The 98976-nt window shown below is 49.7% G+C and carries 78 protein-coding genes, 1 tRNA gene and 1 rRNA gene; 31 read left to right on the top strand and 49 right to left on the bottom strand.

Annotated features, from left to right (window positions below; translation table 11 throughout):
* From CRO74_RS10850 to CRO74_RS10840, 3 genes are all read left to right on the top strand, one after another.
* A 23S ribosomal RNA gene (locus CRO74_RS10850) occupies positions 1-101 on the top strand; the annotation flags it as partial.
* Between the two features lie 124 nt (positions 102-225).
* Positions 226-1401 (top strand): MFS transporter, encoded by a 1176-nt coding sequence (locus CRO74_RS10845; protein ID WP_097125950.1) that lies wholly within the window; start codon positions 226-228, stop codon positions 1399-1401.
* Positions 1402-1496: 95 nt separating this feature from the next.
* Complete coding sequence (locus tag CRO74_RS10840; RefSeq protein WP_097125949.1) at positions 1497-1766, top strand: hypothetical protein; 270 nt, start codon at positions 1497-1499, stop codon at positions 1764-1766.
* Positions 1767-1798: 32 nt separating this feature from the next.
* Here the strand turns inward: CRO74_RS10840 and CRO74_RS10835 are convergent, their stop codons facing one another.
* On the bottom strand, positions 1799-2434 hold the full coding sequence (locus tag CRO74_RS10835) for an HAD hydrolase-like protein (RefSeq protein WP_097125948.1): 636 nt from the start codon (positions 2432-2434) through the stop codon (positions 1799-1801).
* A 173-nt stretch (positions 2435-2607) separates the two neighbouring features.
* On the opposite strand from CRO74_RS10835, the gene CRO74_RS10830 reads away from it, so the two are divergent.
* The 7 genes from CRO74_RS10830 (at position 2608) to CRO74_RS10805 (ending at position 7779) form a co-directional block, all read left to right on the top strand.
* Complete coding sequence (locus tag CRO74_RS10830; protein WP_097125947.1) at positions 2608-2949, top strand: HPF/RaiA family ribosome-associated protein; 342 nt, start codon at positions 2608-2610, stop codon at positions 2947-2949.
* Positions 2950-3119: 170 nt separating this feature from the next.
* Positions 3120-3938, top strand: coding sequence for a hypothetical protein (locus CRO74_RS31945; RefSeq protein WP_245877807.1), 819 nt, complete (start codon positions 3120-3122; stop codon positions 3936-3938).
* Positions 3932-4480 carry a hypothetical protein gene (locus CRO74_RS31940; RefSeq protein WP_245877806.1) on the top strand — a complete coding sequence of 183 codons (549 nt, stop codon included), beginning with the start codon at positions 3932-3934 and terminating at the stop codon, positions 4478-4480. Before CRO74_RS31945 ends, CRO74_RS31940 begins: the two co-directional genes overlap by 7 nt.
* A 1046-nt stretch (positions 4481-5526) precedes the next feature.
* Positions 5527-5976 (top strand): response regulator, encoded by a 450-nt coding sequence (locus CRO74_RS10820; RefSeq protein WP_097125946.1) that lies wholly within the window; start codon positions 5527-5529, stop codon positions 5974-5976.
* 374 nt (positions 5977-6350) lie between these two features.
* The gene (locus CRO74_RS10815) at positions 6351-6776 is read left to right on the top strand and encodes a LytTR family DNA-binding domain-containing protein (RefSeq protein WP_097125945.1); all 426 of its coding nucleotides are present in this window, start codon (positions 6351-6353) and stop codon (positions 6774-6776) included.
* A 307-nt stretch (positions 6777-7083) separates the two neighbouring features.
* Complete coding sequence (locus CRO74_RS10810; RefSeq protein WP_097125944.1) at positions 7084-7329, top strand: hypothetical protein; 246 nt, start codon at positions 7084-7086, stop codon at positions 7327-7329.
* 51 nt (positions 7330-7380) lie between these two features.
* Positions 7381-7779 carry a response regulator gene (locus tag CRO74_RS10805; protein ID WP_097125943.1) on the top strand — a complete coding sequence of 133 codons (399 nt, stop codon included), beginning with the start codon at positions 7381-7383 and terminating at the stop codon, positions 7777-7779.
* Positions 7780-7861: 82 nt separating this feature from the next.
* On the opposite strand, the gene CRO74_RS10800 is transcribed toward CRO74_RS10805, so the two are convergent.
* The 5 genes from CRO74_RS10800 to CRO74_RS10780 all read right to left on the bottom strand — a co-directional run bounded on the left by CRO74_RS10800 (position 7862) and on the right by CRO74_RS10780 (position 14280).
* Positions 7862-8284, bottom strand: a complete 423-nt coding sequence (locus tag CRO74_RS10800) for a response regulator (protein WP_097125942.1) — start codon at positions 8282-8284, stop codon at positions 7862-7864.
* A 250-nt stretch (positions 8285-8534) separates the two neighbouring features.
* Entirely contained in the window at positions 8535-8795 is a 261-nt protein-coding gene (locus tag CRO74_RS10795; protein ID WP_097125941.1) for a hypothetical protein, read from the bottom strand.
* Between the two features lie 255 nt (positions 8796-9050).
* Positions 9051-12410 carry a UTP--glucose-1-phosphate uridylyltransferase gene (locus CRO74_RS10790; protein WP_097125940.1) on the bottom strand — a complete coding sequence of 1120 codons (3360 nt, stop codon included), beginning with the start codon at positions 12408-12410 and terminating at the stop codon, positions 9051-9053.
* A 51-nt stretch (positions 12411-12461) separates the two neighbouring features.
* Positions 12462-13421, bottom strand: coding sequence for a UTP--glucose-1-phosphate uridylyltransferase (locus CRO74_RS10785; RefSeq protein ID WP_097125939.1), 960 nt, complete (start codon positions 13419-13421; stop codon positions 12462-12464).
* A 193-nt stretch (positions 13422-13614) separates the two neighbouring features.
* Positions 13615-14280 (bottom strand): arginine-tRNA-protein transferase, encoded by a 666-nt coding sequence (locus CRO74_RS10780; protein ID WP_097125938.1) that lies wholly within the window; start codon positions 14278-14280, stop codon positions 13615-13617.
* 435 nt (positions 14281-14715) lie between these two features.
* Between CRO74_RS10780 and tkt the strand changes: the two genes are divergently transcribed.
* Complete coding sequence (gene tkt / locus CRO74_RS10775) at positions 14716-16764, top strand: transketolase (protein WP_097125937.1); 2049 nt, start codon at positions 14716-14718, stop codon at positions 16762-16764.
* 64 nt (positions 16765-16828) lie between these two features.
* Here the strand turns inward: tkt and CRO74_RS10770 are convergent, their stop codons facing one another.
* The 4 genes from CRO74_RS10770 to CRO74_RS10755 all read right to left on the bottom strand — a co-directional run bounded on the left by CRO74_RS10770 (position 16829) and on the right by CRO74_RS10755 (position 20507).
* Entirely contained in the window at positions 16829-18046 is a 1218-nt protein-coding gene (locus CRO74_RS10770; RefSeq protein ID WP_097125936.1) for a glycosyltransferase family 4 protein, read from the bottom strand.
* Between the two features lie 172 nt (positions 18047-18218).
* Entirely contained in the window at positions 18219-18989 is a 771-nt protein-coding gene (locus CRO74_RS10765; protein ID WP_097125935.1) for a glycosyltransferase family 2 protein, read from the bottom strand.
* Positions 18986-19624 carry a WcaF family extracellular polysaccharide biosynthesis acetyltransferase gene (locus CRO74_RS10760; protein WP_097126100.1) on the bottom strand — a complete coding sequence of 213 codons (639 nt, stop codon included), beginning with the start codon at positions 19622-19624 and terminating at the stop codon, positions 18986-18988. Before CRO74_RS10760 ends, CRO74_RS10765 begins: the two co-directional genes overlap by 4 nt.
* A complete protein-coding gene (locus CRO74_RS10755) occupies positions 19590-20507 on the bottom strand; it encodes a glycosyltransferase family 2 protein (protein ID WP_097125934.1) in 918 nt (305 codons plus the stop codon). The genes CRO74_RS10760 and CRO74_RS10755 overlap by 35 nt, the downstream gene beginning before the upstream one ends.
* Positions 20508-20674: 167 nt before the next feature.
* On the opposite strand from CRO74_RS10755, the gene CRO74_RS10750 reads away from it, so the two are divergent.
* From CRO74_RS10750 to CRO74_RS10740, 3 genes are all read left to right on the top strand, one after another.
* Complete coding sequence (locus tag CRO74_RS10750) at positions 20675-22627, top strand: sialate O-acetylesterase (protein ID WP_245877805.1); 1953 nt, start codon at positions 20675-20677, stop codon at positions 22625-22627.
* Between the two features lie 65 nt (positions 22628-22692).
* Positions 22693-23457, top strand: coding sequence for a methionyl-tRNA formyltransferase (locus CRO74_RS10745; protein WP_097125932.1), 765 nt, complete (start codon positions 22693-22695; stop codon positions 23455-23457).
* Between the two features lie 97 nt (positions 23458-23554).
* Positions 23555-24409, top strand: coding sequence for a polysaccharide deacetylase family protein (locus CRO74_RS10740; protein WP_097126099.1), 855 nt, complete (start codon positions 23555-23557; stop codon positions 24407-24409).
* Positions 24410-24413: 4 nt separating this feature from the next.
* On the opposite strand, the gene CRO74_RS10735 is transcribed toward CRO74_RS10740, so the two are convergent.
* The 19 genes from CRO74_RS10735 to CRO74_RS10645 form a co-directional block, all read right to left on the bottom strand.
* The gene (locus CRO74_RS10735; RefSeq protein WP_097125931.1) at positions 24414-25565 is read right to left on the bottom strand and encodes a glycosyltransferase; all 1152 of its coding nucleotides are present in this window, start codon (positions 25563-25565) and stop codon (positions 24414-24416) included.
* Between the two features lie 19 nt (positions 25566-25584).
* Positions 25585-26751, bottom strand: coding sequence for a glycosyltransferase (locus tag CRO74_RS10730; RefSeq protein ID WP_097125930.1), 1167 nt, complete (start codon positions 26749-26751; stop codon positions 25585-25587).
* A complete protein-coding gene (locus tag CRO74_RS10725) occupies positions 26751-28130 on the bottom strand; it encodes an O-antigen ligase family protein (protein WP_097125929.1) in 1380 nt (459 codons plus the stop codon). Before CRO74_RS10725 ends, CRO74_RS10730 begins: the two co-directional genes overlap by 1 nt.
* Positions 28131-28212: 82 nt before the next feature.
* A complete protein-coding gene (locus tag CRO74_RS10720; protein WP_097125928.1) occupies positions 28213-29103 on the bottom strand; it encodes a glycosyltransferase family 2 protein in 891 nt (296 codons plus the stop codon).
* A gap of 3 nt (positions 29104-29106) precedes the next feature.
* Positions 29107-30216 carry a glycosyltransferase family 4 protein gene (locus CRO74_RS10715; RefSeq protein ID WP_097125927.1) on the bottom strand — a complete coding sequence of 370 codons (1110 nt, stop codon included), beginning with the start codon at positions 30214-30216 and terminating at the stop codon, positions 29107-29109.
* A 121-nt stretch (positions 30217-30337) separates the two neighbouring features.
* Entirely contained in the window at positions 30338-31345 is a 1008-nt protein-coding gene (locus tag CRO74_RS10710; RefSeq protein ID WP_097125926.1) for a hypothetical protein, read from the bottom strand.
* Between the two features lie 18 nt (positions 31346-31363).
* Positions 31364-32389, bottom strand: coding sequence for a glycosyltransferase (locus CRO74_RS10705; protein ID WP_097125925.1), 1026 nt, complete (start codon positions 32387-32389; stop codon positions 31364-31366).
* Between the two features lie 8 nt (positions 32390-32397).
* Positions 32398-33225 (bottom strand): DUF5672 family protein, encoded by an 828-nt coding sequence (locus CRO74_RS10700; RefSeq protein WP_097125924.1) that lies wholly within the window; start codon positions 33223-33225, stop codon positions 32398-32400.
* Positions 33222-34256, bottom strand: a complete 1035-nt coding sequence (locus CRO74_RS10695) for a glycosyltransferase family 9 protein (RefSeq protein WP_097125923.1) — start codon at positions 34254-34256, stop codon at positions 33222-33224. Before CRO74_RS10695 ends, CRO74_RS10700 begins: the two co-directional genes overlap by 4 nt.
* A gap of 2 nt (positions 34257-34258) precedes the next feature.
* On the bottom strand, positions 34259-35329 hold the full coding sequence (locus CRO74_RS10690; protein ID WP_097125922.1) for a glycosyltransferase family protein: 1071 nt from the start codon (positions 35327-35329) through the stop codon (positions 34259-34261).
* A gap of 39 nt (positions 35330-35368) precedes the next feature.
* The gene (locus tag CRO74_RS10685; RefSeq protein ID WP_097125921.1) at positions 35369-36589 is read right to left on the bottom strand and encodes a glycosyltransferase family 4 protein; all 1221 of its coding nucleotides are present in this window, start codon (positions 36587-36589) and stop codon (positions 35369-35371) included.
* Positions 36590-36615: 26 nt separating this feature from the next.
* Positions 36616-37269 carry an acetyltransferase gene (locus tag CRO74_RS10680; protein WP_097125920.1) on the bottom strand — a complete coding sequence of 218 codons (654 nt, stop codon included), beginning with the start codon at positions 37267-37269 and terminating at the stop codon, positions 36616-36618.
* 70 nt (positions 37270-37339) lie between these two features.
* Positions 37340-38038, bottom strand: a complete 699-nt coding sequence (locus CRO74_RS10675) for a WbqC family protein (RefSeq protein WP_097125919.1) — start codon at positions 38036-38038, stop codon at positions 37340-37342.
* A 125-nt stretch (positions 38039-38163) separates the two neighbouring features.
* The gene (locus tag CRO74_RS10670; RefSeq protein WP_097125918.1) at positions 38164-40236 is read right to left on the bottom strand and encodes an ArnT family glycosyltransferase; all 2073 of its coding nucleotides are present in this window, start codon (positions 40234-40236) and stop codon (positions 38164-38166) included.
* Between the two features lie 92 nt (positions 40237-40328).
* Positions 40329-41438: a DegT/DnrJ/EryC1/StrS family aminotransferase gene (locus CRO74_RS10665; protein ID WP_097125917.1), complete on the bottom strand. Its 1110-nt coding sequence runs from the start codon at positions 41436-41438 to the stop codon at positions 40329-40331.
* Positions 41439-41521: 83 nt separating this feature from the next.
* Entirely contained in the window at positions 41522-42781 is a 1260-nt protein-coding gene (locus tag CRO74_RS10660; RefSeq protein ID WP_097125916.1) for an ABC transporter ATP-binding protein, read from the bottom strand.
* Positions 42782-42858: 77 nt separating this feature from the next.
* Positions 42859-43698 carry an ABC transporter permease gene (locus CRO74_RS10655; RefSeq protein WP_097125915.1) on the bottom strand — a complete coding sequence of 280 codons (840 nt, stop codon included), beginning with the start codon at positions 43696-43698 and terminating at the stop codon, positions 42859-42861.
* Between the two features lie 27 nt (positions 43699-43725).
* Positions 43726-44847, bottom strand: coding sequence for a GumC domain-containing protein (locus CRO74_RS10650; protein WP_097125914.1), 1122 nt, complete (start codon positions 44845-44847; stop codon positions 43726-43728).
* A 17-nt stretch (positions 44848-44864) separates the two neighbouring features.
* Positions 44865-47288: a polysaccharide biosynthesis/export family protein gene (locus CRO74_RS10645; RefSeq protein ID WP_097125913.1), complete on the bottom strand. Its 2424-nt coding sequence runs from the start codon at positions 47286-47288 to the stop codon at positions 44865-44867.
* A gap of 413 nt (positions 47289-47701) precedes the next feature.
* Between CRO74_RS10645 and CRO74_RS10640 the strand changes: the two genes are divergently transcribed.
* The 3 genes from CRO74_RS10640 (at position 47702) to CRO74_RS10630 (ending at position 51581) form a co-directional block, all read left to right on the top strand.
* Positions 47702-49600, top strand: a complete 1899-nt coding sequence (locus tag CRO74_RS10640) for a DNA topoisomerase IV subunit B (RefSeq protein WP_179830160.1) — start codon at positions 47702-47704, stop codon at positions 49598-49600.
* 102 nt (positions 49601-49702) lie between these two features.
* A complete protein-coding gene (pheA, locus tag CRO74_RS10635) occupies positions 49703-50776 on the top strand; it encodes a prephenate dehydratase (RefSeq protein WP_097125912.1) in 1074 nt (357 codons plus the stop codon).
* A 112-nt stretch (positions 50777-50888) separates the two neighbouring features.
* The gene (locus CRO74_RS10630; RefSeq protein ID WP_097125911.1) at positions 50889-51581 is read left to right on the top strand and encodes a sulfite oxidase-like oxidoreductase; all 693 of its coding nucleotides are present in this window, start codon (positions 50889-50891) and stop codon (positions 51579-51581) included.
* 143 nt (positions 51582-51724) lie between these two features.
* Here the strand turns inward: CRO74_RS10630 and CRO74_RS10625 are convergent, their stop codons facing one another.
* From CRO74_RS10625 to CRO74_RS10595, 7 genes are all read right to left on the bottom strand, one after another.
* Positions 51725-52285: a D-sedoheptulose-7-phosphate isomerase gene (locus CRO74_RS10625; RefSeq protein ID WP_097125910.1), complete on the bottom strand. Its 561-nt coding sequence runs from the start codon at positions 52283-52285 to the stop codon at positions 51725-51727.
* A 65-nt stretch (positions 52286-52350) separates the two neighbouring features.
* Positions 52351-53292 carry an ROK family protein gene (locus tag CRO74_RS10620; protein WP_097125909.1) on the bottom strand — a complete coding sequence of 314 codons (942 nt, stop codon included), beginning with the start codon at positions 53290-53292 and terminating at the stop codon, positions 52351-52353.
* An 82-nt stretch (positions 53293-53374) separates the two neighbouring features.
* Entirely contained in the window at positions 53375-55006 is a 1632-nt protein-coding gene (locus tag CRO74_RS10615) for a hypothetical protein (protein ID WP_097125908.1), read from the bottom strand.
* Positions 55007-55062: 56 nt separating this feature from the next.
* Positions 55063-55938: a carbon-nitrogen hydrolase gene (locus CRO74_RS10610; protein WP_097125907.1), complete on the bottom strand. Its 876-nt coding sequence runs from the start codon at positions 55936-55938 to the stop codon at positions 55063-55065.
* 96 nt (positions 55939-56034) lie between these two features.
* Complete coding sequence (locus tag CRO74_RS10605) at positions 56035-57372, bottom strand: TolC family protein (RefSeq protein ID WP_097125906.1); 1338 nt, start codon at positions 57370-57372, stop codon at positions 56035-56037.
* Positions 57373-57374: 2 nt separating this feature from the next.
* On the bottom strand, positions 57375-60479 hold the full coding sequence (locus CRO74_RS10600) for an efflux RND transporter permease subunit (protein WP_097125905.1): 3105 nt from the start codon (positions 60477-60479) through the stop codon (positions 57375-57377).
* Positions 60476-61546: an efflux RND transporter periplasmic adaptor subunit gene (locus CRO74_RS10595; protein ID WP_097125904.1), complete on the bottom strand. Its 1071-nt coding sequence runs from the start codon at positions 61544-61546 to the stop codon at positions 60476-60478. The genes CRO74_RS10600 and CRO74_RS10595 overlap by 4 nt, the downstream gene beginning before the upstream one ends.
* Before the next feature lie 164 nt (positions 61547-61710).
* Here CRO74_RS10595 and CRO74_RS10590 point away from each other — a divergent pair, with 164 nt between their 5' ends.
* The 8 genes from CRO74_RS10590 (at position 61711) to CRO74_RS10555 (ending at position 71579) form a co-directional block, all read left to right on the top strand.
* Entirely contained in the window at positions 61711-62337 is a 627-nt protein-coding gene (locus CRO74_RS10590) for a TetR/AcrR family transcriptional regulator (RefSeq protein ID WP_097126097.1), read from the top strand.
* 148 nt (positions 62338-62485) lie between these two features.
* Positions 62486-63280, top strand: a complete 795-nt coding sequence (locus CRO74_RS10585; RefSeq protein ID WP_097125903.1) for a sialate O-acetylesterase — start codon at positions 62486-62488, stop codon at positions 63278-63280.
* Between the two features lie 83 nt (positions 63281-63363).
* Complete coding sequence (locus tag CRO74_RS10580; RefSeq protein ID WP_097125902.1) at positions 63364-64461, top strand: Gfo/Idh/MocA family protein; 1098 nt, start codon at positions 63364-63366, stop codon at positions 64459-64461.
* 179 nt (positions 64462-64640) lie between these two features.
* Positions 64641-64871 (top strand): hypothetical protein, encoded by a 231-nt coding sequence (locus CRO74_RS10575; RefSeq protein WP_097125901.1) that lies wholly within the window; start codon positions 64641-64643, stop codon positions 64869-64871.
* 231 nt (positions 64872-65102) lie between these two features.
* Positions 65103-65795, top strand: a complete 693-nt coding sequence (locus CRO74_RS10570; RefSeq protein ID WP_097125900.1) for a response regulator transcription factor — start codon at positions 65103-65105, stop codon at positions 65793-65795.
* Between the two features lie 128 nt (positions 65796-65923).
* Entirely contained in the window at positions 65924-67192 is a 1269-nt protein-coding gene (locus CRO74_RS10565; RefSeq protein WP_097125899.1) for a TolC family protein, read from the top strand.
* 28 nt (positions 67193-67220) lie between these two features.
* Positions 67221-68300: an efflux RND transporter periplasmic adaptor subunit gene (locus CRO74_RS10560; RefSeq protein ID WP_097125898.1), complete on the top strand. Its 1080-nt coding sequence runs from the start codon at positions 67221-67223 to the stop codon at positions 68298-68300.
* 138 nt (positions 68301-68438) lie between these two features.
* A complete protein-coding gene (locus CRO74_RS10555; RefSeq protein ID WP_097125897.1) occupies positions 68439-71579 on the top strand; it encodes an efflux RND transporter permease subunit in 3141 nt (1046 codons plus the stop codon).
* Positions 71580-71644: 65 nt separating this feature from the next.
* Here the strand turns inward: CRO74_RS10555 and CRO74_RS10550 are convergent, their stop codons facing one another.
* The 9 genes from CRO74_RS10550 to rpe all read right to left on the bottom strand — a co-directional run bounded on the left by CRO74_RS10550 (position 71645) and on the right by rpe (position 85720).
* A complete protein-coding gene (locus CRO74_RS10550; RefSeq protein WP_317042392.1) occupies positions 71645-72688 on the bottom strand; it encodes a hypothetical protein in 1044 nt (347 codons plus the stop codon).
* Positions 72689-72743: 55 nt separating this feature from the next.
* Positions 72744-75461, bottom strand: coding sequence for a hypothetical protein (locus CRO74_RS10545; RefSeq protein WP_097125896.1), 2718 nt, complete (start codon positions 75459-75461; stop codon positions 72744-72746).
* Between the two features lie 28 nt (positions 75462-75489).
* The gene (locus CRO74_RS10540) at positions 75490-76251 is read right to left on the bottom strand and encodes a glycosyltransferase family 2 protein (protein WP_097125895.1); all 762 of its coding nucleotides are present in this window, start codon (positions 76249-76251) and stop codon (positions 75490-75492) included.
* Between the two features lie 234 nt (positions 76252-76485).
* Positions 76486-77628: an acyltransferase family protein gene (locus CRO74_RS10535; RefSeq protein ID WP_097125894.1), complete on the bottom strand. Its 1143-nt coding sequence runs from the start codon at positions 77626-77628 to the stop codon at positions 76486-76488.
* A 96-nt stretch (positions 77629-77724) separates the two neighbouring features.
* A complete protein-coding gene (locus tag CRO74_RS10530; RefSeq protein WP_245877803.1) occupies positions 77725-79518 on the bottom strand; it encodes a hypothetical protein in 1794 nt (597 codons plus the stop codon).
* A 2-nt stretch (positions 79519-79520) separates the two neighbouring features.
* Entirely contained in the window at positions 79521-81317 is a 1797-nt protein-coding gene (locus CRO74_RS10525; RefSeq protein WP_245877802.1) for a glycosyltransferase family 39 protein, read from the bottom strand.
* Between the two features lie 60 nt (positions 81318-81377).
* Positions 81378-83492 (bottom strand): OmpA family protein, encoded by a 2115-nt coding sequence (locus CRO74_RS10520; protein WP_097125892.1) that lies wholly within the window; start codon positions 83490-83492, stop codon positions 81378-81380.
* Positions 83493-83602: 110 nt separating this feature from the next.
* Positions 83603-85006 (bottom strand): alpha-amylase family glycosyl hydrolase, encoded by a 1404-nt coding sequence (locus tag CRO74_RS10515; protein WP_097125891.1) that lies wholly within the window; start codon positions 85004-85006, stop codon positions 83603-83605.
* 42 nt (positions 85007-85048) lie between these two features.
* Complete coding sequence (gene rpe / locus CRO74_RS10510; RefSeq protein WP_097125890.1) at positions 85049-85720, bottom strand: ribulose-phosphate 3-epimerase; 672 nt, start codon at positions 85718-85720, stop codon at positions 85049-85051.
* A 251-nt stretch (positions 85721-85971) separates the two neighbouring features.
* Here rpe and ligA point away from each other — a divergent pair, with 251 nt between their 5' ends.
* The 3 genes from ligA (at position 85972) to dapA (ending at position 89590) form a co-directional block, all read left to right on the top strand.
* Positions 85972-88059: an NAD-dependent DNA ligase LigA gene (gene ligA / locus CRO74_RS10505; protein WP_097125889.1), complete on the top strand. Its 2088-nt coding sequence runs from the start codon at positions 85972-85974 to the stop codon at positions 88057-88059.
* A gap of 45 nt (positions 88060-88104) precedes the next feature.
* Positions 88105-88632, top strand: a complete 528-nt coding sequence (locus CRO74_RS10500; RefSeq protein ID WP_097125888.1) for a DUF8196 domain-containing protein — start codon at positions 88105-88107, stop codon at positions 88630-88632.
* 61 nt (positions 88633-88693) lie between these two features.
* Positions 88694-89590: a 4-hydroxy-tetrahydrodipicolinate synthase gene (gene dapA / locus CRO74_RS10495; RefSeq protein WP_097125887.1), complete on the top strand. Its 897-nt coding sequence runs from the start codon at positions 88694-88696 to the stop codon at positions 89588-89590.
* A gap of 77 nt (positions 89591-89667) precedes the next feature.
* Here the strand turns inward: dapA and CRO74_RS10490 are convergent, their stop codons facing one another.
* The 3 genes from CRO74_RS10490 to CRO74_RS10480 form a co-directional block, all read right to left on the bottom strand.
* Positions 89668-89868 (bottom strand): hypothetical protein, encoded by a 201-nt coding sequence (locus CRO74_RS10490; protein ID WP_097125886.1) that lies wholly within the window; start codon positions 89866-89868, stop codon positions 89668-89670.
* Positions 89869-89963: 95 nt separating this feature from the next.
* Positions 89964-92186 (bottom strand): carbohydrate binding family 9 domain-containing protein, encoded by a 2223-nt coding sequence (locus CRO74_RS10485; protein ID WP_097126094.1) that lies wholly within the window; start codon positions 92184-92186, stop codon positions 89964-89966.
* A 129-nt stretch (positions 92187-92315) separates the two neighbouring features.
* On the bottom strand, positions 92316-94898 hold the full coding sequence (locus tag CRO74_RS10480) for a M14 family metallopeptidase (RefSeq protein ID WP_097125885.1): 2583 nt from the start codon (positions 94896-94898) through the stop codon (positions 92316-92318).
* A gap of 181 nt (positions 94899-95079) precedes the next feature.
* Between CRO74_RS10480 and CRO74_RS10475 the strand changes: the two genes are divergently transcribed.
* The 3 genes from CRO74_RS10475 (at position 95080) to CRO74_RS10465 (ending at position 97536) form a co-directional block, all read left to right on the top strand.
* Positions 95080-95151, top strand: a tRNA-Glu gene (locus CRO74_RS10475).
* Between the two features lie 258 nt (positions 95152-95409).
* The gene (locus tag CRO74_RS10470; RefSeq protein ID WP_097125884.1) at positions 95410-96777 is read left to right on the top strand and encodes a sensor histidine kinase; all 1368 of its coding nucleotides are present in this window, start codon (positions 95410-95412) and stop codon (positions 96775-96777) included.
* A gap of 336 nt (positions 96778-97113) precedes the next feature.
* Positions 97114-97536, top strand: coding sequence for a response regulator (locus tag CRO74_RS10465; RefSeq protein WP_097125883.1), 423 nt, complete (start codon positions 97114-97116; stop codon positions 97534-97536).
* Positions 97537-97712: 176 nt separating this feature from the next.
* Here CRO74_RS10465 and CRO74_RS10460 read toward each other — a convergent pair whose 3' ends face one another.
* Positions 97713-98945, bottom strand: coding sequence for a PQQ-dependent sugar dehydrogenase (locus CRO74_RS10460; RefSeq protein WP_097125882.1), 1233 nt, complete (start codon positions 98943-98945; stop codon positions 97713-97715).
* Positions 98946-98976: the final 31 nt, after the last annotated feature.

The following is a 98976-nucleotide window of genomic DNA, read 5'->3' as shown; positions in this document are numbered from 1 at the left end:
GTATAAAGGGGTGTTGTAGACGACGACGTTGATAGGCGGCAGGTGGAGGTGGTGAGAGCCATAAAGCCGAGCCGTACTAATGGCCCCGGAAGCGTATACAGTAATTGATATCTACTTTCTTGCTCAATTGGGACAAGACATAACTAATATCCAAAAGCCATCCCTGTTGGGGTGGCTTTTATTGTTTTGTAGGGGCGAATAATCAACCTTCCCTATTTTTGCCTGATGAATAGTAAAACCTTAACACCCGCCCATATTGCCATTATGGCTGTATCGGCAGGTGTATGTGTCGCCAATATCTATTACAATCAACCCATTTTGCCCCATCTCGCCCGTACGTTTCAGGCTAGTGAAAACGAGGTTGGTCGGGTCGCCGTACTGGCTCAGGCCGGGTATGGTGTGGGACTCTTTTTCCTGACGCCCCTCGGCGATAAATTAAACCGGAAACGGCTGATGCTGTTTTTGCAGGTTCTGCTCGTCATTGCGCTGGGATGTATGGCGATGGCCACTAGTTTGTTGCTGGTGAACATCATGAGCTTTTTTATTGGCCTTTTCGCCGTTTCGGTTCAAATCATCGTGCCCATGGCGGCTAGTCTGGCGAAAGAAAACCGGGGGCGGGTTGTAGGTATTATCTTCACCGGGATTCTGGTTGGGGTATTGTTTGCCCGTGTTTTTAGCGGCTTTATCGCCGAGTGGTTCGGCTGGCGGTATGTGTATGGTATCTCGGCGGGGATGGTTGGCGTTGTAGCCCTTGCGCTTCAGCTTTCGTTACCCAATGTATCATCGGCATTTACGGGCACTTATGGACAGTTACTTTCGTCGACGCTGGCGCAGATTGGCCGCTTTCCACTTCTCCGTAACACGGCTTTACTGGGTGCGCTGGTGTTTGGTACATTCTGTTCTTTCTGGACAACCCTCACGTTTCACCTGAGCGGTCCACCTTTTCAGTACCAGACGGGAACCATTGGTTTATTTGGCCTACTAGCTATCGGAGCTGCCCTGTTAGCACCCGTGTTTGGTAAACAGGCCGACAAAGGGAATGCACTGAAAATACGCCTGTTTATGGCATCCCTTCTAATTTTAAGTGTTTTGATCGTTAAAGTTTTCCCTCTGTCCGCTAGCGCTTTTATTCTTACCGTTCTTTTACTGGATCTAGGCGCACAATCTATTCAGGTGACTAACACCGCGCTTATTTACACATTAGATAGCACCGCACATAGCCGCATCAACACGGTATATATGACGTCTTATTTTATAGGGGGAGCGATCGGAACTTTTGTGGGTATCCAAGCCTGGGCCTGGGGAGGTTGGAACATGGTGACCTGGCAATTGCTGCTCTGGAGCAGTTTGGCCATGTTTGTTCTACTAATCGGTTCCAGATTAAAAACGGCTACAGCTTAAGCTTCCGGGTCTAACTTTTCAGCTCAATTCGGGTTCTTTGTAGAAATAATGTCTCATTGAATCCGATGCTGTGACGGAATCCAGCCAATTTTCTCATGAATGATCAATACGCCTTATCCACCGTTGCCGGTAAACTCATCGAACGCTGGAAAACTGTAATGACCGAAGGCCAGAAAGCGAAGGATGCCCAGAATGAACTGGTTGTAAACATCTATCAGCAGGAAAGGCAATTTCTGGAAAAGCTCATCGATGAGGTCAATCAAACGTTACCAACGCCGTTGGCGGAATGGGAAGCCTACAAGGAAAGACCCGCCCCCGATATTCTCTTTAGCCCTGACTCTACCTTTGTGCAGCACCGGTTCTGAGAGCGGGTCGATGCCAGGTATAAGGTGTTTCGCTAATGGTTGCCAAGTACCGCTGCCAGAATGTCTTCAAGGGAGTCGAACAGGATAATATCCGGTTGAACTTTGAGCGCGTTAACGTGGGTGTACCCCCAGGATACTGCGCCAATGCCCGCGTTGACTTTTCTGGCTGCGTCAATGTCCCGGATTTCGTCGCCAATACAAAGGGTTTCGCTGGGGCTGACACCCTGTCTGGCCATTACTTTTCTGAATTTACGCTGCTTGCCAAACAGGGCCGTCCCACAAGCGTAGTGCTGGATGAGGGCTGCATTGTCGGGACCTAATACCTGACGGATGTTGGCTTCCGAGTTCGAACTAACGATGGCTAACTGAATACCCTGTACAGTCAATTGGTTTAATAAAGCAGGCACACCAGCAAACAGTTGTATCTGATCAATATCCCGAGCCATCAGTTGAATAAACGAACGGGCAATGAATGGGATTTTCCAGGCGGGTAGTTTGGCGAGTTTCATCATTTGCCGCGCGTCGAGTGCCCGCAATTGATCAACGTGGTCGGGTTCTACCTGCTTGAAATTATAACGTATCGCCAGCGTGTTGACCGTACGCAAAAAGTAAGGAAACGAGTCGGCGAGGGTACCGTCGAAGTCGAAGATGACCAATTTATAAGGCATTGTGGTCGATTGAGTCTTTACTGATCTAAGAAAAGCTTGAAAAAAGTGCATATCGCTTGGGTATTGCCTGACGATCGGACCGCATCCTCATTATCTGGTTTCAAGACCAATGACCACCTTGTTGGAACGTATTATTTTCAAGTTAATACGGTAACCAATTAATACCAACGTTTATGAGTGATCAAAAAGGATTGGACGATGTACGTCTGTCAATAAATGCGGTTAATATTACCGTCGATGATGCATTTCGGGATCGAATAGCCCAGGCACTGGTAAAACTTCGACGCTATTATAGTGGAGACCTGATTACGGCCGAAGTATTCCTGCGCATAGAAGCGCATGGTGGACCAAACGATAAATCGCTGCGCATCATCTACGGCGTACCGGGCACCGGAGCTTTTGCCGAAGAAGAGGGTGATAACTGGGATACGATGCTCCATACCGTAGTTGGTAAATTAAAACACCAGCTTGAGCGAAAGTTCACTAACTCGCAAAACAGCTATCGGCAACATTAGAAACAGCCCGAATCGTAAGACCAAGAGGGTTAGCACTGATGAGCCGTCAGTAAGGATGACGAGCCGAAATAACATGAGTCATCCCGAATTTTAGGGAGTTGACAAAAAGGAACCTCCTTTCTTAGCTTTGAGCATCACCACAACGCCAAAGCCAGAAAGGAGGTCTTTTTATGTCAACGACATGCTCACAAAAAAAAGATATTTCGACCCCAAAGTCAACAGCGACTACCTTTTTACGAACCAAAGCTCAGCATTATCTCCAGCCACTTGAAGCCAAGCTGCTGGCCCAGATTGACAAACGGCTGGTGGCGACCTTCGCCACCCTATTTACCAGCATCCTGCTGTTCCGAAATAGTAAGATGGGGCTCTTATTGAGCGAGTTAGGAACCTATATCGCGGGCTATGCCCATGCCCCGGCGGGAACCAAGCGACTCAGTAATCTGCTACGGTCGAAAAAATGGGATGCTTCGCTGATCGATGATTTCTTCTTCAAGCGCACTCTGGAGCGCATTACCCAATTGCAAGAAGCCCAAAAACGACCCTTACTGCTCTGGGATGATAGCCGGATCGAAAAGCCCGAAAGTTGGTTTGTCGAGGGGCTCTGTTCGGTGGAGAGTAGCAAAGGCAAACGCCTGACCAAGATCAAAAAGGGCTTTTTCAAGCCGCCCACGGCCCGCATCTGCGTACCCGGTTTTCACTGGACGGCTCTCCTGCTGAGTGCGCTGGGCGAAGTGCCCAGCGTGTGTCAGATGAGTTGGTGGACCACCCGGGGTAAGTACAAAGAGGTGGGGACCAACCTCATGTTCCGGATGCTGAAAAAGCTACAGGCCTGCCTGGATCAACCGCTCCTGCATGTATTGGATCGGGGGTATGCCAGTGCCTGGACGATAGAGTGGATGTTGCACTTTAAGCAGGACTTTCTGCTACATGGAAGAAAAACCACCTGCTGGTTCACGCCCAAAAAGGCACCAAACAAACCCACTTGTTAGCCCGCAGTTGCAAGGCCCAGAGTCACAAGCTTCTTCGGGATAACCAACGGAAGCTGACCAAACCCGTCAGCGTGGGTTGGCTGGCCGTGCATCATCCTGAGTTTGCTCATCAGGCGTTGTTTTTAGTAGTCGTTCGGGATAAGAGAGGTCTTCAGCCACCGATGTATCTACTAACCTCAGTAGCCATCAAAACGGTCAAGGATGCCTGGGCAATGGCCCATAGTTACATGCATCGCTGCGGTTCCCCGCCGGGACAAATCGAGCAGGCTTTCCGGGCGGGGAAAGCTGAACTGGGCATGGAGTCGCCCCGACTCTGGCTATGGGAAACTCGCCTAAAACTACTGGGGGTAGTCGCCTTAGTGTACGATTTTTTATTGACCTTACTGCGAAACTGGTCTGGTTGGATACCCTTTTTTCTCAAACGCTGGGTACCCAGAACCGGCAATCGGCACCGAACTGCTTCAGTGCCGATTTATCGGTTACGGGTAGCTATCTCGAATGCCTTGATGGTAGTCTTTGCCATCACTCAAAATTCGGGATGACTCATGGTTAAACATACTTAATGCAACCTCCAGTGTCAGTTATGCTGAACGGTGCCAACGGTTAACGTCCCGGTTCGAACTAAGCCCGTTGTGCAAATTGTGTAAATTTTTCCTTCCGTCATCGTACGTGTTGTAAGGGTGGCGGAGGGTACAGTCAGTTCGGACGGAACGTAAGGTTGCGTGTAAAACCTGAACCGTGTACACACACATCGGCGGGTACGCTACTGTACCGTAAGGCCATACCCGAAACAGAACGGTAATCCCGGCGCGGAAAAACGGCTGCTCCCTGATTGGTAGTACCCGATGCGGGGGGGTAACAATGTCATTTGCGCCCAGAACAGCCCTAATTGACCAGAAGCTACGGAGGCATCTTCGGTTGCTGATTTAGCATTGCAGTAGGGGCCTTTTATCAAATTTTCGGCCGCGTAACCGAAGACACTGAACCAAGCAACAGATTTTTTCCTTCGTTGCGGGCCACTATATCCGGCAGATAAAGCTTGGTCAGATGCACCAGCGACGCTGAATTGATCTGAATGAGGTCAAGTTTTTTCCCCGGATTGCTCTGATTCGCAACGCTATTAGCATTGCGCCCATATCGTTAAGCGTATAATTTTTAATTCCACGTTGCATTGGAGTGTTCGTTGGTTGATTGATCTGCTTTCTTCTTCGCTTGCTGGTTTAGAAATTCAGGAAGTTAGGGCATCAACACGGGGCAGTCTAGCGAGTCTTTATTGATATGAGCTAAATAAGGGTAAAGGGTCCATATTCTCATTTTTTGTTCTTTTACTTCACATAATGGAGTAGTTTGGAAGTAATTTCAATGTTTCGTCCAATATTCTCTAAACAATGCTATAAAGTACGTGTTCTTTATAGGGCCAGATCTATATGTGTACTAATGAGCCTAATCTAGCCTGATCGCTTGGGTAGTCTGTAAACGGATTTTCCTGAGCGTTTTTGGTACGTTAAGTGTCTGGTAAACACTTCATCTAAATCACACAGTAACCGGTGAGTCAGGCAGACTACTGGTTGCGTATTCATCTTAACCCATGCCCGATGAACAGCGACGAAATCAAAAGTCTTCCTTTCCACTTTTAGTGGCTGTAGCCAATAAAGACCACCAACTGCTCATTCAGTATAGTTTGTTGGCTAGCATGCCTCAGGCACAAGCTGCATTTGCGTCAACGGGCGATGATGCGGTGGCATACCTGGCGGAATCAATTGCAAAAGAGCCGTTTCCCCGATTGGTTCTTCTGGACGTCTACCTGCCCTCCTTACAGGCCGGGTATCAGTTGATAAAGCACGTTAAAAAAACGTATCCCTTTTTACCAATAGTTGCTATCAGCGGAGATTCCGATGCCGGAATCGTTAAACACGCCTACGAATTGGGTGTCCATTCATTTCTTATCAAACCCGTTTACTTAGAGGAGTGGGAACATTATTTTCGGGTATTTAACGCGTATTGGTCAGGGGTGGTAACTCTGCCGCCCAGTGTATGATCCTGGTGGCAGATACAGTTCAACGAAGCCCTTGTCTCATTCGTAATCAAGTAGTTGATATGTGGTCCGGATAGCACCAATAATGAATATATTTTAATGTCTATGGATTTTGTAGTCTAATTTATTCATTAGTAAGGCTTTAAACATAGGTCACTCGCTTTCTGTTAGTATGTACCGACATGCTTTTGGGTCATAAAATATGTCTGACAAACTATTCCCGTTATGAAAAATCTATTGATCATTGCTTTTGGGAGTTTGTTTGTAAGCGCCCTTCGATAGGGTGCTTGTGTATCCTACTTATGATCCGAAGCCGAATCGTGTAGGCTACTAGTTACAACTAGCTGTTTCGTGCAGATGAACTTAACTTTTTATCTATGAGGACTCAACCAAACTTAACCATAACCATTCAAATACCCGGTTACCGACATATCCAGGATGCGCAGCGTATCCGTAGATTACAGGGGAGCGGTAACTACACAATGATTTATTTAAGAGATACAGATAAACCTCTGCTGGTTAGTAAAACTCTGGTATACTTCGCCGATCAGTTACAGGATTTTATCCGGGTTAGTAAATCCAGCCTGATCAACCCCATGGATATTATCAAAGTGACCCGATGGGACGCCAGAAGAATGGAAATTGAATTAAGCGATGGTACGTTATTGCCGGTTGCCCGTCGTCGTAGTGCAGATTTACTGGAGGTGCTTCAGAAACAGGTAGATCGTCGGAAAATTGTGCAGAGAGGTCCATCCTGGAGCATCCAGCTAGTTGCTAACCAGCCTGTCAGACCTTACAAGTAAGCAGTCATTCGTGAAGTTTACCTGCAATAGGTGTTTAAACACTGCTTTGCCTGAACTGGAAGCCAAAACACATTTTTGTTTTTTTTTGAGACAATTTCATACGATCATATTTTATTAAAATAATCTAATGAAAATTGACTTATAATAATAATATAAGCCGTTTAGGCTTCATTTCATTGACTTATTCAGGGCTTTGATAAATGGGCGCAACGATGTTATTTCGATTTGGTATTGGCTCTGTAGATGGTATTATCAAACCACTGGGTCATCAATTCGTTAAATAGATACACCTTAAATCAACAGAGCCATGAAAATGAACACCCATCCCCTGGTAAATTTAGAAGTAAGTCTGGATGAGTTAATAGATGCTTTTAAACAACTCCCCCCAGCTAACGAAGGACAGCAACGTCATTTTTCTGTAAAATTTCCCGTTACCAACGATTATGGCAATGCGAGTGAGCGTCAACTACTTTTTAGCTGGAATGAAGAGTACAATGACTGGGAGTTAAACACAAAAGGTCACGATTTACTGATTACAGCATCTGCCCGATGAAGTTTAAGGGTTACAGCAGCTGGGGAAGTTGTCAATGAAACGGTATAAATTATGGAGAATGCCAAACAAGTGATCATTATTGATGATGACGATGATGACTGTTTATTTTTGGAACAGGGCCTGCAAAATAAAACGTCCAATGTGGTAATCTGTCGTTTTGTATCGGGCGATGAATTTATTAATTCCCGGTTATGGCAAAAAGAAGAACACAGCTATAAACTCATCCTGTTAGAGTTTATCTTGCCCGGAGAAGATGGGTTGGACTGGCTAAAGCTGTTTTTGAAGCATGAATGCTGCCAGAATATACCCGTAGTAATGTATTCTAGTTTAGCGATAGAGCCCCAAACCTGTAAGCAGGCAGGAGCTGCTGATTATATTACCAAACCCTGTGATTTAAACGAACTTGATCAGGTTTCTGAAAAAATATGCCTTAGCTGGTTACTCGATTAAATACCCGGCCATTGTTGCTGTAGGAAGCGGAATTCTGTTACCTAGGCTGCTTCAAGTTTGCGTCGCTGAGAGTCTACCAAGCTTATTTGATGGCTATGGATTTCCCCTCCAACCAGGTCCGCTTTAACTCGATCACAATCTGATTAAGCTGTTTTAACGTAGGGGGTTTGGTAATAAAACCATTTGCCTTTAACTCAGAAGCCATCTGTTGGTCTGCCATTTGATCAGACGTTGTTAAGATGATGACTGGAACGGAGTCGTATCTGGATTCCTGACGGATTGAGCGCAGTGTTTCAAAACCGCCCATAACCGGCATATTCATATCCAACAGAATTAGTGAGGGTAAGACCGATGCATCGGCCATAAACTCCAGTAGCTCTTCGCCACTGGACAGCGGTTTAATTTCACAAGTCGGACAATATTGTTGGAATACCTGTTGCAATAGAAAACGATCATCTTCATCGTCGTCGACATGAAAGATGCAATTACAGGAAATTTGATTCATGCTCAAGTTATGCGGTAGGTGATCGACGTTAAGATGGGTAACGTTGAAACAAGTTATACTGATATAATACAAACCATAGGAATTAATGAGCGATCTACAGAGTAGCCGGAATTACTGCAAGCCCTTCAATCACTCATTAATTCCTGTTAAGACATATTAAAGGATATAACTTTCTTCCATAATAACATTGAGGTAGTAGGATGTACGGGAGAACCGGTCGGCAACTGCACATCAGGATCGGGTTAAATCTTCAGGCAACCGGAAGTAAAATATCTTCCCACTCCTGCCGAAGTTTGTCTAAGGGGCCACTAAAGTAATTTCCATCAAAGGCATTTAATGGTAGACTGATCAGATTCTTGTTGGTGCCAATTATCCGAACATCAATCAATTTCCACCCATGATTCATCAACTCGGTTAACATATCCAAACCAGATTCTAGATTTGGGCCTCCATAGCTACATTCCTGTAGGTCGCCTAAAGAATCAAAATATTTAAAACAGATAATAATCATGTGAATTAAGTTACAGTGAAATAGTAGATGCAAATTCGTATTTCTCAGAGATTTAATTTTACCATCCAATAAATATTTATTACTAGTTTACTTAAAGGTAGTTAATGGTGAAATATGTAACTTTTATAAATCATTGGGAAGGGGCAGATTATCATATGCGCTGTTTTGGTTATTTATAAAGTCGCATAAAAAACATGGCCTAAAGAACAAACAGGTTGTTCTTTAGGCCACCAAACGACGATGGGACCAGTTTGTTTACAATTGCTTCGCAGATTGGCCGGTAGCAAATGTGCAGAGCGAAGCTACATAGTCTTTACTGCCGTCAGTAACCCATGAGTCTAGCTGAGCCGGGTCTTTCATCTGCTGCCCTCGGTATCTGGGAACCGCAATATAGCCGCATTTGACATCGGCTAGTGCCGACATATCGCTCCATAACTTTTCAATCTGTGCCACGGGGTAAATATCTTCCTGACCATGGCCCCAACGATATTTTACATCCTTGATGGTAACATAAGTAGGAATGCGGTGGCCAATACTCCGTACGGCTTTGGCCAGTTGCGCTTCGTCGCCGTTTTGCAGATCAGCACGACTCAAGCCGAATAGCTGAAGCAATGGATCAATCTGAATCCAGGTCGTCATGGTGTTGTAGTAGCTTAGATTCAGCTCGTCGTCTTCACGGGGCTGCGCTAAACCTTCCAGCAGGCGGACATGGCCATTTACCCGGGCAAGTCCACCCCCCCGATCCTCAATCCGACGGGGGACTACCTCGAATGTAAGCGCATTGTCCGATTCGAGGTGATAACCCAGAACGGCGGGGTCTATATTGGCACCGAGGGTATCAATGTTATGGAGCATGATGGTTTCTACCTGTGGATTGTCGGCGAGTAGCTTCGCCAAAGTACCATTCCGTAGCAGGTTCGATACTTCGTACCAGTGACCCAGCGGAGAAAACCGCTGTGCGGCAATGTTATCGACATAATCGGTGCCTTCACCTTTTGCCTTTGCCCAGGCAATCATCGACTGGCGCACGGCATCACGCACCTTCTGCTTGTTTTCATCCAGCGTTTCCTGCGGCATTTCTTCCCACATAAATCGCAAATCGCGTTCCATCGGCACAAAACGCTGCCCAATCGAACGACCCGGCGATAGGAAAGCGGGTCCGTGATAACCAAAGTTGCCCGTCTGCTCCAGCTTTTTTCGAATAGGCTCATGTGTCAGGTAGCTGGTTGCCACAAGGTGCGGAATAGTCGCGTTGTATCGCTCAGCTACTTTTCGGGTTTTGGCCATGTGGATTTCCAGAAAACTCCGGTGCTCCCCGTCCATGTCAACGAACGGATTAATGGCCTTGATCACACCGGCCCCTTTGGTCCAGCGGCTACCAACACCGGCAGCCAGACTCATGATCGCAACCTTACCTGACCTGATGGCCTGTTCACCCGCCTGGGTTGAAGCTGCCAGCGAATCGAACTGCACCAGATCTTCCGGAAGAACGTCCTCAATGGTTGTTTCAGCCGACAGTCGGTTGCGGGCCAGCCCGATGCGGCCTTTCTGAAGTTCTTCCCGAATTTCGCCGTGCTGTATGTAATCGAACCCGTTTTCTTTTTTTATGCGGTCGGCTTTGTCGTTTTCGGCGCTCCGGTTACCCTGTGAGGTGGGATCAGATACTTTAAAAAGATTGCTGACGATGGTGCGCAGTAACGGATAGGCCAGATTATTCTGGTCGCAATAGGTGGTAAAGTAATCTATTTCTGCCCGGCGAACATAGGGAATAGAACTGGGGTCTTTGCGCACCAGTTCCGACACCTGAATACCGTAATACTGTTCCGGCATCAGAGCCTGATTCCCCTCCTGCAGCGTTGCCCAGGTCCCTCTTGAGTTAATGCTCCAGTTGTAGACCACGGGCTCCATGGCAAAGGGGAGGGAGTCTGATAGCTCGTTTTTTGTTTTACGGAGCATCTCCAGCACCTGTAACTTGTACTCTTCATAGCGGTCCGGGTTAACGAACATCCCCATACCCCCGCCAGACATACCCCCCAGCATCAGGAAACCGTAGTAATCTTCACCAATCTGCTGTTTGGCTTTGGCAATGATCTGCTCGGTGAAATACGTAGACGCCCAGGGGATGATCGTTTTGATGGGGAATTCCCAGTTACGGGCGGTATTTTCGCCCAGTTTCCGGATGTCGCCTTCCTTGATGGCCCCCAGGATATTGTCGAAGATTTGGTTCGTTTGCTGACGGGCAGCCCATTCCTTGTCACCCCGGAGGAGATACTTTTCGGTAACCATCTCCAGAATCGGACCAACGTTGGAGGCCATGCCGCCGTGCATCAGCACCAGCGAGTTCATGATTTTCTCCTGAATTTCCGGATGTACTTCGTTGCCTTCCAGCACGCGGTGACGGGGGAGGAGTGTGCCCCGGCTGATACCTGACTCGGGGTCACCTTCCTGCGCAAACGTACCCTGAATGGCTTTGATACCCGGCCAAACGCCCCCGGAATCCTGCCAGCCACCACCAGAGCCACCAATCCATTCGCCCAGAATAGCCCTCGATGCTACCAGACGCCGTTCACTTTCCAGCAAGCCGCCTTCCAGATTTTGTGTTTGTCCGGTTGCGCGCATCAGCAAACTAATGATGGACCCCAATAGGTTTGTGGAAACCGCAAAACGGGAGCCCTTCGGAATGTCGTTTACTTTCGTAACCAGTTCAATGCCCATACCAGGGGCCACGATACGGGTCAGGATTTCGGCCAGCGACTGGTTGGTGCCTTCAAACGAAGGCGGAATCAGGCCAGAGGCAATAACCCCGGCCTTAACCAGACTCAGGTAATCATTGCCAAAATTGAACAGATCGGCAAGGTCGTGGATATCTTTGGTGGTGTTCAGATCAACACTGGTCAGACGCAGCACTGGCTCTGAGATAACCCGCACGTAACAGTGCAGCGGTGGCCGAATGTCTTTGTCGCGGCCAAAGACGCCCAGGTCAATCGAGATATTGATAACCCTGGCTCCTTCGGGGTAGTCCATTCCCAGAAAGAAAATATCGGACCAGCCACTGTGGGTTAAGTCCATCCGTACCGATGTTTGTTCGTGCAGGATTGGGTAGAAAAGCGAGTTTTCCGGCCGTTGCAACAGGTTTGGGTGAATACGGATTGGGTGCTCTGCCTGATGCCCAACCCGAAACATCCACTGATTGCCTTTGCTGGAGCGAACGCTCTTACGAACCTGATCGGCCAGAATCTGGAAAGATAACTGATGATAACTGTCGGCTAACGCACTGAACAACGTGGCATTAGGCCCATGACGGTCCAGATCCTGCAAAAAAGCAACGATGGCCTGTTCAAACCGGCGAGACAACAGATCTTCAAAACCGGCGTAAGGAATTTTGCCGATGGCCGGGGTTGCTTTGTCTTCCATCAGGAAAAAGCGAAAACCGGCATACAGGAAGAGAATTGCCCTGACTTTGTCGTACAGGTTCGGCGTCGATTTTCTGAACTCATCCAGTTCGCGGAGGGCTTTCAGTAAATCTTTGGCAGATAAATTTCGGCTTAACTCAAAAAAGGATCGATTACGGGCAGAGGAATCAGCAGAAGTAATTGTTTCTATAAAAACATTCATGTTGATTGATGCTAGGAAACTAATAGGAAGCTTCGAGATGACAAAAGTGCCTTATTGAACCTGTTGTGCCTTTCGGGTATTTGCTTCGGCCAGCAGTTCAACCATAGAGGTCAGGGTTTCGTCATGGGCTACACCCGCTAGTCCCAGCGCCATCTGCGCCCGCAGCAGGCCCTGACGTCCGCTTAAGTCGTACCGATTTCCTTTCACTTCCAGCGCCAGGTATTTTTCAGTATCGGCTAATGCCTGAAGGGCCGGGGTTAACAGCACGTTTTTGCTGCCCTCCGTTAATTGCTTCTCCAGCAGAGAGAAAACCGTAGGTGTCAACACGTGCATACCGAAGAAGCAGAGGTAGTAACCCACGCGCAAACCGGGTGTTTGTAATTCGAGTTCGGCAACGCTTAGCGACGGCTTCTCAATGAGTTTTTCGATCTGATATACACCTGTCATATTGGGCACATGTTTGCCGGTCAGGGTGCCGTAACGGCCTATCTGATGCTCGATGGTTGGGTTAACCGCCGAGACAGAGCAATTTTCCTGCATGGCCAGTTCAATCAACTGCGCAGCGCACCGTTTACGGGTGAGGTTAGAAACGTACAGATAGTCGCCTAACAGGAGCAAAAAGGGTTCATCATTGACAAACTCCTTCGCGCAATAAACGGCATGACCGTATCCAAGGGGTTCCTGTTGCTCCGTAAACTGGATTCGGCCGATGAGGTTGTCAATTTTTTCGGCCTCTTCCCGCGCCCAGTCGACACCCTTGTACGATTTTACCAGATTGTCTCGTAAAGATGTGAAGGCGTTGATGTATCGTTCTCCATCACCGGGGGCACAAACGACGCATATTTCGTCGATGCCGCTCAAAAAGGCTTCCTCGGCAATCGCCTGAATGACTGGTTTGTGTAATCCATCGGTATCAATAACCGGGAGCATGGCTTTTTGAATGGTATCGGCTACCGGATACAATCGTTCCCCACGAGCGGCTGCTGTGATAACTGCTTTTTTTATTTTCATTGGTTAGTGCGTATTCAACTGTCGAAGATAATAGGACAAAACTAATTTATCTATGCTTAACCGCCCGATCAACCGTACTTGTATTGACTTTTTAGCCTAGGTAGTGAAATAGTGAAAAGTAAGGGGTTGCCTTAGTGGTGGAACCACGCACAACCGGAGCCAGACAAAAGCCGTTGAAATTACGCAGGGGTCCTTATTGTTGCTCTAGTTTAAAGGTCGCCATCGCGTTCACCGTTTCCCACGAAAAGGGGAGCCATCGGCCGGTGTTCTCATCGAATACCTCGGTAGCTGCTTCGCAGGGGAATAGTTTGTAATCGAACTTTGGGTAATAGCTAACCAGATAGCCGGGATAATAATACTGTTTCTGTTGATTCCGGGCGTAGTTCACCTTGAGCAGCATAAGGTATTTACCCAGGCTTTGCTTTCGATAGTCCGGATGGTAAAAATTCATGATGCCCGCAATACTGGTTTCTCCGTTATCGAATATCCCTACAGCAATGAGCCTGTTGCCATCACGTACTTCAATGGCATAGGTATCGAATCCGGATTTCAGTGCTCCGTTCAGTAACCAGAATTCAACCGAAAGCGGGGCGTCAAAATCGACCGACTTTTTGTAGAGCGCATACAGTGATTCAATTTCTGGAGTTAACACAAATGGCTGGACAGTTACTGAAAACTTTTCGTTGATGCGAAGTAGTCGGGATTGCTTTGGACCGAATGTAATTCTGGCCAGTGACAGCCTTAGCCAGTGTACCGGGCAGAGGGTATCGTTAAAAACAATATACTGGCAGGTGAACACCTCCTGCTGCATCCGAAAATAGCCTATACTGAGGAATAAGTCTAATTCGCTTCCTTTCATTTAGGGTGGGACGTCAATAGAGAACGCCTTTTTACGGTTATCGATTGAAGGCAATTTAGCGCAAAATTCGGTACAGATTTGGCAAATCATACAGGAAGTCAGCTGTATTGATTCAAGAAAGGTAATCCATAAGATGTCTATAAAATGCATGACTGGTTTTAGTCTGTAACGAACCTGAACAGGCTACTGAAAAGGGTATATTGTTGAATCAGAGTAGTATAAGGTCCCGAAAGTTGCCGGTTCAGGGCTGGTCAACGCTACTATTGCTAACTAATTGGTTAGACTAACGGCTTGTAAATCAGCCTGTTTTTGTCGGGTCGCTAAGTTTTTTCAATCTTCTTTTGTGTTTGACAGTTTATTTATAAATGCTGTTAGTCGGCTGGATAGCTGCGGCAGTAACATCGGATCATTTTTCAACGTTTGCCTTTTTTCGTTATGACCACTCAATCGGTTGATCTCGACCAACTCAGTATCAATACCATCCGGCTTTTGTCGGTTGATGCGGTTCAGAAAGCTAATTCTGGACACCCCGGCCTGCCCCTTGGTGCGGCTCCCATGGCCTATGTTCTCTGGTCGCGCTTTTTGCGGTTCAATCCAAAAGACCCGCACTGGCCGGATCGGGATCGGTTTGTGCTGTCGGCCGGGCACGGTTCGGCCTTGTTATACAGCCTGTTACATCTGTACGGATATGACCTGTCGCTCGATGACGTAAAGGCTTTTCGGCAGACTCATTCCCGCACGCCAGGTCACCCCGAGTCGAACCTGACTCCAGGTATTGAGGTGACTACCGGCCCGCTTGGGCAGGGGTTTGCCAATGGGGTGGGTATGGCCATAGCCGAAGCATTTCTAGCCGCAACCTACAATCGGGATGGCCACACGGTCATGGATCACTACACTTATTCCATTGTCAGTGATGGCGATCTGATGGAAGGCATCGCGTCTGAAGCTGCCTCCCTGGCGGGGCACCTGAAGCTGGGAAAACTTATTTATTTGTACGACGACAACCTGATTTCGCTGGATGGTCCTACCAATCTGGCATTTACCGAAGACCGGATGGCGCGCTTCGATGCCTATGGCTGGCATACGCAACACGTGGCCGATGGGAACGATCTTGAGGCCATTGAGCAGGCTATACGCGCAGCCCAAGCCGAAACGAACCGGCCTTCTATCATTGCCGTGCGAACGGTTATCGGCTTTGGCAGCCCAATGGAAGGGACCAGCAAAGTACACGGCAGCCCATTGGGCGATGAAAATCTACGGAAAACCAAAGCGTTTTATGGGTTTGATCCTGATAAAACATTCTTCATTCCCGATGAAGTAAAGCCTCATTTACTGGAAGCCGGAAATCGGGGTGCCGACCTACAGGCCGATTGGCAAAAACGGTTTGATGCCTATAAAAGCCAGTTTGCCGATCAGGCTCAGCTATTTGACGTATCATTTACGGGGAAATTTCCGAGTGATTGGGAGGCCGATCTACCCAAATTTGCTCCGGCTGATGGGCCATTGGCTACCCGGCAGGCGTCTGGCAAAGCACTGGAAGCGCTGAAAAAACGAGTTCCTTATCTTTTTGGTGGCTCCGCCGATCTGGCTTCTTCCAATGAGATGCCAACGAAGGGTGACATCAGTTTTCAGCCCGGTCATTACGGTAATTCGAATATCTGGTTCGGGGTGCGCGAACATGCTATGGGCGCGGCCTTGAATGGCATGGCCCAGCACGGTGGCGTGCATCCCTACGGTGGTACCTTCCTGAATTTCTCCGATTACATGCGGGGAGCCATCCGGCTAACAGCTTTGGCAGAGTCTTCGGCAACGTTCGTGTTTACGCACGACAGCATCGGTTTAGGCGAAGACGGGCCTACTCACCAGCCCGTTGAACAAGTCGTTTCGCTGCGCACGATACCTAATATCATTGTATTGCGACCTGCCGACGCCAACGAAACCGTTGAAGCCTGGCGCGTGGCCCTGCAGCAGCCGAAGACTCCGGTAGTGCTGATACTCTCCCGCCAGAAGCTACCCGTACTGGATCAGGAAAAATACGGCTCGGCACGCGGTCTTGAGAAAGGAGCCTATATTTTGAGCGAAGCTGAAGGAGGAATACCCGATCTGATTCTAATTGCCACAGGTTCTGAAGTGTCTTTGGTGCTGGAAGCGCAGACCGAACTCAAGAAGCAGGGTATTCGGGCGCGGGTTGTGAGTATGCCCTCCTGGGAGTTGTTCGAGAAACAGGATCAGGCGTATCATCATGAAGTATTGCCGCCATCGGTTCGTAAGCGGCTGGCGGTTGAAATGGGCTCACCAATTGGCTGGCACAAATATGTAACGGACGAGGGCACGACCGTTAGTATGAACCGCTTTGGCTTATCTGGCCCCGCCGAAGAAGTGATGGCCTACTTTGGTTTCACGGTAGACAACGTGGTCAAGACCGCCAAAACTGTGCTGGAAGGAAATCCCGAAGGGATTGAGAAAAAAGAGCTATTATCCTGAGGCCGTTCATAGAAAAAAGCCCTTCGACTGCTAGAAGGGCTTTTTTCTATGAATTCAGGTTCGATTATAAGTAGTCTACGATACGTCGTCCAACAATTCCATTCTGCAACTCTCTCCGTAACACGGCCTTTCGTCGGCGCGGATGGGTTGAAACGTACATCACCCGCATTTTAAGCGTAAAGCTCACGATCATATACAAGCCGAACATACAGCCCAGTATTACCAGGGATAGTGTGTTGGAAATGTTGCGGTGCAGAAACAGAAATAAGATGGTGTTGAAAAGTGAAATACCACACAGAACGGCCGTTGCTCCGGCATGAGACAGCCCATTATCCAGCAGAATATGGTGCATGTGGTTCCGGTCGGCCGAAAAAGGTGACCGGCCAGCAAGGATTCTGACCAGAAAGACCCGCAAGGTATCAAAAATTGGTACGATCAAAATGACAATCGCAATAATCGGGGCGTTGAAGAAGGCGGTAGGTTCGTAGCGGTAAGCGGCATTTAAGTTAACGAACCGAACGGCGAAGAAAGCCAGCATAAAGCCGATTATCAGCGAGCCGGTATTACCCATGAAAATTTTGCTGGTTTTTGAGAAGTTAAACCGTAAAAAGCCCAGCAAAGCCCCAGCCATCGTAAAGGCCAGACACGCCATCGTAAAATGATTTGTCAGTAAAAACCAGCCGCCAAACGTGGCACTGGCAATGGTTGAAATGCCGCCCGCTAACCCATCAATGCCATCAATCAGATTGATGGCATTGGTCAAAGCGATAAAAATGAAGCAGGTTAACACCACGCCCACCACTGGCTGTATGTGGTGAAATCCCATAATGCCATACAGGTAGTCGACCCGTAAATCACCAAACAGGATTAAAATCATGGCAGCCAGCACCTGAAACATCAGTTTTTTTGCCGGATCGATGCCAACCAGATCATCCTTAATGCCAATAAAGAACAGGATGGTCATGCCAACAATGGATAGGTTGGTACTATAGGTGCTGTAAAGATCTGCCCTGTCAAGGCTGGGCCATAGAAAATAGCCGATCAGAATAGCGGCAAAGATGGCAATACCACCAAAGGTGGGCGTTGGTGTGGAGTGAGACCGGCGTTCGCCGGGTTTTTCCATCAGCGATTTCAGTTCAGAAATCTTAATTACAACAGGAATGGCGATTACAGCCACAAAACAGGCTACTAAAAATGACAGTACACACTGATAAAGGCCAATCGTAAATGCTTCATCATTGAATTTATTTTGCAGGTATGCAATTAATAAATCAACATTCATAAGGTGGGGCGTTTAATGACTATCAAGCTTATAGGCTCGATGAGTGTTAAAAACAACTCGAAAAATAACGCTACCTACGTAAACCGGTCATCTGGTTTGGGAGTCGAAGGAGCGTAAAAATTGTGGTTTTACCTATTCATACCTGCGAAATCTGATCTAACGGCATGTTTAGTTACTTAACATTTATTGCTGGCGGCTTGGTAATATATTGTTTCAATTTACGTAAAGGCTTAAGCCAAAATGTAAAAAAATAAGGTTTTAACCCATTCAATTGCCAGGCCAACTGGTCTTCCCGATTAGCGCGAAGGCGGTTTTGTAGGCTACTGTTGCTGATCCCACCAACCCGCATAACGATCGTCACCTCGTCCATGTAAGCTAGTTTAGCTTTATGCTTGTGAATGAATCGTAACATCAGTTCATAGTCGGCGGCACTCTTCATGTCTAACCGAAATAAGCCATGTTGCAAATACATCCACCGCTTGGCAAAGAACGAGAGGTGTCCGGGCATCCATCCCCAAAGGAATGCATTTTCACTGTACCAGCCCGAACGCCAGTAACGTCTGAGCTTTTTAATGTCTGTTCGGTCTACATAAAGCATATCGCCATATACTGCATCGCTGTCCGTACGCTCAAAGGTAGCAACCATGTTTTCTATGACACGGTCATGACGGTAAAAATCATCGGCATTCAACAAGCCAATTACGTCGCCGGTTGCCATCTGGATTCCCTTATTCATGGCATCGTACAGGCCTTTGTCTGGTTCAGATATGAATTTGACTATTTTACTACCGTACGACTCAATGATTGCTACCGTTCCATCGGTCGATTTACCATCAACAATAATATATTCGATGTTGGTGTACGTCTGGCTGAGCACGGATTCAATACAATCCCGGACAAATTCTGCACCATTGTAGACAACCGTTATAACTGATACTTTCACGCCTTAATGTTTCGTTGACGAACCCAGACAGCCGGGTTCCCCTGATAAATACCATACGCCTTGAGCACATGCGTCGCCACCGAATTAACGGCCAGTACAGCATGTGATTCGCAGCGAACACCCGCACAAACAATGGCTTTCGCCCCAATCCAGACCCCGTCTTCAAGGATAATCGGCCGAGTGGTCAGATCAAATGTGGACCGCGAGTAGTCATGATTACCAGTTAACAACATAGCACCTTGAGATAGACAAACGTTATTGCCAATGGTCACATTGCTAAGGTTATCAATCCAGACATTCTCGCCAATCCAGACTTGGTTTCCAACTGTAAGTAACCACGGATACTTGATATTCAGGGCTGGTTTTATGACGACACCCTCACCAATTTTTGCCCCGAAAAGCCTGAGCACAGCTACCTTAAGAGCAATAGGGATGGGGAGATACGTGTTCAGGAAAAAAGCATTGACCAGAAACCAAAGAATAACCTTCCAGCGTGGTCCTGGATTATACCAGCTGATGTTAAACTTCGTAAAATCCGTTTTCCCGTTCTGAACGTTAGAATCCGTTGCCCGGTCAGTATTTAATTCAGGACTGACCGACTTATTCGGGTCGGGCTGGTCTAAGGTCTTTTCCATATTCCGTTCGGAAATAGTTGATAATTGCTTCTTTGTCGGTGCCTACCCGAATGTTTACCTCCATGAGTTTGGCATCGACCAGAAAACGGTACCAGAGTGCCTGTAGGGAACACCAGACAAAGCCCGCCTTGCCATCCAGGAAACCTAACCGGATAAAATACCGATAGATAAAGTATAAAATAGGACGGGTAAAGAGGGGTAATGACGCGTACTTCTCTTTTAAAAACCGGATTCGCTGCTCTTGTGTTCCAAACAGCCTGGGTTGAACCGTCTCGGCTTTGTCGAACTGATAACGGTAATTGAGCAGATTAATCATTTCCAGAATGGTATAATGATTATGCTTTTGCGTCCACCAGGTCAGGTTATTGAGGTTATGGTCAACAATGTCATGATCAAACTGAATGGGCTCCCCTTTGGTCAGTTTAATGTGTTCGTCGTGCCAGACCTGCTCACAGAAGCCGTCCCCCCGTCGCCAAAGCCGCAGTAACCAGATCGGGTAAAAACCACCGTGGCGCATCCACCGATTCAGGAAGAACACCCGACGTTTTACATAAATACCCCCAACAGAAGCCGGGAGGCTATGAAGACGCCGATTTATTTCGTCGGCCAGCTCAGGCATCACATACTCATCGGCATCCATCCGCATAAGCCAGCCCGTTTGAAAAGGCGTATTAGTAATGCCAAAATTAAATTGAGTGGCGTAGTTTACCCAAACATTTTGAACCACCTGAGCACCCAGCGAACGGGCAATCTCAACGGTTCTGTCAGTCGAAAATGAGTCGACAATAAATATTTTATGCGTAAATGGCAGTAAGCTCTGAATACAGCGAGTAATGTGTTTTTCCTCGTTATGTGTCAGGATGATGACTGATACGTCGGTCATACTCAGATGAACTATAGACTGTCTATAAGCCTGTTTTCATTCTTTTATGCGAAAAAAGAATGTATTTTTACCCGCTTGTTTGCGTAACAAGAATGCGCACAATATTATAACTTTTTTTATAGTCAACAAAGCCAATGAAGAGACTTTACCTTGGAGTTATATTGTTTTTGTACTATTTCCAAGCTCAGGGGCAACTAATTTTTGATCAGCTACCCCGTGAGTTACAGTTATATCCGCGTGATGCCAGTGGTCAGGCCCAGGTTGTTGTAAGTGGCAAAATGGATACGCCCGGTTACACGAAAATAACGATGCGGATGGCTCGGGAGGGCGTATTGACAAACGTGGCTAGCCAGAGTTTAGAGCCAGCGAACAGCAATACCCCGTTCAGTTTATCGGCCACCATTAAAGCTGAACCGGCCGAGTATTCCTTTCAGGTATATATATTTAAAGGAACAGATTCACTTCTGGTTGCTAACCCTCAGCGTATTGTTTGCGGAGACGTATATATCATACATGGTCAATCCAATGCGCTGGCACTTAGTAACTTCGATGAGCTGTACTCGTTTAACTTCAATGACAGGTACATGCGCAATGTGGCTTATCCGTATCTTGGCTTACCCTCTCAAATGAGATGGTACCCAGCCAAACAACCCTTTGCCAGTATTGGCGGGTTAGGCTTGACCCTGCAACGGCTCATTCTGGAAAATTATGGTATTCCTACCTGTGTCATTAACGGCGCTATGGGAGGGACGCCTATCAGTGCCTTATCGATACGTGATTCGATTAACCATGCTAATCCGATTACGTTCTATGGCGATCTGCTAAATCGGGCCCAGTGGGCGGGCGTTGCCAAACAAACAAAAGCAATTATCTGGAAACAGGGGGAAGAGGATGCCGGAAGTGGCTTGCCTGGGTATCCGGCAAAATTTGCTACCCTCTATAAACAGTTCAGAGAAGATTACGGCAACGCCCGCATCTATGTAGGCCAGATTAACATTTTAAACAACCCACAGGATAGTGCTGCAGCCCTGCGCGATTTTCAACGGCGAACGAAATACCTGTTCAATAACGTAGAAACCATCGCTACCGTGGGGACGCCGGGATATGATGGCGTTCATTACAGTGGTCTGGCGCACCAACGAATGGCCTTCGAGCAGTTTCGGCTCATTGCCCGCGATATTTACGGATCGAAGGATACACTTCAGATTAACTCGCCGGATATAAAAAAGGTATTTTATAACAGCCGTAAAGATTCCATTACCCTGGTTTTTGACGATCAGATGCAAATGGTCTGGAAAAATGACACCACCTTTTACAATTTTGCAACAGGGGCGAAAATCGCTTATCGGGAGCAGAAAGATTTCTTTTATCTGGACCGGCAGTCGGGCCTGGTAACGGGTGGTTCGGCCAGTGGAAACCGGATTATACTAAGTCTGAAACAACCGACCTCAGCCAAAACGATCCGTTACCTGCCTGCTTATTTTTCGGATGCCGCTTCGCCATTTTACGACGGTCCTACGCTTCGGAATACCCGTGGCATGCGGGCCTTTTCCTTCGATAACGTGGCCATTGCCGATGTAATCCCCCCTGTAACTACGCTGGCTGCCAGACCAGTATCGGAGAAACAGATACAATTGAACTGGACCGCTTTACCAACGGCACAAACTCAGATTCTGGAACGGGCTACCGGCACACCCACAAATTTTACACAAATTGCCAGCTTCGCCGGAACCGTTGGTGCCTATACCGATACGAACGTGCCGGACATGTTTGGTACTTATTTTTACCGATTACGCGCCTTCAGTGCGGTTTCAGAGTCTACATACAGTAACGTTGTCAGTGCTCGCCCACTGGTGCTGGGTGCCGAGCCAACCGAACCTCTTGTTCAGATTTACCCAAATCCACTGGCATCGGACCGTACGCTATATGTAGAAGCAGACCAGGCCCTGTTTACTGAGTTAACGGTACGTGACTTATTTGGCAGAGCGGTAAAAACCTGGCGTGGTACGCCTAAAAAGGCTATTTCACTGGCACTCGATAATTTGGAAGCCGGTCTTTACATCACGGATGTACAAACCGTAAATGGACACTTAATTCGCCGAAAACTGATTATCCGTTGATAAGCGAATACTGGCTTTCGGGTCTGAATGTGTAGTTTTGTGGCATCAATGTTATATACTTGTTTATGCGCCTTGTGATTCTTACGCAGGATGACCCGTTCTATCTTGCTCGTAATATCGATTATTTACTCAAAAACTTACCTCCCTACGCTGAAGTTGTAGCAACAGTTGTGTTCGACGTATCGCCGTTTGGCAAGCGCGAAAGCTTTAGTGAGAAGATGAAGAAGACGTACGATATTTTTGGTCTGCCGTTTTTTGTACGGTATGGCTTCAAATTTGTAGCCTCAAAACTAGATAGCCGAAATAACGTGCGCAAGGTGCTGGCTGATCGGAACATTCCCCTCATTCATATTGATGGCACTATTAATAAAGACGAGAATCTGGAGAAACTAAAGGAGTACAAGCCAGACCTGTTTCTTTCCATTGCGGGGAATCAGATTTTCAAGCGTAAACTTCTGGATGTCGCTACCCACGGGTGTATAAACCTGCATACAGCCCTGTTACCCAAATACCGTGGATTGATGCCGTCGTTTTGGGTATTGAAAAACGGAGAAACACACACGGGGGTATCCGTGTTTTTTGTAGACGAAGGCATTGACAACGGCCCTATTCTGGTGCAGGAGAAACTTGCCATTGGCAACATGACCCAGGCCGAACTAATTGATGTGACCAAGAAAATGGGTATGGATGCCATGTTGGAGGCCATTGAAAAAATTCATTCGGGTAATTATGAGTTAATAGAGAATGATGCATCCCAGATGACTTACTTCACGTTCCCCACGCGTGATGATGTAAAAGCCTTTCTGGCGGCCGGTAAGCGGTTTTATTAAAAGGAAAAAGGAGAAGAAAGGGACTAATGAGGTAAAGGGGATGATGCTAGCACTCCTTCCTGTTCTTGTTCGCCCCTGCCTCCCTTTCAATTTCATTATGAATATTTTAACGTTTGATATTGAGGAGTGGTTTCATCTTCTGGATAATGACTCGACCCGGACAGAAACGGAATGGAGTCGATACGAAACCCGGATCTACCATAACATGGACCGGATCTTTCAGCTTTTAGAGGATACTAAAAGCCGGGCTACTTTTTTTTGTCTGGGTTGGGTTGCCGATAAACACCCGGATATAATCCGCCGAATTGACGCTGCCGGGTACGAGATTGCTACCCACTCCTATGCGCACCAGCTTGCTTACGAGCAAACACCCGCCGAATTCCAGGCAGACCTGGAACGGTCGATCAAGCACTTGCAGGATTTGACCGGTAAAAAAGTTCGTTCTTACCGAGCTCCCGGGTTTTCGATCAAGGAGTACAATCGCTGGGTATTTCCGGTTTTGCTGGAGCAGGGAATCGAAATTGACTGCTCGGTTTTCTCGGCTCGTCGCTCGCATGGGGGCGATACGTCACTGAACATGTTCGAACCAGGTTATCTGAATATTGACGGCACGTTGCTCAAAGAGTTTCCGATCAATACCGCACCTTTGTTTGGGCAGGACCTTATCTTCTCGGGTGGCGGTTATTTCAGACTCTTTCCCTATAAAGTTATCAAGGGGTTAGTGAACCGGTCAAAATACGTCATGACGTACTTTCACCCCCGCGACTTTGATCCGGGTCAACCCATGATTCCCGGCTTAAACCGCGCCCGGCAGTTTAAATCGTACTACGGCCTCGGAAATTGTCTGCCCAAATTGCAGCGATTACTCCTCGATTTCCCATTTGTCGACCTTGCCGAAGCCGACAGGCAGGTTGATTGGGCTAATGTCATTCGCCGGGATGTGCGGGTGTAGGTTACTATTTTTTGCAAACGTTCGTGTATTCGTCAAGGAGCTGTTTGGCGACTACATCGATGTCATATTGTTTCTTCAGTAAGGCCGTCGCATTCCGGGCCATTTCCTGGCGCAGTTGTTCGTTGCCAAGTAATTCTGCCAGCCCTTCCGTTACACTTTCCGCCGTTAAGCTGGCTAGTACACCAGCCGCTTTGTGTTCCCGAATTACGTCGCCAAAGCCAACCCGATCGGATACCAGGGTGGGTGTGCCCGCTGCCATAGCTTCTAGCACAGCCATTGAAAAGCCTTCCGAATAGGAGGGAAGGGTAAACAGATCGGCATCAGCGAGGGCCGCTTTCTTATCATCGCCGGTTAGCATACCCACCATTCGGATTGAATCGCTGAGGTTATTCTGTTCGATGAACTGCCGGGTGGTTGCTTCATAGCCGTCGTCAGGGCCAGCCAGCGCCAGCACGGTATCGGGGTGCTGACGAACATACTCCCGAAAACCAGGCAGCAGTAGATCGAGCCCTTTCTTTGCATTCAAACGACTCATGAATAACACCAGCTTTTTGTCCGTTGGCAGGCTAAACTTCCGGCGAAACGTACCCTTAGGCGGCAGCGTGACAAAATCGCTCATTTTAACCCCGTTGGGGATGATGACGATGTTTGGATGCGTATGACCCAGGTAACGCAACACATCCTGCTGTTCATCGGTATTGTTGATCTGCACCAGATCGGCCCGCTGGAGGTACGTTTTTTGGGCCAGTGAATCCATTAACTGCTTTTTCCAGTTGTTGTGCGCATACACCCACCGATCAAGCACCCCATGAATGGTAATCACTTTGGCCACTGTCCGGTCAATCATGAAAGGGGCCAGGGTGCCAAAATGCCAGAGACCGTGGCAATGAATAATATCGTACTCGTGCGCGTGCTTTCGTAGATACTGGTATAGCTCAATTGAAAATTCGCGAAAAAATTTACTGATAACGGGTGTTCGCTGGCAGAGAATAAGCCGCGCCCCGGTCGGAACAGGATAGGGTTTTTCGCCGGGCGAAACGGGGCTCAGAATGTCTACCTGATGACCATAGCGGAGAACTACCTCCGTATGATCGAAAATGATTTTGGGAGGACCACCCGACTGCCAGGTGTACGCACAGATATTTAAAATTCGCATGGATGCTGCGGAATATCGATTAATTCATGATTTTATGAAAGCCCTCAAGCATTTCCTGAGCCACTACTTCGGGGGCGTAGGGGGCGATGAACTCCTGGGCGAACCGTCCCATTTGCCTGACATCCACGTTTCCGTCCATGAACCGAAGAAGGTATTGCATGAGTTGTGCAGGCTGGTCCGGGTCGAAAATGAACCCGTTCTTTTCGTGATGTACGAGGTCTTTCACACAGCCACAACGGTCTGAGACAATAACGGGCAACCCACAGGCCATGGCTTCATTCACCACCAATCCCCACGGTTCCGAACGGCTTGGCAATACCAGAACGTCGCTCGCGGCCAATACCTCCGGCACGCGGAACCAGGGGCGACCGGGTAACATAGTTACCTGATCCGTCAGCACCAGCGCGTCGATCTGTTGAGTTAGAGAATTACGTTCAGTACCATCGCCCAGTATAACTAATCCCCATTCTGACGGATGTAGGGTGCGTTCGAGTGCCTGGTGAAACGCATCGATCAAAACAGGTAGATTCTTAGCCTCAATGAGCCGACCTACAAAAATGAAATTTTTGGCTCGTAAGTGCATGGTTTGTTGGAGGCTTGCCCGATTTGGGAGCGTCCTTTGGTAAACAGCCCGAAGGGCGTTATTGTCCACCGCACTTTTTCGGAGCAATATTTTAGCAGAGGGAACGCCTAACTGCAACAGGTAGTCGGCGGATTGGCTGCCAAAGCAAAAAAAGCCATCGCACTGACGAAAGACCCAGCGTTTAAACAGTTCTTTCCATTTCCCTCGCTGATGATCTGAGGCCGTACTTTCGTTTTGCATGACCACACGAACGCCATTTGCCCTGGCCCAGCCTAACAAGGCGAGTTGCGCCGGGTCATAATAGCCCGTCAGGTGAATGACGTCTGGTCGGTAAGCTCTCGTTCGCTGAAGTAAAGCCCGCACTCGTTCAACCAGGCCGATATCTTCTAAATACCGGTCGAACAACAATTCATGCTCGTATACATAAGTCGGTGTTGTTTCGTCAGTTAGTGCTTCCAGACTGGCACGAGAACGCTCATTACGGGCAATTTGCAGGACGCGCACCGAAGTATTTTCCTGCTGGTTAACCAGTTGTTGTAACGCCTGAAATACGGTTGATTTATAGTGAGCCCATAATAGATTATGAACGATAAGAATACGCATCAGACTGGTTCAGCGGAAGGCACAACAATAAATTGATCTTGTGTATGGTTAACGGCATGGTTGGTAAGATGGGCGGGAAACAGGTGTTCGACGCCCATAAACCGGATCATCAACGAAAGCGGAAACCAATAGGAAATTTCGGTTGGCCGCCCATTTGTAAAGAGCTGTACAATCAGAAGCAGATAAAAATAGGCAAGAAACGTATTTAACTGATTCGGATTTGTGCGCATGTTGCGAACAGAGTAATAAAGGGCCATGCCATTAATGCCCCCGAATGTTAATAAACCCAGAAGACCCTGATTGACGAATGCTTCCAGAATAGGCACATCGAAGTACTGGAATTTGTAGCCGTAGCCTAAAATGAGCATATATATTTTAGGCCCCATCAGGTTGCGAAGGAATGTCAGACCAACGGTTCGGTTAGCGGCCGAGTCGTCGAGTACGGCTTTATATTCTGTCCCTTGCGCCTTCTGCCCGAAAAGCGCGTAGACATTTTCCAGGTTACGCTCTAAAAAGCTGGAAACATAGTCGTACAAAACCAGGTAAGCCGTGAAGTTGCGCTGGAAGAAATAGATGACTCCCATTACTCCCACAACCATGATAAAAATAGGTACAGGCTTGACGAGGCTACGAACCGCCGAACGAATCTCTGTTGGACGAACGTGGAAATACATGAACAGGATCGTTGCCAGGATGAAGGCCAGAATGCCGGACCGGGTTTGAGTAAGCACCAGAACAGCGATATTAAGTACCCCGGCAAAAAAGCAAAGTAACTTGAACAGGATGTTCGACTGCGGCCGTAAGAGGCCAATGGCACAGGCAATGACGCCCATGTAGGCATTTCGAGAAAAAACGTGGGGGTTGCCTGATCCCTCATCGCCATTATTAAGCGTAATGGTGGCCCGCTGACCGATGGCCCAGGTGGGATCGGTGATCAGCGCATAAATCAAACCCAGGTTGGACAGCAGCGTAAATAAGACGACTATCGGAATAAAGACCCGGATGATCTCATTCGGTATGTTAATGAGCAGGAACAAAAAGATCAAAACGTACGCGAAGTAAATCATGTCCCGATCATAATCCGGGAAGTTTGGATAAGCATTAAATAAGAACATGTAAAAAATGCTGAGCAGGATGTAGCAAATTCCCAGCGTAAGCATCATCATATTCGGGCGATACAATCGGCGAAGTAACGTAAAGGGCACCATCATTACCAGTCCGCCCGCCAGCGCCACTGCCGTAAACGCAGTGCTGCCGGGTGCGAGTTTCAGGGTTTCCCGGAAAAAGAAAATCAAGGGGTAACCATCCAGAAGAATACAAATACCGACCACCATTCGCATATAGTCGAGTGTTTGTACAAAGCGAATGAATGTGTTCATAAGTTGGACTCAATTAATAGGGTTGAGGTCAACGGTGTCGATTAGACGTAAGGATACGCGCTTGTGTACACCTATTGACATTCTATTTATTCAGACGAAGGCGATGCCGTACGTAGGCGAACTCACCTTTGAGCACGAAAGTCATCAGCTTGCGTAGTCGACAATAACGTTGCCAGAAAGAGGCTCCCAGACGTGAAGTTAACATCGGCTGGTATTTCTCTTTTATCTGCCTGTGTTCCTGAAGGCCCACAGTGGCCGCAATGGTAGACGACTTCGCGTCGGGCTGTACCCGAAACCCGCCCCAGAATCCGTCAACGTGTTGAAAACGCATACCGGGCTGAACGCCTAATCGGGCAACAATCTCATAGTCGATCACAAAGCGCAGGCTTTCGTCGAGCATGCCCAGTCGGAGTAATTGCTCCCGGCGGATAAACAGCGACTGATTAAACACCTGCATTCCTTCGTAAATATGGCATTCTGCGCAAAAAGCCGGTGCCCGCATTTCTTCCAGAATAACGTCAGTTTCATTGGTGATGTACATATCTCCAAAAAAAACGTCCGTATCCGGTGCTTTGCGCCAGGCCTGGGCAACCCGATGAAACGCGTCTGGAGCAAAGACATCGTCGGAGTTTTGAAAAGCGACGTAGTCGCCGGTTGCTCGTTTGAAGCCTTTGTTTATGGCATCCGTTTGCCCTTTATCCTTTTCACTTACCCAGCCAGCCAGGTAGGGTTCATACTTTTTTATAATATCCACACTGCCATCGGTAGAGCCCCCATCCATGATAAAATATTCCAGATTCGGATATTGCTGATTCAATACGCTCAGGATGGTGCGCTCCAGGTACTGTGCCTGATTGTAAGACGGGGTAACGATGGTAAGTTTTGGATACTTGCTGGCATCCGTAGGGTTAGCCGGAGCAGACGAGTACGGCTGAGTAACAAATGTATGAAGGGAAACAGGAGTCGATGCCATCGGTTAGTGGAGAGATTTATAAACCTCCAATGTTTGGCAGGCGGTTTTATCACATGAAAAATTCCGCAGCCGCTCAATTCCTCTCAGGCGTAGGTCGGCACACAATGCATCGTCTGTAACAACGCGCTCGATGGCTTCAGCGATTGACTCATCGTCTTCGGGGTCAAAATAAAGAGCGGCATCGGCAGCTACTTCGGGTAGTGAACTTCGGTTGCTCAACACAACGGCACAGCCGCCACTGTACGCTTCCAGAACGGGTATGCCGAAGCCTTCATTCAAGGAAGGAAAAACAAAGGCACGGGCATGTTTGTACAGGGATAGCAGACTGGCATCGGAAGCTGGCCGGTAATGAACGCGGTTCGCCAGTCGGGACGCATGAAACAGGGTCTGCTCGTCTCGACTGAACGCCCCCCCTCCGGCACAGATTAGATGTAAATCGGGATGCCGCTGCAAAACAGGCTGTATTGCCCGGAAAAAGCCGGTGAAGTTTTTGTACAGCCCCCGTTTGCCCACATACAGTAAATAAGGAGCCTGCAAAGGCGGGATGTTGTATTCACTTGCCGATGCATATTCCCCCAGCGTTGTGCCCAGATGAATAACTTTTATCTTCTCCGGTTCTACCGTGAAAAAACGCATGATCTCCTGCTTCGAAAACTCAGAAACGGCAATAATGCAGTCGGCCCGGCGTAGTAACACCTTCTTCAGATCGTATAACCCTTCGCCTACTTCAGGGTAGATGTTGCCGTATCGTTCGCTGGTTGCATCGTGGAAAGAGATGACAAAAGGCTTGTTGCCCAGCGAATCCAGAAAATAGCGATGATAGTAGGTCGGGTGAAAAATGTCAAATTTTCCTGCTTTGACGCGCCGAAGGCTATATAGTCTGTTTAGAACGGAGGCAACCCGATGAGCATTCCGAACCTGAGCCAAACTCCGATAGCGTAGATGCCGACTAAAGGAAGCCTGATCGAGATATTCGTTATTGGATAATCGCAGGGATAGTTCAAATTCAATATCTGTTCGCTTGGCAAACGAACGCATCAGTTCAAAAAAATAGCGGGAAACGCCCCCGTAGGGTACGCCCGTGAACGATTGATGGTCGTAAAGTACTTTCATGAAGGGAAATCTACAAACGAAGGTCGTTTGTATTTTTCTGAGATGATTTGCCTACAAAATTAGAGTTAATAGGGGATAAAACCTTACTCCATACGCAATATTCCTCCAACGGGTTAAACGCTTAGCGTGGGATAGAGAACTGATCAATCAATCGGGTAACGCTTCGAAACGACTGGACTGCCGTATAACGCCAGCCCCGCAAAACGACCGGTTCCGGCTGTTGTCCGTACGTTGACTTTACCGGACATTGCATAAGTCCTTCATGAGCAGTGAGTGCTTGCCGGTAAGTAGCCAGTAGTGGGGCAAGTTCGGCCCTATCTGAAAGGCGAAGCCGGTTCTGATGCGGAAAAAATCCCTGATCGGGGTGAAGCCATCCTTTGACGTTCATGAATAGCAGGGGCTGATCCTGTCCTTCGGGCCCTGTTACTTGCCAGCCGTTCTCTGTTTGCTGAAGGCTGCGCTCATGCAGGTTCCAGAGAGCAACGTGCCAGCCCGGATTCTTGATGATCCGCACATCCTTAAAAAAGACCGGCACATGCATTAGCCAGATCTGGTCGAGACAAAGGCCTTCGCAATAGTTTATAAATGCGCGTTGCTGAACCCGGTCTGTCCACCAGGCTAATAGCTTATCGGTTTCGGCAGATCGGCGGAAACCAAGAAAATCGGAGCTGTACAGGCCGATGTTCTGAAAAAACTTCTCGTCGGGCCAGAGGGAATCGGCTGGATTTCGGGTAATAAACGGGGTCAGCAAGGCGGTTGACTCCTCAAGGTTCTGCCAGATAGTCGACAACGAGCCCGTGAAGTACACGTTTGGGTCGGCATAAAGAAGTTTATCAACTTCGGGGTAGCGCCGAAATACCTCAGCAATAAAGGTTGGTTTACAGGCCGCGGCAAACTCTGTCGGGGTGTAACGCGCTGACAATTCTGCCAATAGTGTAGTCTCAAGTAACTCACTGACGGGCAGAAGCGGATAAGGCGAAACGAAGCCGACGGGTAAACGGGCCGGATCATCGACCAGCCCCAGGATAACCGAAGAGCTACCGGTAGCGTGGACCGAATGACGAGTAAAACTGTCGCCCAAGGCAATCGCCTGGGGAAGTTGTGAGAGGGTACAGATGGTTAATAGCACAGTAATTGCAAAGCTACGTCATTCGAGTAAATCGCCCAACATCGCCAGGTATGGGGCGTACCAGTTGGCCGATGCGTCGGCATACCGGTTGTAGTTGCCGCGCTGCAGACTACGCAGAACCGGTAGTACCCGGCCAAGCCGGTTATTGGGCAAACTGCTGCGCATGGTAAAATGGGCTAATCGTCGGCGAAGTTGAGAAAACCCCGGTGCCGTTTCCGAAACACGTTTGCTCAGCAACTGGCTTATTTTGGTCAGATTAATCTGTTTTTCGCGAAGGGGGGCCAGTTTACCCGCCCGTCGACGGGCCAGCCGATCCTGCAACCGCACCGACTCAGCCGCTTCTTTCTCACGTACGCCAACCTGTTGCTGAACGTGGGTTCGGTAAAGTTGAAATGGGGCATCAATGAAATGTACAGCGTTGCTGGTAGCGGCTACCAATGCCATCCAGCCATCGTAGATATAATCGGTAGGTAAGTCATTGGGTACCGGCAGCACTGTGGCCAAAAACGATTTACGGACAACGGTAGCACAGCCCATCATTCGATTTCCGTCCAGCAGCACTTCCAGCGATTCGCCCGTTTTCCAGCGGGTTTGTGCCTTTTTATCGAAGCGGACAACCTCCCAGAATCGCCCTTTCTTTTCCTGAAGCCGCTCGTCCGTAACCCAGGCGTCGCAAAACGCTACCTGCGCTTCGGGATGCTGCATCATGTACCGGGTCATGGTGGCAATTTTTTCGGGTAACCAGAAATCGTCCTGATCGCACAAAAAGATCAAGTCGCCGGTACAGGCTGACAGCGCCCGTTCGAAATTTTTATTGGACCCCAGCCGTACCGTATTTTCGAGAACCCGCACCGAAAAGGGCGCATCAGCGGCAAGTTTGGCAATCAATTCGGTGGTGCCATCAGTAGACTGGTCATCGCAGATAACGATTTCGTTGGGCAGTTGCTGTTGTTCAAGCAAGCTCTGCCATTGTACGGGCAAGTAGGCGATGCCGTTATACGTACAAAGGGCAATGGAGATGGTTGGACGTGGACTTTCGTTCATGCAATGAATCAGATTTGATAGCCATACCGGGCAAAAACAGGTCGCCAGTAGTCGGTACCGTGGATGTTCCAGGCGTGGCAACCGAAGGGTAACTGGCCCTGGTTGTAATGCTCAACGGCCCACTGAGGAAAAAACTCAATGGAAAAGTGGAGCGCTTTCCGATAGGAGGGTATGCGCAAATGAGGCCAGTACCGATTGACTTCTATACCCCAGAAAACATCTTCGTGGTATTGGTGCAGCGTTTTGCGTTCGTACTCGTCAATTTTATGCTTGAATCGTTTTAGGCAGCGCAGCATTGCCGACACGCGCCGGAGGGTAAGGCCGCCGTTGCCGACTCCGTTGAGGTTTATAATTTCTCGCGGGGTAATGCCGTCCGGTTTTTTGAGGTTTAGCCAGGTAGCCAAACGCTGCCGAATCGTAAAATCGAATTTATCGAACCAGCCCGTAAAGTCGCGGTCGCGGAGCCAGGGCGCGCCAATGTAATCGTAGTTTTGCTGACACCAGTAAGCCAGGTCATCCTGAAAGACAAACGCATCCAACTGGTAAATCAGCACGTATTCCTGATCAGTAAACGCGCTGTAAAACTCTTCGGACAGCATGAGCCGGTTGTAGCCCTGTACATCCGTGAAATAGCGTTCGTCGAACGTTCGGGCGTTTACATTGGGGCCTATTTCCTGATAAGCCGTGATGTCGAGGGCGTGGGGTGTAGCGAGCCAGATCGGGTAATTGCCCAGCACCCGAACACATTGCGTTAGGGCAATGCGCTCATAATCGGTGAGTTGAGCCTTGTAGGCCGGTATAACTATGTTGACACTAACAGAGCTGGACTGCATCATACTCGTTTGGGTTGACCTACCTCTTGCTGAACGGCCTGTTGAACCCAATCGTAGGGTAGTTCAGCGCATGGATGACCAAAGTTGTTAAGAATCGTCACCCCCTCCCCTCGTTTATACCGGCCTGAGTAGGGCAGGTAATCGACAAAGTCATACAGTTTTCCTAACAGCAGAATGCCGGTTACGCCCGCTGCATTGGCCATGTGCGCCGGTCCGCTGTCGATACCAATGAACAACCGGGCGTGTTGGATCACTTCGGCCGTTTCGAGCAGATTTAGCTGACCGCACAAGCTGGCAAACCGTGGGTTGTTGGTACGGATGGTTGGCGTAAGCCCCACTTCAATAACCGGGTAAGGATACGTTGCCAATAGCCAGTCGACCAGCTTATTCCAGTTCGCTGCGGGCCAGTCGCGGGCAACATGGCTTGACTGACAGTGGATCACAATGGGCTGTTTGGGCAGTTTACGGGCTTTTACGGCTTGTTTAATGGCTTCCGGGATATACATCCGGGGCTCGTCGGTAATGGGGGGTAACCCGGCCGCCTGCGAGAACATGTATAGTAAGTCGCCCCGGTGATAATAATTATCGAAGGTAAGCCCTAACTCATCTGCCGTTGGGTTAACGGGGTCTTCGGGGCAGTATTTACACTTTCTATGCGAAATGTGCAAGTTATATACCTTGTCGTAGATGCCGGAGCGAAGCAGTTGTACTCGTTCGCCGGGGCATTTTTCGACCAGAAATCCATCCAGATTCGGGTTGTATCTGACCAGGTCGACGAAGGCTTCCTTGACGACCCAGAGGATATAGGCATTGGGATGAAGCTGGCGTACTTCCCGCGAAACCGGTTCGCAGGCAATAATATCGCCCATCTGTTCAGATAAGATAATGGCAACCAGTTGCCGGTCTCTCAATCGGCTTTTCAGCAAACGGAGTTGAATGTACTTAACCGCAAACGACCAGAACTTACCCACAATGTGGGTGATCTTGTGGTAGCGATAGATCCAGATTTCCCGAAAACGAGGCCCTTCTGTCATAGTTAACGAGATTCTAAGAGCGTGATAAGTTTGTTGAAAGGCAGCTTCAACAGCTTACGTACCCGCTGATAACGGAAAACTTTAGGCGGCTTGATATACACGCAGGGGTATTGGCGATATAGTTCGTTCTGGTTAGCCAGCAGTTGATTGCGGTATAAATCGAACAGAGGCCTTACATCGGGTCGCTGCTGTTCGGGCTTATCGGCAAAGCGGTATGGCTTTCCGCCGGTCTGGTTAGACTTATTGGGAAAGCTGTAACGCGTTTGGTATTTGGAAATCTCATCGGGCTTATCCGGATTGTAGCCGCTAAAATGAAAAAACTGTAATGGCTCGGTTTGTTGTGCTGGCGTAGATGCCCGTTCTCCACTTACTACCCAGTTTCCGGCATCGGTTTGGCTAATAAAGCGTTCGTGCAGATTCCAGTAGGCCATATTATAGCCTAAGTGATGATCGATCAGAACGTTGTTGAAATAAACGGGGGCAAAGTTTACCCAGTGCTGATCGACAAAAAGGCCTTCGCAGAGGTCGATCCGGCATTCGTACACCAGGCGGTCTTTCCACCAGTTGACGAATTGATGGGCGGTAGCATCGTTGCGAAGCCCAATAAAGCCCAGATTGAATATACCCGTATTCAGGTGATGCTGTTCGTTGGGACGCTCCCAGTCGGGAGTGGGGGAACAGGTGTGTGGGGTTAATACCAGGCTGTGCCGGGTCAGGGCTTCATTCAGTTCGTTGAGCGGCTGAAAAACGATGATATCGGGATCAAAATAGATAACTGCGCTGGCATCCGGGTAGGTCTGGTACAGGTAGTCGATGTAAAACGGCTTTACTGCGGTGTTTAACTCCGTAATGTCGTAGCGGTCGCACATGGCGGCAAAATCGGGAATCCCAATTTTATCTACCTCCAGCATGGGGTAGTCCGGAACCAACTCTGCGGGTAAGTTAGCAACACTCAATTTATCAACTAACCCGATTATGTATTGGTAATCAGGGTTGGTCTGTCGAAGTGAGTCACCCAGGGTACGGGCCTGAGCTAAATAATTTATAGAACAAATCGTGAATGCAAGAGTCATACATTGGGCACGGCAAACGGCCACCAGCGTGGAGCGGGGCTACTGCCGAGTCAGTTTCTCAAACAAAGTTACAAGAGTTTCGACGCTTTGCTGAGCCGGATGGCGTTCGAGTATCTTTTGGGCAAGTCGCTGCCCCATCTTTTTGCGCAAATCCGGATCCCGAAGCAGGTCGATCACGCGGCTGCTCATAGCATCGAGGTCCAGGTAAGGCACCACGAAACCGCCATCTTTTTCTACGAGTTCGGGGGACCCACCGGCATCGGCAAAACAAACGACCGGTACGTCGCTCAAGCCCGCTTCAAACACCACCAGCGGGTAGGGGTCTTCGCGGGAACAAAGGAGAAACACGTCGAACCGACTCAGGTAACGCAATACCTCCGGCGTAGGTGGAATCAGGTGAACATTTTCACTAAGCCCCGCTTTTCGAATATCGACTAATAGATCGTCACGAAGGTTTCCGGAAGGCACGCCTACCCAGACAAAATGAACAGGCCGGTCAACGGCCGTTTTTGGGTCTAACGAACTCTCCCGGACGCGACCAATCACTTGCCGGGCCACCGAAATGAAGAGGTCGTTGCCTTTGCGCCATTCGGCGTTGCCGCAGCCGCCCACAATGAGAGCATTAGCCGGTAAACCCAGCGCCGGGTAAGGGCTCGGCTGCTCACGGGCCTGTTGGACCTTGCGGGACAGGGTGGGAGTATCAATAAGGGTATACAGCGTAATGCGGGCCGGATCAAAGCCGTGTTGCCGTTCGTAGTACCGGGCGGTCGCTTTCGATACCGCCAGCAACTGCGTGGTTCGATTGAGCAAAAAAGCCAACTCGTCGGGGTGAGTATAGATCCGGACCGACATGTCGAGTTCATGCACGAAGGTAACGACGGGTATGTGGGCAGGTATGGCCAGTTGCCCAAACCACCGGCTACTGGTAACGGTATTGACAAGCACCAGATCGAACGAAGTAATATCTAGCTCCGTTTGTATGGCCCGTTGTCTGCTTGTCTGTTGCCGCTCCTGAAAACGCTCCCACAGGCCCAGTTTAAACAGCACTTTATCGGCGAGAGCGCCCACAACGTATGGGCTGGGGGCGGGCCAGATGGTAACCGGACAAATGGCCCGGTAGTCGTCGAGCAGTGGACCACCTTCACCCAGCAGTAAATGCATGGAAAGACCTTCCGCCTTCAACAAACGCATGAGGTTGAGCAACACAATCTGTGCACCCGCCCGGTTGGCATCGTGGCCTAGTAACAGTAGTTTTTTCAACAGGGAGAACAGGAGAATTTTCTCCTTTAATACGCTTCGTAACTGGGTTTGGGTAGTTTTTTAGCCGGATTTCCGAGGTATAAGCCCCACTCGTCCGTGTCTTTGTAAATGGCAGAAGCCATTCCGACAAGGGTTCCGGTAGCAATATGCAGAAAGTCGCGAATAGTACTGTTCACCCCAAAAAAGCAATACGGCTCAATCACACAATGGCCGGACATAACTACGTGCGAGGTAAAGAACACATGGTCTTTTATCTGGCCATGATGACCAATGTGGTTGCCACTCCACAGCACAACGTTGTTGCCAATTGTTGTAAATGGCTGGACGGTGTTGTCTTCCAGAATAAAGCAGTTTTCGCCGATCTGGTTACCAAACAGGGTGGCTTTTGAACTGATGTAAGAAATGAACTCGTACCCTTTGGCTTTCGCTTCGAGGTAGATTCGTTCCCGATTTCGGTTCATGTTTCGGCCGGTCATGGGGGCGAAAAACTTGTATTCCTGGGGAGAGAACAGCGTTTCTACGTCTTCGAACGCGACCAGAGGTAAGCCCTGAAATTCATTTCCGGTCATGTATTCGCGACTCACGGTGAAAGCCACTACGTCATGTTCCGAATCGTGCGTGAGGTAGAAATGGGCCAGCTCGGCCGTATCCATAACCCCGAAAATGATAACTTTTGCCATATGTTAGATAAGGATCGAAGCGTAAGGAGTTGCGATATAGATGTAGTTGGGCAACTCCCGGCCTGTATTGCTAAACTAGTTCATATTCCCCAAGCAATTTCCGAACGTCGGGTATGTCGTTAAACATAAGTGCGTCCAGCACGGACAACCAGGGAATGAAGTCATTTTTGAACTGCGGGTACTCAGCCCGTTTTGATTTAATGAATTTGAGGTCGATGCCGGTCTGGGTAAACGAAGGCGCATCGTATAACTCCATTCCTCCAATTGGATTGATGTAGCGGGAGGCCTTTTCCTGCCGACAAATGTCCAGAATGCGTTCCTGCGCTTTTAACTCACTATTGGCATAGATGGACGATGAGGCAACCAATCGTGTCGATAAACCCAGATACGTATTTAACTCAACGAGGCTGAAATAGATCAGATCGGCGATGGAGTCGGTTGTAAAATTGATGATTTTTTCGGTCAGCGGCATAACCGTTTGATAGCAGGGAGCTTTTCGATAACCCTGTTCAATGGTTTTTAGCAGTTTACTTCGCCATTTTGGATCATCGGCCAGGTGTACTTCGTTGATTCGCTTATTCTGGCTGGCATCTTTTAACGGGATGGTAAATAAGTACTCCTGACCATTTATCAGCAACCTGTTTCGATTGATCCAGCCCCGATTAATAAAAGCTACATCATCGTACAAAACAAATGTATCCACCGCTCCCATCAACTGCATATAGCCGATGTAGGGAAGAAAGTAAGGCTGCATTATGGCAAGGGTCATTTTTTTTAGGAGTTAGGAGGGAGGAGTTGGGAGCGAGGAGTTAGGAGCGAGAAGTTGCTGACCGCACCGGCGGACCGGCATGTTTTATGCTGCCGAATGGCTCCTCACTCCTCGCTTCTAACTCCTCACTCCTGTTTTTTCAATTTCCGTAAATAATAATCTTCTCCCGGTACAATCATTTTAGCCCGCAGGGTTGTATCGGTACCCAGGCGTATGTCGCCGGGTTGGGGGGCAATGACACTTTTATCGAAAAACAGGTAGTCGGCCTCTTTAGGAATTGGCTTAAGACCCTGCTCAAACGGGTTAATGGCAATAAGCCGACGAGACAATTTAGGTCCGTAAAGCGGATACTCATAATCATCGTTGATAGTCGCCAGCGCAACAGTCGCACTGTCGGGGACCAGTTCGTCGAATCGTTTAAAGGGAGTGTACGTGTCAGGGCGTCCGATCGTTATCTGCCGGATGCGGTCGGAGGTGAACGCCGAGGGAAAGGGAGCGCCATCGGGTCCTGTCCACGCAAAAGGCAACGCCCGTGTATTCAAAAACACACACATCAGTGCCGATAGGCAACCCAACACTGTAACGAGGGCTACATACCCTTTCCAGATCGGTCGTTTCGGAGTGTCGATGGTTGTACGCGGATGAAGGAACAGCAGTGCCAGAAAGGTCACGCCAAACAGACCTGTTTCTATAAAATAACGTCCTTTAAACGGGTCATAGGGAGCCGAGTAGGAGAGAGCTAAAAAATGAAGCAGTAGGGCTACACCTAAATAAATATGCGGAGTTGAGCGTATATAACCTACCAGTACCAGCACCAGGAGCGGTAAGATGAGGCCAAAACCAAAAATTCCCCAATACGGGTTGGCATTATAAAACACAAACTTACGGTCGAAGGCAAACGTCTGAATCGAGAAGTCCGTTTCTTCATCCAACCGCATATGAAGTTTATCTTCCAGCAGAACCAGCGGCTTGCGCATGGCGTGGTTCAGGTCGGCACCTGCTTTCACATTTCGGATGCCGTCCAGATTTACATGGTCATAAGCATACCGAACCACATTGCGGCTTCCCTGTTCAAGTAAGTTGCCAAGAGAGCCCGCCCGCTCGACAGATTGGTGTTTTAGGGCCGTTGGGGGGCCGATCGGATGTCCAAATACTTCAATGTTTTTCAGATAGCCAGTTGGCAGTGTCCACAGGCAAACCCCAACCCCAATGGCCAGGCCCAGCCTCCATACCCGCCCGAAGGTCACGACCCAGGAACTGGACAGGAAAACCGTGTAAATCATAATGACAAATACGGAAGGCAACAGCAAGGCAAACGTGATTTTGTGCCCAAACGCAATGCCAAATGCCATACCCGCCAGATAGAGATACCGGTTGTCGGCTGTGGGCAAACCGATACTGCGATACGTGAACAGCATGTATAACAGCACGCTCAGGTAGGCAGTCAGAACAATATCCGTTTCGGTGGTGATGGCCTGCATCAGGAAATCGGGGAGCAATGCATACGCCAGCGCACAGAAAAAACTGGCCGATAGCCGGTTTTGGCCAATGCGTTGCACAATACCGAAAACAGCAACGATGGCTGTCCAGTAACTCAAGTGATGAATAAATTTGAAGCCATTCTCAAAATGGCCGGTCATCAGAAACGAATAGATCTGAAGGGTACAAACGCTTTTCGGATACGTATCCATGTTCCAGTTTGTGCCGCCAAAATGCCGCATCGTCCCTCGCTGAACGTATTGCATAACCCGATTCAGGTGGCCGGTCATGCTGTCCCACTCATTGGGAACGGTGAATAGGACCAGCAGCAGGTTGGTAACTGCAATGATGCCCAAGGTACTGAGCAGTAGAATGAACAGAAAGCGGGAGTAAGCAGATAATCCACCGAACCAGTCCTTGCCCGTTCGAAAACGCTCCTGAGCAAGTTGCCGAACTGAAAAGCTGGATTTATGGCCAGACAGCCGACTTAGTAATTTGCCGAGTATTGTTGCTGTAATAAATACAGAACCGGCCCAAACCGGTGTATTGGCCGTTAGATACAGTCCGGATAGTACGAAACCCGTTAAAATAACACTCCCGGCCCCCAACAAAAATGTGGTCAGCCACCATTCTGTCAGGGAACGTCGGCAAACCTGCGAAGAAAGCCGTCCAACGTAAATGACAAACAGAACAAGGGGAATAAGGTATAAGCTACTCATAGGAAGATAATTCTCGTACAGATGCGCCTAATGAAAAAAGGCCTCATAAACCGACTTGGTAAAGTCAGTTTATTGGCCAGTTTCAGGCTCTGTTATACGCTTTCGGGTACGATACCGACAGTCAGATTTACAATCGAAACAATGCGGTCAACATCCGCTTCGGCCAGGTCCGGATAGAGCGGCAGGCATAGTACCCGCATGGATACGTCCTCCGATACCGGGCAGGGTTGAGCCGTAGTTGAACCGGGCCTGAATGTAAAGGGCAGGGTGTTGAGCGAAGGGTAAAAATACCGGCGGGGCATAACGTCGTCGGCCTTCAGCGCGTCTACCACCCGCAGCAGTGTCTCCTCCGAATCGAAAATCACCGGGTAATAGGCATAGTTATAGTCAACATCAGGTGTCAGTGTTGGCCGGGTGATCTTACTGAAATCCAGCTGACTGTCGTAATACCCGAACCGCTCTTTGCGGGCAGCAATCAACTCAGGTACTTTTGGCAGGACGCATAAGCCCATTGCTGCATGCAGTTCTGAATTCTTAGCGTTGATGCCAACCCCGAAGTAGTTATCATTTTGATGCCCGAACGAGCGCATATGGTGCAGTTTCTGCGCCATATCGGCGTTGTTGGTCACAATACAGCCGCCTTCAACCGTATGAAATACCTTGGTCGCGTGAAAACTACAGGTACTTAGATCACCATAACTTAAGATGGACTTGCCTTTGTAGCTTGCCCCGAATGTATGGGCTGCGTCGTAAATGACTTTGAGGTTATACTTATCCGCAATGGCCTGAATCTGTTCAATCTTGCAGGCATTTCCATACACGTGGGTAGCCATGATTGCCTGCGTATTGGCCGTGATCAGCGGTTCGATTTTTTCCGGATCGATGTTGTAATCATCCGGACTAATATCAGCGAATACGGGGGTACACCCTTCCCACAGCAGCGCATTGGTAGTGGCCACGTAAGAAAAGGGGGTCGTGATAACCTCTTTCTTTATATCCAGTGCTTTGAGGGCCATCTGAAGCACAATGGTGCCGTTGGTGCAGAATTTCAGATACTTTACATCCAGAAACTCTTTCAATTCATCTTCCAGCCTGCGCAGAAGTGGCCCATCATTCGTCAAATGAACACGATCCCAGATGCCTTTTAAGTAGTTGGTATACTCGTCAAGTTCTGGCAGATACGATTTCGTGACATTAATCATCAAACAATTAATAGATAAGAGTCAACAATAACCAGGCTGTACAAAGCAGTTCGTCATAAATACAACCTGCTAAATAGACGTAATTATTGTTCACTGGTGACTGTTTCCAGCATTTTTGTATGAAAGGGTATCTGCGGACGAACATAGCCCGGCCATTTTCCGTACCAGGCAATCCCTTCCCGATAATCTTCCACATCAAAGGTAATACCTTCTTCCATTACGAATAACGGGGTAACCGTATCCTTCACAATCATCATGGAGATTGTATAGGAACCGTCATTCAGAAAATACCCCGGAATGATACACTCACCGACAATTAACCCTTTGCCAAAGGCCTGCGACAAGGTGCCAATGTTAAAGATACACTCGCCCGTCATTGAATTCAGGTGCAGGCTCAGGTTTAGGTTCGCATGATCCATCAGGCTCCAGAACTCAAACCTGAATTTCATCGATGTGCGGACGTCAATATGGGTGAGGTCGTCGATGTATTCTGGAACGAGCTCGATCCGACGAACACGCACGAGATCATTTCCGGGAGCTTCGTCGGGCGTTTCCCAATGGCGCAGAAGACGGGTTTTGGACACTTTGCTCAGGTAGGAAGCAATAACCTGATTGGTCTCACCCTGTTCAATAAGTTGCCCTTTTTCGAAGTAAAGCGTTTTGTTGCAAAGCGCCTGAACAGCCGTAAGGTTATGGCTGACGAAAATAACGGTTCGACCACTGGCCGCATTATCCCGCATTTTGCCAAGGCTTTTCTTCTGAAATTCGGCATCACCTACCGCCAACACCTCATCTACGATCATAATTTCCGGGTCCAGGTGCGCCGAGATGGCAAAACCCAGCCGAACGTACATACCCGATGAGTAACGTTTTACGGGCGTATCGAGGAATTTTTCGACACCGGCAAAAGCCACGATCTCGTCGAATTGCTTTCTGATTTCACTGCGACTCATACCCAGCAGAGAACCATTGAGGTAGATGTTTTCCCGACCAGTCAGTTCAGGGTGGAACCCGGTGCCTACTTCGAGGAGGCTGGCTACCCGTCCTTTGATGCGAACGGTGCCGGCTGTGGGCTCAATAATTTTGCTCAGAATTTTGAGCATGGTTGATTTCCCGGCTCCATTGTGGCCAACAATACCAACCCGATCGCCCTGCTCAATGGAAAAATTTACATCGCGAAGTGCCCAGAACTCTTCATGCGTAACGGCATCTCTTTCTTTCTTACTTCCGAACAGCGACCGGAAGTTTTCTGAAATAACATCACGCAGCGTATTGGCACCTTTGCCCTTTTTATGGTCAATGATGTATTGCTTGCTTATATTTTCGACAGTAATGACAGACATATTGATTTACGATTTACGATCTACAGTTTACGGCCGCCTGGGCCATCCACGCGTCATAAATAATAAATTGTAATTCTTTAAATATCATCCACAAAGGTATTCTCACGTTTACGATAGAAGTAAAGTGATAAGGTTAGACAGACGCCCACAATAGCAATGGATATGAGCAGACTCTGTGGGTTAAAGTACGCTTTTTCACCCAGTAATGACCAGCGAAATCCATCGATTATACCCACCATTGGATTCATCCAGTAAAAGGGCGTCCACCATTCGTTTTGCTTATCCGCTACCAACCGACTACTGTAGGCTATCGGGCAGATGTAGAAACCCACCTGTACTATAAACGGAATAAGCTGGCCAATGTCACGAAAACGTACATTAACAGCCGCAAAAAATAGCCCGAAGGCAAAAGATGCCAATAAGGCCAGCACGATAAAAGCTGGCAGCATGAGCAAATGCCAGTCTGGAATAAATCGATACCAGATGGCAAGCACAATGAATAAGCCCAGCGATACCAGAAAGTCAATAAAGCTGACTGCCACAGAACTAATGGGCATAATCAGGCGGGGGAAATATACTTTCGTGACCAGGTTGGAGTTCATGGTCACGCTATTGCTGATCTGCGTAAAGGCCGTAGCAAAGAACGTCCAAACGGTTATTCCGCCCAATACCATGAGTGGGTAGGGAACGCCTGGGTCGGCGGGTAGTTTAGCGATTTTACTGAATACAAATACCATGATCAGCATGGTAGTGAGTGGGCGGATCAGCCCCCAGGCCGTACCCAGAGCCGTCTGTTTATACCGAACGGAAACGTCCCGCATAGACAGAATATACATCAACTCGCGGTTACGCCACAGGTCGCGCCAGTAGTGACGTTCTGACCGGCCAGGCTGTATGATAACTTCGTGCGTTTTCAACGTGTTTGTGTAATAAAGATGGTATTACTAAGCTTCCTGCATAACTGAGCGGTACGTTTCTCGCAGAAAAATAATGAGAATAGAAAGCACCAGACCAACGATCATACCAATCTGTAAACCAGCCGTTTTGATTGTATCAACATGAAGTGGATAATAAACCGGTTTGATAATTGTAAACAACGGCGTTTCCCGAATCATGGATAAGCGCATGTTGTCTGCCTGTTGGAGTGCCTGGTAATAAAGGGTCGTTAGAAAGCCGGAGTTTCGTGTCAGCTTATTTTCGGTCATACGTCCCTGGGCAACAACCACCTGCTGGTTCTGATCCAGGTATTGGGCCAGCTTATTTTCGGTACCTGTCAAACGGGCCGCGAGGGAGTCCACTTTGTCATTCAGAAGGTTGTACATCTCGCGGGTTTTCTTCGTCTGCTTGGACTGGTAATCCTGCTCAATAGTTTTGAGGTGATTGGTCAGAAAGGTGGCTGCCAGTTTCTCATTCTCCATGAAGCAGCTAAGCTCCATAAACGACGATTTTCGCTCGGGTTGCTTAACGGCTATTTCACCTTCGACCCGGGCATAAATGTCCGACATGACGAGCTGTTCGGTTCTGGTGTATTCATTAGGTAGTTTGGCCCGCTTGAAATAAAACGCACGCAGGGAGTCATTGTCTTCCCATTCATCGTCGCGAATACCGCTGTGGCGAATGTAGTAATTGACAAGCAGGGTGTCTTTCCCATTAATGGTATCGGTCTGCATCAACGTTTTTTCGACAACGGGTCTTGATTTAGCATAAATGAGAAAGTTGTCGCCAATAAAGATGTTGGCATCCGGAGCGCCTGAGCTTAACCCGAACGCACCCGCTAACTGGCCTAGTTCACCACCAAATCCACCGCCCGATGAGCCACCACCCAGGTTAAACATGATGGTGCCCGTATAGGTGATTTTTGTTTTATGGAATGCGTCGTAAATGAACCCGATAAGACCACCTACAAAAACCAGAACGAGTAATACCTTCCAGTTGCGCCGAAATACATGCTTCAGCTGAAAGACACTTAATACCACCGATTTAGGGGAAATCTGATCGGGGGGTAAGGAGCGAGTCGCTGCCAGATGGTTCGGGTTGTTTGTATCAGATAAGTTTGTAGAAGCCATATTCTAAAAAATCCTGTTTAGTTGTTAACCCGAGTAAGTAAAATTAGGGTTGTAACCAGTGTCAATAACGAGCCGGCGATACCAACCGTCGAACTCAAAATCTGTTGTGCCGTGAGTGGCGAAGTAGCCCGTTTGGGTATTACAATTTCAGAGCCGGGCTCAACGCGCGGATAGACATTGAAGAACATGAACTTCCGGGTTCGATCAACAGAGCCGTTGGCGTAAATGATAAACGCTCTCCGACGCTGTGATTTAGATGTAAACCCACCTGTTTGAGAAATGTAATCCTGGAACGTTTCTCCTGCCCGGAATTTGACGGTATTCGGCAGTTGTACTTCGCCCTGAATCCGGACTGTTTCGAGGAGTTTCGGAATCCGGAGGGTATCTCCTTCCTGGAGTAGAATATCTTCTGATGAGCCGGGTTTAGCCAGAATCTTTTTTAGATTGATACCAATAGCTTCGGCAACATCGGGGGTAATGACCTCCGTTTCCACAATCGTTTTCGTTGTATTATCGGCCACTTCTTCGATGGCCTTTTGCTTCCGTTTTAGTTCATCGGCACTCAACCTGACCGGGCGAACCAACGTAGCGCCTTCTACGTAGGCCTGAGAGGTTAATCCTCCTGCCTGAGTAACCAGATCTGATACTTTCTGATCTTTAGTTCGAATCGGGTATGAGCCTGGCATGATAACCTCACCAGATACATAGGCATAGGTTTGCACGGCATAGTTTGGCGACCGCCGAACGATTACCTGATCGAAAGGTTCAAGGATGAAGTTCTTGTTCGCGTCTGTTCCGATCGATAAGTTCCGGTCTACGTTGAATCGGAAGGTTTCGGCAATTTGTGCCGTTGGAGACCGGGGGTCGGCATCTTTCTTCCGACGAACCACTTCTACCATAGAAGCAGCCGCTGACTCTTTGAGACCGCCGGTACGAAGTAATACATCGTTCAGGGTCATATTGGCAATGTAGGGAATATCTGTATCCGGGGCATTTACTTCGCCCTGCACCGAAATGGTTGCCTGTTCCACCTGATCAAAGCGAGATGGAATAATAATCTGGTCTTCCCGTTGCAGCGGAACATCAGCCTCATTGCCCGCCAGGATACTGGCCAGATTGATCGAGAGGTTTTCGATAGCCAAATCTTCACGGGTACGAACAATTGTAACACGTCCGGTAAAGGCGTCGCCCTTCAGTCCCTCGGCATTGGTGATAAGCTCCTTCAGCGTTCGGTTCTTATCGAGTGAGTACTGGCCGGGGCGGAAAACAGCCCCTTCAATGGTGACCTGGTTTTCGAAACGTTCAAGCAAACGGGAAACCGTAACCAGATCGCCGTCCTGAATCTCAAATGTTTTGAATTCGGGCGTTGTTACATCAATTACTTTTACCTCCCGGTCGGTCAGTCGGGTCACCTTGAGCCTGCTTTTGTAAGCTTGAGCGGCAAAACCACCCGCATAGAACAGAAGTCGGTCGAGGGTTTCGCCCGGCATCATCTCAAAAATATTGGCGCGTTTTACGGTTCCGGTAATCTCAACTTTTTCGAGGAACGTAGTAAATCGAATGTTGTCGTTGTCCTGTAAGCGAAGATCGTTTCGCTGAATTCCATTCAGCAGGTAATCATACAGGTCGAGCGTAGCGGCTACTTTGTTGTTGCGAATGAGCTGTACCCGGCGGTAGGAGCCAATATCATTGGGGCCACCCGCCTGGTAAATAGCATTCATTACCGTTGCCAGTGAAGACAGGGTATAGGTTCCCGGTCTAACAGCATCGCCTGTTACCGACACGCGTATACTCCGTATCGTTCCACCCAGCGATACCTCAAGGAACGTGTTCTGGGGGCCGTAGGAGGAACTGCGCAAGCCGGCAAACCGCTTGGACAACCGATCGGTTATCCGTGCTTTCGCCTGCTCAATTGTCAGGCCGGAAACGGATACTGGACCAACACCGGTAGATTGACCAAAATAGACATTCCCATCGGCAGAAACAGTCTGGGTAAAATCGATTTCCGAATTCCCGTACATCCGGATATTCATCTGGTCGCCGGGGCCGATTACATAGTTGCGGGGTGTAGCTATGTTTAAATTGGGCTCAAAGGTGCGCTCCATTGCCGGATCGTTGAAGAGCGAATAGCCAAACGTTTTCTGTCGTTTTTCCTGTTGCTCCCGGCGTTGTGCGCGCTCGGCACCCTGCCGGACGAATTCTTCATCGGAGATTGGTCCCGGATCAGTGGTATCTCCCGGGGCTAGCTGTGGATTGGCTGCATTAGGAGCCTGTTTCCTATCTTTAAGGGACTGAGAAGTTGGCGATGTCCGGCCAGCGGGAGTCTGGGTCTGTCCAGTCCGGCCATTTATCTGTTGTCTGACGTTATTGGGTAAACTGTTCGGGTTGACACCTTTGGGTAAAGCCGTGGCTGGTATGCCCGAAGCGCCACCGGGGCTCATCGTTGCCCCTGAGGATGAAGGAACTGCAATTTGCCCATGTGATGTAAAGCCCACTAATAGTAGTGCAAAAACAACCACAAAATCCCTAAACTGGCCTTGAACTGAGGCAGCAGAAAAATGAAAAAAAAATTTCGAAGAGAGGTGGAAAAGTCTTGAATTTTGCATATTTTTAAGAAATCGAACAGCGCGGCACCGTAGAAGACGAAGCCTGTATCTAACGAACAAAGTGAATCTTGTGGTACATAGTGCAGTTCAGTCGACAAAGTAAGCGAACTTTTGTTGGATTATAAATAGTTTCGTATTGAGTGGTAATTTTTCGCGTTTCCAAAATTCAAGGTATAATTTTTCCAATGTTTCGTTAAACTGGCTATTCTTGTCTACAGCCCGTTTAAGCCTATTCGTAAAAATCTCTTATGGCAGAATTGCTGAATCAAGCTGTTCAATACAATGAAGATAGTATCCGCTCGCTGGATTGGCGTGAGCACATCCGCCTGCGGCCCGGTATGTATATCGGTAAACTTGGTGATGGCTCGGCTGCCGATGACGGCATCTATGTACTGATCAAAGAAACCATCGACAATTGCATCGATGAGCACGTGATGGGCTTTGGTAAAATCATAGACGTGCGTGTAACGGACCATCGGGTTGAGGTACGCGACTTTGGCCGTGGCATCCCGCTTGGTAAGGTTGTTGAAGTGGTTTCTAAAATTAACACGGGTGGTAAATACGATTCCGGGGCTTTCCAGAAATCGGTGGGACTGAACGGGGTTGGTACAAAAGCGGTCAACGCACTGTCCAGTTATTTCCGGGTTCAGTCGTTCCGGGAGGGTAAAACGGTTTGGGCCGAATTTGACCGGGGTGAGCTCAAGCAGCGGGGCGAAGATGTCACGACAGAGCGAAACGGCACCCTGATCTGCTTTGAGCCGGATGATACGGTCTTCAAGAATTTTCATTTCATACCCCAGTTTCTGGAGAACATGATCTGGAACTACTGCTACCTGAATGCGGGTCTGACCATCTCGTTCAACAAGCAGAAATACCTCTCGCAAAATGGACTCCTCGACCTGCTTCGTGACAAAACGAAGAAAGACGAAGATTCGCTGCGGTATCCAATTATCCACCTGAAAGGGAATGACCTCGAAATAGCGATGACCCACGGGAATCAGTATGGAGAGGAATATTATTCGTTCGTAAACGGGCAGTATACCACGCAGGGAGGTACGCATCTCAACGCCCTTAAAGAAGCCGTTGTGGAAACGGTTCGACGCCACTTCGATAAAAATTATGAGGTGTCGGATATCCGCTCGTCAATCATTGCGGCCGTTAGTATTCGGGTGCAGGAACCCGTCTTTGAATCACAGACGAAAACAAAACTCGGTTCGCAGAACATGTCGCCCGAGCCGAATGCGCAATCCGTAAGCTCGTTTGTTAAAGATTTTGTAAAGGAGCGTCTGGATGATTTTCTGCACATGAACCCTGCCGTTCGGGATGCCCTTAAAAAGCGGATCGAACAATCGGAACGGGAACGCAAGGAGTTGGCTGGTATTAAGAAACTGGCCAATGACCGAGCCAAGAAGGCCAGCCTTCACAACAAAAAATTACGCGACTGCCGTAATCACCTGCCCGATTTGAAAGCTGATGATCGCTACCAGTCGACCCTGTTCATCACCGAGGGAGATTCGGCGAGTGGTTCCATTACCAAATCCCGCAATGTGCAGTCGCAGGCCGTTTTTAGTTTGCGGGGTAAGCCGCTCAACTGCTTCGGCCTGACCAAAAAAGTAGTGTATGAGAATGAAGAGTTTAACCTTCTTCAACACGCACTCGATATTGAGGATGGCCTGGAAGGATTGCGGTATAATCGGATCGTTATTGCGACCGATGCCGACGTTGATGGGATGCACATCCGCCTGCTGATGCTGACGTTCTTTCTCCAGTTTTTCCCCGATCTGGTGCGTAACGGGCATTTGTATATTCTCGAAACGCCCCTATTTCGGGTACGTAATCCAAAAAATCATAAAGAGACAACCTATTGCTACTCGGAAGACGAGAAACAGAAAGCGATTGATAAGCTGACCAAAGCCGCTAAAAAAGTTGAAATAACCCGGTTTAAAGGACTTGGTGAAATTTCTCCTGATGAGTTCGGCTTGTTTATCGGCGAAAATATGCGTCTGGAGCCGGTTATCATGGAGAAAGAAACATCTGTACCCAAGTTGCTTAGCTACTATATGGGTAAAAACACACCCGACCGGCAGCGATTCATCATCGACAACCTTCGCGTCGAAAAAGATGTAGATGAAGTTGCATTGGTGTAGAAAAGTCAGGAAGTAAGTAAGTCGGTAAGTCGGTAAGTGCTAAGTTTGTATGTTGGCTTCGTGCTTACCGACTTATTGACTTATTGCCTTACCGACTTTTTTATGACTTTAGAGTCTCTCCGTAATGACATTGATGCCCTCGATGATCAACTTCTAACGTTGCTAAATCAACGAATGGAACTTGTGCGCCGGGTAGGCGACCTCAAACGTACAACCAATACAGTTATTTACCGGCCCGAACGGGAAAAGCAGATTCTGGATCGGCTTCATCAGCAAAATGACGGTTTACTGAACCGGTCTGCCATCGAAGCTATTTTTCTGGAAATATTTGCGGTATCCCGTAATCTCGAATTACCAGAGCGAGTGGCTTATTTAGGCCCCGAAGGTAGCTTTACACACCAGGCGGCCGAAAGCCGATTTGGGGCCATGAGTGCTTATATGGCGTTGCCAACCATACGGTCGGTCTTTGAGAGTGTTGAAACGGGGCGGGTGCGGTTTGGCGTTGTGCCCATCGAAAACAACCAGGAAGGCGTCGTAGAAGAAGCCATCGATCTCTTGCTGGAGAAAGACCTGCGAATAGCCGCCGAAGTGCAGATTCCCGTGCATTTTACCTTTGCGACAAAAGCCGAAAACTTAGCCGACATTACCCATATTTATTCAAAAGACATCGCATTCAGGCAGTGCAGCCGTTTCCTGAATGATTATTTTGATGAACTGAAAGCCGAGATGGTACCGGTTGAATCAACGTCGAAAGCGGCAAAGATGGCGGCTCAACAGCCTAACACGGCAGCGATCTGTTCACATATTGCCGCTAAGTTGTTCGATGTACCCGTGTTGTTCGACAACATTGAAGATAGCGACCTGAACCGAACCCGGTTTCTGATTCTGGCTAAGGATTTTGTGAACCAGCCCAGCGGGCACGACAAAACCACCTTAATTGCCCGCTTGCCGAACACCCAGTCGCCGGGGGTACTGGCCGAATTTCTACAGGAATTTAATACTCGAAATATTAACCTCACCAAGATCGAAAGCCGCCCCTTGCGAGACGGGGCAACTTTCCGTTACTGGTTTCTGCTGGAGTGCGAAGGCCACGCCAGCGATCCTGATCTGCACGAGATACTGAATCACCACGCGGCCGAAGTCAAGCTGCTGGGCAGTTATGTACGGGTAAGCTGAAACGGGCGCGCTAGTCTGCTACCATAAAGCCATTTTTCGTTCGTATAAACCAGAAAATAGAATTTACAGTTTACGAAGGAAAAACCGCTGTACACTTCCCGACTAACATACGATGGACGCAAACGAAAAGACCGATAAAATCATTGAAGCCCGGATGAAACTCAAACGTCGGTTTGAGGAAAAAATGGCTCAGACGCCCTCCATGACGGACGAAAAGCCACGGGGTTCGGGACCGGTAAACCGGCATGGTATGCCCGCTGTACCGGTCGGACAAACGGTCACGACCAAATGGCCGGTACTGGATTTAGGTTACCAGCCCGCCATACCACTCGATAAATGGCAGCTCAATATTGATGGCGAAGTGAATAATCCCGTTCGGCTGAAGTGGGAAGATCTGATGGAGTTGCCGCAGGTAGAAGACACCAGCGATTTTCATTGCGTAACGACCTGGTCGCGATTAAATGTCCCCTGGGTGGGGGTTCGGTTCATGGATCTGGCGGCTCTGGTCGATCCCAAAGGCACGGCTACGCACGTTATGTGTTACGGCTATGATGGTTACTCCACCAACGTTTCGCTGGAAGAAGCCCTGAAACCCGACGTTTTGCTAGTCCATACCGCCGACGGCCAGCCCCTAACTCGTGAACACGGTGGGCCGCTGCGCATGATCACCCCGCAGCTATACGCCTGGAAAGGCTCGAAATGGATCAAGCGGATTGAATTCCTGACGAAAAATCAACTGGGCTTCTGGGAAGTACGCGGCTACTCCAATACCGCCTACCCCTGGCGCAACGATCGGTATTCGTAGAGACGCAATCCCTTGCGTCTCCTCACGCGTCAGCAATAAAGCGATACAATACAAGGCTGACGCGTGAGGAGACAAGGTAAGGGCTGACGCATAAGGAGACAAAGTAAGGGCTGACGCATCAGGAGACGCAAGGTATTGCGTCTCTACGTGGATTCAATAAACCCATAACACAGCATGTGGCAGATGGTCATCTGGGCGTCTTCGACCCGGCCGTAATGCTCATCCTGAATAATGATCGACTCATGGGCAATGTCGGCGAGTTTGCCACGCTTGCCGCCTACCAGCGCCATGGTTGTGAGGCCGTTTTCGTTGGCCCATTCGATGGCTTTAACGACGTTTGGCGAGTTGCCGCTCACGCTTAAGGTTAGCACCAGATCGCCGGGGCGGGCGTAATTCTGAAGTTGCCGCAGGTAGATATCTTCGTAAGCGTAGTCATTGCCGAGAGCCGTAATCCAGGATACATTCTCGTTCAGCGATAGGCACCGGAAACGCTTGCCCATGCGGTCGGATGCACTTTTTCCAAGATCGGTGATAAAGTGAGATACGTTAGAGGCACTGCCCCCGTTGCCGAAGGCGAAAAACTGCCGATCTTCTTCCCAGCATTTTTTGATGAGGTTAATCAGATGCTCCACCCGATCAATGGGAATAGCGTCGTACGCGGCTTTCTGCCGGTCGATGTAATTTTTAAAGTAAGCCTGGTTCATAGGGAAGGGAGAAATGTATGATGTTTTTATGCGTACTGTGTACATTGTATATCCTACATCCTATATCATACATCTTTTACTGTTAGCATTAAGGCACCGACGGGTACGGAATCTTCGCCGAGTTTGGCGAGTAATACGATGGGGGCTGGCTGAAAGGTTTTCATAACAAAACGAGGTAGTGTTTGACGAACGGCCGCCCGCAACGGTTCGCCAATGAGCGACAGGCCGCCCCCCAGCACAATGGCATCCGGATGAAACAGGTGAACAACGTGCGATAATGCCAGCGCCAGCACCGAACCAATCTGCTCGATCAACATTTTTGCAACCGGGTCGCTGGCTTCGTAAGCCGGATGTAAAAACCGGGCTTCTTTACCAACAGAGCCAGAGGCATGGGCTTGCTGCACGGCAATTTTAAGCGCTGAGTCGTCTGGTAGCTGCGGCAGAAGGTCCCGAATCTGCTGGTCAACAGCCCAGCCCGAAATTGTCTGCTCAACCGTTTGGCCCGGTGTTGAATCGCCGGGGGGGACGAGCCATAAATGGCCAATTTCTGCTTCGCCGGGTAGTGCACCGTGATACAACTTTCGGTCAATGACCATGCCCCCGCCAACACCGCTGCCCAAAGTAATATAGAACACCCGGCTAAAGCCGGTTGCAACGCCTTTATGGGCTTCGCCGAGGGCAGCCACATTGGCGTCATTCTCAATTTGAACCGTAGCACCCGGCACCTGCTTCCGAAGCCAGCCCGCCAGATCAACCCCCGACCAGCCGCCTATCTGATGGGATGTGGCAATACGGCCTGTTGTCCAGTCGACAGGCCCGCCAAAACCGACGCCAATGGCAGAGGGTGGTTCTGGAAGTTGCTGGATTGTAGTCGCGATTTGTGTCAGAATACCTTCGGCTCCCTGTTCGGGATCAACGACGTAGCGGAATCGCTGGCTAATCTGACCGGTCGAATCGCCCGTGATCAGTTGCAGTTTTGTTCCGCCAATTTCAATACCAAGAGTCATGTAGGGGATTATTTTGACAATGACGCACTCGTCGAGTAGCGTGAGAGTAACGCCGTTGGACTGCAAATCTACTGTTCAGCGTCTAGCTTTTCGCCCGGTTCATCGTAGCCCGACCCAGATAAATTTCGTCGCCTTTGAGAGTAATAGTCGTATAAAACGAATAACCATTCTGCACATAACGTAGCATAACCCGGTTTGTCTGGCTGGGTTGTGCATAGGCTTTAGTGGCCGCTACCAGGATTTGGTTGCCGTTGACAATGGCCCGGACAAACGGTAGGTCGCGTACCTTAAGTTGATTGGCGTTGTACTTGTACCACGTTTGTCCACCGTCGTAGGAGCACTCGGTAGCGTTGTTAAGATAAGTTTCCCGGCCGTTGAATACATCGGTGTGGTGCTTGAACAGTCGCCAGAGGCCATGAACGTAGTGTTCATAACAGGTGTAGTTTCGGTCGTTGCCGACGCCCTTCTGGCTCGGGTCGGCGGGTGAGGGCGAGTCGGGGACTAAATCCTTGTGGTCATCCCAGAACAAAACGCCATAAGCGCCGGTGAACCAGTAAAAAATCCCCATCCCCTCGGCCACAGCGGGTGGAGCGGCATGTTCTGCTTTGCTACTGTTCGGCAGTTCGCTCTGGGTATTAAAAAGCCATTGCCAGGCTATACGCTTTTTGGGTGATAGCTTCATATTGACCTCCTGCTCGCCCAATAAAGCCGCCAGCCAATGACGGCTGTTATCCCCGTTATGCCGGATCGAGTAATCGAAATCCGGGTAAGCATAATAGGTGCCGGGCATTTGAAAGTCAGCATAATCGCCGTACGATTTGCCAACTATATCGTCTGGCATACCCCGCTGGCGGCTGGTTGCTGTGTGTTGGGCAGGCATCGCCCAAAGCCAGTCGGGTGTGGCGTTGTAATCATCGGCTTTTGAGTAACCAACACTGTTGTGCAAAACCGGTGCAATTGACCCAACCTGTGTTTTTGGACTTACGTTTTCCTTGATGGTTTTAACCATGTAGGTATAGAGGTTTGTCTGCTCCTGCCGATTGGTCATGTTGGCTCCATCGTTCTCAATGTCAAGAAAAATAAACCCATAGGTGCTTTTCATACCAGTAGGCGGGCAGTCGCCAAAGCCAAAACATCCTCCACTCAGTTCTGTGCAGGCCTGGTACAACGTGTTTCGGTTGATGGGACGAGCCGCTCCGGCAGCGTTGCCGCTGGGGACTGCGCGGTAAAGTGTCTCATTTGCCTTATCGCTGTTTTGCGCCCAGGCCAAACCAAACGAATCTCTGAAGTAGTTTTGATAAAGAATGACCGACCGCTGACTCGGTTGAAGCGAAGATTTCCAGCCCTTAGATGGGAAGCCATCTGTCCAGATTTCGACGTTGGGCACCATCCGGCTTTGATCAACGGCTGAGAACCCTCGTCGGAAGATTTTCGTAGGGTCTTTCTGTACGTGAAGGTTTCGCCCGGCACCGCAAAACGTAATGGTTTTTGTAGCTGGCAAAGTAAAATCGCCAACAACATCCAGATTATAATACCCTTTTCGGGTACTGGGTGTGGGGGTGAACTGCGTGCGGGGCGTGGGCGAGAGTGACGTTTGCGCCGGTAAAGGTCCTTGTAACTGCACGGCCGCAACAGCCGGAGAGCCGGTCGATTGCCAATACCAATAACCGGCACCCGCCAGGCTCATTGCCAGGCCTACTGCAATTAATTTCATAACCGACTTCAATACGTGTTAAGTTAGGTGAGTAACGTATAACCGGCCTAAACCGATTAATCCTGGTCTATATATCGCTTTGTAATGGGTTGATACGAATCAATCCGGCGGTCGCGGAAGTATGGCCAGGTGGTACGGTATTTTTCGGAGAGGGCCAGATCGACGGTTTGCACGTGTACGAGTTCCTGGTCGTGCGGGGCCAGATACAGCAACGAACCGAAAGGGTTGGCAATGAATGAGCCACCCCAGAACTGCTGATCGGCCTCGCGGCCAACCCGGTTGACGGCCACCACGTGAACGCCATTGGCAATGGCGTGGCTCCGCTGAATCGTTTGCCATGCGTTGTATTGCTCCGTGTTTTGCGCCGGGTCAGGTTCATTGGTATCCCAACCAATGGCGGTTGGGTAAAACAGGATTTCGGCACCCATGAGCGCGGTAATACGGGCTGCTTCAGGATACCACTGATCCCAGCAGATGAGTACGCCAATCCGGGCAAACTTGGTGTCGAAGACCTTATAGCCGAGGTCGCCGGGGGTGAAGTAGAATTTCTCGTAATAACCCGGATCGTCCGGAATGTGCATCTTGCGGTATTTACCCAGATATGATCCATCGGCATCCAGCACCGCCGTGGTATTGTGGTATAGTCCATGCGCCCGTTTCTCGAAAAGAGACGCTATGATGACAACGCCCAGCTCACCCGCCAGTTCACCAAGTCGGTTGGTGGTGGGACCGGGGATGGCTTCGGCCAGACTGAAATTATGATGGTCTTCAACGTCGCAGAAGTACAGCGACGTGAATAATTCCTGTAAACAAACGATTTGAGCCCCTTTCGCAGCCGCTTCCCGAATGCCGCTGATGGCTTTTTGGATATTCGTCTCGACATCTGCCGAGCAACTCATCTGCACTAAACCGATATTGACGTTCTTAGACATGGGGCAAAAATAGACGGTAATTCGTTGATGGTCCCATTTGTCAACAAAAAGCTTATCGGGTGGGTTCGACCCTCGATAAGCTTTCCGAAATGTATCCTACCGGCTGATACCCGTGAGCGCTTCTAAATCGGACAGGGCCAGCCGGTAGGCCAGTTGGGCCGAAAACAAATCTGCTTCGGCCTTTGCCAGTGCGGCCTGGGTTTCCAGTACGTCGCGCTTTAGGACCAGCCCGGCCGCGAGTCGGTCGGTTTTGAGCTTTAGCTCGTCGCGCCGGTATTGGGCAGCCTGAGCGGCAATGGGGAGCAATGACTGCGCCTGACGGGCTTTTCGATAAGATTTTTGTACCTCTCCGGCAATGTGTTCCCGCGTGTACTGAACATTTTCGCTGGCCTGTTTCTCCTGCGACAGTCGCTGGTTCAGTGTAGACCGGCGACGGCCAAAGTCAACGATGTTGTAACTCAACTGGAGCCCCACAAAGTAATTGCTTTGAGGAAGGTCGGAGATCACATTCTGGAACAAATAGCCGCCCAGCGCACCAATGGTTGGTATGTAATCCTTGCGGGCCGCCTGTACACCGAGCGCGGCTTTCTGACTGGTTTGGTCAGCCTGACGAACTTCCAGGCTTCCGTTTTTGGCACCCTCCAGAAACGTAGCCAGTGGGGGTAAGGCTGGTAACGAATCCGTTACGGGGCTTAAGCTCAACGGCGTTTCGGCGGGTTGGCCGAGTAGCTCATTCAGATCGGCCGTGTAATCTTCCACCTGGTTCGTAAGCTGTAGCAACTGCTGCTGCTGGTTCGCCAGATCGGCCTGTAGGCCCACTTTATTGACGGGGTCTGTTTTTCCGGCCAGGAGCGCGCTTTCCACGTCATACAGTTTGGCCTGGGTCAGCTCAAGGGTTGTTTGAACCTGCTGTTGCTGTCGCTGGGCGATCAATAGACCATAATACAACTTTTCGACACCCTGCCGGACGGCCAGTTCTGCCTGACTCACCTGCGTTTTGGCCAGTGCCACGTCGGTCTCGGCTACTTTGATGCCGTCCTTTATCTTACCCAGCTGACTGATGGGTTGATAAGCCAGAACGTTGCCGAAAAACAGGTTATGTTTGGCTTTGAACAAAGTCAGGTCCTGTTGGGGCAGCGGGATGGGCGTTGCGCCGGGCAACACGCCGATTGAACCTCGGGGCAGGGTCAGATCGCGGGTGACGCCATTATAGGTGTAGCTGCCATTGGCAACAATCAGCGGGTACAACCGACTGCGGGCTTCGCTGATCTTATAATCGCTCTCGTCCACCTTATACCGGGCAATTTTCAGCCGCCGGTTTTGCTGAACGGCCTGATCCTGTACCTGCTTTAACTGTACCGGCTGGGTGGTTTGGGCTACAGTCGCACCGCTGAGGAGGATACCAACTATCGTTAATTTTAGGAGTGTGTTCATTGTCAATGAGAATGAGTCTGGGTGGTTGGCAGGGCGACGGCTTCATCTTTGGGTTTGACGGTCATCACAAACAGGACCGGAATGACCAGCAGGGCCATGACCATCGAGAAAACAACGCCCACGGCAATGACGCTGGCCAGTGGGCTCCACATGGGCGAACCGGACAAAATCATGGGAACAACGCCAATGGCTGCGGCCATCGTTGTCAGAAAAATAGGCCGGAGTCGACGCTTGCCCGCTTCCATGGCCGCTTGGCGGATGTCCATCCCTTTGCGAATCAGCTCGTTGGCGTAGTCGACCAGAATAATGGCGTTTCGCACAACAATACCCGACAGGCTGATGAGCCCCATAAAGGCCGTAAAGCCAAACGGATTTCCCGTTAGCACCAGGCCCAGCAATGCGCCAAACAGACTGAGGGGAATGGACGCCATGACCACCAGTGATTCTTTCAGGTTGCGAAACTGGAAGAGCAGGATCAGGAAGATAAGCACAAGGCTGATTCCCAGCGCACCAACCATTTGGCTGAACGTAGCCCGCCGGTTTTCGTCCTCACCACCGTATTGAATGCTGTAGCCAACGGGTAGGGGAATGCTGGCAATTTGTGGTTGAATGGCTTTCAGTACTTCGGAAGGCAGGGTGTTGCCACTCGTTTCGGACTGAACCGTCAGCGTACGAACGCCGTTGCGGTGCATAATTCGCCCGGTTTGCCATTCGGGTCGTAACGTCGCAATCTGCCGGAGCGGTACACTGCTGCCCGTTACGGGCGAAGTGAGGTACGTATTTTCCAGGTCCGTAAAGTTCTGGCGGCTTTCTTCATCGAGCCGAAGAACCAGGTTAACGGGCTGATCGCCTTCGTACAGCACCGATACGGGCGCACCCGAGAAGCCGGTGTAAATACTGGTGGCAATGCCGGTTGTTGTAAAGCCGAGCCGGTTGGCCTCTTCCGTCAGGCTAATCCCGACGCCGTAATAATCTTCTTTGAAATCCGTGCGGACGAGGGCGCTGCCGGGTGCTTTGCGGACAATATTCTGCACCTGAGAACCAAGCCGTTTCAACACGTTCAGGTCGTTGCCGATAATCCGAACCTCCACCGGCGCAATTGTCAGCGCGCCCTGCTGCATCAGCCGCACGCGGGGAGTGCCATCGGGCACCAGCGCGGCCACTTTCCCGATCAGTTCGTCGGCTAGGGCTTCCGTTTCTTCATTGGTTGTCGTGTTCACCAGAATCTGCCCGTAGTTGGTGACGGGTGGCTCGGGCGAAAAGTTGTAATAAAATCGAGGGGCACTGGTGCCGATAAAGGTGGCGTAAGTTTCCACCCGACCGTCTTTTTTGAGCAGCCCTTCCAGCCTGGCTAGAGCCTCTTTCGTTCGGTCGAGTTTAGTGCCGGTTGGCATCCAGACTTCTACCACAAACTGGTTTCGCTCAGCCGCCGGGAAGAATTTCTGCCGGATCGCTTTGAACAAAAGACCCGATGCGGCAATGGAAACGACGGCGAATACCAGTGTGGCGGTACGGTGGTCGATGCACCAGTTGATGGCCTTGTCGTAGCCGTCCTGCATGTAATCGAGCAGCGATTTTCGCTTCCGTTTTTCGGGACGATTACTCGGCTCAATAACCTGATGCAACCCTTTTTTGATGAAGGTGTAACACAGGAAAGGCGTGAGCAACATGGCCACAATAAACGACGAGGCCAGCGCAATGGAAACCGTAATGGGCAGCGAAAAAATAAACTCGCCTACCGATCCGGTCAGAATGACCATCGGTAAAAACGACGCGATAATCGTCGCCGTCGCCGTGAGTACCGGAACGACCAGATCACTGGCACTGCGCCAGGCGGCCGTCCATCGGTCAATGCCTTCGTCGAGGAGTTCCACGTAGTTGTCGGCAATGACAATGGCATCATCCACAACCATGCCCAGCACGACGATCAATGCGGCCAGCGACACCTGGTGCAACTCAATCCCGAATGTATGCAGCAGCGCAAACGTAACGGCTACTGTGACTGGAATCGCCATGGCAGCCACGGCGGCAATGCGGAACGGCAGCAGAACAATCGTGACGACAACAACGGAGACGATAGCCAGAAAGAACTCCCGGATGAAGTCACTCACGCTGTGCTGAACAACCTGCGGCTGGTTGACAACCGTGGTGAGCTTCACCGAACTGGGAAGGTAATGCCGGATATCGTCCAGCTTGGCCGCTACATCGTCGCCAAACTTGACAATGTTATTGCCTTCCTGCATCTCAACGGACAGCATCAACGCCCGGTGGCCATTTACGTTGATGGTCGATGTTGGCTCCGTACCTTCCCGTTTAATGGTCGCTACGTCTCCCAGCCGAATAACGGACCCGGTAGGTGTGGTACCGATTACCTGATTGCTGATTTCCTGTTCGGAATTATAATAACCCTGGGCATAGAGCGGCACCTGCGACTGGTCGGTTTTGACATTTCCGGTGGCTTTGATGGCGTTTTGGGCCTGGAGTACCTGCACGACCTGCGTCCATTTTATACCGTATTGCGCTATTTGCTCGGAGCGGGCCGTAATGGTGATTTGCTCTTTTTGCTCCCCATACCGCCGTATTTTCGACACGGCTTTGATGGTACGCAGCCCGTCTTCAATGCGTTTGAGTTTATCGTCCAGTTCAGTGTAGGAGAGCTGGTCGGATTCGACCCCAATCAGCAGGGCAACGGTATCGCCAAAATCGGTGTTGACGATGGGCCCCTGAACGCCCTGCGGCAAATCCAGCACTTTGGCCTGGTTGAGGTCGTGGCGAAGCTTGGACCAGAAAATGTCCGGATTTTTGACGTTCTCTTCCAGTTCAACGTTAATGACCACGGCACCGTCGCGGGTGGTGGAGTACGTTTTTTCTTTACGCACTTCGGCGTAGCCGAACAAATACTGCTCCAGTTTACGGGTTACCTGATCTTCGACCTGAGCGGAATTGGCACCCGGAAAAAAGGCGACGACCAGCCCGGTGCGGATAGTGATTTTCGGGTCCTCCCGACGCGGCATGGTCAGCAGGGAATAGATGCCCAATGCCGCCACCAGAAAGACAACGCTGAGCGTTACCTGCGGGTATTTTAACGAGCCTTGAATGGGATTCATTGAGCGGATTGGTTAAATTGAATCGAAGCGCCGTCCTGTAATTTCTGCTGACCACCAGTTACAACGAGGTCGCTGGGCGTAAGACCGGATGTGATTTCGACGTTGCTGGCGAAAATCTTCCCGATGGTCACTTTTCGTTTGAACGCCTGTTTTTTGAGCGAATCGGCCACGAATACGTAGGTGGACTGATCGTCGTCGCGCAATACGGCATTGCCCGGCAGACTCAGGGCTTTAGATCGGCGGGTCGACGTGATCCGGGCATCGGCAATCATACCGGGGCGGATCTGAAGTTTTGGATTGGGCAGGTCGATCTTGACGGAGTAGGCGCGGGAAGCTGGGTCCGCGACGGCACCGATGAGGGAAATTTTGCCGGTATAGGTTCCGTTGATGGCCGGGATTGTCACTTGGGCAGACTGCCCCAGACGGAGCTGCCCAACTTCCGATTCGGGTACCGATACCCGTACTTTTATGGGCTGAATGTCGGCGATTTGAAAGAGGGGTTGCCCTTGTGGAATGATCTCGCCGGGATTGGCTCCTTTGCGGGCCACAATGCCGGAAATAGGGGAGTAGAGTTTGGTTTCGCGGAGGTTTTTGGCGGCCAGTTGCTGGCGGGCTTTCACTTCATCGAGCCCCGTCACCACCTTTTCATAATCGCTGGGCGTTACACTGCCCCGTTCTTTCAGAATGGTTAGCCGATTGTATTCGTCCTGCACCCGCGCCACGTTGGCGTTGGCAATGGTGACGCCCAACTGGTAGTCGGTTGGCTCGATGGAGGCAATCAGTTGCCCCGCCCGAACGGTCTGTCCTTCCTGAATTGTGACCCGATTTAGTTTTCCGGCCACCATAAACCCTAAATTTACGGTCGTTTCAGATTCAGTTGAGCCGCTTAGAGTCAGTTGTCCGCCTTCCTGGGTATCCTGAACCCGACTAACGATGACGGGGATGGCTGCTGGTGTTTCAATGACTGCCGATGTTGGGTTTTGTTTTTTATCGGAAGAAGACTGACAGGCCGATAATGCCCAGATAGACAGGGAAAGTGCAAGGGGACGTATAACGTTACTACTCATAAGGACTGGCGAATAAGGTAAAACAGACTCACGTTTGTGAGGTATAATTGAAGAAGACTCGCTTTGTTTAGAATGATATATACGTTTAGGTAAGTACCTAGTGGCTTTGTTTTTATAATTTACACTATTTTAGTATTTTTAGTTTCCAATTGATCAAGAGAATTGTGTCTGTAAAAGCAAAAACAAGGCAGCATATTATAGAGGCCGCTCAGAAATTATTCTTGCTGCATGGGTACAGCAACATGTCTGTAGATGACCTGGCTCGTGAACTGGGTATCAGCAAGAAGACTATCTACAACCACTTCAGCAGTAAGTCGGAACTGTTAATGGCTGGTATTGAGCAGTTTGCTCTGGAGTACCAGGAAAAGGCAGACACCATTCTGAATAATGTCGATCTAACCCTGCGGCAGAAAGTGGCGGCTTATCTTCGGTTTATCGGGATGAGCTTCGCCAATATCAACCAGGGTTTCTGGACGGATATAAAACGCTCAGAGCCAGAGGCCTGGAAAAAAGCCTGCGAGATCAGACGGGATATACCACTGAAGCATTTCAGTCAGTTGATGGACGAGGGCGTTCGGGTTGGGTATCTGCGGGATGATTCCTCCCGGCACATCGCCATGCTGACCTATGTTGCCGCTATTCAGCAACTTACTGATCTGGACTTTTTAAATCAGTTTCCTGAAGCAATCACGTCAGCCCTGTCAAAAGAGCTTCCCGAACGAGCCGACCAAATCGTTAACCTGCTCTTACACGGTCTCCTCACACCTCGGTTCTATAATGAAATCACTTAATTATAAATTATACTATAATTTATATATAGTGTAAATATTGCTTATTTTTATTTGTCTGGCGGAGGCTTATCTTATGGAAGGTTGATTTTGTCCCGCAGGTTACCGTATAAATGGTGGAGTATTGTCTTTCACCGTGTAAATACCTGCCATGAAGATTCAGCTACGATTGACTCCGATCTTACTGCTGCTGTTGCTTGGGGTATGCTTTGCCTTCAGGCAGGACGTACCACCCCGGCTTAAACTGTTCCTGCTCATCGGTCAATCGAACATGGCTGGCCGGGGCATACCCGAAGCCAAAGATCAGCAACCGCACCAGCATATCTGGATGCTTACTAAAGAAGAGACCTGGCTACCCGCCCGCGACCCACTCCATTTTGATAAACCCACCGTTATTGGCGTTGGCCCCGGTCTGGCGTTTGCCCAAAAACTGGTCGACTCCGACAAAAAAGTAGATGTTGGTCTAATTCCCTGCGCTCAGGGTGGGTCGGGAATTGATGTCTGGGTACCGGGGGCCTATTATGCGGCCACCAAATCATATCCGTACGATGATGCCATTAAACGAGCCAGAAAAGCGCTGGAAAACGGTGAGTTGGCAGGCATACTCTGGCACCAGGGCGAATCGGATAGCCAACCCGAAAAAGCCGCCGTCTATGCCGAGAAATTAACCGCTTTGGTAAGCCGCATCCGAACCGATTTGCAGGCTGAAAACGTCCCATTTCTCGTTGGTACCCTGGGTGATTTTTATGTACAAAAGCATCCGGTTGCGGCTCAGATCAACACGATTCTGGAAACCTTGCCTAAAACCATACCCAATATGTACGTTGTGTCGGCAAGTGGCTTAACGCATAAAGGAGATACCACGCATTTCGATACGCCTTCTGCCCGGATGTTAGGCATCCGGTTTGCAGATACCTATCTTGCCAGAACTGAAGAACACAAATGACCCTATGGAACGGCTATCGCCTGACTTGACCTTTCAACCAGAAATCCTGATTTTTATACCATAAACTTTTAATTTGAAACCAAATGACATCTCGCCGAACTTTCCTGCAAACAACAGCGCTGACCGGCGCAGCCGCTGCCATTTTGCCCAATGCGCTTTGGGCATCGACAAAACCAGCTAAAGACAAACTGGGTGTAGCCCTCGTGGGACTAGGCTATTACAGCACCGACCTGCTGGCACCGGCTCTGCAAAAAACCAAAAACTGTTACCTAGCCGGTATCGTAACCGGAACGCCTGCAAAAGCTGAAAAGTGGAAGAAGCAGTACAACATTCCGGACAAGAACATCTATTCGTACCAGACGTTCGACCAGATTGCCAACAACCCTGATATCGACGTGATCTATGTGGTGCTTCCGCCCTCCATGCACGAAGAGTATGTGGTGCGGGCGGCTAAAGCGGGTAAACAGGTCTGGGTTGAAAAACCGATGGCCGTTACTGCCAAAGAGTGCCAGAACATGATCGATGCCTGTGCTAAAAACAAGGTGTCGTTGTCCGTTGGTTACCGCTTGCACCATGACCCCAATACGCAGGAGTATGTAAAAGGACTGCGTGATGGAAAGATTGGCAAAATACAGATGGTTAACTGTTCCGCTGCTTATTACGACGCCCGAACCGATCACTGGAAACAGAAAAAAGAAATGGGCGGGGGCGTCATGTACGACATGGGCGTTTACGTATTACAGGGTGCCCGCCTGGCAACGGGCGAGGAACCCATTGCCGTTACGGCCCAGCAGTACACATCCCGGCCAGACGTGTACAAGAACGGTCTGGATGAAACATCCATGGCGCAGCTTATTTTCCCGAGCGGAGCGCGGGCGGTGGTTCAGTCGAGTTACGGCATGAACATGAATTTTATGGACGTGATCGGTAGCAAAGGCACGTTGCGCGTAGAACCGTATTCGGGGTATAACAACGTAAAAGGTGTCTGGAGCAATGGCGGTAAAATAGACCATCCTTACGAAGTGACCTGGCAGCAGGCCAAACAAATGGACGACGATGCGGAGTTGATCATGAATAAAAAGCCCATGATGGTCCCCGGCGAAGAAGGCCTGCGTGATATAAAAATTGTAGAAGCAATCTACCAGGCGGCCAAAACAGGCAAGCAAGTAAAGATTGGCTAAAAAAATATATGGCAACACTAATTGATTTCCTCTACAAGTATACTGTATCGTAGGGTGTTACTTGAAATAGTGTTTTAGTTGTATTGTAGTAGTATTTTTCTTGTGCTATATAAAGTCGGGCGGCTCATTTGGTGAGCCGCCCGCTTTTTGTTTATTTCGCCTGTCAACCCCGTACAGCTATGCAACCTGCCGATTTTACCTGCCTTTCTGCCGACCAGCAACTCGACACCCTTTACTTTACGGGCGACATACTTGCCAACCGCTACGAAGGCGAGAACATTTTCCTGCTGTATAATCTTCACAATTTTTACGTCGAACTCAAGTACGACGCCTACACCAATAGCTTACATCAGGTTACGGCCTTCCGCGAAACCGATAAGCTGGAACCCTACCTGCCTTATCTGGCGTAGAGGCTGATTTCCTATTTCATTGATCACTTTTCAACGCTATTTTCCGGGTAAGTCGGAGAAGAAAACTTTGCTTGTCCATCACTCAGAAAAAGATTAGATTTTTCTAATCGGGTGGCTAGTGTGAATTTTTCCGTTGGTAGTGTCCGTTATTAAATGACACAATGAGCCCGTGTCATGCCTGAATCCTGATGGACAACCAGCGCGAAGACAGTTTCCGGGGAAGTCAACGGGATGAAAAAGATACTAATTATTGAAGACGACCGACGTATTGCGCAGATCATTAGCCGAACACTACAGGAAGATGGCTACGCTACGGAGGTAGTTTATGAAGGAAACAACGGCCGCCAGATGGCATTGTTGCCGGGCGTCGATCTGCTCATTTTAGATATTAACCTGCCTGGTATCAACGGATTTGAGGTGTGCCGCAGCGTTCGGGCAGAAAAGCCGCATCTCCCCATTATTATGCTCACAGCCCTGGGTGAAATTGAAGACAAAATAGAGGGGTTGGGCCTGGGTGCCGACGATTATCTGGTCAAACCCTTTGATCTTCGGGAGTTGATTGCCCGCGTAGAGGCCTGCCTGCGTCGGTCGGCATTGCTGGAGGAAATGACCGCCGAGCCGGAGAAGGTGTGGCGGGTGGCTAATTTAATCGTCAATTCAGCTTCCCGTGAGGTGAAACGTGGAGCAACGTCCATTGACCTGACCCCTCGGGAGTTCGCTTTGCTGGAATACCTGATACGCAACCGGGGGCGCGTACTGGCAAAAATGGATATCGCTGAGCAGGTCTGGAATCTGAATTTCGACCCCAACACCAATGTTGTAGAAGTTTATATCAATTACCTCCGGAAGAAGATTGACCGTGATTTTGAGCCGAAGCTCATTCATACGAGACCGGGAATGGGCTACGTGCTTAAGGAAGAGTAACGTGTGAATAGTTAGTCTGACTAACGTCTCTAAGTTTTATCTAATCACATTCTAACGTTCTTCTAACTCAGCTGTAAGCCTGCCGTAAGCTGCCCGACTGACCTTTGTAGCCGTACATTATTCAACGCATGCGGCTATTATTTTTCTTTATTTTCATTTTTCTGAATGCCAACCCGCTTCAGGCACAAACGTCCGGCGGGGAGGACTCGCTCCGGCTCACCCTTAAACAGGCCGATAGTCTGTTTATTAAAAACAACCTGTTGCTGTTGGCCGAACGGTTTCGAATCGACGCCAGCCAGGCGCAGGTGTTACAGGCAAGTCTGTATGATAACCCCACCGTTACCGCTGAACTAAGCACGTATAATTCCGAAGCTCGTCGGGTGCTGGATGTGGGCCGGCAAGGGCAGAAAACGCTCGCCATTGAGCAGCTGCTCTATACGGCCGGAAAACGGAACAAACGGATTGCATTGGTATCAGAAGCCGCTCAGTTAACCCAGTTTGAACTCCTCGACCTGCTGCGAGGATTGCGCTTCGATCTGCGCAGCCGATTCTATTCCATCTATTTTCAGCAAAAAACACTGGTTCGCTTTGACCAGCAACTCGTCACGCTTCAGTCGACGGTAGCGGCTTATGAGTTTCAGTACACTCGGCAGAATGTGTCGCTTCGCGAGTTGCTCCGGCTGAAAGCGTTGCTGTTTCGACTAAGCAATGACCGTACAGCAATCGTGTTCCAACTGGCCGACGACCAGCGGGCATTGCGCACGCTATTGTCTGTCGATCAGTCGATCAAGCCGATACTTCCCGATGAGACCCTGGCCGTTTATCACATACCAAGTCAGCCGGACGACACGCTACAGCAGATTGCTTTACGGAATCGACCTGACCTAAAAGGCACCATTTCGCTCACACGGCAGGCCGAATTGAACCACACGTTACAGCGTGCTCTGGCTGTACCGGATGTTCGACTGGGGGCCAACTACGATCAGGCCGGGAGTTACATCCAAAACTACGTTGGCTTGTCCTTGTCTACCGACATTCCCCTGTTCAACCGGAATCAGGGTGCTATTCGCGCTGCCCGAAGTCAGATTAGTTATCAGGCGCAGTTGCAGCAGCAGAAAGTCATGCAGATACGAAACGAAGTGGCAACGGCCCTCCAAAAAGTGCGGGAAGTAGAGCGCCGGGTTCAGGCGGTTGAGCAGGCGTTTACTACCCAGTTCGACCAGTTGAATCAGGGGGTACTGCTAAGCTTTCAAAAGGGCAACATCACCTTACTGGAGTTTGTCGATCTGGTCGAAGCCTACAACGACAGCATCAGCAATCTCAACCGCCTGAGGGCCGACCGCGTGAGTGCCTATGAAGAATTGAACTACCTGCTGGGCGACGATTTATTCAACTAAAACAAGCCATTCGTTTGGCTCTGAACCAATGAAAATTCACCTTCTTTTTTTTATCGGCAGCTTGACTGTTCTCGGCTCCTGTGCCCCAAAAGCCGCTCCTGAAGAACTACAGGCCTTTATGCTATCCGATACCATGTTGCGTCGTATTCGGCTCGACAGTGTTTTTACCCAGCCCGTACGCAGTGAGTTGACACTGGTCGGTAAGATTGTTGCCGATGAAAATCGGGTTGTCAAAGTGTTCCCGTTAGTAGGGGGCAACGTTGAAGATGTAAAGGTTGAATTGGGCGATTATGTACGGAAAGGCCAGACGCTGGCAGCTATTCGTTCCGGTGAAGTGGCCGATCTGAAGCGACAATCCATACAGGCGCAGTCTGATTTGCTGGTTGCTGAAAAGAACCTCCGGGTAGCGCAGGACCTTCTCGAAACCAAACTCACATCCCAGCGTGAAGTAGTAGCGGCTCAGAAAGAAGTTGAAAAAGCGCAGGCGGAAGCAAACCGGATCAGTGAGGTATCCCAGATATACGGCATCAACAACGCGTCGATGTACACCGTAAAAGCACCTATCGACGGCTATGTTATCGAGAAAAATGTTAACCGCGACATGCAGCTCCGCTCCGATAATGCCGATAACCTGTTTACGATCGGGCAGATCAGCGATGTATGGGTGCTGGCAAATGTCAACGAAAGTGATATCCGTCGGGTGCATACCGGTATGCAGGCGAGTATACAAACGCTGAGCTACCCCGATGAACGCTTTACCGGACAGGTTGATAAAATCTATACCGTACTCGACCCGCAAACCAAAGCCATGACCGTCCGGATTCGGCTGCACAACATGGGTATGAAACTCCGGCCGGAAATGCACGCTACCGTCACCTTACGCTACGAAGAGGGCGGAAAGCTGGCCACGGTGCCTGCTGGGGCGGTAATTTTTGACCGCTCTAAACAGTACGTAATGGTGTTCAGAGGCCGCTCCGACATTGAAACCCGGGAGGTCAGCGTCCTCAAATCGCTCGGCGATGTTGCCTACATAAGCAAAGGGGTCAAGCCCGGCGAGAAAGTTATTTCCAAAAGCCAGCTGCTGGTCTACAACGCCCTTAATAATTAGCAGAGGGCAAAGGGGCGTGGGGCAGAGGGCAGAGGGCGTGGGGGTATAGGGCGTGGGGCAAACCCTTTCCTTTCACTACTTCCTACCCTCTGCCCAAACCCCTCTGCCCATACCCCTCTGCCCCTTGCCCAACACATTATGAATAAATTCATCAGTAACGTAGTCGGGTTTTCGCTGAAAAACCGATTCTTCATCTTTTTCATGACAGCGGTGCTGGTCGTTGCCGGTATCGTGAGCTACCTCAAAACACCCCTTGAGGCCTTCCCCGATGTAACAAATACGCAAATTATTGTGGTTACGGAATGGAATGGACGCTCGGCCGAAGAGGTAGAACGGTTTGTGACCGTACCCATCGAAGTGGCCATGAATTCGGTGCAGCGAAAAAGCAATGTCCGGTCAACGACCATGTTCGGGCTATCGGTCATGAAAATTATTTTCGATGATGATGTCGATGACTTTTTCGCCAGGCAGCAGGTCAATAATCTTCTGCGCAATGTCTCGCTGCCGGAAGGGGTGGAACCGGACGTGCAGCCGCCTTACGGGCCTACGGGTGAAATATTCCGGTATACGCTGGAAAGCAAAGACCGTGATAGCCGCGAGTTGCTCACCCTGCAAAACTGGGTCGTTGACCGGCAGATGCGCAGTGTACCGGGCGTTGCCGATATTGTTGCCTTTGGGGGGCGCGACAAGATGTACGAACTGCGCGTCAACCCGACTCAGCTCGCCAAATATGACATTACACCGCTGGATGTGTACCAGGCCGTTACCCGAAGCAATATCAACGTGGGGGGCGATGTCATCGAGCGAAATGGGCAGGCGTATGTTGTTCGGGGCGTTGGACTCCTGACCTCCATTCAGGATATTGAGAACATACTGATCGAAGAGGCTGGGGGGAATCCGGTGCTGGTCAGGCATGTGGCGGAGGTGGCCGAGTCGAACCTGCCCCGGGTAGGACAAGTGGGTCTGGATAAGAATGATGATGTGGTCGAAGGCATCATCGTGATGCGGAAAGGCGAAAACCCCAGTGAGGTTCTGACTCGGGTAAAGGCCAAAATAGAGGAATTGAACACGCGTGTGCTGCCATCGGATGTAAAAATGGTAACGTTCTACGACCGCGACAATCTCATCGAGTTCTGTACCCAAACGGTGCTGCACAACCTCACAGAAGGCATTGTGCTGGTAACGGTCATCGTTTTTCTATTCATGGCCGATTGGCGCACGACGCTGATTGTGTCCATCATCATTCCGCTGGCCCTGTTATTTGCGTTCATGTGTTTACGGCTGCGGGGCATGTCGGCCAACCTGCTTTCTATGGGGGCGGTCGATTTCGGAATTATCATCGACGGTGCCGTAGTCATGGTCGAGGGAATATTCGTTACGCTCGACCATCTGGCGCACCGGGTGGGTATGAACCGGTATAACCGCATGGCCAAACTCGGTCTGATTAGGAAAACGGGCGGTGAGTTGGGCAAAGCGGTCTTTTTCTCGAAACTGATCATTATCACGGCGTTGCTACCTATTTTCTCCTTCGAGAAAGTGGAAGGTAAAATGTTCTCACCTCTTGCCTGGACGCTGGGCTTTGCCCTGCTTGGCGCGTTACTGTTCACGTTAACACTGGTGCCGGTACTTTGCTCGATCCTATTGAAGAAAAATGTTCGGGAGAAAAAGAACCCCATTGTTAACTTCTTCGACCGTATTGTCATGGCGGGCTTCGGCTGGTGCTACCGCAACCGTCGACTCAGTCTGGTGGGTGCCATCAGCTTCATGATCGCCACGTTTTTTTCGTCGACTATGCTGGGAACCGAGTTTCTACCTCAGCTCAACGAAGGAGCGCTCTGGGTAACGGCCGAATTACCGATGAGTATGTCGCTGCCCGAAAGTGTCGATATGGCCAAAACGATCCGGGAAGACCTGAATACCTTTCCCGAGGTAAAACAGGTACTGTCGCAGGTCGGTCGGTCCAACGACGGCACCGACCCGAACGGGTTCTATTTTTGTCAGTTTCAGGTCGATCTGAAGCAGAAAGGGGAGTGGCCCGAACGACGGCTCGGTCGTCGACTAACCGACGAGCAACTAACCGATGAGATGGATGCCAAATTAAAAAACTATGCCGGTATACTCTACAACTACTCGCAACCGATCATCGACAACGTGGCCGAGGCTGTAGCGGGTTACAAGGCGAGCAACGGGATCAAGATTTTCGGGCCGGATGTATACGAGCTGGAAAAATACGCCAATCAGGCTATGGAGGCCATTCGGAATGTAGAAGGGATCAAAGACCTGGGCATTATTCGCAACGTAGGGCAACCCGAAATGAGCGTAATGTTCCACGATCATAAGATGGCACTATACGGCGTATCGACGGCCGATGCTCAGGCGGTCATTGAAATGGCTATCGGAGGTAAAACCGCTTCTGTTTTGTACGAAGGCGAGCGAAAATTTGACATTCGGGTGCGCTTTCAGCCCGAGTACCGAAAAAGCGAAGAGGACATCATGCAACTGATGGTGCCCACCATGAGTGGTGGCAGAATACCTTTGAAAGAGATTGCGACCATCAAACAAATTACGGGACCTGCTTTTATTTACCGCGATCTCAACAAACGGTTTATTGGGGTGAAATTTTCTGTGCGGGGTCGTGATTTAGGCAGTACTATTGCCGAAGCGCAGCAGCGGGTACGAGAAAAACTGCATCCGGAAAAGAGCTACTCCGTGGATTGGGTAGGGGAGTTTGAGAATCAGGTTCGGGCCACGGGGAGGCTCGGAGAGGTTGTACCGATAAGTTTAGCGGCCATTTTCGTGATCCTGTTCATCACGTTCGGTAACGCTAAAGATGCCGGACTCGTCCTGTTGAATGTGCCCTTTGCACTCATTGGCGGCATTCTGGCCCTTCACGCAACGGGCATGAACTTCGGCATTTCGGCGGGAGTTGGCTTTATTGCGCTGTTCGGCATCTGTATACAGAATGGCGTAATACTGGTTTCGGTGTTTAACAATAACCGAAAAGAACGAATGCCGCTCGATGAGGCCATTCGGACGGGGGTTCAGTCGCGTATTCGACCGGTGGTCATGACGGCCCTCATGGCAGCGATCGGTCTGTTTCCGGCCGCTATCTCCACCGGCATCGGCTCTGAAACACAAAAGCCGCTGGCCATTGTCGTTATCGGCGGATTAATAACCGCAACGGTATTAACCCTGCTTATTTTCCCAATTATCTACCGATTATTTTATCGATCGCAAACACCCAAAGCAAGTAAGCGGCTGGCCTACAGCGAAGTATAAACGGTTAGCCGTGGTTTGTCAAGACAAACCACGGCTAACAAGCACTCACGGATGTCGTAGATCCGTTAAATCTGCGCTTTCTGTCGCACCAGATCGAGCCAAAGAGCCCGCCCTTCACAACTCCAGTGTGTATCACTTTTCAGAAAAGGCGGTACCGGGCTTTTTTTATACGCTTCGTAGGTATCGATAAACGGCACCTGTAATGCCGGATTCGACTGAATCCGTTCGATGAGGTGATTATATACCGCCCGTTCAGGCTCCAGAGTACTGGCTTTATTGGGAATGAGCGACAAATAAACCGCATCGAAGCCGAGTTGCCGGTATCGGTTGGCAACCGAATTTACGCTGTCGACAAGGGTGTTAACCTCTTCGTCTGTCAGGCGGGAGAATGACGAGTTCAGCGTTTTGTTCGTATCGGTGTCGCTTCGGATAAACACATGTCTCTTGTCTTTAGAAAGGCTTACGCTGGCACTTTCCCGGTCGAACCAGTTCAGCGTCAGGCTGGCTTTAAGCTCTTTGAACCAGAATGCCCAATCGTGGCTGAAGAGGGTCGATTCGAGCCGTTCTTCCACATCGCTCCGGTGAAACTCATTGCTGAGACGTTGCCATACAGGCAGACGCAGGGTGGGTAACCGACTGGTATCTTTCTCAACGACAAATTCCTGGACATTCCCGGCAAAGTGCTCCCGAACGTGCCGTTCGATGGATTCGATGAGTAAGACATTCCGTTTGGTTGGATCGAGCTGTGCCCGTTGCCGAAAATCCCAGGCAACGCGTTGGAAATGGCTCACCCGAAAATCGTCCTGGCTTAGTCGCTCAGGTTCCGAAAAACTATCACCGATCAAATAAAGGTGCGTAGATGCCGTATCGCTCGACCGGTTGGAGGGTGAGCAAACCGGCTTAGGCTCTTTAAACTGGGGTAAAGCAGAAAGCCTGTACAAGTCGCCAAACCGGTAGTCGTCGACAATGATGCCAACTTGGTAGAGCCAGTGCGAAACCGTACTTGATAGGCCGCCCCCCCAAAACAGGAGCGCCAAAAGAATGATTAGGTAACGAATAAAACGCATAGTGTATTGGGCAAAGGGCAGAGGGTGAAGGGCGTAGGGCATGAGGGTTGGTGGAATGGACGTTTACCCCATGCCCTATACCCTATGCCCTTTGCCCTTACCGAAGTCGAATACTGAATAATTGGACGGCCTGTTTGGCACCACTTAAAATGTATAATTCATTACTGCGTTCATCGAACTGAACAGCAATCGGGAAATCACTTGGTATGGGCCGGTCGTTCAGGATACGGCCATTTAAGTCATAAAGCATGGTAAAGCCACCCGATTTTACACTGATTAACTCCACCCCCGATCCGAGTCGATGGTAACGTACATTGTTGCGTCCGGATTGCAAGGCCCGCACGTCAAAGCGCCGTTTTCCCTGCTGGTCCATTATGGCAACTTCCGTATCGGTCGTTCGCATCAGCAACCAGTTTGTCTGGTCTTCGTCGGGGAACAGCCGAAATACGCCATTTCTGACCGGACGATACAACTGAAGGCGCTTGGCAACGAGCCCGTTACTGGTTAAGGAAAGGAGTTGCCCCTCATCGGTGATCGTCCGAATCTGGGTTTGGCCAGGGGGTAACAGGGCAGGCCCATCAAAACGGATTTCGGGCTCTTCTTCGTTGGTTCGCTCGATTCGGGTTGGAAAATGCGGATACTGGCTACCGTTTTCCTGCCAGTGGTTCAGTGTGCCATCGGCCTGAATTGCCAGCACAGCCATCCCTTTCGGCGTGGATATAACCTGGAAGGGAAGCTGTAAGGCTCCTTTATGAGAAGCCGTCATCAGCCGGATAAAGGTTCGTCGCTGGCGGTCAAGCGCATAAATATGACCATCCTGGTGAGCTGCCAGCGCAACCAGATTCCGCTGCTGACTACCCCGTGGACGAGCCAGAAACGACGCGTCGATGCCCGCCGGGAGTGGAATGGATTGAAGGGTAACTTCTTTTCGAATGCGAACCGGATCGGCAATGTACAGGGTTCGGTCGGTCATAAATAAATACTGTAACCGCCCATTGTTCAGAAAGTCGACGCCGAGTGCATTACTCCGTATCGGACCGTCAATGTTATTCTGCACCAGCTTATCGCCTTCCGGGGTTACCAGAACAAACTGACTAGCGTTGTTCTGCGCGTAAAACTGAGCCGAACTATCGCTAAGCGAGCCGGTTACGATCGGAGCCGAAACAAGGGGAGCATTGAACTCGGTTTTCTTGTGCAGCAGAAGTTTGTTAAGCACAGCCCGACTGGCGCGTCGGGTGGTACGGCCCAGTATTACGGTCGATTGAATATTTTCGTTGCCATAACTGGCCTGGTAAACCATATTTTCCAGATTGGCAAGGGCTGAGGTTCCGGTGGCGGGATCAACTTTGTCGAGCAAATTCTGCCAGCCCAGTGGCCAGTTGGTGAGCACGCTTGTTTGTTCCCGATTCAACCGGGCAAATGCCGTAAAATTGGCTGGGCGCAGGGTTGCGTTTACTAGCTCGGCCTGACGCACATCGGTCGACCAGACGGCACCTCGCTGAATCTGTTGCAAGTAATCCAGCATCGCATCTTCGCTATTGGCAATAATCAGCGACGAACCATGTTGGGTGATCCAGCTTTGTGGAAACCCCGAAAAAAGGCTGCTGAAAAGAGATGCAGGCAGCTCCGAGATATTGAGCAGCAGGATCTTATGACTCAGGTAACTTTTGGGCGATGACGCAGCTTTGGCCCCTGATCGGTAAGCAACCTGCTGGTAAGTGTTGGCCAGTTGTTTGCCATCTTTAGCCGTTAAAATCAACACCTGACGCGCAGTTCCTGTCCTGGATTCGAGCCGACAAAGGAGAATATCGCTGCCCAGCGATTCATACAGTGGTTTTGTTTCGGCCCGTATCTGACGGAATCGCTCCCGGAGGAAGTCACTGGATGCCGAACTCAGTAAGTTACTGAGCGACTGGCCAAACTGGCTCGCATCGCTGATGCCAATATGATACAGGGTCGATGTCGATTGAGGAATCAGGTAGGCATGCTGAATCCGGCGAGGGGCCTGATTGGCAAATAAAGCGGCTACGTCCCGGCGTCCACCAATCTGGTCGACAGCATACCCCACCAGATGAGAAGGAGAAGCCGACTGCCGAAACTGAAGGTTCAACTCTTCCGGCAGAAAGAGTTTTACCAGTGAACCTACATTGCTGAACAGCGACTGCAGAACTTCCGGCCGTACGGATAAACTCGCCAGACGATCGTTGTCAAGCTCGAAATCCGGCTCTGCTGACGAGAACCTGAGCGGCTGATGCATTCGTTTGGCAACATTCTCAATCAGGATGCCCGAGACACTACCCACGAGAAACTTATCGGTGAGGATAAACGAGCCAACCGGTTCATTCCCTCTGGCCACCAGATCGAGGATTTTTTCACCGGCAAACGAGTGATTTAAAACCCGGTACTGGCGTGGGTCCGGGTTGGTTACCCGGTTCAGGAAAGCCTGATCAGCCGAACTGATGGGAATGTAGAAAATGAAATCGAGGGTCGTTTTGGAAATCGAGTGGAGCGAGTACCGGATATTTCGGCCCGAAACGAATTTCAGAACCGTCGCCGAATCGGCCGTTGCGTACAGGAACCGGTCGAGTTTCTGACGGGCCTCATCAAAGACCGGAACCTGCCGAAGCGACATCTGGGTACGCAGCACGCGTGCGGATACGGTATCCTGCAGGCGGTCACTCGACAGAACCAATAAAGCGCCCGGCGGCACCAGCGATCCCACCGTACGACCCGCTGGAAAAAACTGTTTGAAGCCCAGCCAGCCCCCCATCACCAGTACTACTGCACCAAGACCAATCCAGAGACTTCGTTTCATAGTTGATTTTGAGTCGGCAACGTACCACTTACGCAACTACGGGTTCTGGTTTCTTGAGGGCTTTTACTTTACTACTTAATTCAAAACGGAATTGAGCCAGTTCTTTAAAACTTTGGATACACACCTTAAGTAGTTTCCATTTTAAGATAGAAACGGTGCCCGTAACCCGCTCTTTGTGCGTAATGGGAATATCGAAAGTATCGTACCCGGCTTTCTTAGCCATAACGGCCAGGAAAATATTAGGTGCAAAGGGGGTTGGATCGGGTAGTTGGGCCAGTAATTTTCGCAGGAACGTTCCCCGGATAAGCCGGAAGGGAATGTTACTGTCCATGATGTAGGTGCCGTAAATAAAGGCAATGCTCAATCGTAAAATACGCGTAATGAGCAGACGTGCCGGAGCATCGTAGCGTTCTTCCCGGTAGCCCAGAATAAACGGCGACTTACTCCGCTTTTCCCAAAGCTTCTCAAAATCATCGGCAATAAACTGATCGTCACTATCCGTCTGAAATATAAACTCTGAGTCAAGAGCTACCGCCTGCCGATACCCGTTCACCACGGCGTTACCGTGACCACCATTTGGTTGATGCACGACCAGCAGTTTTGGATAGAGGTCTTTGATTTGATCAAGTATAGCACCCGTTTTATCGCGGGAACCATCGTTAACAACTATCAGACGTGTATTTTCGGTAGGGAATCGGCGGGTCAACAAATCAGTCCACTGCTTGACAACAGTTTCAATAACTTCTTCTTCGTTGTAAGCCGGCATTACAATTGACAGCAGGAGACTCATACTTGGATAATTAGTGAAAACTCATTAATAGACATTGAAACCGGCATATTGATTGAGCAGCGTAGTGTGGGATTTAGCCGATATTCAGAGACAATAATGTTGGTAACTATGTTTTTGATTAAGAGGATTTGCAAATATAGGAAATTGTTATCGGTGAAATGGGTAAACTAACCTGACCTTAGTGAGTGGCCTATTCACAATTGAATCAGGAGTAAAGTGTACATAATTCAGCGATTAGTATGAATACCGGTCTTTCAGATTATTAATCGGTTTTTCGATCAAAAACCAGGAAAATGTTGCTAAAGCAACGGTTAATGCAAGATAAAATGAAAACTGGAAAAAGTAGGAGCTTGTTAGGAAAGGCATCATCTCGGATAGACGTTTCCAGGCTCGAACTGTAAAATGGGTAGGTTGGGTATGAAAGAAGTTGAAGACAAAATTATGGAAAAGGTACAGCCCGTAACTGATGCGCCCCATGTACTGACTAACCGGGTTTTCGAGTACCCATTTCATCGGCCCACTGAACCCAACTACCGCCCGGCCAATCAGGAAAAAGCCGAACAGTGAGCCAATTAGTCGTTCCCAAACGTCGGCTACCACATTGTGATACCCAATTGATGGCGTCTGGGCAAGCCAGTTGGTTAGCCAGACAGCCCCCAGAAATCCCAGCAGGCTGATGATTACCCAGGTCGATGACTGGAATAGACGGGTAAACCACTCCCGTCGATAAAGCCAGGTAAACGCCATCAGCATACCCAGCCCAAAAGCATCCAGGCAGGTGGGCATGGACACATACCCGATAAACCAGGGTAACTGCTTACGGAACAGAATATACCGTAGCCCAACGCTGCCCACGATCATTAGTATGGAGGTGAGCGGAACCCACCGGCGCGGCATGAAAAAAAGAAGTAACGGGAAAATAAGATACACCTGCTCTTCAACGGCCAATGACCATAAGTGGTCGACGGTTCCCATCCAGGTGGCGTAGCGGGCTATGTAAATATTGGAGGCATAGAGTGCCAGCCAGCCAAACGTTCGGCGAACGGGTGGTTCGTTAACCAGATAAAGAACAAACAGCGTCAGATAGTAGATTGGGAAAATACGCAGGGTCCGGCGGATGTAGAAGGTCTTGAGGTACTTGCCCAGTCCGCCGTTTGGCTGATTGCTGAGCTTATCTTTACTCGACAACAGAATGCGGGTAATCAAAAAGCCACTAAGGACAAAAAAGATCGTAACGCCCAAAGCCCCCAGTGCTAACCCGTCGGCCCGACCAACCATCCAGTGATCGAACAAGACCATGCCAACCGCAATGAACCGGATACCGTCGAGTTGCCGAAGGTGGTTCAGCGTTGAACGGACAGGTGCGGACGTTGGCATAGACGACTGGTTAGGTAAATCGGACGAAGGGTTCTGTTGATGAATCAAGTGTATGTTTATATTAAGCCGGTAATAAAATTAAAAATGGCTCGTGGGCTACCAGTTTTTAGTAGACACCGTAGCGGGTGGGCCTTTCGACACCAGTTGTTGATTGGTCGGGTACAGACTAAAGGTGTTTTTGGTCGAGACGTTCAGTACAAACAGTTGATAGTTACCCGCTTCCAGTTCCAGATCGAGTAGAGTTGCTTTGAAGCCATCTGTAAATACAGAAGCCGGCCTGAACCGTGCTGCCAGAACAGACTGCTGATTTTGCCAGACCGGGAACAAATACGTTCGTTTAGCCGACCGGGCTACTACGTAGGCACCTTCATCACGCAACCCCTGAAAAGGGAATGTTTTGTTTTCGATCGAATACCCGCCCTTTATTTTAGTCAGTTGCAATTCCATCGCTGGCTGCCGGGCCGAACCAAATAACACGGGTAATGCCGCATCATAGAAGGCTGGGGTAGCAGGGGTGTACTTCTGCGACGTCGAATCGGACGAGAAAACGGGCCGATTGGTCGTATATGTCCAGTTGAATTGATTGGTTGTCAGCCAATGCCGCCACCAGATAGCTTCGTCCAGAAAGGCGTAGTAGGTTAGGGTAGCAAAGACAAAACTGCTGATCACACTTCCCATCATCCACAAGCTGGCCAGGCGTCGGGGTAAATTTACCACCGTATACAGGTAAAGAAGCGATAGACCCGTCAGCGAGTACATTTTATACCGACTCGTAATGAGTAAGTCGGCACCAAAGCCCGTTCGCGCCCAGGCCACAATAAGGGTTGTGCCTAAAATAAAAGCGGCACAACTCCAGAAAAAGAGCGTCATAGAAGCAACAACCTTTCCGGTTTTTAGTGCGTCGGAGTTCTGCATTACTACCCTACGGAACACGTTTACGATATGAAGTCGGTTGTTCCACAAAGTCCAGAGAACGATGCATAGGATGGTTACAAACAATACACCGCCCAGGAGAATACACGACCGAAGGGGAGCCCGCACCGGTAAAGCTTCGGCGGCTGCTCCCAGAACAGCAAACCAGCCTTTTAACAGATCAGCTACGCTGGGTTTCACATAATCGATGCCTTCTGGCTTCTCAAAGCCGGTAAAATAAAGCCCAATGACCAACGCTGACCCAGCCAGCCAGCCAAGCAGGGGCCGGTAAAGTTGCCGACCGCTTACAGGCGCGTAAGCTGGTATGCGCAACGTGAGAATCACAAAGCCAATTGGCCATACCATAAGGCCATTGCCGCTGGTTAACGTTGCCAGCGTAGCCGACACCACGGCAAGACCCCATAAGCGAGTGTAACTTAAAAAGTAGAAAGCCGCCAATACCCACAGCACCACCGAGAAGTTTTGCAGGGAGGCCATTCCCCAAAACATATTCTCCCACTGCGACAGGTTGAATAGCAGCAGGGCTACAGGAAGGGCATAAAGTACGGTTTGCTGACTGGGCATCGACCGGCGCAACGCAGCTGTGAAAACCAGCAGCAAGCCAACCAGACTCAGGTTGCCAATCAGCATGAGGTGAACAAAGTTAAGCTTTCCAAACAGGGTGTAATCAAGTCTCGTAATGAGTCGGTCGTACACAATTCGGTGTTCGTTGTGCTGCCTGAAAAGCTGGTAGATTTTCCCTGTTAACGAAGGTTCCTGGTCGGAGTAGAACAAAAATGCCCGTAGCGCGTGATCATCCCATTTGGGAATATTGACGGCATAGTATAGCCAGGCGACGGCAAAAAATACGATCGGTACCCCTAGCACTACCCACGAGATACCCGGTAGCCACTGCTGAATTGGCCGTGGCTGTTCGGGTTGTCGTGGGTTATCCGTTATGGGCTGTTCGGTGGTCACAGTTAGTACCGGTATTTAGTGCCTTCAAAATCGAAAATTGTGACCTGTTGTTTTGTACTTCCCTTTACCAGAATGATTCGGTCGGTCTGGGTCGTATCCATGCGCTGGTAATAGGTGGCATCTTTGGGAAGATACAAGTTCGTGTACTGGGCGTCGATGATCGAATGCGTCGTATAGGTATTCTCTACTTCATCGCGGGGCGCTGTCCGGGGAGACGGGTACAGAACAGTGTCGCCCGGAGTATACATACTTTTTATCCGGTTAGCAGCTGTTGCATAGGGATTTTCGATACGGTAGTGGCCGTAATATGTGTACTTCGGTGCCTGATCTTCGTAAATACGATACAGCAGATCAGCGATGTAATAACTCTGTAGCAACAGGACAGCCGCCAGCGTAAGCCGCAGGTAAGTCGACTGACGGAATACCTCCCGAACGGTCAGACCAACCAGAATGAGTGCGTAGGGAAATGAAAAACCCGAATACCGTTGCGTAATACCATACGTATGTCCGTTCCGAAAGGCGATGGCAATCAAAAACAGGGTAGGTATGGTACTCATCAGTACCAGTAAAAACAGGAACCGGCGCTCGGGGCGATTTGTGTAGCTGAGGAATGCCTGACTAAGCAGGTAATAAAACAGCGGAACGGCAGCGGCTACGATCAGCCGTGGTGATTGTACCGAGTAAACCGCGAATCCGGCAACAAGTAACAGCGGGATTAAAATACTTACCCATACCGGCACGGAGCGCCCCCGGCCAAAGCGATGGATAATCAGCACCGCTACACAGCCAAGTGCGAAAGCAATAATCAGATTTCGAAAGGCCAGTGTATCGGTTGACAGGCCATTGGAAAACATAAACAAATCGGCCAGAACCGGAATCGACTTCTTGACCACATTGCCAAGCGTAGCGGGCAGAATAATACCAAACCCATTGTTATACGGGTTCGTCAGAGCCAGTCCGCCATAAAGCTTTGCCTGGTAAGCAAGTGTTTGAAAAGTGTACTTTCCGCCACCGAACACAAACCAGGGAATAATCAGGCCAACGGCTCCTCCAATGGTACTAATCCCCAGACCAATGTATGTTTTCAGGTCGCGGTTGAACAGGACGAGGTAAAGCCCGTGACATAGAAAGATAGTTACGGCCAGGTAATGACCAAGTGTGGCCAGAGCAAAGGATAGACCATAAGCTATGTAGAGCCCAATGGGCTGTTTGCCCTCGGCCCGACGGTCCAGAATTCGTAGAAAAAGATATGTGCCCAGCAGGGTAATGAAAATGGTCATGCAATAATTGCGGGCCATGTGGCTGTAGGCAATAAAAAACGGCTCAATGGCAGTCAGAAAGGCACACAGTAACGCCAGTGAGTCAGACCGCAGGTACCGCCGAACTAGTAAAAAGACCAGACCCACAATGAGGGTACTGAACAAAATAGACGGCATTCGGATGGAGAGGTCACTCATTCCGAAGACTTGTATCCAGGCCCAAAGCAGGGCATAATGAGAGGGGCTATTGCCAATATCGGTCTGGATAATGGCCCGAATGTAATCTTTGAGTGGCTTTTCTTTCCAGAATTCCTTTGGAGTGAAATAGGTTTTGCCCGGTGTGAAAAAGACATCGTGCTGGTTGTACCCTTCCAGGGATACACCAGATGTATTGATCAGCGTAAATTTTTCATCCAGATAAAGGCCATGAACACTCGATTTATAGAGTCGGAGGCCTAATGCAAACAGAAGAATTAATAAAATGAGCAGGCGTGGAGAACTCAACTGGGCAACTAAACCAGAACGGTTATTGGTAATCATGCGGTCTGAAGTGAGAGAATTCGGCATTTGGGCACAAATGTAAGCCACTACGCGCCGGTTTTACAATTTCAGGATGGTGAATTCTACTCTTCGGTTAAGTTTACGCTTCTCTTCGGTTTCGTTACTGGCAATGGGTTTGCTGGGTCCCCAGGCTTTTGTCTGGATGCGCCCGGATTTTATCCCCTTCTTCAAAAGATACTCTTTTACCACCCGAACCCGATCTTCGGCCAGTTTCATGTTTGGCTCCCAGTCGCCCTGATTATCCGTATGGCCTTCAATGAGGAGCTCCATAGTAGGGTGTTTTTCCAGCATGTCAACCATCTTATCCAGTTCCGTGTCGGCACCGGGTAACAGAGTGAACTGGCTTTGCTGAAATAAGACTTCGCGCATGGTAATGGTCTGCCCGGCTTCAATTTTAGCGAGGTAGAGGTTCTTTTTTATATCGCGAAAACGCTTGTCTTTGCTTAAGTCCACCGTTTCAATAGTCGGGAAGTACCCTTCTTTGGTGGCCGTCAGAACGTAAGTCTTCAGGGTGGGAAGTATAAGTTTATATTCCCCGGTTTCGGGGCTAAAGTCAACTTTACTCAGCGGTTTCTGATCACCAAATAAGGTTGATACGATCTCCGACGCAATGGGTTTTTTTGTTTTTGAGTCCAGTACCAACCCGGAGATAATAGCAACAGGATCCGGTTTGATAGCCGGATAGAGCTTTAACCGAAATATATCATCCTCACCCAGTGAGCCCGACCGGGAGCTTAAGTACGCATAATCGCCGGAAGCCGGAATGGTAAAATACCCGTCCCACTCATCGGTATTGATCGCCGGACCGAGGTTCTCGGGTTCACTCCAGTTGTTCCAGGAATCGTCTAGCCGACGTGACACGAAAATATCGCCGTTGCCATAGCCCGCATGCCCGCCGGATGTAAAGTAAAGCGTTCGGCTATCGGCGGCCAGAAACGGAGAGCTTTCAAAGTCGGCGGTGTTTATGACATTGCCTAGCGAAACCGGTTCCTGCCAGGTGTTATCTGCCTTCTGAAAGGAGATATACAGGTCGCGGTCGCCTTTCGTATCTTTTCGTTGCACGGCCAGAATGATGGCGTGCCCATCGGGCGAGACACAGAATTCTAACTGGTTTTTCTCGTGAAGATTGTAGTTGTTGGCAATCCGGCACTCAACCGGTTGCGACCAGCCCGCTTTTGTCCGGACCGATTTGGAAATGCCAAACGACATGCCTCCATCAGGACGGTACACATTGATTAGGTAAGCCGTCCGTCCGTCGGTAGCCATACCGCTGATGGCGTTATCACCGGTATTGTTAATAGGAGAACCGATATTTACCGCTTCACTCCAGCCCGACGGATTGCCGCCAACACCCGACTCAAGGGTGGAGTACCAGACGTCCTGCCGGTCTGATGCTCCGATATTGGCTTTGTTGAAGTTCCGCGTAAAATAAAGCGTTCGGCCATCGGGAGAAATGACCGGTGCCACTTCCTGCCCGGTCGAATTGACCGTTTTACCCAAATTCTCTTTCTTGATTTCTTTGGGGATGTCTTTCGAGATAATCAGGTTTACTGAAACAGGCTTAAGTTCTTCAGTAATACCAATGGCATCGATCTGATTGATGCCTTTCAGAGCTGCTCCGTTGATAAACACTTTCAGTTGAGTACACAGGAAGGCAGTATCTTTGGGAAACAGGCGGAGGAGCGGGTCTGGACGCGCCTGAATATTGGTTGCTTCGTAGACCGAGTGCTCGGCCCCTTTGGGGTCAATGACAAGAACGCGTACTACCGAACCGGGATTCACATTCTCGGCAATAACAATCTGGCGGGCGTGCATGGGTTTGGCAAAGCCAACCTGTATCCATTCGTCGGCCGTGCCATCGGCGTAAAAGGGTGCCCATGCGCAGGGGCTTTCGCCCGTATCCGGTAATTTACTGGGGCGACCCAGTACCTGAGATGCTTTGTATTGTTCGCCATAGGGTTCCCCCTTTTTTTCAGAAGATACCCCAATTACCCGACTAGCCCACTGCACATTGCCCATGGTTTGTTGCTGTGTTTCTGCCGGGTTGTTTGGTCGCTTTGGGGATTCGGCCGACCGGGTACCGGTCGACTGGGTAAGGCCGCTTAGAGGACTGATTAAAAGACAACCAAAGAAAAGAATACTTCGCGTAAGCATAAGATTAAACGCTCTATAAGCTCCAATATAGGCAGTAAATCCTGTTGATAAAAGCCATAAGTGTCAAACGGAGCCTGTCCGGGGTCGTTCAGAGGGTAAAATGCTGAAGTCTAGTTTGTCATTACCCGGTATTCCCAGGGTTTCAGCGTAACAGTAATTTCTGGTTTCAGCTCAACCGGCTGATGGCTGAACACATCGGTGTACGTGCCGGTATACCCATCGCCCGTTAGCCGAGTCGTTTGGGGCTGGTTACTCAGATTCAGAAAAACGGTGACACGGTCGTTGTCCCGTTGCCGATAAAAAGCATACACTTTATCATCGTGGTCAGTCGGGATTTTTACTACCTGACCACCGTCCAGTCCGTTCCAAAGGGCCCGGTTTCGGTGTTTCAGCGTGAGCAGCGTTTTGTAAAAATCACTTTTCGGGTAATTGGCCCACAGAATCGTGTCTTTTTCAAAGAAAGCCAGCCGTTTGTTTAAGTTAGCTTCCATGCCATTGTACACCAGCGGCATTCCTTCCAGCGTACTGCTCAGGACGAAAAAGGCATCGGCTGCGGGGCCGAAGGATTCTGCCAGGGTGCCGTTGTTGGCGTTTTCATCGTGGTTCTGGGTAAATAGCATTTGGTAATACCATTTGGGGAAACGTTTCTGGTTGGCTTCGCGCAGGGAGTCGATTTTATCCGCTGTGCGGGCACCCTTTGCCACGGCCTTCATCATGGTATGCATACTCCAGCCGTAGTTCATGTTAAAACAACTCGAAAAGTGGCCGGGCTCATCTTCCCATTCGGCCAGCATAAAAACGGTTTTTATTTTGTCAAGCTGAGGGCGTAGTTCAGCCCAGAAGTCATTGGGAACAAAACCCGCTACATCGCAGCGGTAGCCGTCAATGCCGCATTCTTTGACCCAGTACTGCATGGCATCGATCATACCTTTACGCATATCAGGGTTGTCATAATTCAGGTCGATAACATCTGTCCAGTCTGTAGGTTTTCCGGTTGTAGGATCGACAGGGGAGGTTAGTTTACCCTTCACGCTGGTGTACCAGTCCGGATGCTCCTTTACCCACACATGGTCCCAGCCGGTATGATTAGCCACCCAATCCAGAACGACCCGCAGCCCCAGCGCATGCGCCCGGTTGACGAGGGATTTGAAGTCGGCAAGTGTACCATACGCCGGGTTTACGCTTTTGTAATCCGCAATGGCGTAGGGGCTACCCAAAGAGCCTTTCTTGTTTTTCTGACTGATCGGGTAAATGGGCATCAGCCAAACGATGTCCACACCTAGTTCTTTTAACCGGGGTAATTGGGCCTCTACCGCTTTAAAGTTACCTTCTGCCGAAAACTGGCGGATATTTACTTCATAAATTGTCGCATTTTTAGCCCATTCGGGAGCCGGAGGGGCAGGCAGCTTAGTCGTATCGGACGCTGTGGTTCCGCTTTGGTCCGTTTGTGTATGTTGGCAGGCCGTTGCCACTAGCAACGCACTCAACAGGCCGTACAGGTACGATTTATTCATGAAAATTAGACCAGGTAAGGTGAAGTTTAAGTTACGGATAGATTAAGCCAACGAAGGTAGATGGCTATTTTTTAACTGGGTAATGGCTACTGAAGGGTCGGGGGCGTTAAAGACAGAACTTCCCGCAACCAGCATATCTGCCCCGGCGTTGAGCAGAGACTGTGCATTGGATAGACTAACGCCACCGTCAACCTCAATTAAGGCTGAGCACTGGTTTGCCAGCAAAAACTGTTTGAGTCCGGCAATTTTCTGAATCGTATGCGGAATAAATGCCTGCCCGCCGAAACCGGGATTAACGGACATGATGAGGATGACATCGATTTGCTCCAGAACATCGATCAATCCCGCAACAGGTGTGTGCGGATTGAGAGCAACCCCCGCCTGACAACCCAATTCCCGAATGCGGGAGAGCGTGCGGTGTAAATGGGGGCAGGCTTCGTAATGGACATGGATAATGGAGGCACCCCCTTCGGCAAATGCTTCCAGATAGCGGTCTGGGTCCGTAATCATCAAGTGAACGTCAAGGGGTTTCTGGCAATGTTCATGGACCGCCTTGAGGAGGGGAAAGCCAAACGAAATATTGGGCACGAAGACACCGTCCATGACATCAAAATGAAGGTAATCAGCCTCACTCCGGTTAATCAGGTCAAGATCGCGTTGCAAGTTAGCAAAGTCGGCCGCAAGCAGCGATGGAGCAATAAGAGGCTTTATCATGGACAGTAAGGCATTGGTTGAGGCCTAATAGTCAGTACTTCTGAGTATATTGAATCGTAGAAACAAATACCTACGAACTGACTACGCTAAACACACAACTTTTTTATCCCGTAAAAATACTTTTTTTTGGATGAACGAAGAAACAATAACGATGTTGCCCGTTTAGAACAAAGGAAGTTTTATGCGATGCGTGCGCTGATGTCCAGTGAACCAAAGCCGGGAACTGCTACCTAACGATTGAAAAGTATATTATGAATCCGGAAGAACAGATCATTGACCTTACAAACCGCCTGAATTACTACAATTTTCAATACTACCAGAACAGCATTTCAGAGGTAGACGATTTTACATTCGATAAGTTACTGACCGACCTCACAGCATTGGAACATCAGTATCCCGAATTTCGTCAGCCCGATTCCCCAACGGCCCGCGTGGGCGGTACAATCAGTAAGGAGTTTAAGACGGTTTATCATCGATTTCCGATGCTTTCGCTCGGCAATACCTATTCGGAAGAAGACCTCATCGAGTTCGACAAGCGCGTCCAGAAAGGACTCAACGGGCAGGCGTATGAGTACATCTGTGAGTTGAAATTTGATGGCGTGGCCCTAAGCCTGACCTACGAAAATGGGGTACTGGTACAGGGCGCAACCCGTGGCGACGGCGTCCGGGGGGATGATATTACCAACAACATTCGAACCATTCGGACTGTACCCCTGCGTATTGGCGGTGGTCACAAAAGCGTACATGAGTCGGAATCCGCTCCGTCCGTTACGGCTATTCCGGCTCTCTTTGAAGTTCGGGGAGAAGGCTTCCTGCCTCTGGCTGAGTTTGACCGGATCAACAAAGAGCGGGAAGATATTGGTGAGCCGTTGCTGGCCAATCCGCGAAATGCAGCCTCCGGAACCTTCAAACAGCAGGATTCCGGCGCGGTCGCCAAACGTCGGCTCGACTGTTACCTGTATTCGTTTTTATCCGAAACGGATGTCTTTCAAACCCACGAAGAGAGTCTGGTAGCCATGAATGCCTGGGGCTTCAACGTATCGCCAACCTGGCAGAAGTGCACGAATATTCAGGAGGTGATGGCGTACATCAACGAATGGGAAACCAAACGATTCGACCTGCCGCTTGGTACCGATGGTATCGTGATTAAAGTAAATCGGTACGACCAGCAACGCGACCTGGGCTACACCGCTAAAAGTCCGCGCTGGGCTATTGCGTTTAAATACAAGGCAATGGCTGCGAGTACGGCACTCAACGGGATTCAGTACCAGGTGGGCCGTACGGGGGCCGTTACGCCCGTTGCGTTGCTAACCCCCGTACTACTGGCCGGAACAGTCGTGAAACGGGCCTCGCTGCACAACGCCAACGAAATTGAGCGGCTGGGCGTCATGATGCACGACACCGTTTTCGTTGAAAAAGGAGGGGAGATCATCCCCAAAATAACGGGTGTCGACCTGAACCGGCGCACCGACAAGAGCCAGCCGATTATTTATCCCACCACCTGCCCCGCCTGTGGAACGACTCTTGTCCGGAAAGAGGGCGAAGCGCATTTTTATTGCCCTAATGAGCAAGGGTGCCCACCCCAGCGACAGGCCCGCTTTGAGCACTTTATTCAGCGCCGGGCCATGAATATCGAAAGCCTGGGCGAAGGGAAAATTGAATTGCTCATCGACCGGGGGCTGGTGCAAACACCCGCCGATTTATATGCCTTGAAAGCAACAGATTTGCTGGGTATCGAAAAGGTGTTTCTGGTGGAGGAGACTGGCAAAAAACGCGTCGTCAGCTTCCGCGAAAAAACGGTTGAGAATATACTGACAGCCATTGAACGTTCCAAAGCGCAGCCGTTTCCTAATGTGCTGTTCGGGTTGGGAATTCGCTACGTGGGCAATACTACCGCCGAGAAGCTGGTTGATTATTTCGGGTCGATGGACGCGATCATGAATGCCACACCGGAACAACTGCTGGCCGTTCCGGATACGGGTCCGCGTATTGCGGAGAGCGTCGTTGCCTGGTTTGAGGATGCCGATAACCGGGAGTTTGTGGAGCGGCTGAGAGCGGCAGGGTTGCAGTTTGTTGGCGAGAAAAAAGTAGTGGAGCAGGAAGGTGACACCTTAACGGGCAAGACGTTTTTGTACACCGGAACCTTTGCCAATTTTAGCCGGGAGGAATTGGAGTCCCGTATCGAGGCTAACGGCGGTAGGCTGCTAAGTGGCATTTCGAAAAAGCTGAACTACCTGATTGTGGGCGAAAATGCCGGGCCATCGAAGGTCGAAAAAGCCAAGAAACTAAACGTGCCCATGATTGGCGAAGACGAGTTCATGGCGATGCTGGTGGTGTAACTGGTTTGCTAACAATAGTTTATCTTTGCGCATAACCCCCGTACTATGGAACAGGAAACAACTCTTGAGGATATAAAAAAGATTCTCGCCAGGACAGCAGAAATAACCGAACGAAACGCCAAACTCATCGGTGATCTGGGTAATAAATTCGGCAGTTTTACCGAAGGAATGGCGTTCCCATCCATGGAAAAGGTGTTGAGGAAGCAGTTTGGCATGACAACGATTACCACCAACTACAAAACGGAATACGGCCCGGATACGCTGGAGATTGATGTGCTTGGCATGGCCAATGGCGATGTAAACACTGTGGTGCTTGTGGAAGTAAAAAGCCATTTGAAGGAACGGGATATTGATCAGCTGCTAAAGAACCTAGATCGTTTTCGGCGATTTCATCCGGAGTATAATAATAAGAAGCTGTACGGTATTCTGGCTTGTGTGCAGGGGTCAACCGAAGTTCGTAAAAAGGCAATGGATGCCGGATTGTATGTAGCGTCGATTCATGATGAGGTGTTTGAGCTAAAAACACCTGCTTATTTCGTGCCGCAAGATTTCTCGCTCAATATGGCAGCCTAAACGCATGACGACTCTACAAATTCCCGTAACTTTGTCGTAATATACATTCCTGTTTCCCCTAATGGATACCAAATTTCACGGCGTAGGTGTCGCTATCGTGACGCCTTTTAACGCTGACCAATCAATTGATTTCGACGGTTTCGGCCGGGTCGTTCGCCACATCTCCGATGGGGGCGTTCGCTATATTGTCCTTCAGGGCACCACCGGCGAATCGCCAACGGTGACGAAGCAGGAGAAGAAACAGTTACTTCAATACCTCAAAGAAAATAACCCGAAGAATCTGCCTATCGTTTTTGGCGTTGGTGGTAATGTTACTGCCGAGGTTGTATCGGGCATGAAGGATATTGATTTTGAGGGTGTCGATGCTATTCTGTCGGTTTGTCCCTACTATAATAAACCCGGCAAACGGGGGGTCATCGAGCATTTTACCCGCGTTGCCGATGCCAGCCCGGTGCCGGTTATTCTGTACAATATTCCGTTTCGGACGGGTATCAACATGTCGGCCGAAACGATTTGCGAACTGGCTCAGCATCCTAATATTATCGGCGTTAAGGAAGCGTCCTGCGTAATTGAGCAGTGCATGGAAATTGCCCGCGATAAGCCCGAAGATTTCCTCCTGATTTCCGGCGATGATGTACAGGCGGTACCTATCATCAGTATTGGTGGCGTAGGTGTAATGTCGGTAATTGCCAATGCTTTCCCGGCTAAGTTTACGGGGATAATAGAAGCGGCATTGCAAGGGAACTTTGCCTTCGCCCGCAAAGAACTTTACCATTTCCTGCGTATCGACCCGCTTCTCTACGAAGAAGGAAATCCGGTAGGGGTAAAAAGTATTCTGGAAATTATGGGCATGATTTCCGCCGAAGTCCGCCTGCCGCTCATGCGTGCCTCAGACGACCTGAGCGAACGCCAGCGGGCAGTTCTCCAACGCGATGGCTTACTGGAATTGGTAGCCTAAGCTATTTACCTCCATTCATAGAAAAAGCCGAACCCTGTATGGATTCGGCTTTTTCTATGAATGGAGGTCTTGACCTACTAGATATTGTTACTTCTGCCACCACCGCCAAATAGTTTTGAGACGATCCAGATGACAACGCCGATACCGACAACAACCAGGATGACGCCTGTCCAGACTCCTGTTTTAAAAATATCGCCAATCGCTGCGCAACTGGTCAGCGTGAGCGTCATGAATACGGCAACGAAGGCCGTGGGGAAATAGCGCAGAAGCGTTTTCATAATCGTTGGTTTTATGTGTGTAGCAATCGTGACTACTGCTGGTAAATTAGCTGTTTAAACAACTGGCATCGACATCGTTTGTTCACGTCATAAAATCAGATATTCCACCAGTACGTCCACTTCAGTACCAACGCCCGGTTTTTTACCGAGAAGAACCCCGGCACATCCTGCCCGATCTGGGCTGAATTTGGCAAATAATTGTCGGTATAAACCAGGAAGAAATCAGACGCGGGTTTGTAGCGCCATTGTACCCGCGCATTGACGTTCATGTTCTTCTGCTGTTCGTTATACTGCACAAAGGTCGTGAGGTAAAGTGTATTGGTCACGGTCACGTCGAAACGCGGGCCTACGAGCCAGAACGTCGTTTGGCCCCAGGGCTGTGGTAACCGGATATCGTTGTAGTTGGCACTGGCTGCCAAGCTCACGTAGGGCTGAAAACGGTAGCCTATATCGGCTGCCAAATTCAACCGGGTGCCATTGCCGTAATACCCGCCATACCGCGACGAAAAGCCATAGGTGAATACGCTTTGCGGTTTGGAGGTGAAGTTTGTTCCCCAGGCCGTCCAGCGGTGTTCGGTACCCGTTGCCAGGGTCTGCCTACCTGTATTGGTTGGATCAAAGGGTTGCAGCAGCCGTACGTAATCCGTCGCGATCCAGCCAGTAAAGACACTTTTACTGCGGAAGGTGACGATGTAACTAAGGTAAGATTCATTGTCGCTTTGCCGCCCGGCCGGGTCGAAGAAATAGGTCGACGTTACCGTTGGGCCGTGACTGAGCACTCTACTGCCCGTTGGAAGAAAGGTATAGCCAACCGTAGCCAGTGCGCGCTCATAGCCCCGCCGGGGCACATAACCAGCCTCAGCCGTGTAGTTCTTCCCAACCGATTCCAGTTGACCACTAATGAGCCAACGGCGCGTGTTATATTGAAGGTTGGCCGCATAGACCGCATCCTCACCCGATTGGTTAGGGCTGAACGATTTGACATACAGAGCCTTTCCTGACCAGAAATTATTTGCCGAAGCCAGGTTATATTCCAGACCCAGATTGCGGTTATAGCGTGTGTAAGCGGGTTTGTCGGACGTTGGCCTATAGGAAAGAGACTCTTTGTTGACAAAGATCATCCCGATATTCGATCGAGCCGATACCCTCCGTTGTAACGCCAGAACGGCGAAATTCTGTGCCGGGAGTGCTTCTACACCGGGCCCCATATCCTCAACGCGTCCTGTTTGCATATCCATCACGCCCAATCGCCAGTCTTTATTCAGCTTACCGCTCAGGCGAGCCCCAAACCGGATGGGCACCCCACCCAGACCAATCCGCCGACTAAAAAACGGGCGAATCGTAGCATAGCCGAAGTTGGTAAACTGATCGCCGTTTTCCAGAAAGAATTGCCTTCTTTCTGGAAAAAATAACTCGAAGCGGTCGAGGTTCGTTACCTGCTGGTCAACGTCGACTTGCGAGAAATCGGGGTTAACCGTTAAGTCAAGATTCAGGGATGAGGTAACGGCTACCTTAGCGTCGAGCCCGGCATCGAAGCGGCTTTTGTTCGGCGTATTTTGCTGGTAATCGCGCGTCACCCCGCTCAGCATGTAGGGAATAAGCGAAATATTAGGACCGGGCTGTGGTGGCGGCTGATCCCAAACGAGTACGCCCGTTAAGGCAAGAGAAGCTGTCGGAAACTGGCGCTGAATGGGTGTCCAGGATGACTTTTCGGTCGTTTTTAAATCCTGCCTACTGAAGTTGATACCCCAGCGGCTAATGCCTCGTTTGTACCGGATGGTCTTGAACGGTATGGCTAATTCCAGCACGTATCGGTCCGGGTAGTTGCGTACCGAGGATGTCCATTTATTATCCCAGCTCAGGTTTGCTTTGCCGCCTTCGTACAACAGGCCATCCCATTGGGCTCCGGCGGCATTGGTGCCAAAGGTGAAGCCGTTGGTTTGGTCGTCGAAGGTGTCCATGAAGAAAATGAAGTTGTCGTTTTTCCCGAATGCCCAGTCGCGCCGAAGAGATTCGACAATGTAAGGGCCCTGCACATTGCCATGATAGCAAACCGCGCTCAGGTACATGTTGTGGTCGTCGTAGGCCATTCGAACGTCGGTGCGAACCTTCGCGCGGCTGGTGTCCATGGGCAGCACCATCCAGAAATCGGTCGCCACTTCAGCCGCTTGCCAGGCTTGTTCGTCAACCGAGCCATCAATGACGATCGGTGAGGTTGCCCGGCTAATATGAAGCTGGTACTGTTCGTTTTTTTTCTGAGCCAGCAGAGGGGAGACAATGAATGAAAAGAACAGCGAAAGAGTCAGTAAAAATTTCACCAAGTGAATGCGTTATAGAGCAAACTGAAAAGAGAATAATCGTACAAATTTACCCCGATACTGCATAAAAACGCAAACGCAACGGTCGATTGGCCGTTGCGTTTGCGCATTTTGGGTAAAACAAATGAATTAATTACCAACCATAAATACAGCATTGGCAAACAACAGCTTGCCGTTGTACCAGAAGCCCCGGAAGAGTGGATCATCGGCCAGATAAACAACGCTGCCCCGACCCAGCGACTGAACGCCCATGAGCAGTGTATTCTTTAGCTTGTCCTTGGCGTTCTTACCCGAAAAACCGGCTACATAGTTGTCCGTTTTCAGGTATCCAACGTTCCAGCCTTCTTTCAGGTAATCAAAGTTGTAAGCATTCTGCACCAGCGAATAATAACCGCCCGACAGACCGAAACCCAGTGGGTGTGAGGTGTCGATGTTTACGCGGTAAATGCTGCCTGGAATATCATCGGAGATAGCGGTCCGTTCGCGATCGATGTAGCGTTTGAGCGTATCGGGGTTTTCGCTCTTTTTACTTTTATCGGCTGATTTATCTTCCTTTTCTTTTAACTCGAACCCATCCTTACCGGCCAGAAACGATGCAGCCCGCTCCATCGCAATGAGCTTTCCGCCCGCCCGAACCCATTCTTTGACGGCGGTCAGGGTTTTCTCGTTCAGAATGCGACCGTAGTTGTAGTTTGTCGGCAGGATCAGCACGTCGAGTTTATTCCACTGTACATTGCCCAGGGTATTGCCGTCAATCAGCGTAACCGGGTAGTGAAGTTCCTGGTCGAAATAGTGCCACACTTCGCCCGCCGATGGGGGAGGTGTACCTTCACCCACCACAACCGCTATCCGGGGAGCTTTCAGACCCGAAACAAAATCGGAGCCGAAGTCGGAGCCGGTCGTTACAAAACCAGTCTGAACCGAGGTCAAATCGGCCCCTGTCTTGGTCGCTTCTTCCCGGACCAGGGCATCGAGTCGGTCGCCAAAGCGTTCGTTACCCGCCCGTGTCACGATCAGTGTTCCCGATGGGTACGTCTTGTTCTCCAGTTCAAATGGCTTTTCGGCAGCCCGTACGCGTATTTTCTGCTTCAACAGACCGGCCAGCATTTGCACCGCCGGAAGCGACTGCCACTTAACGACGTACGCATAAGGACGGGTTTGTGGGGTTACCGCAGCGGCTGGCGTAGCCGTAGCAGGTTGTGTGCTTCCTGGATTGAGCCGGGTGGTCAGTCCATAGGTTTGTAAGCCAAACGCGTAGGGCAGCGACCAGGCCGTGATATCGTACGTTGCCGAATCTTCCAGTTTCGAATTCTGCTCAAAGAGAATTTTTAACAGGGTTGATTTAGGCTGATAGGCGCTAATCACAATATCATCGGGCGTTATGGTTACTGTTTTATCAATCTTCTGGCTGGTGTAATTAAACCCACTAGCTACATTCTGAGCTTTACCAGCGTAACCATAACTGATTTTGTTCCGCTCCAACAGTTGTTGTAGGGCTTTAACACGTCCGGCGTCGCCATTGGATTTAATGACATAGCTTTTGTAGGCACCAATGGGCGTATTTCGGGATTTGTCGAAGAATTGCCCGAACTCTTTCACGATTTCAGCGGGCCGATCGGCTACAGACTCCAGCGTGGCAATGCTGGACGCGAAGTGGTGATCGATTCGCTGGCGAAGCGTGAGTGTATCCCCGTCGGCTTTTTCAATAGCCAGTCCGGCCCGGCCGCTGCCGCCCTGTTCGAAAGTCATGCCAATGGCTCCATTGTAGGTCGGGTAGGTGTCGCCATAGCTTGGGTAGAACAGGTCGAACCGTTCGCGGGTGTAGTAGAGCCAGCCGTTTTTGTCGAAGTAGCGGCTGCAATACTGACCAATCGTTTGCTGAAACTGCCGCTGGAAAGGCGTTACATCTTCATGGTAAGGCTTGGCCGATGGCGCGAAGTAATAGGGACTTTCAACGCCCATTTCGTGGAAATCGCCGTGTAGCTGGGGCATCCACTGCTGGTATAGCGCCATGCGCTGCTGGGTGATCTCCTGCGTTTGCCAGGCCCAGTCGCGGTTGGGGTCGAACAGGTAGTGCGTATAACGCCCGCCCGGCCAGGGTTCGTTGTGCTCTCGTGCCGATGGGGTAGGATCGGCCACGCTGCCCTGCATCTGGTTGTACCAGTTTACATACCGGTCATGGCCATCGGGGTTGAGGCCGGGGTCAAGAATGACCACCGTAGTGCTCAGGATTTTTTTCGCCACGGCATCGGACGAGCTGAGCAGGTGATAGAGTACATCCATGAAGGCTTCGGAGCTTACAGCCTCATTGCCGTGAACGTTGTAGCTGAGCCAGGCAATAGGCGGTTGGGGCGTAGCTGTTGGTGTGCCCTCCATGAGGCCGATACGTTTCAGGTTATTGGTCCTGATTTCTTCCAGCCGACTCATGTTTGCTTCCGAGCCGATGGCGACCACCATCAGTTGTCGGCCTTCGTAGGAAGTGCCATACGGAATTAATTTTATCCGGTTGGGAAGTTGACGGGCCACCTGCTCGGCATAGGCCAGAACCCGATAATGTGGTGTAAAGCGTTCACCAATCTGATAACCCAGAAATTTTGCGGGCGAATCGACCGCAGTAGATGGGGATAAAGATGTTGACGAAGAGGATGTTGACTGTGCTGAAGCCGACAGTGACGCGACCGTTAGGCCCGCCAGCAGCAAAAAGTGTTTCATGAAGGCGAAAAAATATTTGAATGCTAACCTCCTCAAAAATAGCACTAAAACGCTCAGGAACCCTTTTTTTGAAAAAATTTTGATAGCAACTCTTGCACTTTAAAAATCTTGCCTTACCTTTGCACCACGATTCGCCAACACAGCGACAGAAAGTCAAAAGGTTGGGTCTTTTAAACAAGACGGCCGATTCGTCTAGCGGTTAGGACATCGCCCTTTCACGGCGGTAACACGGGTTCGATTCCCGTATCGGTCACTTAGTCCACTGACTAATTAATGAAAAAACCAGCCTCAGAAGGGCTGGTTTTTTGTTTTTCCCGCATAGCCGCTTTAATCCGCACCGCCCAAAATGCGTTTGTTAACTAATAGGTTGTCTAAATTACTGGGGAAGAAAGCGGATTTAATTTAACGGTGCCACGCTTGGGATAAGTTGTCTTTTACTAAACATACTTTTTTGTTCAAGTGTTGTTTACTGTTAGTTACTTTAACAGCGCCACACCGGCTGCGCTCAACGATGCTATTTTCCAATTCTTACGAGGAATCCAATAGGCTAGATGCCTTAAGAAGTTATGATATTCTGGACACCTTGCCCGAAGCTGACTACGATCATATCACAAGCCTGGCTTCCCAAATCTGTGAGACACCAATCTCGTTAATCAGTCTGGTAGATGAAAAACGACAGTGGTTCAAGTCTAATCTGGGACTTTCAGTCAGGGAAACGCCCCGCCAGTTTTCCTTTTGTGCTCACGCCATCCTCAACCCAAACGAGCCTTTACTCGTTTCGGATACCCGGCAGGATGAACGGTTCGCCACTAATCCGTTAGTAACCGGCGAACCCCATATCGTTTTTTATGCGGGAATACCATTAATCGATGCGGATGGCTTTACTCTTGGCTCACTTTGTGTTATTGATGACAAGCCCAGGCAATTAAGTAGAGCCCAATTGTCTGCTTTGACTACCTTAACCAACCAGGTAGTCAATCTGCTAACCTTACGAAAAACCAATAAAGCCCTCCAGTTGAGCGAACAGCGCTACCAAACGCTGACAGCAGAGCTGGAAGAACTGGTTCAGACACGTACCCAGGCTCTCAAAATTGCTAATGATGAGCTTCATAAAGTCAATGAACTGTTAACGCAGTCGAACGACAACCTGCAGCAATTTGCCTCAGTAGCTTCCCATGATTTACAGGAACCCCTGCGGAAAATTCAATCGTTTGGCAACCTGTTGCAAAGCCAGTATGCCGACCAGCTGGGTGAAGGAAAGACTTACCTGAATCGGATGCAGTTGGCGGCTGGTCGAATGTCTATACTGATCCAGGATTTATTAAGTTATTCGAGAATTGCCGCCATTCATGACCGCCGACAACTGATTTCGCTCTCAACGGTCGTTCAAACTGTACGAACGGATTTGGAATTGATAATTGCCGAAACAGGGGCAATTATTCAGGTCGACCCCTTACCCGAGGTCTTGGGAGATTCGATCCAGCTAGGCCAGCTTTTTCAGAACTTATTTAGCAATGCGTTGAAATTCAGCAATATAGGCGTTAGTGGCCGGTCGAGTGCCGCTGCGCCCAAGGTTCCTTTGATTCAAGTCCGCGTTCAGACTCTCCTGACCAGAGATTTGCCTGAAGGGGTCAAGCCTTCTCTTTCGGCTCCGCTTTATTATCGGATCGATGTGATAGACAACGGGATTGGTTTTGAACAGAAGTATGCCAACCGCATCTTTAAAGTCTTTCAGCGGCTACACGGCAAGAATGATTTTTCTGGGACAGGTATTGGTCTGGCCATTTGTGAGAAAGTAGTCGCTAATCATGGGGGCGCGATTACCGCTACCAGCCGCCCCGGTCAGGGTGCCACGTTTAGTATCTATTTACCCAATTAGATGAGTTGTCGGCTATGAAGGGTGTCTGGTAAACCAATTACGAAGTGAGGGCTTATACCCACAAAATTGGGTAAGAAAGTCGCAATTCATTACATGGTACTAATCTGATACGAAGAGCAATCTGTTGATTATGAACAGTTTAAGTTTTGCTGGTTTAATTGGTATGATTTGGGCTTAAGCATAAGTGAACGGGTTTCATCTTTAGTTGTTCGCTGCCTGCGTAGCAGCTTTATCATAGATTAATGTCGTTTCACTCAACGTTAAGAAAACAGAAAAATTCGAAAGCTCGGTATTGAACCGGGCTTTTACTTTACCCCATTCATTAAACACTGAAGCATGAGCGAACATCCCATTATCTTTATTGATGCTGATGAAGATGATCACGATATGTTTAAGAAAGCCTTATCGGAGCTAAATCTTCCTTATCCTATTTTAGTTTTCTCTAACGGGCAAATGGCTCTGGATTACCTGACAACCAGTGCGGTAACACCCTTCTTGATTATATCCGAAATCAGTATGCCTGGTATGACTGGCCTGGAGCTTCGAACGCAAATTGATCAGGATCCGGGACTGCGCCGAAAGTGTATCCCCTTTATTTTTATGACCAGCCCGGTGGTCGATTACTTAGTGGAAGAAGCCTACGAGTTGACAATTCAGGGTCTTTTTGAGAAAAAGGGAACCTTCGCAGCCTGGAAGATGCAGTTAGGGTCAATTATCGCTTATTGGACCGAATGCCATCATCCCAAACGCTTCAACTAGTAGCTTTTGTACAATCCTATAATAGACCTCGCAACTGTTTTTAGCCTTGGCCGCAGGAATGGACAAAAAAATAGGGGTGCTTCAGTTGTCGGCATACAAAGAGGGGATGATCTAATTCTATGAGTAGATCACCCCCTCTTTATAAGTTGATTAGGCATTTGGCAGCCTACTATTGATTACTTGGCATAGCTAATCCGGTAAATCACCCCATTGTTGTCGTCCGTAAATAAGAGGGAACCGTCGGGCATAGCGGCTAGTCCAACCGGGCGACCAAATTGTGCCTGGTTATTATCGACTACGAATCCGGTTACCAGATCATCGACCCGAACGGGTTTGCCTCCTTCGAAATGAATTCGTACCACTTTGTAGCCTGATGGCTGACTACGGTTCCAGGAGCCGCGCATGGTAGCAAGGGCATCGTTACGATACTCGGCAGGGAAACTAGACGGAGCGCCGGTACTTGTGTAAAAGACCATGCTCAAAGGAGCTGCGTGAGCGTCATACTGCAAAGAGGGCAACGTGGTTTTGGCCAGAATCTGTGCGTAGGTAGTATCGCCCATGGGCCTTGGGTGGGGGTTATAGTTCCCATCGCCATAAATGTAGGGCCAGCCATAAAAGGCACCATCTTTTATCAGATTTACCTCTTCTTTCTGTTGATCGTCACCCAGCCAGTCAATACCATGGTCTAATCCATAAAGCTCCTTCGTTTCGGGATGCCAGCCAAAGCCAATGGTGTTGCGTAATCCTTTTGCGTAAATCCGGCGGCCCGTTCCGTCTGGATTAGCCCGAAGAATGGTTGCGCTTTCCGGATTTGGTTCGGCACAGGCATTGCAGGTGCTACCAACGGTAATGTACATAAACCCGTCCGGACCGAAGCCAATGGTGCGGTTTGGATGCTGACCGGCATCGGGAAGGCCGGTCATGATCTTCTGGGGCGTCCCCAGCGTACCATCGGCATTTATGGTTGCCGAATACACATCATGGATGGAAATCAGGTACATTTTCCCCGAAAAAATTGTCAGCCCGTGAACATCTTTGATGGTAGCCACGACCTGACTCTGATCTGACTTGCCATCATTGTTGGTGTCCCGAAGTAGGGTAACAGTCCCGGCCGCGCGGCTGGTAACGTACACGCTTCCCATTTCGCTGACGGTCAGCATACGAGGTTTGCCAAGCTGATCGGCAAATTTAGCGACGGTGAAACCCGCCGGGAGTCTGAGTTGAGCAATGCGTGCATCGGTTGCCGCTACCAGCGCCGGTTCGAAAACGTTGCCATTTACCTGAGCGGTAGTTGGTTGCTGATTTGTCTCGGGAATCTGCGCGTTGAAGACTTCATCTTTGCTACAGGAAACCAGAAAACCTGCGGCAATAAGACCGGATAGAATAGTCGGTTTGACTACATTTTTCATGTTAAAAATTTAAGTATGTAAACGTTGAGTT

Origin of the sequence: Spirosoma fluviale (assembly GCF_900230225.1) — a bacterium.
GTDB lineage: Bacteria > Bacteroidota > Bacteroidia > Cytophagales > Spirosomataceae > Spirosoma > Spirosoma fluviale.
The sequence above is the reverse complement of the archived record's forward strand: the minus strand, read 5'-3'. Positions and strand labels throughout refer to the sequence as shown.

What these genes read in the sequence shown, in the direction of transcription:
- CRO74_RS10845 (WP_097125950.1), top strand. Translation starts at nt 226, where the DNA reads ATGAATAGTAAAACCTTAACACCCGCCCATATTGCCATTATGGCTGTA.
- CRO74_RS10840 (WP_097125949.1), top strand. Translation starts at nt 1,497, where the DNA reads ATGAATGATCAATACGCCTTATCCACCGTTGCCGGTAAACTCATCGAA.
- CRO74_RS10835 (WP_097125948.1), bottom strand. Translation starts at nt 2,434, where the DNA reads ATGCCTTATAAATTGGTCATCTTCGACTTCGACGGTACCCTCGCCGAC.
- CRO74_RS10830 (WP_097125947.1), top strand. Translation starts at nt 2,608, where the DNA reads ATGAGTGATCAAAAAGGATTGGACGATGTACGTCTGTCAATAAATGCG.
- CRO74_RS31945 (WP_245877807.1), top strand. Translation starts at nt 3,120, where the DNA reads ATGTCAACGACATGCTCACAAAAAAAAGATATTTCGACCCCAAAGTCA.
- CRO74_RS10820 (WP_097125946.1), top strand. Translation starts at nt 5,527, where the DNA reads ATGCCCGATGAACAGCGACGAAATCAAAAGTCTTCCTTTCCACTTTTA.
- CRO74_RS10815 (WP_097125945.1), top strand. Translation starts at nt 6,351, where the DNA reads ATGAGGACTCAACCAAACTTAACCATAACCATTCAAATACCCGGTTAC.
- CRO74_RS10810 (WP_097125944.1), top strand. Translation starts at nt 7,084, where the DNA reads ATGAAAATGAACACCCATCCCCTGGTAAATTTAGAAGTAAGTCTGGAT.
- CRO74_RS10805 (WP_097125943.1), top strand. Translation starts at nt 7,381, where the DNA reads ATGGAGAATGCCAAACAAGTGATCATTATTGATGATGACGATGATGAC.
- CRO74_RS10800 (WP_097125942.1), bottom strand. Translation starts at nt 8,284, where the DNA reads ATGAATCAAATTTCCTGTAATTGCATCTTTCATGTCGACGACGATGAA.
- CRO74_RS10795 (WP_097125941.1), bottom strand. Translation starts at nt 8,795, where the DNA reads ATGATTATTATCTGTTTTAAATATTTTGATTCTTTAGGCGACCTACAG.
- CRO74_RS10790 (WP_097125940.1), bottom strand. Translation starts at nt 12,410, where the DNA reads ATGAATGTTTTTATAGAAACAATTACTTCTGCTGATTCCTCTGCCCGT.
- CRO74_RS10785 (WP_097125939.1), bottom strand. Translation starts at nt 13,421, where the DNA reads ATGAAAATAAAAAAAGCAGTTATCACAGCAGCCGCTCGTGGGGAACGA.
- CRO74_RS10780 (WP_097125938.1), bottom strand. Translation starts at nt 14,280, where the DNA reads ATGAAAGGAAGCGAATTAGACTTATTCCTCAGTATAGGCTATTTTCGG.
- tkt (WP_097125937.1), top strand. Translation starts at nt 14,716, where the DNA reads ATGACCACTCAATCGGTTGATCTCGACCAACTCAGTATCAATACCATC.
- CRO74_RS10770 (WP_097125936.1), bottom strand. Translation starts at nt 18,046, where the DNA reads ATGAATGTTGATTTATTAATTGCATACCTGCAAAATAAATTCAATGAT.
- CRO74_RS10760 (WP_097126100.1), bottom strand. Translation starts at nt 19,624, where the DNA reads ATGGAAAAGACCTTAGACCAGCCCGACCCGAATAAGTCGGTCAGTCCT.
- CRO74_RS10755 (WP_097125934.1), bottom strand. Translation starts at nt 20,507, where the DNA reads ATGACCGACGTATCAGTCATCATCCTGACACATAACGAGGAAAAACAC.
- CRO74_RS10745 (WP_097125932.1), top strand. Translation starts at nt 22,693, where the DNA reads ATGCGCCTTGTGATTCTTACGCAGGATGACCCGTTCTATCTTGCTCGT.
- CRO74_RS10740 (WP_097126099.1), top strand. Translation starts at nt 23,555, where the DNA reads ATGAATATTTTAACGTTTGATATTGAGGAGTGGTTTCATCTTCTGGAT.
- CRO74_RS10735 (WP_097125931.1), bottom strand. Translation starts at nt 25,565, where the DNA reads ATGCGAATTTTAAATATCTGTGCGTACACCTGGCAGTCGGGTGGTCCT.
- CRO74_RS10730 (WP_097125930.1), bottom strand. Translation starts at nt 26,751, where the DNA reads ATGCGTATTCTTATCGTTCATAATCTATTATGGGCTCACTATAAATCA.
- CRO74_RS10725 (WP_097125929.1), bottom strand. Translation starts at nt 28,130, where the DNA reads ATGAACACATTCATTCGCTTTGTACAAACACTCGACTATATGCGAATG.
- CRO74_RS10720 (WP_097125928.1), bottom strand. Translation starts at nt 29,103, where the DNA reads ATGGCATCGACTCCTGTTTCCCTTCATACATTTGTTACTCAGCCGTAC.
- CRO74_RS10715 (WP_097125927.1), bottom strand. Translation starts at nt 30,216, where the DNA reads ATGAAAGTACTTTACGACCATCAATCGTTCACGGGCGTACCCTACGGG.
- CRO74_RS10705 (WP_097125925.1), bottom strand. Translation starts at nt 32,389, where the DNA reads ATGAACGAAAGTCCACGTCCAACCATCTCCATTGCCCTTTGTACGTAT.
- CRO74_RS10700 (WP_097125924.1), bottom strand. Translation starts at nt 33,225, where the DNA reads ATGATGCAGTCCAGCTCTGTTAGTGTCAACATAGTTATACCGGCCTAC.
- CRO74_RS10695 (WP_097125923.1), bottom strand. Translation starts at nt 34,256, where the DNA reads ATGACAGAAGGGCCTCGTTTTCGGGAAATCTGGATCTATCGCTACCAC.
- CRO74_RS10690 (WP_097125922.1), bottom strand. Translation starts at nt 35,329, where the DNA reads ATGACTCTTGCATTCACGATTTGTTCTATAAATTATTTAGCTCAGGCC.
- CRO74_RS10680 (WP_097125920.1), bottom strand. Translation starts at nt 37,269, where the DNA reads ATGGCAAAAGTTATCATTTTCGGGGTTATGGATACGGCCGAGCTGGCC.
- CRO74_RS10675 (WP_097125919.1), bottom strand. Translation starts at nt 38,038, where the DNA reads ATGACCCTTGCCATAATGCAGCCTTACTTTCTTCCCTACATCGGCTAT.
- CRO74_RS10670 (WP_097125918.1), bottom strand. Translation starts at nt 40,236, where the DNA reads ATGAGTAGCTTATACCTTATTCCCCTTGTTCTGTTTGTCATTTACGTT.
- CRO74_RS10665 (WP_097125917.1), bottom strand. Translation starts at nt 41,438, where the DNA reads ATGATTAATGTCACGAAATCGTATCTGCCAGAACTTGACGAGTATACC.
- CRO74_RS10660 (WP_097125916.1), bottom strand. Translation starts at nt 42,781, where the DNA reads ATGTCTGTCATTACTGTCGAAAATATAAGCAAGCAATACATCATTGAC.
- CRO74_RS10650 (WP_097125914.1), bottom strand. Translation starts at nt 44,847, where the DNA reads ATGGCTTCTACAAACTTATCTGATACAAACAACCCGAACCATCTGGCA.
- CRO74_RS10645 (WP_097125913.1), bottom strand. Translation starts at nt 47,288, where the DNA reads ATGAGCCCCGGTGGCGCTTCGGGCATACCAGCCACGGCTTTACCCAAA.
- CRO74_RS10640 (WP_179830160.1), top strand. Translation starts at nt 47,702, where the DNA reads ATGGCAGAATTGCTGAATCAAGCTGTTCAATACAATGAAGATAGTATC.
- pheA (WP_097125912.1), top strand. Translation starts at nt 49,703, where the DNA reads ATGACTTTAGAGTCTCTCCGTAATGACATTGATGCCCTCGATGATCAA.
- CRO74_RS10630 (WP_097125911.1), top strand. Translation starts at nt 50,889, where the DNA reads ATGGACGCAAACGAAAAGACCGATAAAATCATTGAAGCCCGGATGAAA.
- CRO74_RS10625 (WP_097125910.1), bottom strand. Translation starts at nt 52,285, where the DNA reads ATGAACCAGGCTTACTTTAAAAATTACATCGACCGGCAGAAAGCCGCG.
- CRO74_RS10620 (WP_097125909.1), bottom strand. Translation starts at nt 53,292, where the DNA reads ATGACTCTTGGTATTGAAATTGGCGGAACAAAACTGCAACTGATCACG.
- CRO74_RS10615 (WP_097125908.1), bottom strand. Translation starts at nt 55,006, where the DNA reads ATGAAATTAATTGCAGTAGGCCTGGCAATGAGCCTGGCGGGTGCCGGT.
- CRO74_RS10610 (WP_097125907.1), bottom strand. Translation starts at nt 55,938, where the DNA reads ATGTCTAAGAACGTCAATATCGGTTTAGTGCAGATGAGTTGCTCGGCA.
- CRO74_RS10605 (WP_097125906.1), bottom strand. Translation starts at nt 57,372, where the DNA reads ATGAACACACTCCTAAAATTAACGATAGTTGGTATCCTCCTCAGCGGT.
- CRO74_RS10600 (WP_097125905.1), bottom strand. Translation starts at nt 60,479, where the DNA reads ATGAATCCCATTCAAGGCTCGTTAAAATACCCGCAGGTAACGCTCAGC.
- CRO74_RS10595 (WP_097125904.1), bottom strand. Translation starts at nt 61,546, where the DNA reads ATGAGTAGTAACGTTATACGTCCCCTTGCACTTTCCCTGTCTATCTGG.
- CRO74_RS10585 (WP_097125903.1), top strand. Translation starts at nt 62,486, where the DNA reads ATGAAGATTCAGCTACGATTGACTCCGATCTTACTGCTGCTGTTGCTT.
- CRO74_RS10580 (WP_097125902.1), top strand. Translation starts at nt 63,364, where the DNA reads ATGACATCTCGCCGAACTTTCCTGCAAACAACAGCGCTGACCGGCGCA.
- CRO74_RS10575 (WP_097125901.1), top strand. Translation starts at nt 64,641, where the DNA reads ATGCAACCTGCCGATTTTACCTGCCTTTCTGCCGACCAGCAACTCGAC.
- CRO74_RS10570 (WP_097125900.1), top strand. Translation starts at nt 65,103, where the DNA reads ATGAAAAAGATACTAATTATTGAAGACGACCGACGTATTGCGCAGATC.
- CRO74_RS10565 (WP_097125899.1), top strand. Translation starts at nt 65,924, where the DNA reads ATGCGGCTATTATTTTTCTTTATTTTCATTTTTCTGAATGCCAACCCG.
- CRO74_RS10560 (WP_097125898.1), top strand. Translation starts at nt 67,221, where the DNA reads ATGAAAATTCACCTTCTTTTTTTTATCGGCAGCTTGACTGTTCTCGGC.
- CRO74_RS10555 (WP_097125897.1), top strand. Translation starts at nt 68,439, where the DNA reads ATGAATAAATTCATCAGTAACGTAGTCGGGTTTTCGCTGAAAAACCGA.
- CRO74_RS10550 (WP_317042392.1), bottom strand. Translation starts at nt 72,688, where the DNA reads ATGCCCTACGCCCTTCACCCTCTGCCCTTTGCCCAATACACTATGCGT.
- CRO74_RS10545 (WP_097125896.1), bottom strand. Translation starts at nt 75,461, where the DNA reads ATGAAACGAAGTCTCTGGATTGGTCTTGGTGCAGTAGTACTGGTGATG.
- CRO74_RS10540 (WP_097125895.1), bottom strand. Translation starts at nt 76,251, where the DNA reads ATGAGTCTCCTGCTGTCAATTGTAATGCCGGCTTACAACGAAGAAGAA.
- CRO74_RS10535 (WP_097125894.1), bottom strand. Translation starts at nt 77,628, where the DNA reads ATGCCAACGTCCGCACCTGTCCGTTCAACGCTGAACCACCTTCGGCAA.
- CRO74_RS10525 (WP_245877802.1), bottom strand. Translation starts at nt 81,317, where the DNA reads ATGATTACCAATAACCGTTCTGGTTTAGTTGCCCAGTTGAGTTCTCCA.
- CRO74_RS10520 (WP_097125892.1), bottom strand. Translation starts at nt 83,492, where the DNA reads ATGCTTACGCGAAGTATTCTTTTCTTTGGTTGTCTTTTAATCAGTCCT.
- CRO74_RS10515 (WP_097125891.1), bottom strand. Translation starts at nt 85,006, where the DNA reads ATGAATAAATCGTACCTGTACGGCCTGTTGAGTGCGTTGCTAGTGGCA.
- rpe (WP_097125890.1), bottom strand. Translation starts at nt 85,720, where the DNA reads ATGATAAAGCCTCTTATTGCTCCATCGCTGCTTGCGGCCGACTTTGCT.
- ligA (WP_097125889.1), top strand. Translation starts at nt 85,972, where the DNA reads ATGAATCCGGAAGAACAGATCATTGACCTTACAAACCGCCTGAATTAC.
- CRO74_RS10500 (WP_097125888.1), top strand. Translation starts at nt 88,105, where the DNA reads ATGGAACAGGAAACAACTCTTGAGGATATAAAAAAGATTCTCGCCAGG.
- dapA (WP_097125887.1), top strand. Translation starts at nt 88,694, where the DNA reads ATGGATACCAAATTTCACGGCGTAGGTGTCGCTATCGTGACGCCTTTT.
- CRO74_RS10490 (WP_097125886.1), bottom strand. Translation starts at nt 89,868, where the DNA reads ATGAAAACGCTTCTGCGCTATTTCCCCACGGCCTTCGTTGCCGTATTC.
- CRO74_RS10480 (WP_097125885.1), bottom strand. Translation starts at nt 94,898, where the DNA reads ATGAAACACTTTTTGCTGCTGGCGGGCCTAACGGTCGCGTCACTGTCG.
- CRO74_RS10470 (WP_097125884.1), top strand. Translation starts at nt 95,410, where the DNA reads ATGCTATTTTCCAATTCTTACGAGGAATCCAATAGGCTAGATGCCTTA.
- CRO74_RS10465 (WP_097125883.1), top strand. Translation starts at nt 97,114, where the DNA reads ATGAGCGAACATCCCATTATCTTTATTGATGCTGATGAAGATGATCAC.
- CRO74_RS10460 (WP_097125882.1), bottom strand. Translation starts at nt 98,945, where the DNA reads ATGAAAAATGTAGTCAAACCGACTATTCTATCCGGTCTTATTGCCGCA.